The following is a 115,343-nucleotide window of genomic DNA, read 5'->3' as shown; positions in this document are numbered from 1 at the left end:
TTAGATTTTAATTGGCATTTTAAGGAGTTCTGATATCTATCGGAACTAAGTGAGAATCTTTAAAAATAAATATAAAACAAAGAGATTAGCAAGAGCCGGTGCTTAAAAATGGCCATAAAATTTGAAACAATGAGACTTTTAATTCTAATACTAGTTTTAATAACACCCTTAGCGGGAAACGCACAAGAACAAAATCATACGCTTACCATTAATATCAAAGGAGTAGAAGAGAAGGTAGGTAAAAAGGTATTCATTGCCTTGTATGATAGTGCCGATGCGTTTTTAAAGAAGCCGATTAAAGGAATCATTATCCAATTAAAAAATGGAAATGGAACCGCAATCATAGAAGGCATAAAACAAGGTACATATGCAGTATCATCTTTTTACGATAAAAATGATAATGGAAAAATGGATACCAATTTTTTAGGAATACCTAAAGAACCAACGGGCACTAGCAATAATGCAAAAGCCTATATGGGCCCGCCTAAGTATAAAGATGCTAAATTTGAACTTAAAGCAGACAAAACAATCACGATCAACTATTAAACCGATATCTGTGGAAACCAAAGGACTATTTTCAATAAATAATTTAAGAAATGGCTTTATAATATGCCTAAAAGTAACGGTAATATTAGCTATTCTATTCATTTTTTTGTCACGTCAATTTACAGTTGAAGGTGTATTGAGCTCTTTTGGTATCTCTGCTTTATATTGTTTTGGTATTGGCTTTGGTTTAGGTATTATTAACAGGTTTCTCAATTCTAAATGGGATTGGGTTAAGCAAACAAATCAGCGTGTTACTGCCGGGATTATTACCACAGTAGTGTATGTTATACCGGTTGTATTATTGATAAACTATGTGCTGTTTGTATATATTCAAGGAGCCGATCCCGATCAATTCTTTCAAGGAAACTTCTTTTGGATACACATTTTTTATGTGGTAATATCATTAGCCGTAGCCACCTTTATGCATGCCCGCGATTTCATGCGTAATTGGAAAGCTGCCGTAGGTAAAGAAACTAAAATACAAAAGGTAATAGCCGGTACGGCAAGTGCAAAATTTGATGCCTTAAAGAATCAATTAGACCCGCATTTTTTATTCAATAGCTTAAACGTATTAACGAGTTTAATAGATGAAGATCCTGACAACGCACAGCGATTTACAACTTCGTTGTCAAAAGTTTACAGATATGTACTTGAACAGAAAAATAAGGAATTGGTAACCGTTGAAGATGAGCTAAAATTTGCCAGAACCTATATGTCACTCTTAAAAATGCGTTTTGAAGACAGTATTATTTTTGAGATTCCAGAAAAAGTTAATAACCCAGAAGCAAAAGTAGTGCCCTTATCATTACAATTGTTATTAGAAAATGCGGTAAAGCATAATATGGTAACCTCTCAAAAACCATTGCATATTAAGATATATGAAAAAGAAAATAATCTTATTGTAGAAAATAATCTACAGCCAAAACAAGTGGTAAAAAAGAGCAGTGGTGTTGGTTTGGCAAATATTGTACAGCGATACGGATTACTAACCAAAAGAGAAATGAAGATTGAGCAAACTACGAAGTACTTTTCTGTGGCGGTACCCTTATTAACAAAACAGATTTCTGTAATGACAGAAGTGCAAGAAAACTATATTGAAGACAAACGATATATGCGTGCGAAAGAGCGTGTAAAAAAGGTAAAGGAGTTTTACTCAAACCTAATATCTTACCTTATTGTTATACCCATTTTGGCGCTCGTAAATTATTTAACAACAGATTTCCCTTGGGTGGTATTTCCAGCATTGGGTTGGGGATTTGGAGTTGTGGCACACTACTTAGATGCTACCGGAAGAACACCATTCTTAGGGAAAAACTGGGAACAACGTAAGATAGAAGAACTAATGGGAGAAGAAGAAAACGAAAGAAAACAATACCGTTAATTGATAGCGAATGGACACACAAGAAACATCTACTAAAGAAGAAAAATACCTAAAGGCAAAAAGGCGCTTAGATCAACTTAAAGGATTCTACTGGCATTTATTTGTATACCTATTGGTTATACCCATTTTAGCAGTAGTTAATTATTTAACAACTGAGTATCCGTGGGTTATTTTTCCGGCGATCGCTTGGGGTTTTGCTGTGGGCATACATTGGTTTTCAATTTTTGTGAGGCATACCATTTTTAGTGATAAATGGGAAGAACGTAAGATCCAAGAATTTATGGATGAAGATGCAGATCAACATAAACAACTATACAACTAACCAAGGCAATATTGCAGTATAAAATGTAAATGCCTAAAAAACCAAAAAAGATGGAAAATTTTGATAAAGAAAATAAATACATAAGAGCCAAAGAACGTGTTGAAGAAATGAAGAAGTTTTATTCAAGTTTGGCATGGTATATTATTGTAATTGGCTTTTTAGCCTGGCTTAATTATTATACCAACGGATGGCATTATATGTGGTTTTTATGGGCGGCATTTGGATGGGGAATTGGTTTAATATTCCATGCCATTAAAGTATTTAGATTAAACCCATTTTTAAGTAAAGACTGGGAAGAGCGTAAGATCAAAGAGTTTATGGAAGAAGAAAATAGAGACCTAACAAAAAATCGTTGGGAGTAAATTCTTGAGAGATGGATAAAGATAAAGCAAGCGCCTATTATAGAGCTCAAAAACGAGTAAAAGAAATTAAAGGATTTTATACACATTTAGCCATTTTTATTGCCTTTAGTTTAGTATGGTGGCTCTTATTGGGGAATCTTGAAGATTTTGTCTTAGCAAATGTTTCAGATCCAGATAAAGGCTTTCTTAACTGGGTAGATGTAAACGTCTGGTTAACACCAACCATTTGGGCATTGGCGTTAATAATACATGGAGTTTATGTATTTACCAACGGATTTAATTTTTTAAGAAACTGGGAAGAAAAAAAGATACAAGAATACATGGCTGAAGAAGGCGAAGAAAGAGCCTCAAACGGTCAATGGGAATAGATTTTAAATTATGAATGAATTAGATAAAATACAAAACGATAATTATTTAAAAGCAAAGAAGCGTGTTAAACAAATTAGAGGATTTTATACACACTTACTCGTATTTTTATTAGTGAATACATCAATAACAATCGCAAAAATGATTCTCTTTCATGATGTAGTGGATATAAAAACTTTTTCTGCCGCATTAAGGCATATTGATATTTATTTAAGCTGGGCGCTATGGGGATTTGGATTGTTTATTCATGGTTTAGTTGTATTTGTCTTTAAAGGATCAATTTTTAAAGGATGGGAAGAACGAAAACTCAAAGAATATCTTGATGAAGAAAATGAACAAATGAATAACCGTTACGAATAAAAATAATTTAGATATGGATTTTGAAGAGCGAACAAAAAGCGATAATTATTTAAGAGCGAAGAAACAGGTTGATGAATTAAAAGGATTTTATGTGCATTTAGCCATTTATCTTTTGGTAAACTTATTTATATCAACCGTTAAAATTGTACATAACCTGCAAGATGGAGAAACATTTAGCCAAGCATTTTTTGACTTTGGAACCTTTGCTGTTTGGTTGTTTTGGGGAATAGGAATCTTATTTCATGCCTGGGGCGTACTTGGTAAAGATATCTTTTTTGGTAAAGATTGGGAAAAGCGAAAGATCAAAAAATATATTGAAGAAGAGCAAAATGAATATAGAAATAGATATGAATAATACTCGCTGTGTTAGATACTATTATACATAGCAACATTGGTTTATTTCATACATTAACCGCGGTGCTCGCCTTGATTTTTGGAACAATAGTACTACTGAATAAAAAAGGAACCGTATTGCATAAAAAAATGGGCTATACCTATACAGTATGTATGCTGTTGCTAAACCTAAGCGCTTTTTTTATTGTAAATTTTGGTGGATTTAGCATATTTCACTTTTTTGCAATTATAAGCTTATTAACTGTGGTAGCGGGTGTAGTACCAACATTAAAACGTAGTGAGAACTGGTTTATAAAGCATTATTATTATATGAGCTGGTCTGTTGTGGGCTTGTACGCAGCACTTTGGGCAGAAATTGGTACACGTTTTATTACAAATAAGCAACAATTTTGGTGGGTAGTGGCATTGGCCACCTTAGTAACCATCTACGTTGGAAGGATAATTATTAATAAACAAGCTAAAAAATTGAATTTAAGAGAATGAATGTAATCATTATAGAAGACGAAAAACCAGCAGCTAGAAGATTATCTAGACTACTTGAAAAGGTTGGGGTAGCGGTTAGTACCATGCTACACTCTGTTGAAGAATCAATTAATTGGTTTCATAATAATGAACACCCCGATCTAATTTTTTTAGATATTCAGCTATCTGATGGCCTATCTTTTGAGATTTTTGACGAGGTAGAGATTAGTAGTTCTATCATATTTACAACCGCTTACGATGAATATGCTTTACAGGCTTTTAAGTTGAATAGTATTGATTACCTGCTAAAACCTATAGACGAAGAAGATTTAGAACGTGCCGTGGCTAAATATCAAAATATGGCACCCAAATCTCAAAACGTACAAGTAAATTTTGAAGATATTAAAAAGCTACTTACAAATCCTATAGAACGTGAGTATAAAAAACGTTTTACGGTAAAAGTAGGCCAGCACTTAAAAATGATACCTATAGATACCATTGAGTGTTTTTATAGCGAAAATAAAGGTACTTATGCACATACCGATGAAAGCAGGGATTATTTATTAGATCTTACGCTTGAACAACTTGAAAATGAACTAGACCCAAAAACTTTTTTTAGAGTAAGTAGAAAGTTCTTTGTAAATGTAAATGCTATTAAAGATATGGTTTCATACACGAATTCACGCTTACAAATAAAACTGAATAGCTATAAAGACCAAGATGTAATCGTTGCTCGTGAACGTGTACGCGATTTTAAAGATTGGTTAGAATAAAAAAATCTGAGCAAAGCGAGAATTCTATGAATTTTTCGCTTTGCTCAGATTTACAACTAACTAATTAGTAGTTTTATTCTTTTACAGGTTCGTCACCACCCAAATGTTTATCTAAGAAGCCTAATATCTTACCATAAGCTTCTATTTGATTTTCTTTCTTAACAAAGCCGTGCCCTTCATCTTCAAATAATACATAATCTACTGGTACATTATTTTTACGTACTTCGGCTACAATTTCATCAGATTCAACTTGGAGTACACGCGGATCTTTAGCGCCCTGTAATACCATTAGAGGCTTGGTAACATTCTCAGCATGGAATAAAGGCGAAATCTTATGTAATCTCACAGAATCTGCAGAATATGGATCGCCCATTTCTTTATACAAGGCATCTTTAAAAGACTCCCACCAAGGTGGAATACTTCTAATAGTTCTAATCCAATTGGTAACACCAAAAATATTAACGCCAACATCAAATTCTTCTGGTTTAAATGTTAAGGCAGCCATCGTCATATAACCACCATAAGATCCACCTATAATTCCTATTCTGTCGGCATTTATTTCTGGTTGATCTGCTAGCCAGTTTTTGCCTTCAACACAGTCTTGTAAGTCTTTTTCTCCATGATTTAAGTCATCCATTTGGAAAAAGGTTTTACCATAACCGCTACTACCTCTATTATTTACTGCTAAAATAGCATAACCATGATTTACTAAATACTGAATTAATGAGGAGAAATTTTGTCTTGATTGGCCTCCAGGTCCACCATGTACCCAAACCAATGCCGGTACTTTATTTTCTACTGAAGCTTGATGTGGTAAATAGTAGATGGCTGGTATTTCTAGGCCATCAAAAGACTTATAACGAACCACCTTAGCCGTTACCATATCAACAGGATTAATATCACCATTTAAAACGTCAGAGAGCTTTTTATGTTCTTTAGTGGCTACGTCATAAGAATACAAGTTTGAAGGCGTATTAGAGCCTCTTACATAAAATCTGGCCTTAGTACCATCTCTTGAAAAGCTTACACTACTTACATCACCGGCATCAAATTTTGGAAAATCTACGCTTTTGCCGGTTGCAACGTCAACAACATCAATTTCGGTCTTTGCATCGGCATTAACATAGGTAATTTGATATTTTCCGTCATGTGTAAAGAAACTACTCCAGATATCCCAATCTTTCTCGAGTACTTTTTCATAAGTCTTATCTTCAAGATTGTACTTTTTTAAGTAAGCAAATTCATTACCATCATCTGTTGTATAGAGCAAAGACTTACTGTCTGGCGTAAAATCTGAAGCAGAATTTGCAGATTGATTTTCATTTACTTTCGTTAACGATTTGTCATCAAAATTATAAACGAATAAGTCGCCATCATTTGTAGTAATTGCCTTACTTAGCGCCATATATTTTTTATCGCGAGAAATACCGCCAAAGCTATAAGCATTGTCATTTTGATAGATCATTTTTGGTGTCATCGTGGCTATATCCATTTCGTATACATCGGTAAAACGCGGATTTCTTTTTGTGTAACCATAGAAGAAACTATTACCATCATGTGCCCATCCATAGAAGGAAGCTCTGGCACCTTTATCGGGTGTTAATTCAGTAACAGAACCTGTTGTATCTCTTGCATACAAATGGAAAATTTCGTCACCATTACCATCCATTCTAAAAAGAATACGATCATCATTTGGGAAATAAGATATACCAAATACAGATGCGCTATCTGATTGCGTTAATGGAGTAAAATCACCACCATCTGTAGGAACAGTATACATATTGTAAATACCCGAACGATTGCTGGTTACTAAAAGATTTGATTTGTCGGGAGAAAAACTACCACCGGCTACAACTTCGTTATCCATCATTTGCTCAATGGTATACGATTTAAGGTTTTTAACGATCTCTGCGTTCTCATCAATTTTTTGCTCTTTTTTACAAGCTACCAAACATGAAAATGCAAAGACAAGTACAATTAGTCTTTTCATATATTAAGTTAGTTTAGATATAAGTTACTAAGTTACTATTAATTAATAAGTTGTCAGTATTTTTAACAAATTTTAGTAAAAAAGCCAGAATGTTAAATTTCTTCAGAATTTCTTTAGTTTTTATAGCTTATTTTGCTATTTTAGTAAATGAATTAATTACCCCTTAAAAGTCTGCTTTGAAAAAGATACTTCTCGCCCTTATTTTTGGTTTAATAACCTTGTCTTTATATGCGCAATCAACGGAAAAACCTAAGTTATTTAAATATGTAAGTACAGGTCATGATGGTGCTGTAGTTTTTACCGTTATTGATGATTCTCGCAAACCATCTATGACCATAGAGTCTGTTGAAGATTTTTATAAATATCAGCTCGTAGATATAAAAACGGGTGAAGTAGTACTTACACTACGCAATAAAGGTAAAAAAGGGAGTATTGATAAGACGAACTTAACTGCAGGAGATTATAACTTATTAGTTTATACAAAAAGCTTTATTATTGGTTCTGAAATCACTGTTACACCACCAGCGATGACCAATAGCAGTGTAGCTATTAATCTCGATGATAATTAACGAATAGCGTGATTTTATTCAGTTGGTGCTTTATATTCAAAGAAGCTAAAAGCACTACCACCATATTTTTTCTCATAAGTAAAATGATCGAGGTCTGAAAGATCTGTATGCTTAGAATGCTCAACGATCAATGTACCATCTTCTTTTAGCAATTGACGTTCAAAAATTAAAGAAGGAATTGTCGCAAATTGCTCTTTCGAAAATCCGTAAGGCGGGTCAGCAAAAATGATATCTGCTTTAATAGTAGCTTTTTCAAGATATTTAAAAGCATCACTTCTCAAAGTAGTTATAGTACTTGCTCCTAACTGTTTAGCTACAGCATCTATAAAGCGAACACATCCTTTATGATGATCTACACTAACTACATACCGGGCTCCGCGTGAAGCAAATTCTAAACTTATACTCCCAATACCAGCAAAGAGATCAATAACAGAAAGATTGTCAAAATAATAGCTATTATTCAAGATGTTAAATAAGGCCTCTTTGGCCATATCTGTGGTAGGCCTGGTAGGTAAATTTCTGGGCGCGTTAAACCTTCTACCTTTATATAAACCCGATACGATTCGCATTAAAATTGGTGAAAAAGGGTGAAATAGTTTCTTTTTACTTCTTCTGTAAAGTGATCGTCATAAATATACTTAGAGCGGTTTTCTAATAAACTTACATTTCTCACATATTTATATGCGATGTCATAAAGCTCATTATCTTTTTCAACGCGACCTAATAATTTAAGTTCAAATTTTTCAGGGTTCATTTTTAGCTGCTCAGCTGTAAAGAGTATGTAGTAAATAAAATCTTCTTTGCTTGTATATTTAAAGGTATTATATAATTGAAGTTTTTTATCAGAAATAACAACCAACTCAAAATGAGAATGACATACGTTAGCAAACATTTGCGGTGCTAAACTGTATTTATAGACATCATATAAGTTTTCTACCAAAATAGAGGAGAAGTGCTTGTATTCAAAACCTCCAAATTGGTCAATAAAAAAGTTGTTAACGTTTACATAAGGCACATAAACATTTACCATTTCATGATTTTTTAATTCATCATAAGCGAAAAAATCATGTTTGAGTGTTTTGTTATTAAATTCAACATAACTACCTAACTTATTTTCATCAAAAAGTGGTTTAGGTACCAATGAGGAGAGATCATTAATATGACTAATACAAACGGTATTAAATCGATTTTTTAATAGTTTATTTGCGTCAAAAACATCGGCGATATTGGTAAGTAAGCTTTGTGGTGTGTGAGATGTCTTTTCTTTAAAAACATAATCGCTTAAAGCCACAAATTCTTTGGTGTCTTTATTTAAAACACAAAAAGAAAATCCATCCAAACTAAATTGGATGGATAAATGGATATTACTTAGATCACTAAGATCTAAATTATTCTTCTGAATCTTTCTTTTCTCCTGAATCATAAAATGGTGGCCAGTTACCATTTACTTTTACGTCATCTAATGATCCTACAGAAATAAACTCACCGCTTACTTCTGGACCACCAAATGCTTCTTTTTCTTGCTTAATCAGATTAATATCAAGTCCATCTAATATCACACCTTTATCAACTTTAGCTTGAAAAACAGGTGATTTGATACCTTGAACCTTTTCTACATAACCAGTTTCCAAAGAAAAGTTGATGCTTGCTTCTGGTACTTTAGCCATATTTTTATAGTCTCGTTCTTTATAAGACTCTTTTACGGGTTTAAAACCTATTGTATCTACTTGACGTTCTTCAACCTCAATCATAATTGGGCTGTACGTGGTACCTTTATTTACAGTTTTAATAACGTTTTTCGTTTCAGTTACAGCAAATTGTGCAGTGTCAATAAATGCAATTAATTGATCAAATTTCTTTGCATAATCGCCAGTTACCGACTTATGATCTACCTGAGCATCTCTAATGATCTTTAAACGATCAATCACCTTAGCATAACGAGCCTTTTTCTCTTTATTAAATTCAATTGGAGCCATAATGCCATTGTAGATCTTATAGCCTAGAAAAACAATTAGTAACCATAACAAAACAGATATGATAACTCTAGTACCTTTATTGGTTTTATTCACGATAAAATACGCTAAACCAGCAGCTACTAATATGGCTACTATAATAATTAAAACTGTTAACATTTTAGAAGTAAATTTTTTAGGTTATAGGCAAATCTACAAAAATTTTTCATTGGTAAAAATTTTTATGGCTAAATCAATTTGTACCTTTGGCTTTTTATTTTGATAGCTTAATGATTAAAGATTCTAATACATTTTATAAACTTTTAACAAATAAGTTTCCTTTTACCCCCACAGCTACTCAAAATGAACTATTACTACAATTGTCTGATTTTATCTTTAATGATAATGTAAAACAACTGTTTTTACTAAAAGGATATGCAGGTACAGGTAAAACTACTACCATCAGTACCGTAGTGAATTGCTTATGGCAAGCAGGTAAAAAATCTGTATTGTTGGCACCTACAGGAAGAGCTGCAAAAGTAATTGGTGGTTATGCAAACAGGCAGGCATTCACCATACATAAAAAGATATACCATCCGCGTAAGAAGAATAATGGCAGTGTTTCATTTGTTCTTCAAAATAACAAACATACCAATACTATTTTTATTGTAGATGAAGCTTCTATGATACCAGATAGAGCGGCAGATGCACGACTATTCGAAAATGGCTCTTTATTAGATGATCTTTTATTTTATGTGTACTCGGGTAAAAACTGCAAATTGGTATTAATTGGTGATACCGCGCAATTACCTCCGGTTAAATTAGAACTTAGTCCGGCATTAGATGCCCGTGTTTTAGAACTCAATTATAACAAAGATGTAAAAGAACTAGAGCTAGATGAGGTAATGCGTCAACATGAAAATTCTGGTATTTTAAGCAATGCAACAGCATTAAGGGTGAATCTTGATGATGGAGGTTTTGAAAATTTTAAGTTTAGCATAAATCAACCAGATATTATTCGCTTAACCGATGGTTATGATATTCAAGATGCTATTCACAGCGCCTATGATAGCGATATTGGCGTTGAAGAAACAGCATTTATTGTACGTTCAAATAAAAGAGCAAATCAGTACAATCAACAAATACGCAGTAAGATACGCGGACAAGAAAATGAAATAGCAACCGGTGATTATGTAATGGTTGTTAAGAACAACTATTTTTGGTTAAAAGATAGCTCTGAAGCAGGTTTTATTGCTAATGGAGACATTTGTGAGATCTTAGAAATACGAGCGCAGAAAGAATTATATGGTTTTCGTTTTGCGGAAGTGAAATTGAGAATGATCGATTACCCGAATCAAAGACCTTTTGAAACCGTATTGTTATTAGATACTTTAACTTCTGAAACTCCTTCGTTATCGTATGAAGATTCGAATAGATTGTATGAGGAAGTAAAAAAGGATTTTGAACATGAAAAATCATCTTATAAGCGCTTGTTATCAGTAAAAAAGAATAAATATTTTAATGCTTTACAGGTTAAATTTTCATATGCAATGACTTGTCATAAATCACAAGGAGGCCAGTGGAAAACGGTTTTTATTGAACAACCTTATTTACCAAATGGGCCCGATATTTCTTACCTTAGATGGTTGTATACTGCTGTTACGAGAGCGCAAGAAAAATTGTATTTAATAGGGTTTAAAGACGAGTTTTTTAATGAATAAACGGGTATGAAAAAACTAATAGCAAAATTTGTCCTTTTTATTTCAGGTTGGAAAGCTGATTACAAAGATCAATTTAAAGTCGATAAATCAGTGATGCTCGCTGCACCTCACACATCTAACTGGGATATAGTTTATGCCTTGGCCGTTTATTGGCTTGAAGGAATAGATGCTAAATTTTTAATTAAAAATAGTTATACCAAGAGCTTTTTTGGCTTTTTCTTTAAATGGTTGGGCGCTATTGGTGTAGACAGAAGTAAAAATAATAATCTTGTTGATTATTCAGTAGAGCTTTTTAATACATCTGACAAATTAATTTTAATGGTTCCTGCTGAAGGAACACGAAGAAGAGTAGAGAAGTGGAAAACTGGATTTTATCACATTGCCAAGAATGCTGAAGTACCTGTTTCTTTTGGCTTTCTAGATTATAAAAATAAGATTGCTGGTGTAGGCAATGTACATAAGCTATCAGGAAATTTTGAAGCTGACATGCAAGTAATTGAGGATTTTTACGTAACGATTGAAGGGAAGCATCCAGAACTGTATAATAAAAAAATCTTTTAGCCTCAAATCTCAAATCTTTTTTAACCAATTTTCGAGTTAATAAATGCTATTATAGTGTTGATTTTATCTTGATAATCAAACCATTTGATCTCGTTGTCTTTTCTAAACCAAGTGCCTTGTCGTTTGGCAAACCTACGTGTATTTTTTTTAATTTCTGAGATGGCAAAGTCCAAGGTCCATTGATCATCAAAATAATTAAATAACTCCTTGTAACCAACTGTCTGCAAGGCGTTTAATTTTTTGTACGGATAAAGCACTTTTGCTTCTTCCTGCAGTCCTTCTTGTATCATAAGATCAACACGCATATTGATACGATTGTAAACAATTTCGCGCTCTGCGGTGAGTCCTATTTTAATAGAAGTAAAATTTCTTTTGGACTGCTTATCGGTTAAAAAGGAAGCATATGGTTTACCCGTACCAAGACAAATTTCTAATGCACGAATTACACGCTGATGATTATCAAGGTCAATTTTTTGATAGGTCTCAAAATCAAGTGCTTTTAATTGTTCTTGAAGGGATTCAATTCCTTTATGCTTCAATACTTCTTTTAAATCTTTTCGAATGTTGGCAGCTACCTCTGGAAAATGATCAAGCCCTTTTATAACCGCATCTACATAGAGTCCGCTACCACCAACCATTACCACTACATTATGTTTTAAAAAAAGCGTATTAAGTGTCTTAAGAGCATTTTTTTCAAACTGTCCAACACTATAATCTTCAAATATGGAGCGATCTTGAATAAAATGATGCGGTACTTGCATTAATTCTTCAGTGCTCGGTACTGCGGTACCTATAGTCATTTCTTTATAAAACTGGCGAGAATCACATGAAATAATTTCTGTTGAAAAGTGCTTGGCAACATGAATGCTTAAGGCCGTTTTGCCAATTGCCGTAGGACCAATAATTGTAATAAGATATTTATTATTCATTTAGAATATGACCACATTTATAGCAAAATTCGGCAGAATCACGATGATTTTCAGCAGTACAACTGGGGCAGCTTTGTGTGTTGGTATGCACCTCCCTATTACGAGCGTATTCCGCAGTTACAATGCCAGTTGGAATTGCAATGATACCATAACCCAAAATCATAATAAAAGCAGCTATGAATTGCCCCAATGCGGTTACGGGAGCGATATCGCCATATCCCACCGTGGTTAATGTTACAATTGCCCAATAAACACTTCGAGGAATACTGGTAAAACCACCTTCTTCACCACCTTCTATTAAATACATTATAGTACCTAGTATGATACAAAGTATAACTACAAAAAATAAAAACACCGATATCTTTGCCCTGCTATTTCTCAAGGCTACCAATAAACGATTTGACTCACCTATGTATCTTGCCAACTTTAAAATTCTAAATATCCTTAAGAGTCGTAATGCTCTTAAAGCAGCAAGTGATTGTGAACCTACTAAGAAAAATGATAAATATTTAGGTATCGTTGATAAGAGATCAATAATACCGTAAAAGCTAAAAATATAATGTTGTGGTTTTTTTACAGAAACAATTCGAGCAATATATTCTATAGTGAATAGAATGGTAATTACCCATTCAGAAATATCTAGAAATGTATGGTACTTCAGATCAAATTCTTCTACAGTTTCTAGCATTACAAATACAATACTGGCAATAATAGCCACTAGTAAAACTATATCGAATAGCTTTCCAGCAGGAGTATCTGCTTCATAGATAATTTCGTGAAGTTTAGAACGCCAATTCTGCTTTCTGTTTTTTGTCAATTTGTAGAATTAATTTTTTCTAAAGTTATTAAACTCTTGTGAGTTTTGATAATTTGATTAAAAAATTCCTTTAAATAAGGATATTCTTGTGATGAAAAATACGATTTATTAAGCTTTACTCTTGAAAGCAATGAAATCTTTTGCCCATTTGTTGTTACCCTAAAAAGGTAAACACCGGCGTCATTTGGAAGTTTGAATGCTCTATTTTCTGGCAATGATTTTACCTGATAGCCCTCAGGGATTTCCAATTGTAAGGTAAACGTATCTGTATAACCATAACCAAAATCAACAGGATAGTGGCGTTCATTTAATTTAAAAGGATTTTCATTCAGTTTATTTAGAATAAACGGACTAATAATAAAGGTTCTATTTTTTAGGTTACCGGCTATTTCAACCTCAAAAACTTCAGAAAAGGCTTTATTTAAGTTTTCAGAATTATGATTTTTATACGAGAGAACAGATAAGTCTATATTTTTATTTTCTATTTGATCTAAATATTCATCTTCGCCGGCAGTATAATATTTTCTTCGCTTAGACAATCCTCTATAGCCATCATTTGCCGTATTTAATATACCAGTAATATTACCACCTTTATTTAGTTTTAGATTTAATGAAGTTCTGGTAAGAGTTCTATGGGTTGGTATAATGCTGTGCCAATAGCTACCCTTTTTAAAATTCATAACCCTACCATAACCATTTAAAGCTCTAAAAGGTAACATGCCAAATGGCATTCGTTTTTCGGTTGCATCTAATAAATAGCTTTTATCTGTCAAATTTAATTTGGCAATGGCGTAGTTAAAATCAGACATTACCGGATGCACTTTCGTGGGTAACCCATGTTGTCTTGTAGAAATAAGCATAAGCTCAGTATCATATCCAGCAGCTTTAAGGGCATTGATTAGGGCTATATTGATCTCGGTTGAGTTACCTGTTTTCTTATCAAAAGCCTCCTTTACATTTACCCCAGAAAACAAACTATATTCATCATTCCAGGTGAAATGATGCTTTATATAGTTGTATATTTTTTGAGCGTTTTCAATGGTTTGTTCACCTGAAATTAAATCAAGAGGTAATTTTTTCTTTATATAATCTATTTTTCGAAGCTGTTTACCAATACTCTTTTCGGTTCTAAATTCTTTATCTACATGTTTCCAAGTTTTAGTGTATTTATGATTTGTACCATCAAAACCCTTAAATTCTGATAACTCAAATTTAATTGCAGAGAGGTAATTGTCTTTTGATGTTAAATAATCTTCTTCTATGAATGCAGGAATATCTTTCATGGCATAGGTAAGCTTCTCACAATCTGCTTCTCTAACACTACCAGGAATTGAAAAGCAGCTTCTTTTAATGTCAGATTCATTCTTAAGTAGTTTATAAAAACCAACAAGCCTCCTATTATAGCTATAATTACCCGGAATTAATGCATGAAATTCACTATATATTTTTGGGATATCAGATTGGAATTCCCATCCATTAAAATTGAACAAGAAAGGTGAGGTTATAGTATACTCGTATTCAATAATACTATTGTCTTTAATATTTGGCATGGTAAATTTAACTTCAGACCAATGCTCATTTAGTTCTTCAGTATAAATATGCTTTTTTAACAGATCTGTTCTTACAATACCATTATGGGTAACACCTCTTACATCTATAACTTTTTCTCCACGCTTACTATTCCTATAAATAGGCACTTTAATAGTGGCATGATCGATTCCTTCTTTATTGAAGATCTTAACCTTGGCATAATATTTTGTTTTGATGATAATTCTATTTGTTGTTACATCAAATACGGTTTTACCTCTTTCATATAAAAATACAGCATTTGCTGTTGAATCTTTTTCATAAATGGTTATAGCATATTCTTTCTCGCTGATGTCTCCAAAAATATAGGGTTCCTTATTTCTTTGAGCATTGACTACCTGCATAGTAATCAATACTATCATGATTAGCGACTTTTTCATTTAGCTTAATATTGGATGATTTTTAGTTTTCGGTTTTTTCTTAAATAACTTTTTATAATATGCTGCACATCTCTATTGTCTTGCATTGGAGTAATTAATGATCGAATAATTTCAATATTATTAATCTGAAAATTGAGGTTAAAATAGCCAATGCCTTTAAAAATACCGTTCTCAATAAGTATGGCACTACGTTCTTCATAGGCTCTTCCTCTATCAATAATAATCATACTTTTGTTTTCAAAGCTATTGTAGTCTACTAGTTTTTGAACGCGATTGTTATAATCTTCAATTGATTCTTCGTTAATACAAGCTCCGTTACATTGATCTATTGTATAATTAAAACAATTGGTATGTGTAGGATATAGGCCGGTAAGCTTTTGGCAGAGACTGTAATTTTCGATAGCCCTAAATAAAAAGCTTTTACCACTTTGTTTATTTGAGAAGGTAGTAATGGCATTTTTTCTTCCATTTACTTTATCAATCTTTAGATTGATATAACCATTTATATCAGTAAAACTATATAATCCTTGAGTGAAAATAGTTCTACGTTGTGCCCGATTAAAGATGGGTTTATTCTTTTTAATTTCTTCACTTTCTTTTAGAAGAGCTACCAATTCACTACCCGTTGATTCATAGGTGACAGCCGATACGAGTGTTTGAATTTTTTTCGATTTATGTGTGGCACTTGTAAAATGTTGATTGATTCTTTTTTTAATATTCTTGCTTTTACCAATATAAATTATTTCACCATCAGCCTTATGCATATAATATATACCCGTTGTAGTAGGCAGCTCTTCAATGATATTTAATAATTTAGAGTCGAGCTGATTTTTTGGAACATCACGTACCGATTTTTTTAGAATATCTTTTTGTAAATCTTTATCTAGTAATAATTGAAATAGCTTAGTGGTAGCGATTGCATCGCCATTCGCTCTATGCCTATCTGAAACAGGAATTCCTAATGAACGGCATAACTTCCCTAAACTATAAGACTCAAGGTTTGGGATTAATTTCTTACTTAATTCTACGGTACATAGTGTTTGTCTTTCGTAATCAAACCCTAATCGTCTAAACTCAGTCCTTAAAATGCGGTAATCAAAATTAGCATTGTGAGCTACAACGATACAGTCATTTGTAATTTCAACAATACGCTTTGCTACCTCATAAAATTTGGGAGCATTTCTAAGCATGGTACTATCGATACCTGTAAGATTAACTACAAAAGGCTGGATTTTACGTTCTGGATTTACAAGACTTATAAAGCTATCCGTCACCTGATGACCATCAAATTTATGAATTGCAATTTCGGTAATACCTTCTTCATTGTACTTACCACCGGTAGTTTCTATGTCAACAATGGCGTACAATTACTTTTTGTCTACTACTAGTCTATTTTCTCTATTGGCTATTTCCCAGGCAGTATAAAAGATCAATTGGGTTCTTTTCTGTAAAAGATCATAGCGTATTTTATCAGCTGTATCCGTTGGTTTGTGGTAATCTTTATGAACTCCGTTGAAGTAAAAAATGATAGGAATATTATTTTTCGCAAAATTATAATGATCTGATCTATAATAAAATCTATTCGGATCATTTTCATCATTATAAGTATAGTCTAATTCGAGATTCACATGCTTTTTATTCATTTTTTCTGACAATTCATGTAATTCAGTACTTAGTTTGTCTGATCCAATAAGGTAAACGAATTCAGGATTATCGGCATGCCGTTTATCAAAACGACCAATCATATCAATATTTAAATTTGCAACAGTTGCATCTAAAGGAAAAATTGGGTGCTCCGTGTAATATTTTGACCCAAATAAACCCTCTTCTTCACCAGTTACATTTAAAAATACAATCGAACGTTTTGGTCCATGACCATTCTCTTTGGCTTTTTTAAATGCTTCGGCGATTTCTAATACAGCAGAAGTACCAGAGGCATCATCATCAGCGCCATTATAAATTTTACCTCTTTTGATACCTTCATGATCATAATGCGCAGAAATAACTAGATACTCTTCGGGTTTTTCTGTACCTTCAATAAACGCAACTACATTTTCTGAAGCTGCCTTTGATTGTCCTCTAAAATAATCTCTAGGAATCGGTTGCAGATATTCACCGTTAGCATTTGCTGCTTTTATGTTTCGTTCTTTATAATAATTCACCAAAAATTCTGCTGCTAATTTTTGCCCTTTTTCACCTGTTTTTCTTCCTTCAAATTCATCAGAAGCCAATTTATAGACCAATTTTTTAAGATCATCTTGTGTAATTGTTCTTGCATAATCAACTACAGCATTCGCAATACTTTCAACTTCTTTTTTAGTACTATTTTTCTTGCTATTTGTTGTTGACGCAACTTTAGACTTTGTCGTTGAAATTCCACATGAAATTATAGCTATAGTGGCAATAAACAATGGTAAGTTCTTCATTCTCTTTAAAATTAGGTACAAATATCCAAAAGTATAAAAAATACTAGGCTTTTATGATAAATTGCTTCGATTTTACATCAAATTTAACGAATTGAGAATCAAATAGACCAGAGAGTTTATTGGTAGTTATAAGATGTGATGTATCACCACTAATAAACACATGATCATTCATCAACCAAAGCGCATCAGAAATTTGCAAGGCTAATTGAACTTCATGAGTAGAAATAATAACTGTTTTATTGAATTTATTAACTAAGGTTTTAAGTAAGTTAAAAACTTCAATCTTATGATGAATATCGAGGTGTGCAGTAGGTTCATCTAAGATGATAACTTCTGTATCTTGGGCTAATGCTCTTGCAATCATTACTTTTTGCAATTGCCCGTCACTTAATTCATCATATTTTTGATGCATTAATTGTTCTATATTGGTATTTTTTATAGCTAAAGCTATCTTGTTGCGATCTTCATCATCTAGCTTACCTATCCAGTTTGTATAGGGCTGTCGTCCTAAAGCAATCAGCTCATAGACGGTTAGATTACTTTCAGGAATTCGTTCGGTTAGTACCAAACCGATTTTTTGAGATAATGTTTTTGCAGATAATTGTTCTAAAACTTCACCTTCAATATAAACCTCACCTGCCAATTTTGGTTGTACCCTAGAGAGCGTCCTTAGTAATGTAGATTTTCCAATACCGTTTTTTCCTAAAAGAGAAACGAGCGTTCCTTTCTTAAGGTCAATATTAATTTTATCAGCTATGATCTGCTGTTTTTTCTTTACAGTATAACCTATGGAGAGGTTCTCAGTTTTTAAAACGGTATGTGTAACTGCTTTACTCAAATTTAAAAATGAATTTTACGTTTTCTTACCAATAACCAAATTACAATAGGCGCTCCGAAAATTGAAGTAATTGCATTAATGGGTAAGGTATATTCACTATTGGGTAATTGTGCAATAGTGTCGGCTATAAGCATTCCTATAGCTCCAATTATGGCAACGGCCGGAATTAAAATTTTATGATTAGAAGTTTTAAATACCAATTTTGTTAAGTGAGGAACCGCTAGGCCTACAAATGCTATGGGGCCCGAAAATGCGGTTATAACTCCGGTTAACAAACCGGTAGCAATTAAAGTAATATTACGTGTCTTTTTTAGATTAATACCAAGACTTTGCGCATAATTTTCACCTAGTAGCAGACTATTTAATGGTTTTATGATAGTGATAACCATGAACAATGCTATGAGAAAGATAAGAAAGAACACCACTAATTCTGTCCGTGAAAGGTTTCCTAAATTACCGAAACCCCAAAAGATATATTGTTGCAATAGTTCGGCACTACTAAAATAGCTTAGCACACTAATTATTGCCGCTGTAAGACTTCCAAACATCAATCCGATAATTAGTATAGACATCGTATTTTTTAATTTTCTGGCAACGATCATTACGGCCGATAACACTAAAAAAGCACCTAAACTTGCAGCGATAACTAATCCGAAACTTGAAAACGCAAATCCAATAATACTACCACCAAAAAGAGCAACTCCCAACAATAGAATAGCAACTCCTAAACTGGCACCAGAGCTGATACCAAGTACAAAGGGACCCGCCAAGGGATTTCTAAATAAGGTTTGCATTAGTAAACCACTTATGGAAAGTCCAGAACCAACTAATATAGCTGTGAGTGATTTTGGTAAGCGATAATTAGTGATGATATACTGCCAAGATTCTTTTGTTCCTTCACCAATTAGACCGCTAAAAACCTCCTTTACAGGAATATAAACAGACCCTAAACTTATATTTATCAGCCAGCTAGCCAATAAGCAAAAGCCAAGTATGAGAAAGGTAGAATTATATGATTTTTTAGGATGCAATTAATCGTTTAGTTTTTCTAAAAAATATGGTTGATAGTTAGGTAATAACTCCGGATGGGCCACCTTAATAAGATCTTTTAAAACAATATGCGGCTGAACAGGAGCGAGCTCATAATAAATGACTCCTCCATTTTCACCTTTCCTCATACTATACGTATAGATACTACGCTCTTTAAATGCTTTAAATTGCTCATAATGTGTATTTGCTTTTTCCAATTGATTATAGCTTGTAAATAAGCCGGGGTCAATCCATATCTCAGCATTCTGCGCTTTTTCAAATACCGATTCAAAATTTAAAGAAAGGCTTCCTTTTCCTTTAGAATGGGCCCATATATAATTGGTATTTGCATCTTTTAAAAACTGGGCTACAAAACTTTCGCCAGCCGGCACATTCCAAACCTGACTAAATTGAATGCCTGAGAAAATTGTGGGCTTATTTTTAGCCTTTTGAGCAATTTCTCTTGCTTCTAAGTATGCACTTTCAATTGCATTGAAAATACTATCAGCTTCTTGTTCTTTATTAAACAGAGCTCCAAAAAATTTAATCCATTCGGCTCTACCTAGCGGTGTAGTCTCTAACCAGTCGCCATTAAGTAAAACTGGGATTCCTGCTTTCTCTACATTGCTAAACATTTTAGAATTACTGCTTAAAGAGAAACCAATAACGGCTTCTGGATTCAGTTCTAGTAAAACTTCTGTATTGATACTTTCTTCATTGCCCAATTCTTTAATTTTATCTTCTTTTATAAGCACATTTGTTTTTTTAGAAGAGATGTAGTTGAGGTTTGGGAAACCTACTAAGCTCGTTTCTTCTTCTAATAACTCTAGCATAGGGATGTGCGTAGTAGAGGTGACTACCGTTTTCTTTAATGGAACCCTTACAATTTTTTTACCATTCAATTCTTGTGGAATGTCTTGATCTTTGCTTAATAAAAAGAATTCATGTGCTTCTTTGGCATTAGGAAAAGGCCTAAGAATGATTAGCTTACTATAAGTTTCAAATTTCTGAATATCAAACCCTTCCGCATGTTTTATTGAAGTGCTTTTTTGTGGTTCTTTATGTTCCTCTCCTTCCTTTTTACAAGAGAAAATAAAAATGAACAGCGTTGAAAATAAAAGAAGATTTACGAGTTTCATTTAGAGTAATACTTTTTAGCAAAAGTATCATTTTTGTTTAATACTTCTTTTAAAAAGGTTGAACAAAAATTATAAACTTATATGGTTTATAAATTATATTGAATTACATTTGCCGCGATTTTGGTTTGATATATTAGTTTATATCGATTAAAAGGGAATCAGGTGAAATGCCTGAGCTGTCCCCGCAACTGTAAATTCATGCCGAATTTATTTCGGCACCTCATTAATTTGAGCTGTTATTCTTTAAGATAGCCACTGACTCTATAAAAGTTGGGAAGGTTAAGTAACAGAAAATAAGCCAGGAGACCTGCCAGTATCATAATAATCAACGCTTTCGGAGGAAAAGTAAAGGTTTATGATATCTTATCATGCTCCCATTTTCTTACTGATAGCCTTTGTTTCCATGAAGATGGAAATCTCAAAAAATTTATGTTTAATTAAAATTTAGGTCTGTTAAAAACAGATAAACATTATGAAAAAAAGGTTATTGTATGTAGGAGCTTTACTAACAACAGTTTTAGTAAATGCTCAACAGAAACAAGATTCAACAAGAGTTGAACAGCTCGAAGAAGTAGTAATTACTGATTCTCGATTTAAACTCAAAAGAGAAAACTCAGGTAAAACGGTTATTAAGATCACTTCAGAAGAGTTAAACAGAAACCAAGGTAAAACCTTGGCCGAAATTATTAATAGTAAAAGCGGTATTGAAATTAATGGTAGCCGAAGTAATGGTGGTCAAAATGTATCGGCTTTTATCAGAGGCGGTAATAATCGTCAGGTATTAGTACTGATTGATGGTATTCAAGTTTCAGATCCTTCATCGGTAACGAATAGCTTTGATTTACGTTTGCTAAATATCAATAATATAGCATCTATTGAAATTATTAAAGGAGCCGCGAGTACTTTATACGGAAATAGTGCGGCAACAGCAGTAATTAATATTACTACTAAAAAGGCGTCTTCTAATCCGATTTCGGCTAGCTTTTCGTCAAGTATTGGTACTAATCAATCTGCGGTAAAAACTGATTATGACTTGGCAGATTTTATGAACACGGCTTCCGTGAATGGAACCTTAGGTAAGTTTACATACTTAGCTTCATTTGGACATCAGTTTTCCGATGGTCTTTCTGCCGTAGCGGTTGGAACGGAAAAAGATGCCTTTTCAAGAACGAATATCGGGGCAAACTTTGGCTATAAATTATCTAACAGCTTCAGTATTGATGCTTTTATTAGCCAAGAACGATTTAATGCTGATTTTGATAATACTTTTCCTGCATTTGCTGATGCCGATTTTTCATCGACTTCAGATCAATATAGGTATGGTATTTCACCGAAGTATAATTATAAGAACGGCTCTATAACAGTAAATACCTCATTTATAAAAATAAATAGAGACATTAATTCATCGTTTTCTGGAAATTTTGAAGGCAAAAGTTGGATTGTAGATGCATTTAATAAGTACAATTTTAACAGCAAGTTATATACAATTGTAGGGTTAAATTATATTAATAATGAAGTAAGCTATACGGAAGAAGAGAATATCACGAACATTGATCCTTATATAAATGTAGTTTGGATATCTGATTTTGGGCTAAACCTTAATACAGGAGCCCGATTGAATAATCATAGCGAATATGGAAGTCACTTTACCTATAATATCAATCCGTCGTATACATATAAGTTTAATAATGGATATGTAAAGTTCTTGAGCTCATATAGCACCTCATTCATTGCGCCTAACTTATCGCAATTATTCGGACCATTTGGAGCAAACTTAGACCTTGAACCCGAAACCAATAGTACTTTAGAAGCAGGAGGGGAGCTTAAACTTAATAATAAACTTCTAGTAAGCGTGGTTTATTTTAATAGAAAAGAAGACGACGTTATTGTTTTTGGTGGTAATGGCTATGAAAATGCTATGAATGACTCAGAAGTTGAAGGAATAGAAGTAGAGTTTTCTACCAAAATAACCAATCAACTTAATTTCAATGCCAATTATGCGTTTACAGAGCGTAAGGAATCAGTGGCATTAAGAATACCAAAACATAAAATTAACGCAACCCTAAATTATAATTTTAGTGCTAAGAATTATATAGCACTTAACTATCAATTTGTAGATGATAGAGCAGATAGTGATTTTAGTACATTCCCTGCTACAGACATAACATTATCATCTTTTTCTTTAGTTGACGTTAACTTTGGACATGAATTAATGAAAGATAGATTATTCCTTACAGCTTCTGCTACTAATATATTCAATGAAGAATATACAGAGGTTTTTGGATTTTCAACTAGAGGACGAAATTTCAGACTAGGATTACGATTAGATTTTTAGGAATAAGATTATATTGAGCATAGCAGAGAAGCATAGCTCCTTTGCTGTGCTTCTCTTATAGCAGCTACTTTTTTAAAGCATCATTGATCAAAGCATAATGCTTGCTGGTATCTCTTAAATAATTATAGCTTTCTATTTTACCTAAACTTTTACCATTAGCATCACACAGCACCACGGTAGGAATTATTTTTTGATTATAAGCAGTACTTAACTGACGGTTAGTTGTTTTTTGGTGTTTTGATATTAGGTTCGGCCGTCTGGGGATATTTACGCGAACCAAAACTAAATGCTCATCAGATAATTTCTTAAACTTTTTTGTGTAGAAAAAATCTTCATTTAATCTTTTGCTGGCAGTACTGGCATCAGAGCTTGTAAAATAGATTAGAATTAGTCTATTGTCTTTTTTAGCCAAGGTTTTAGCCTGCTCAAAATCAGACTGCCAATTAAGATCATAGCCTTTTTTCTGAGCAAAGGAGGTTAAACCAATTAATAGTAGTATAACAATCCCTATGACTTTTACTTTTTTCAAATGTGTTATTTAGCTTTTAACTCGATACCAATATTCTGTTCTTCCTACTAGCGAGATACCAATATACCCTCTTAATTTTAACTTATTAGTACTTACTAGCGTAATATAACATTTATAATATTTACCATTTTTTGGATCTAATATTTTTCCATTACTCCACTCATCACCATCTTTTTTTAAGCCGTCTAAAATATCTAATCCTAATAAGGGCTTATTTTTATTTTTGCCTTTGCATTTAAAGCATGTTTTATCGCGGTCGTCTTTATTTAAAATCTCAATTACTTTCGCATAGGCTTTTCCATTCTTTTCATAAACTTCTATAATTGATTCACCTTTGCCTGTATCAGGATCAATAGTTTTCCATTTACCAAAAATGGTTTGTGCGCTAATAGCGGTAATTCCTAAAAAGAATAGCATCAATAAACTTAATGACCTCATCTATTTCGTTTTTTTAAACGTATCATCGCCGCATTGAGCTCAAATCCTAATAATAAAATAATAGAATTTAACCAGATAAACAGCATTACAATCAACAAAGTACCAATAGAACCATACAGTTCGTTGTACTGGGCAAACCGTTTCACATAAATAGCAAATATTCTAAAATTAATTAGTATTAAGAATGTTGTTAAAATGGCTCCCGGAGAAAAGAATGATATTTTTTTTCCTTCTTTCGTGCCCAGGTAATAAAACATGGCTACTGTAATAAATAACATGATAAAGATTACAGCGTATCTACCTGTTTGAACCCAAAATTCTATGTCGGTCATATATCCTTGCTTTGATAAATTACCAACGGCTATTTCAAAGTAAATAATTACCCCAACAGTTGTAAACAACAATAATGCCAATATAAGTGTTACGGCTAGTGAAATAATGTATTGTTTGATGATTGATCTGGTCTGTAACTTATGGTAGGTATATTCAAATCCGCCAAAAAGTGAATTGATCCCATTTGTCATTAAAAAAATGGAAAGAATAAAACCAAAAGATAATAAACCACCATATCTATTTTTTGCGATGTCGGTGAGCACTGAATCAACCGCTTCTGAGGTTCTTGGTGGTAGCGCTTGATTGACAAAATCCATAAAGATCTGGTCAAAATTCTCAATAGGCACGTAGGGAATTAAAGTTAGCACAAATAGTGCGAACGGAAATAAAGCCATAAAGAAACTAAAGGCAATTGCACCGGCACGAGAAGTTAACGCACCTTGTACAATGCCAATCACATACATTTCGAGTACATCATATAATGACATTCCTTCTAAACCGGGTACTTTTATTTTCTTAAAAAGTTTTACAAACCAGCCTAGTATAGGGATTTTCGAAAGACGTTCTTCTGACTTCATGATTGGTTAACTAATCATATTTAGCATTATAATTACCATTCCATTTATCTTGAACTTTTAGTACCTGTTCAATAACATCACGCACACATCCATTACCCCCTTTTTTTTGTGAAACATAAAGGGAAATATCTTGTATTTCTGGTACTGCATCTTTAGGGCAGGCGGCTAGACCAACAAGTTTCATTACTTCATAATCAGGTATGTCGTCACCCATATAAAGTACATTTTCAGTTTTTATATTATGAATATCTAGGTATTCATCTAATTGCTCAATTTTATTATGAGCTCCCAAATAAATATCGGTAACACCCAATCCACGTAGGCGTTTTCTTACACCTTCATTAGTGCCTCCAGATATAATGCATACATTATATCCTTTATCAACGGCGGTTTTTAATGCATAACCATCTTTAGTATGCATTTTTCGTACCAACTCTCCATCTGGAAATATAGTAACGGTACCATCTGTTAATACGCCATCTACATCAAAAATAAAGGTGGTGATTTGAGGCATTATTTCTTTATAGCTTTTTTCCATAGGTGTTTTTGATTGATTGGGTTATGAGTTTATAAATTTCTTGATGCGCTTTAGAGAGCATCGCTATTTGTGTTTCAATAGTTTGAATATCGTTTCGTTTGGCTGGTCCCGTCTGTGCTTTGAACGGAGCCAAAAATTCCATTTTTTTAGCTGTTTCTTGTATAAGCGGTGCTAGTATTTCAAAGGGTACTTTGTGTTCTTCACATATTTCGTGACCAATATGATAGAGATGATTGACAAAGTTATTCACAAATACCGCTGCTAAGTGCAAACTTTTACGTTGTTCAGAATCAATAAAATAGGTGTTTTTCGAAATTGATGAGGCCAATTTTTCTAATAAAATCAAATCATCATTCTCTTGAGCTTCTAAACAAATTGGCAATGTGCCAAAATCTACTTTTTTGTCTTTAGAAAAAGTTTGTAGCGGATAAAATACACCTTTTCTATTATTAGAATTTAAAGCCTCCATAGCTACACTACCGGAAGTATGCACAACTAACCTATCATTAAAGTTCAATTGATCGGAGAGCTCGGCGATAACATCATCTGGTATAGCTAGAATATAAACATCAGCCTTTGCTAATTTATTTAGATCAGTTGTTTTATTTATTTGACTGTTAATGTGTTTTAGTGATTTTGTTGTTCTCCCGTAAATTTGGATTAAATCCACCTTTTCGGCATCCATAAAAACATTGGCAAGATGAGAAGCCACATTTCCAGCTCCTAACAAAACAACGCTAATCATATAAGTACTTTTTTAAACATAGATTTTTCTATTTTTTATAGCCAATCGCTTTTGTTTTTCAAGCTTTTTAATTTCTCTAATCACGGTTTCAACCCGTAAACCTGTAAGTTCAGAAATTTGTTGTCGGGTTAATTTTATTTCTAAAGTATCTACTTTCCCAGATTGTTCTTTTAAATAATTCAATAAAGCCAAAATTCTATGTGTAGGCGGATAAACAGAAACTTCTTTTGCTATCATTGCCTTATATCGCATTCTTTTGCAAAGATTTGCGGTTAACTTTAAATGTATATCCTGATTTTCTCTTAATAGTTTAAAGATAACATCTTTTGTGAGTACAAAAATAGTTGTTTCTTCTATGGCAATAGCGCTAGCAGGATATTTAAAATCCCCTAAAAAGGGAGGCTCTCCAAAGCTCTGATCATCTGTAAAATAGCCTTGAACAAATTCTTTACCCTCTTCTGTTAAGTTAAACATTTTTACATGGCCATTTTCAATCTGATAAAAGAAGTTAGCCGTCATATCCTCTTTAAAGATCAATTGACCATCAGCATACTTTTTTTTGATGTAAGGATAATTAGCAAGAATTTCTAAAGGGATCATTTCAATATGATTTGAATCATAAAATAGCAAAGATAGCTTATAGAAATTAGCATAAAAATTAAAATGCTTTTATTATGACTTATTATCTATCAATATTCGGAGAGTTTAAAAAAGGATTCATGCTATATATGCCTCTAACAATCATATTACAGAGTTGTTTAGGTTCTATAACAGTAATGTTACTTACAATGAATGCGAATAAACCTACATTTTTTATAGAATTATCACTTTGTGTATTTATAACCATGCTATATAATGTTTCAATTTTAGGAAGATTTAAAACCAAACTCATTTTTAATATTTTATTACTGAGTCTATTTATTAATAGCGCCATTGCTATCATAAACCTATAAAATTTACATGGAATGGAGCATGATATAAAGGACAGAGCCGATGTTTTTAAGCTAGTGAGTACGTTCTATGAAAAAGTTCGTAAAGATGACCTATTAGGTCCTATTTTTAATGAACATATTAAAGATTGGGATAGCCACTTACAACGACTCACCGATTTTTGGGAAACAAATTTATTTGCTGTACGGAGTTTTAAAGGAAATCCGGTATTAAAGCATACCATTGTTGATGCTACAAATGATTATAGTATTCAAAACTATCATTTTGGCAGATGGCTTCGGTATTGGATCACCACCAACGACGAATTATTTAATGGTGAGAAAACAGAAATTGCCAAAAGAAGAGCTCGAAAAATGGGAACTTTTCTCTTTATTAAAATGTTTGAAAATAAGCCTCAAAAAGTAAAAATCTAAACTTTATAATATTATGTTAAACCTATTAAAGTCAGTGTTTTTTTGAGTAACTTCGCGCAGAATTATTTCAAGGCAAATTGATTGATGGAAAAACTCAAAGATTTCTTCTTTTCTACCAGACTAACAGGCGTTTTATTTATACTTTTTGCAATAGCCATGGCAGTGGCTACGTTTATCGAAAATGATTATGGTACGCAAGCCTCAAAAGCATTGGTTTATAATGCTTGGTGGTTTGAAGTGATCATGGTAGTTTTCGTGATTAATTTTGCAGGTAATATTTTTCGATATCGCTTGTTTAGAAAAGAAAAATGGTCGGTACTAGCGTTTCACCTGGCGTTTATATTTATTCTAATTGGTGCAGGTATAACGCGGTACATTAGTTATGAGGCAATGATGCCTATTCGGGAAGGCGAAGCTACCGATAAAATGCTTTCTGAAACGACCTATTTTACCGCAATAATTGATAATAATGAAGTTCAGAAAACAGTAGAAGAAAGTTACCTTTTTGCTCCTGAAATAACTACAAAGCCTCGTTTTATACCCATTGCTTCTAAATTCTTAGATTTCATAAGAGGAGGTAATGATTTTTCGATTAAAAGAGATTTTAAAGGAAAAAATGTCGAGATCAAATATGCAAATTATATTCCGAACGCCTACGAAGCATTTGAAGCAGATGCCAATGGCGAAGAATTTTTACACTTTGTAGAGTCGGGTGGAGGTTCAAGACATGATCATTATATCAAAAAGGGCGAAATAGCGAATATTCATAATGTTTTAGTAGCATTTGATAAAGAAACAGAAGGCGCTGTAAATATTCTTGCAAAAAGCGATAGTTTGTTTATAAAAACACCTCATGACGGTAATTTTATGGTCATGGCCACACAGCAACAAGGCAGTGTTAAAAGAGACTCATTGCAGGCATTTAATCTACGCGCTTTATATAGCTTAGGAAATATGCAATTTGTGGTGCCAGAACCACCAACCAAAGGGAAAATGACAATTGTTTCTGGTGATAAAGATGAACACCCTAATGATTATTTAGAAGTAGAAACTACTGTTGATGGAGAAACACATACCACTTCATTTTTTGGTAGAAAATATTTGAATCAACCACCGAAGCAATTCTCATTAAACGGACTTAATTTCCGCCTTAGTTATGGTGCAAAACAACTACAATTACCATTTACTATTCGCTTAAGAGATTTTGAATTAGAACGATATCCAGGTTCTAATAGTCCGAAATCATTTGCAAGCGAGGTTACGGTCATAGATAAAGACCAGACCTTTGATTTTCGAATTTTTATGAATAATATTTTAAACCATAAAGGTTTTAAGTTCTTTCAATCGAGTTATGATGATACCGGTGCCGTTGAAGAGACACATTTATCTGTAAACCATGACGCCGTGGGTACAACCATTACCTATATTGGTTATGTGTTGTTGTTTTTCGCAATGACATTTATTTTATTTTCTAGAACCACACGTTTTGCCGATCTAAAGCAAATACTAGATAAGGTAAAAGAAAAGAAAAAAGCATTAGCGGTTGTCTTTTTAATGTTTTCATTGGCCGGATTTTCTCAAGATCATTATACAGACGTACAAATAGATTCTATACTTCAAGCGAATAAAGTACCGAAAGAGCACGCTGAACGTTTTAGTGAGCTGGTAATTCAAGATGAAGGAGGTCGCATGAAGCCTGTGCATACTTTTGCTTCTGAATTACTTCGTAAAGTAAGTAAGAGCGATAATTATAGAGGCCTAAATGCTAGTCAAATTGTGGTTTCAATGGCTACCAATCCTAGAATGTGGTTGTCGGCTCCAATTATCTACATGAATAAGAATAATACAAAGGCACGTGAGTTATTAGACGTTCCTGTAGATAAAAGCTACCTAAGCCTCACCGATCTTCTAACACCAAGAGGTGAGTATAAGCTTAGTGAAGACCTCGAGAAAGCCTATAAAAAAAGAATCAAATCTAAATACGATCAAAGCATCGTGAGTGTGCATGAAAGAGCTAGCTTACTTTACGGAGTTGTTTTTGGGAGCATCTTTCGATTCTTTCCTTTGCAAGGTGATGTTAATAATAAATGGCATGCGTATGTAGAGCATAAAACAGCTGGCTTTAAAGGTACAGACTCGCTATATGTCTCTAATATTTTGCCATTATATGCTGGCGCATTACATGAAGGTAAAAAATCTGGAGATTATAGTAAAGCCAATGAATATTTAGAGAGCATTCATAAATATCAGCAAAAGTTTGGTGCAGAAGTTCTACCAGATCAACGTAAAATAGACCTTGAGATTTTTTATAATAAGTACGATATCTTTAGAAACCTATTCTGGCAATATATGTTGGCAGGAGTATTAATGCTAACTTTTTTGATCATTCAGGTTTTTAATAATGGAAAGGTTATTCGTTTTATGGTAAACCTTTTTAAGTGGATTATCATTTTACTTTTTATATATCACTTGGTGGGTCTGGGAATTCGATGGTATATTTCTGGACATGTGCCTTGGAGCAATGGGTATGAATCTATGATTTACGTGGCTTGGGCTACTATGCTATTTGGTTTGGCTTTTGGTAGAAAATCAAATCTTACCATAGCTGCAACCACTTTTGTGGTAGCGATGATACTTATGTATGCACATTTAAATTGGATGGACCCCGCTATTGCCAATTTGGTACCCGTATTAGATTCGTATTGGGTAATGATACATGTATCAATCATTGTAGGAAGTTATGGGCCGCTTACGCTGAGTATGATATTAGGATTTATTTCGTTGATTCTTTTTGGCTTAACAACAAAGAAGAATAAAAAGAAAGTCAATCTACAAATTAAAGAACTTACTGCTATTAGTGAAATGTCTATTACTGTAGGCCTTGTAATGCTTGTTATTGGTAATTTTTTAGGTGCCATGTGGGCGAATGAAAGCTGGGGACGCTATTGGGGTTGGGATCCTAAGGAAACCTGGGCATTAATTAATATTATGGTCTATGCCTTTATTTTGCACATGCGACTCATACCCGGTTTACGCGGGAAACTAACCTTTAATGCTCTAGCATATTTTGCGTTTGCTGGGATATTAATGGGGTATTTAGGGGTGAACCACTTATTATCTGGTTTACACTCGTATGCAGCAGGAGAGTCTGCTCCAATACCTTATCAAATATGGACATGGTTAGCTATTGGCGTATTATTGACTATTTTAGCATACGTGAAAAATAAAAAGTATTATAAAAAATAATAATCATCATTTCGAATTTTGAAGTTGTCTTCTTATAAGAAAGCTCGTTTTTTAGATTTCTCACATTCGTTCGAAATGACCAAAGAAAAAAGTCATGAGAATCCTTTTAATTATAGTAGTTATGTTTTCATTCTTGTCATGTTTTAATAAAAAATCTAATGATAACGCTCTTGCTGATACTAGCGAAGCGGTACAAACCCAAAAGCAATCGCTGCATAGCTTTAAAGTGGAAGCCTTAGATGGCTCTGAGTTCGATTTGGCCTCTTTAAAAGGAAAAAAAGTAATGGTAGTAAACACTGCTTCTAAATGCGGATTAACACCGCAATACGAACAGTTGCAGGCATTATACGAAGAATATAAAGATGACAACTTTGTAATTATAGGTTTTCCAGCAAATAATTTCTTGTGGCAAGAACCCGGATCTAATCAAGAAATTGCTGAATTCTGCCAAAAGAACTATGGTGTTAGTTTCCCAATGATGGCAAAAATTTCTGTAAAAGGAGGTGACAAGCATCCGGTATATCAGTTTTTAACTGAAAAATCTAAAAATGGATATAAAGACTCCAAAGTAAAATGGAACTTCCAGAAATATTTGGTGAATGAAAATGGAGCAATCGAAAAAATCATTGCACCTAAAACATTACCTACCGATGCATCTGTAATTAACTGGATAAAGGGTTAAGGTTTTTACTTCTTACACACTTTCTTTATTCCACTGCTGAATTTCTAAGAAATTTCCTTCGGGGTCTTGAGCATAAGTAAAGGTTATTTCGCCAACACCGGGTACTTTTCGGCTAACAATTTCTCCGAATTTTTTACCGCCGTTTTTTATAACAGTAGAAACTACTGCATGTACATCATCAACTTCAAAGGCAATATGTGCAAAACCTAAGGTGTTTGGAGCATTTACAGAATTGTTATTGAATTCTTCATATTGATAAATCTCTAGGGTAGGGCCATTTTCATCATAGCCTGGTAAGTATAAATGTACGCCTTCTAATTTTGCATTTTTAACACCGGTTCCTCGTTCAAGCCATTCACCAGATTGCTTTCTTTGTGGAGGTTTTATAGTACATTGAAAGGTGTTTATGTAAAAATCGGCTAGTTTTTCCCAGTCTTTACTTATAATGTTAGTATGTGCAAATTTCATACTACAATTTAATACATTTTGAATAATTAATTATTGCTTAATTATAAGGTCAATACCCTGTTTTTATTTAAAATTAAGGCCTTAGATGAATTCCAAAAAATATGTCATTTCGAAATGAGCACAGCGATTGAGAAATCTGTTTCAAGATTTCTAGTCGTTTGTACGTAACCCTCGAAATGACACATACTTAAATTTGATTTCTTATTTAGTTATTGTAAAATAAAAATTTATGCTTTAACCTAAGAACAATAAGATTTGTTTATTACTTCTCAACATGTGTTTGTAGACGGTCAAAAGCAGATCCCCAACCATTATAAATACCCATTTTCTCTTGTTGAATTTTATAAGCTTCGGTGGCATGTATTACTTTAAAGATAAATTTTGTTTGGTCATCTATTTCTTCAAGGTGTATTTGCAGTTCTACACCTTCGGTCATTGGTTTAAAATCGGCTGTGGTTCGTATGAGTTTTGGTTCTATGATTTCAAGATAGGTGCCTTCTGAGATAAAATCTTTACCATCGGGCATCGCCATGGCAAATTTCCAATGTCCACCGGCAGTAAAATTATGTTCGAGTACACGGGTTTTCATTCCTTTTGGTCCCCACCATTGTGCAATATGCTCTGGTTGAGTCCATGCTTGCCAAACCAGGTCTATAGATGTATTAAAGGTTCTTTCTATAGTAACCACACAGTTTTCATTTGTACTATTCATTGTTTTCAGTGTTTAATTGTTTAAGGTAATTTTCAAAATTGTCAATACGTGTTTCCCATAGCTTTTTATATTGTTCTATCCATAGAAAAGCGGGAAGTAGGTTTTGCGGGAGTATGTAGCAATGGCGTTCACGACCTTGTTGATGAAAGGTGATGATACCACACTCATTTAAGATTTTTAAATGTTTGGAAATGGCAGGACGACTCACATCAAATTTATTTGCAATCTCATTAACACTTAAGGGTTCTTCTGCAACGAATTCTATAATATCTCTGCGAATGGGGTCGGCTATGGCCTGAAATACATCTCTTCTCATATTAAATAAGTAACCATTAGGTTACAAATATATGTGTAACTTTTCGGTTACGCAAATGTTAACATTAAAAATTTAGCTGAGAGTGCTAAAGAAATTTATCGTACATATACATTTCTGTACTTCCATAAGCTTCAATTTTGCCTAAGAAGTTAAACTGTAATTTTTCGAGCACTTTTGTTGATGCCACATTAGGTATATCAACCGTTGCGATTACTTTTTTAATAATACCTTGTGCCTTTGCATGATTTAAAACACCTGAGGCGAGTTCGGTTGCATAACCCTGACCATGTGCTTTACTAGCTAGCATATATTGTAATTCGGGTATGTCATCATATCGTGTAGAAAGTTCTTCAGTATGGAGTAGGGCAGACCAGCCAATAAATGAATTGTCTGCTTTTGTTCTTGCCGCCCATACATCTAAGTTATGTTTGGTGACAGATTCTTCAAATTCTATCCAGAAATCTTTGAGCGCTTTGCTACGAATCTCCTTAAGATCGGTTAAGCCTTGATATGAATAATAATAGGTAATTACTTTTGGGTCGGTGAGCATGGTCTCAACGAATAGATCAAAGTCTTTTGACGTAAAAGAACTTAAAACCAACCGTTCTGTTTCAAAAGATTTCATGGTTTAAAGGTAGTGAATAAGATCAGTAAAATCATTACTAATTAAGTAATAATGCTATTAACTTTTAATGAAATCAGGCTTTAATAAGCCGCAGAAAAATGATAACGAAAACATAAGCGCCAAGGCAATTATTGGTAAGATTAAACTTTCATCTGTAACTCCTTGTTTTGCTAGAACAACTAACAGTACATCTTTTATATTTTCCTTCGTTATTATATCTTTACCAACTCTATTTTTTGGATCACAAAGCAATCTATACACTGACTCTTTCAAAGATTTAATCACGCTTTTGCCAAAACTTATATTCCTAATTTTATTTTCTGTTTCAGTAGGTTGACTTTCTAGCTTATTACTAGAAGATAAAAGAATAGCAGCTCCCATCTCAATTCTAAAATCAAGATTAGTTTTAGTATCATTGAAAGCATTTTTAGCTTTGTCAACTACCGCTTCACCGATTATTTCATAGATTTCAGTTTCCGTCTTATCTTTAAAAATACTTAACATTTCATCACTAACTGATGAAATTGCATTTGAAGGATTTTGAGAAGACCGTATTTCTTCGAGTAAAACAATATGAGCGAGATCATCAACGAGACTAGTTATGGATGCATTAATGAATTGAATTTCGTCTGGATTCAAATATTTTTTCACCTCATTTAACTCTAGATTCAAATTATTAATTGCGATTTTCCCAGTAGTATATGAGGAAGACCGATAATGGTTCTTTATTTTTTCAAGCCTTAATTGCCAAAAGTTCTTATCTAATCGATGTTTAAGTTTTACTTCATTAGAAAACTTAAGTTCATAAGGTATACCTATTATTTTTTTAAACCCTTCTACAGGATGATATTTTTCGGTTTCTATAAATGAGAACTTATTTTCTTTATAAATATCTAAATATTTTTTTGCCCGCTTATAATTTTGAAGATACACTTCAATGTAATTAAGCTTTAATACAAATGAAACTGAAAAAAAAGAAAAATTACCATTATTATCTTCGAATATTGAGTATAATTTACCTGCCTTTTCAGAAGCAAGTTTAAATTGTTTAGCTTCATAAAGATCTTCTATTTCTTCTCTTAACTCTATTACTTCGCTTTGTGAAAAATCCATATTTTAATTAAAATTTAAGCCTTGAACGATATAATCTGCAACGAGCATTTTTTTCATTTAATCAACCATGTCATTTCTTTTCAAGTACCGCCTGAAGTTTTTTTAATATGCTATTACTATCTATGCTAATAGTACTTAGTAATCAGTTTTGTTAGAATGCACAGAACTGAAAATCTTTAAAGACTTTCATAAGTAAATGAAAAAAGTCGATTATAATTGACTATTGTCACTAATAAAGTTTATTGAATCAATATAATCAACCTCAGAATCGTTTGGAATAAATAATTTTTCCATCAATTCACTTTTAACCTTTTCCTCAGATATATTTAACCCTTCTATATTTGGATTTTTTAGTGAAAGAAAATCTGTAATTTTATTCGTTTCAATTTCTTTATTTCCCAATTCTATTGTAGGCTGTTTTAATATTTCTGTTTTATTTGGAATAGGTATTCTTACATATGATAGACCAAATCTAGTATCTAGTGAATAATCTTCAGTACTGGTATACAAACTCCCATTAACACTTAGTCCATACGCACCTCCTTTTGCTTTAATTTCAAATTTCTTATATTTTTTTCTAATAATATTTTTTTGAACAACTCCAGTTACAACAAGTATATGACAAACATCAGGATCATTAATAACATTACTATTTTCTCTAATCCATAACTTCACACCGCTTAAATAATTTGGATCTTGTATTTTCAATCGACCAACTGCTTGATTATAAACAATTACACTGAAAAGGGATTCGTTATCTAGCTTGGAGTTTAAAAAACTTAGAAAACCTACTTCCAAGCTAAGTTTTTTATCGACTATAAAAGATTTTGTTTTTACAGGCTGCTTTATTATGGATTTTTCATTTATCGAAATTCCTGGAATTGGAAAAACTGAGAATTCCGCATAGCCATTATTCACATTATTATCACATTCTCCATTTTGATTTCTGACTTCGATTACTTGCCCCAATAATGAGTATGGGTCTCCAATGTAAGAATCATCTTCAATGAAAATTTGGTTTCTTTTTACTTCAAGTAATCTTTCAGCTTCTTTTATAGCGGGTGGTGAATCAGTCTTTGCAACGGATTCATTCATTACCTCATTAATGTGTTTTGTTGATTTTCCTCCCATAATTAATTGTTTTAAAGAGTTAACAATAATAGTATGTTCGTTACAAAAGTACCCTTCTCAAGCATTTAATTCCTATAACGATTTTATTCCCAATTCAACGCCGTATAGAGAAGAGTACCATGCTTTTAATTCTTCATACAATAATCCCAGACTTATCATACCGGTACAGTACTATATTCAATGTTCTTGATAGTTAAAAAGCATCTCTCTCGTGTCATTTAATCTAAAGCAATTAAAGAGTAAAAAAGACTATTTTTTGAGAGAGATGCGCACTCTAAATAAGTATGAGTTCGGTATTGATACTATTTGTTTTCAAGCTTGTAAGATCAAATCTAATTATTAGGTTATTAGTATCAAAATAGCTCATAGCGCTAAAAAAAATAAAAATCAAGAGGGTTTTTCCTCTTTTTTAAAGGGTGTTTTTCCTGTTTTTATTAACAAAAAAAAGACCCAATGGGCCTTTTTATCGTTAATCTTTTAATTCAAGAAATTTGGTAAGACTATTTAAAGAGATTCTCTTATTCTTCGCTCGTTTCAGCTAATTGAACAGCCAGACCATTAACATCAAAATAATCGGTGAGCATTACAATTTTATCGTCATCATTTACCCAACCAATACCATACCATTTAACACCAATTGGTTTTTGTGTTTCGGTATGTGTGGCTGTCCAGGTACCATACAATCTAATGGCACCAGGTGAAGATGTTGCTGTTTCTTTAGGGAAAACAGAGCCAGAATAGACACCGCTAACAGTACTGTCTCTCAATACAATACCTTCAGAAAATTTAATATTCTCAAAGTTGTCATGATATCCTTTAAGGGCAGCTAGAAGCTCTTGTTTACCAAGCCATTTATTTCCATTATAAGCAGCCGGACTCCATTGCATGGTGTCAGATAACATGGCTGTTTGAGCATTTAGATCTTCATTCGAATGTGCTTTTAAAAAAGAACGTAAAACTTCAACTTTTTTATTGAAGGCATCATAATCTGGAGTTTCGATTTTCTCAGTTGCTTCAGGTTTTTGACAAGCAACTAAAGTCATAATGGCGAGCGCCATGAGACTAAATACATAGTTTTTCATTTTAGTTAGGTTTAGTTAGTACTTTTCTCTAATTGTGTCTTAAGATACAAAATTTTCAGCAATTAATCTAAAAATCAACACTTTACGTTTGATTGTAAATTAAACGAACTCCATTTTTTTGTTAGAATTCGTTAAACTTTTTTTGGTCTAATAAAGACGCTTTAAATTTGTTATATGGAACTAACAAAACAAGAGTCAATATTATTTTCTGATATCTATGATTCAAATGCCTTTAGAAAACTGGGCCTTCAAATGGTTGAGTTATTAGCCGATCAATTAGAAAAGGTACAAACCGATAAAAATCAAGCGGTGTATCCGCATATACCACCAAACGACCAATTAGCCTATTTTAAAGATGGTTTAGAAGATACTGCAGAGCCTTTTGAGACGTTCAAGGCTATTTTAGATCGGTCTATACAATTGCAACATCCTGGTTTTATTGGGCATCAAACTGCGAGTCCGGCACCAATTACAGCTTTTGCAGGACTTTTAGCCGACTTCCTAAATAATGGAACAGGAGTTTATGAAATGGGTCCGGCATCTAATGCGATGGAACGAACGGTAATAGATTTTACTGCTAAACATGTTGGCTATTCTTCGGAAGCTTCCGGATTTATAACCTCAGGCGGATCATTAGCCAACCTAACGGCTTTATTAGCCGCAAGAAAAGCGAAAGCACCAAATAACGTATGGGAAGAAGGCCATAACGAAAAACTAGCTGTGCTCGTTTCTGAAGAAGCGCATTATTGTATTGACAGGGCAGCAAGAATAATGGGCTTAGGTGACGAAGGAATTATAAAAGTTCCTGTTGATGAACATTTTAAAATTAATACAGCACTTTTACCTAAGTACTTAGAGGAAGCAAAACAAAAAGGACTTCATGTGTTTTGCGTAGTTGGCTGTGGCGGTTCTACTGCCACAGGTTCTTATGACGATCTCGATGAAATTGCTACTTTTTGCGAAGCAAATAATTTATGGTTTCACGTAGATGCTGCCCATGGAGGAGGTGTGGTATTCTCAAAAAAATATAAGCATTTAACCAGTGGTATTGAAAGGGCCGATACGGTGGTAATCGATTATCATAAAATGCTTATGACACCTGCACTAAATACAGGTTTACTATTTAAAAATGGTAAAGAAAGCTATACTACTTTTGCTCAAAAAGCACAATACCTTTGGGATGCACCAGAAACCGAAGAATGGTACAACTCAGCGAAACGAACGTTTGAATGCACAAAATCGCTACTTTCAGCAAGAGTCTATATCCTTTTAAAAACCTATGGTACCGATATCTTCGAGAAAAATGTAGATCATTTATATGCATCTGCAAAAAACTTGGCTTCACTTCTTGAAGAACATAGCAATTTTGAATTGGCCATCACGCCAGAATCAAATATTGTAAATTTTAGATACCTACCTTCTACTAAATCGAACCTTGAAGAATTGAATAGTTTAAATGGGCAAATACGTAAAGAACTCATAGAATCGGGTAAATTCTACATCGTACAAACAACAATTGGTGAAAAACGCTATTTAAGATGTACAGTAATGAATCCTTTAACTTCTAAAGGAGATTTTATAAAGTTAGTAGGTGAGATTGAACGCATAGTTAAGGCCTTAATTTAGTCATAATTTAACCCTATTTGTGCTTTTACCTGATCTATAATCGTAATTAAGTCTAAGCTGGTTTGTAATGATAATTTACTGCTTTCTGTTTTCTTTTGCAGGAGGCAGTTATTGACTTCTTCAATTTCATGAAAATAACCATTCCCCTTAAAACTAAGTTCGAAAACTTTTTTTAACCTCCCATTTTTATACAATGATATTTTTTCGGAATGGTGAAATTGCCGATGTAACTTTAAAACACCCTCCGTTCCATAAATGGCCGCTTGTGTTGGTGTATCAGCTTCGATCGTGGCTTCTAGTATTGCTTTTTCTTCATTTTCATAATCGAATAGCATAGCACAATAGCTGTCAACATCAGTATTTGTCATTCTAGCCGTCGCTTTTATTTTCTTTGGAATACCAAGAAGCAGTAAACTTAGGTAAATAGGATAAATACCAATATCTAATAAAGTTCCTCCTCCTAATTTTTTATTATAGAGTCTACTATCGAGGTCAACCGTTGCTTTAAATCCAAAATCGGCATGTAAAAACAAGACGTCTCCAATTACTTTTTGTTGAAGAAGCTCTAATAATTTCTCGGTTGCAGGTATGAAACGTGTCCACATGCCTTCCATTAAAAAAAGTGCACTGGAAGCTGCTTTTTCTTGCATTTGTTTAACTTCATAGGCATCCATTCCTATTGGCTTTTCACATAAAACAGCTTTACCATTATCTAGGCATAACATTGTATTCTTAAAATGGTATGGATGAGGTGTTGCTATATAAACAACATCAATTTCAGGGTCGGTTACTAAAGCCTCATAAGAACTAAAATAACGCTGAGCCTGATATTTTTCGCTAAATGCTTTTGCTTTTTTTTCGCTTCTTGATGCAACGCCTTGTAAAATGGCGTTATCTGAAAGTAATAGATCGGAAGCAACCTTATGTGCAATATTGCCTAAACCAATGATTCCCCATTTAATCTTTGTAGTCATGAAGTAGGTTCTATTAATAGTTCTTTAGTTAGTAAATGTGAAATATAAAATATTTTTTTACATTTGTCGCTTATGATTGCTTAAGTAAAACTTCGGAACTTACAATAATCCCTACCTGATACGTACGGAATATTGTCTTTTTAAAGGAAATAGCGAAAGGCTATTTCTAGCATTAACTATTCTTAACTTAACAATCATGTCATCCTCAAATACAATTTCAAAAATCTTTAAATATTTCTGGCAAGCTGTAAAAGGTAAAGAGCAGAATTTTACTTCTGGTAGTATTCGTAAAGCGGTCTTCATGCTATCTATACCCATGATCTTAGAAATGCTCATGGAGTCTATTTTTGCCTTAGTAGATATTATCTTTTTATCACGTGTAAGCACTAATGCAGTGGCCACTGTTGGTTTAACAGAATCTGTGCTCACATTGGTATATGCCGTCGCTATTGGGCTTAGTATGGCAGCTACGGCTGTTGTTGCTCGTAGAATAGGAGAGCAAGATGTTAAAGGAGCAAATCATGCTGCTGTACAAGTAGTTTTTTTAGGTGTAGCCGTATCAATAATAGTAAGTTTTATAGGTATTTTTTATGCAAAAGATATCTTACGATTAATGGGTGGAGAACCCGATCTCATTGCAGAAGGTTATGGTTATACGCAGATTTTATTAGGTGGTAACCTTACCATTATGTTATTGTTTCTTATCAATGCCGTTTTTCGCGGAGCGGGAGATGCTTCCATTGCGATGTGGACTTTAGTAGTGTCTAACGGATTGAATATAATACTCGATCCTATTTTTATTTTTGGCCTCGGGCCTATCCCTGAGTTTGGTGTAAAAGGAGCCGCTATTGCTACTACAATCGGTAGAGGTTCGGCGGTATTATTTCAATTAGGTATTTTATTTTACGGTTGGGGTAAAATTAAGATCGCTTTTAAAGACCTTGTACTGCGCTCAGCTGTAATGATTAATTTAATTAAAGTGTCATTAGGAGGCATTGGTCAATTTATTATTGGTACTTCAAGTTGGGTGTTTTTAATGCGTATTATGTCTGAATTTGGTAGTGAGGTCTTAGCAGGATATACGATAGCTATTCGAGTAATGATGTTTACGTTTATGCCTTCTTGGGGCATGAGTAATGCAGCCGCTACACTAGTAGGACAGAATCTTGGAGCAGGTAAACCAGAGCGTGCAGAAAAATCGGTGTGGGTAACCGGTAAATACAACGCCATTTTTATGGTACTGGTTTCTATAATTTATCTTGTTTTTGCGCCAGATATATTAGCATTGTTTAGTGAAGAAGCTAGTGTAGTAAAATCGGGAGCTTTGGCATTACAAGTAATCGCGGCGGGCTATGTGTTTTATGCATACGGCATGGTGGTTATTCAGGCCTTTAATGGCTCAGGAGATACCAAAACACCTACCTGGATCAATTTCGTTGCCTTTTGGTTGTTTCAAATACCATTCGCCTATTTAGTAGCTATACAATTTAAAGTAGGAGCCTTGGGAGTGTTTTTAGCAGTCGTATTAGCCGAGGCACTATTGGCAACTATTGGCATTATTTGGTTTAGAAAAGGAAAATGGAAAGAAGTTAAAGTTTAGTAGAATTAAAAAACCCGAAACAATTGTTTCGGGTTTTATTTTTATAGCGGTACGGGTCAGTAATCCCCTTTTCCCTTTTTGTATTTTTCAATACAAGCCGCTACAACCTACATGAGCCAAAGCTCATCAATAACGCTATAAAGCTTCTGTTTGTATTATTTATGACACATAATAATTGTAGGGGTCACATTTTAAACATTATTTTTTATGTAAGTAGTGCAATTCATTAATGTTTAGTATTTTAGATTCTTCTTAAATAAAATTAATGGGAAAAGAAAAGTTAGGTATAAATACCATTTGTGCCCATGGAGGTATCAAAGATGAACAGTTTGGAGGGTCGGTATCGCCTATATATATGGCTAGTTCTTATCCGTACATGAATGTAGAAAAAAAACGGTACCCTCGTTATTTTAATACTCCCAATCAAGAAGCTGTAGCGGCAAAAATAGCGGCATTAGAACATGCTGAAGCTGCTTTGGTTTTTTCATCAGGTATGGCCGCCATTAGCACAACATTACTTACCTTTTTAAAACGAGGCGATCATGTGGTCTTACAAAGTGAGATCTATGGCGGAACTTTTAATTTTATTGTTGAAGAGTTTGAAAAGATGGATATAGCATATTCATTCACAAAAGGAGTTGAAATAACAGATTTTGAGGAGAAAATACAAGAGAATACAAAAATCATTTATTTTGAAACACCTTCAAACCCACTACTTACCATTACCGATGTTGTAGGGATAGCCGAACTATCTAAAAAGTACAATTTGCTTTCGGTAATCGATAATACGTTTGCCTCTCCAATAAATCTAAATCCTATAGATTTTGGAATTAATATCGTTTTACATTCTGGCACTAAATACCTTGGCGGTCACAGCGATATATCTGCAGGTGCGGTGGCTTCAACTTCTGAAATGATAGATAAGATTTGGAAAAAATCAAAAAACTTAGGAGGCAATTTAAGCGATTTTATGTGCTACCTTTTAGAGCGAAGTATAAAAACTTTAGGCATTCGTATTGCACAACATAATAAAAATGCGCAACAAATAGCTGAGTATTTAAATACTAATAGTAAGATTGCTAAAGTAAACTACCCGGGATTACCTAGTCATAAAGATCATGAAATTGCAAAAGAGCAAATGCATGGTTTTGGAGGGATGCTTTCATTTGAATTAGAAGATGGCATAGATGCGATTAAATTTAAAGAAAGCCTTGAGCTTATTAAACCTTCGATGAGTTTGGCAGGAGTGGAATCTACCATTATTTTCCCATCCATGGCTTCTCATGCTTTATTAAGCCCCGCGCAAAGAGCAGAGTTAGGAATAAGTGATCAACTAATACGTTTTTCAGTAGGAATAGAAGAGGCAAAAGACCTTATTAACGATATAGAAAAAGCTATAGAAAAGTCATGAATATTAAATTAATTAAAGCACAAAAAGGAGATTTAGATTTTTTATATGATCTAAGAACTCAAACCATGTCTGAACACCTGGAAAAAGCAGGTGTATTTCTGTCTAAAGAAGAGCATCTTGATAGAATAGATAAAGATTTTGATCAAACTTCTTTGGTAGTAGAAGAAGACGAAAAGATTGGAATGATTAAAATGGTAGAAGACGATGCAAATATTGAAATTGCTCAACTTCAAGTATTGCCGGCATTTCAATCAAGAGGAATTGGTAAATACTTATTAGAAAAAACAATTTCAAGAGCGAAAGATGAAAGTAAAGAAGTTACCTTGAAGGTTTTAAAGCGTAACCCTGCTAAATTCTTGTATTTACGATCGGGATTTAAGGTGGTTGGTCAAGATAAATTAGAGTTTCATTTAAAACATAAATCAAATAATGGTTTGTAATTATTGATCAATATCACTGGCTTCAAAGCTCTTTAGATCACTACCGGTACATGTATAGTGCACTTGAATTGGTCTACAACAAACTTCGCAATCTTCAATATACTGTGTTTTAGATATTGAAGTATCTAATAACATAGAAATGGTTTCCCAACAGTAAGGACATTGAAAAAAATGTTCTAGCATTTTCTATTGTTTTTATAAAGATATCAAATATGTATCTTTGATTCTAAATAAATGTCATTTTGAAATGAAATACAAAGTTTAAATGAGAACTTTAGATGTATTGTTAGCACTCGAAATGATAGGTAGTTATTAATCTATGAAATTAGACATATTAGCCATAGGCGCCCATCCTGATGATGTGGAATTAAGTTGCGCGGCAACAATTGCTAAAGAAATTTCTTTAGGTAAAAAAGTAGGAATTTTAGATTTAACCAGAGGAGAACTAGGCACACGTGGTTCGGCTGAAATTCGCGATCAAGAGGCTGCTAAAGCAGCTGAAATTTTGGGTGTTGAAATACGTGAAAATCTGGCATTTGCAGATGGTTTCTTTGTAAATGATAAAAAGCATCAGCTGGAGGTCATGAAAGTAATACGTAAGTACCAACCAGATATCGTGCTCTGCAATGCTATTGACGACCGTCATATAGATCATGGCAAGGGAAGTAAACTAGTGAGTGATGCCTGTTTTTTATCAGGATTAAGACGTATAGAAACAGAATTAGATGGTGAACAGCAAACGCATTGGCGACCAAAGCAGGTATATCATTATATACAATGGAAAAATTTGGATCCCGATTTTGTGGTTGATGTGTCAGGATTTATTGATAAAAAAATGGATGCCGTAAAGGCCTATGGCTCGCAATTTTATGACCCAAATAGTAAAGAACCTACTTCACCAATTTCTAGTAAGAATTTTTTGGATAGTATTGTTTATCGCGCACAAGATTTAGGAAGATTAATAGGGGTAGAACACGCTGAAGGATTTACAGCAGAACGTTATGTAGCGGTTGACAGCTTAGATAAATTGATTTAACTGATGTATAATCAACTTAACCTTGAAACAATATCAGCAAATAAGGAGATTTCCTTGTTTCAAAAGCTAACTATTTATGTATTGATAGGAGCTTTTATACTAGTTCCATTATACGAAATTAGTCCAGATATATTTAAAACTAATGAAGTTTTTGAGCTTTGGTGCGATTGTCTAGGTTGTGTCCTCTTTTATTGATAATGAATTTGTAGGCAACTCAAACAATTCTAAATCAAAATATTTTACGGCAGCTAACAGGTGATCAAAAATGTCAGCCATAATATATTCATAATTTTCCCAACGCTTGTCGGCACTAAAAGCATATATTTCTATGGGTAATCCTTGTGTTGTAGGAGCCAACTGACGAACCATGATCATCATTTCCTTATTAATAGCAGAATGTTGATTAATATATGCTTCGGCATATTTTCTAAACACACCTATGTTGGTTAGATTTCTGCCATTGAGAAGTAATTTTTTATCGATGTTATTTTCTGAATTATAAGCTAAAATTTTCTCTTGACGTGAAGAAAGATACTCCGAAATGAGCTGAATATTCTTAAGCTCTTCTATTTCATTGGTATTTAAGTATTTTATGCTATCCATTTTAATATTTAATGAACGCTTAATTCTACGCCCTTGAGAGCTCGTCATCCCACGCCAGTTTTTAAAAGAATCAGAAATCAGTGCATATGTAGGTATGGTTGTAATTGTTTTATCAAAATTTTGAACTTTTACTGTTGCCAGCGTAATTTCAACAACATCACCATCAGCTCCATATTTTTCAAATGTAATCCAATCACCAATTCGAACCATGTCATTTATAGAAACTTGTAAACTGGCAACAAAACCTAAAATGGTATCTCTAAAAACTAGAATAATAATAGCAGAAGCTGCACCGAGTGCTGTAAAAAAACTTAATACCGATTGTCCGGTGATAATGGCAAAAGCAAGAATTAACCCGGCTAGCCAAGCAAAGATCATAAAGACTTGTATATAGCTAGCTATAGGTTTATCTTTAAGATTTGGCAAGGTTTTTAGGTAATCTTTAATAGAATGTAATATGCTTCTAACGATCCAAAGTGTTAGAATAATTCCAAATACCTCTAATCCTTTTTCTATGATATTTTCTGCGTAATCGAAATCCTTAAAAATAATAGGTACAAATTCGAGTCCTAGAATTAAAGGAATAATATGGGCAAAGTTTCTCGGCACCTTATTATTAATAAGAATATCATCAAAATTTGTTTTAGAACGCTTAGCGATTCTCGTAGATATTCCGCGAAGAATTCTTCTAACGATATAATCTATTAAAATGGTAATGAGTAAAGCCAAGAATAAAAGTGCAATCATATTTAGATATTTTGCACTTACTTCATTCACACCGGCTTGTACCAATAGATCATAGACAAAATGGGTAACCTTATTCATTATATTGAATTTAGGCACAAAAGTAATGATTAACTACTTTTTGATGTATACAGAAACCATTAATTTATAATTTAGTTTAAAATTCTGTAACGTTTTCTAAAATGTACAGTTTACCTTTATAAATCAACAAAATCAATATCAAAATTGAATAAATTATCAGATAGTGCACTGATGCTTGATGTTAAAGCCGGTAACGTCGGTAAACTCGGATTGCTATATGAAAGGCATAAAAGAAGACTTTTTAGCTTTTTCTTTAGAATGAACAGTGATTACGAATTGAGTGAAGATTTAGTGCAGAATGTATTTGAACGTATACTTAAGTATAAGCACTCATTCACCACAGAAAGTAATTTTATTGCTTGGATGTTTCAGATTGCTAGAAATATCAATTACGATCATTTTAAGAAAAATAAAAAAAGAAGATATGACGCTGATATTAATACTGTGGAAGAACAAATAAATGAAGGCGTAACTATAGATGCGCAAATAAGCTTTGAAGAAAACACATCGATATTAAACAAGGCGTTGAATAGCTTAAATGCCGAAAAGAAAGAAATTTTAATACTAAGCAAATTTAAAGAGCTTAGATATAGTGAGATAGCTACTATTTTAGGTTGTAGTGAAGGAGCAGCTAGAACCAAGGCCCATAGGGCATTAAACGATTTAAGAACCATTTTTTTGGAATTAGAAAAGAGATAATGTTATGAATCATAAACAGTTTGAAGAATTAAAGTCAGATTATATTTTAGGAAAGTTAGATGAAAGCCAATTGGATGCTGTTGAAGCTTTTTTGATGGAAAATCCTAAACTTATAAAGGAACTTGATGAATTTAAATCACTTCTCCATTTTGATGAGATTGAAATTCCCGAAGCATCAGAAAGTAAGATGGATACTCGTTTTTATGAATTCTTAAATCAAGAAAAAATAAAAGTTGAAACTAATACAAGTTCTTCTATTACTGATAAAATCAAATCACTATTTGCACTTGGTAATTGGCAAGGAAAACTGGTTTATGGATTAACGATTCTTGCGCTAGGCTTTTTTGTAGGTAAAGGTTTCAATTTTAACACGGCGGAGCCTAAAAAGAATTATGTGAACACCGAAGCCGAAGAAGTCCGTTCTCAATTAGTGTTAGAACTTATTGAGCAGCCATCTGCAAATAAGCGATTAAAGGCGGTTAATGAAGCCAGTAAATTAAATGATGCTACAGAGCAAGTAATTAGGGCCTTGTTTATCACACTCAATAATGATGATAATGTGAATGTACGATTGGCAGCAATTGAGTCTTTAATGAAGTATTCTGATAAGCCAATTGTGAGAGAAGGGCTTATTAAATCAATTACCAATCAAGATTCTCCATTGGTACAAGTTGCTTTAGCCGATGTGATGGTTTCATTACAAGATAAAAACTCAATAAATCCACTAAAAGAATTATTGAATCAACCAGATGTAGACTCGAGTGTTAAACAAAAGATTGATGCAACGATCAAAGAGATCATTTAAAATGAATAATCAAAAAACGAATATTATGAATAAATTAAAAACCCTTGGTTTTATATGCTGCTGCCTGTTCTCATTGGCGGCAGTAGGGCAGAGCTTTAATGAAACCATAACAAAAGAATTACGATTTGAAAATCAGTCCTCAGATAACTTATTGGTTGTAGACAATGTATTTGGGTCGATAGATGTAGAAGGTTATAACGGTTCAACAATTAAAATTGAAGCCAAAAAATCTATAGAAGCCTATAACAATAGGGCATTAGAACAAGGTAAGAAAGAAGTAACCATGCGTATTGAACAGGTTGATAATTATATATATGTTTTTTTAAATACGCCCTACACGCGTTTTAATAAAGAAACGGGCAGATATAGTCATCATGAAAATAATTCAAGAAGAAATTACTCGTATACATTAGATTTTAAGATTAAAGTTCCTTATAAAACCAATATTGAACTAAAAGCTGTAAATGATGGTAATATTAATGTGAGAAATGTACATGCTAAAGAAATTATTGCGAATAATATAAATGGATCAATTACTCTAGATAATATTTCGGGTAAAACACATACAAATGCCTTAAATAGAGATATTAATATATCATACAAAACGAAACCAATTGATGGTTCATCGTATAGATCTTTAAATGGTAATATCACTATTACAGTGAAGGAACGATTAAATGCAGATGTATCATTTAAAACTCTAAATGGAGGGTTTTATACCAATCTAAACACTTCAAAAATGAAGCCGCTATCTTCATTAAGCACCTATAAAAAAGGAAGAGGTACTAAATATAAAATTGATGGAAAGCAACAATTTAAAATTGGTAACGGAGGTGCAAAATTAAGTTTTGATTTATTAAATGGAGATGCAACTATTAAACTGTAAATTATGAGAAGTAAAAAATATATAACCAACATTTTACTAATTTTCTTTTTATCAAGCAGCTTCTTAAGTGCTGCTCAAGAAGAGGTAACGGTACCTTTAAGTAATCCAGGAGCCAAAGGAAAACTAACAATGTACTTATTAAATGGGTCTGTATCAGTTACGAGCCATAATAGAAATGATGTTATTGTAAGTGCAGATGTACGAAGCTCTAAAAAAAGTAAGTATAAGAGTAAGAACAAAAACAAGTATGGCTTACAAAAGATTGATGCGAATTCGATAAGGTTTTCAGTTGAGGAAATTGATAATAAGGTACGCGTAAAATCAAAAAATATTAATACCGTAACCGATTATGAAATTAAAGTACCTAAGAATTTCAGTCTGAAACTAAATGTTACCAATAATGGGAATATCTATGTTGAAAACCTAGATGGAGAGTTTGAAGTGAGTAATACCAATGGTAAAATAGAGATGAAGAATATAAGCGGCTCTGTAATTGCAGATGCACTCAATAGAAATATTACCATTAGTTTTAATGAAATTAATAAAAACGCATCTATGGCCTTTAGTAGTTTAAATGGTAATATAGATATCACTTTTCCACCAAATTTGGCTGCAGATGTGAAAGCAAAAACAGATTTCGGAGCTATTTATACTGATTTTGAGTTAAAAGTAGTTGATAAAGAAGCGAATGTAGAAAAGTCAAAAAATTCAAATGTATATAAGGTAAATGTTGATAAATGGACGTATGGCATTATAAATGGCGGCGGACCTGAGTTTTTATTTAAAACTTTAAATGGCGATATTATTATTCGTAAAAGGTAAAAGACGCCTATAAAAAATCATACATTAAGCGCAAAATTTTATTTTTTTATTTGCCAGCATTTCTAAATAGATTATATTTGCATCCGCTAATAAATGGTGGTTGTAGCTCAGCTGGTTAGAGCGCTAGATTGTGGTTCTAGAGGTCGCCGGTTCGAAACCGGTCTTCCACCCAAAAACACAAGCCTGTCTTTTGAGACAGGCTTTTTTGTGCGTTTTATTTTTTATGAAAACTTTACCTTTTAATTTTCAATTATTTAAATAAATTTGCACGCATTAAAAATGAAGATCATGAAGAATACTATTTTTGGAATTACACTATTATTAACGGCGATCTCTATATCTGCTCAAGATTCAAAAGATGCCTCATTAGACAAACAAATTATGCGTCAAGCCTTAGTTTATGGCGATAATAGCATTGTGGCCAATAGCTTATATAATATTATCGCTAAAGAAGGTGTAACTAGCACATATAAGGATAGTTTAGCTTACTTATATTTTAATGGAAGACGTTATTCTTCGTGCTTTATGGTTTGTACAGATATTTTAAGTAGAAATAGCGGTAAGCAAGATATATTAGAAATGCAGGCTATTTCTTTAGAAAGCTTAGGTGCTTTAGATAAAGCAGCTCAATCATATTCAAAATTGGTTATTAAATCTAACAACAATTACCATGCATATAAGCTTGCTAATATATATTATGCATTAAAGAAGAATGATGAAGCTTTAAATGCTATCAAAAAAGCAGAATCTTTAAATGACACGGGTAAAATAAAAATTACAACTCCAGTTAATAAGAACCTAAACCAACAAGTTTCTTTGAAATCGGCTATCGCTAATTTAAAGGGATTGATTCATTTTGAAAAGAATGACCTTGTAGCAGCAAAAGCCAGCTTTCAAGAGGCTATTTCTTTAGAACCCGAATTTAAACTGGCAAAAGATAACTTGGCATTAGCCAATGAAGGAAAGAAGAAAGAAAATTAGCTAGTTTTTCTTTTATACAACATAAGAACCGAAGCATTTGCTTCGGTTTTTTATTAGGCTAATTTTTCTTTTAAATATTTCGCGGTATACGAATCGTTAGATTTCACCAATTCTTCTGGAGTACCCTCAAATACTAAAGCTCCACCGTTTTTACCACCTTCTTTACCTAAGTCTATAATATAATCGGCACACTTAATAAGGTCTATGTTGTGTTCAATAACAATAATAGAATGGCCTCTACTTAGCAGTGCTTCAAAAGAGGTAAGTAGTTTTTTTATATCATGAAAGTGTAGACCTGTAGTGGGCTCATCAAAAATGAATAGTGTTTTTTCTTTAGAGCTGCCCTTTACTAAAAAAGAAGCTAATTTAATACGTTGTGCTTCACCTCCAGATAGTGTGGAAGACGATTGCCCTAATTGAACATAACCTAAACCAACATCTTGCAATGGCTGTAATTTATTAACGATCTTTTTCTGCTCATATTCTTTAAAAAAGGCAATTGCTTCGTCTATTGTTAACCTTAGAACATCATCGATTGATTTACCTTCAAATACAACTTCTAAAATTTCTTTTTTAAAACGTTTACCATTGCACGTTTCACAAGTTAGCTGAACATCAGCCATAAACTGCATGCCTATCGTAACGCTGCCATCTCCTTTACAGGTTTCACATCTACCGCCATCTACATTAAAAGAGAAGTGTTTGGCTTTATAACCTCTTAATTTTGACAGCTTTTGATTGGTAAATAGGGCTCTAATATCATCATAGGCCTTTATATAGGTAACGGGATTACTTCTACTTGAACGACCAATAGGATTTTGATCAACAAACTCAATATTGCTGATGGCTTCTAGTTCGCCGGAAAGTTCTGTGAATTGCCCTGGTTTATTACCATAATTAAATAACTTTTTCTGCAAAGCAGGATAAAGAATGTCTTTAATCAAGGTGCTTTTTCCGCTTCCAGAGACTCCGGTAACAACCGTTAAGGTGTTTAAAGGAAACTTCACGTCTATATCTTTCAAATTATGCTCCCTTGCACCTTTAATCTCGATAAACCGTTTCGATGTTTTACGTTGCTTAGGCACTTCAATTTGTAAGTTTTGATTTAAATAATTTGCCGTAAGTGTCTCTTCTTTTAATATAGCTCTAAAATCACCTTCAGCAACTAATTCGCCTCCAAAAGCTCCCGCTTCAGGACCGATATCAATGATATGATCAGCGGCTTTCATAATGTCTTCATCATGTTCAACTACAATTACCGTATTACCAAGATCACGTAATCCTTTTAACACTTTAATAAGTCGCTCTGTATCTCGCGAATGTAACCCTATGCTGGGTTCGTCTAATATGTACATGGAGCCCACAAGACTACTTCCTAGAGAAGTTGCCAGATTGATGCGTTGACTTTCACCTCCAGATAAGGTGTTTGACGCTCTATTTAAGGTTAAATAGTCTAAACCAACATCCGATAAGAATTGTAATCTACTATTAATTTCTTTTAGCAGTCGTTTTGCAATCTTTTCATCATGTTGAGAAACTGTCATTTTGCTAAAGAAATCTAATACTTCATTAATAGGTAGTGTAACAAGGTCAGTAATGGTTTTGTTATTTACCTTAACGTAATTCGCTTCCTCACGAAGTCGCTTACCATAACAATTTGTACATTTTGTCTTTCCGCGATAGCGTGAAAGCATTACCCTATATTGAATCTTATAGGTTTTTTCCTCTAAATGCTTGAAAAACGTATTTAACCCATAGAAAGATTCGTTGCCTTCCCATAGCAATTGTTTTTGCGCGTCACTAAGTTGATAGTATTGTTTGTGAATAGGGAAATCAAATTTATAAGCATTGTCTACAAGAGCGTCTTTATATTCTTTAAAAGATTCTGATTTCCAGGGAACAATGGCATTTTCGTAGATAGATAAGGCCGTATTTGGTATAACTAGTTCTTCATCGATACCAATAATATTTCCATAACCTTCACAAGTTGGGCAAGCTCCATAGGGATTGTTAAAACTAAACAAATGAGTATTAGGCTCTAAAAAAGTCATTCCGTCTAATTCAAAGCGATTGCTAAATTCTCTTTGCGTACCCTCGGCAATATTTTCAATAATACAAGTGCCTTTACCTTCAAAAAAGGCTGTTTGTATAGAATCGGCCATTCTGTTTAGAAAATCTTCATCGTCTTGAACAACAACTCTGTCTACTACTAAATAGAGCTTATCTTTATCATTTGGTTGGTAATCATCAATACGCAAAACAGTATCATTGGCTTTTACACGAGCATATCCTTGTTGCGCTAGTAGATCAAGTACTTTTTCTAATTTTCTTCCATTGTCTAGTACAATAGGAGCCAAAAGCAACAATTTGCTGTCATTTTCAAAAGTTTTGATATGGTTAATAACATCGGTTACACTGTCTTTTTTTACTTCATTTCCTGAAATAGGCGAGTAGGTCTTACCAATTCTAGCATAAAGTAATTTTAGATAATCATATATTTCTGTAGAGGTGCCAACCGTAGAACGCGGGTTCGTGCTATTTACTTTTTGTTCTATGGCAATAGCTGGAGCAATACCTTTTATATATTCTACTTTGGGTTTATTTAATTTACCCAAAAACTGGCGGGCATATGATGATAAACTTTCTACATATCTGCGTTGTCCTTCTGCATATAAAGTATCAAAAGCGAGGCTCGATTTTCCAGAGCCTGATAAGCCTGTTATTACTACTAATTTGTTTCTTGGTATAGCAACATTTACGTTTTTTAGGTTGTGTAACGCCGCTCCTTTTATAATAATATAGTCTTTAGGATTTAAGTTGTCTATCTTCACGGAAGCCCTGTAAAATATGGTTAAACCGCAAAGATACTTACTTAATTTATGAAAAAAAATTTAAGCTAGAATAAAATTTTTTTAAAAAAAGTTTGTTTATATAAGAAGTTTGTATTTATATTTGTCCCTGTCGACTCATAGCGGCAAAGACTAAAAAAGGAGCTAGTCTCCCCCTTAACTTTAAAAATTAAACGCTTATAGTATAGTTCTACTTTTTTATCAAAAAATTAATTAAGAAGTCTCATAGCTTCGCTAAATTAAAAAAGGGAATTATGCAAACAAATCAATTAAACGACAGCGTTTTAGTTAGCAACTACATTAACGGAAACGAAAGATCATTAGAAATCCTTATTGGTCGTCACAAGCAACGTATTTACAGTTTTATTTATTCTAAAGTTCTTGATAGAGATATTTCAGAAGATATCTTTCAAGACACATTTATTAAAGTAATTAATACTTTAAAGAAAGGTAATTATAATGAAGAAGGTAAATTTTTACCTTGGGTTATGCGTATTGCGCACAATTTGGTGATTGACCACTTTAGAAAGGATAACAGAATGCCTTCGTTTAAAAATACTGATGAGTTTGATATTTTTTCTGTACTAAGTGATTCTTCTCTAAATGCTGAAAAAAGAATAATCAAAAATCAAATCCATATGGATGTTCGCAATTTGGTTGATGAGCTTCCAGAAGATCAAAAACAAGTATTAATGATGCGTATTTATAGAGATATGAGCTTTAAAGAAATCTCTGAGCAAACTGGTGTTAGCATCAATACAGCACTAGGTAGAATGCGGTATGCATTGATTAATTTGAGAAAGGTTATCGATAAAAACAAAATAATTTTAACAAATTAACAATAAAGTAAGTTTTTCTTCGTTTCTTATATAATTAAACCCCGATTAATAAGAATTTTATGGAAAAACTTTACACTGAGGAGTTGTTGAACAATCAACTCAACCCAAAAGACGAAACAGTTTCTTTTTTATTAAATTATTCGAAATCAATAAGAGTAAAAAGAAACAAGAAAAATAAACCTATTATGTTTCATTTGAATTAGTTTGAAAAAGGCTTCTGAGAAAATCAGAAGCCTTTTTTGATTTTATAATATTCATTGATCACACTTTTTCTCCCTATAGTTTTAGTAATAATATCTTTTTCTAAGTCCCAACCTCTTGCTGGAGAATATTCGCGTCCGTAATAAATAATTTGAAGATGTAGCAAATTCCAGGTTTCTTTAGGGAATAGGCGTTTTGCATCTTTTTCTGTTTGAACTACATTCTTACCATTACTAAAATTCCAACGATACATTAAACGATGAATATGCGTATCTACAGGAAATGATGGTACACCAAATGCTTGGCTCATTACAACGGATGCTGTTTTATGACCAACGGCAGGTAACTCTTCGAGTGCATCAATATTGGCAGGTACTTCGCCATTGTATTTTTCTATTAATATCTTTGATAAACCATAAATACCTTTAGATTTCATGGGCGAAAGCCCAACTGGTTTAATAATTTCTCGTATTTCATCTACTGTAAGTTTTACCATATCATATGGATTATCAGCTTCAGCAAACAAAAGAGGTGTAATTGTATTTACTCTTGCATCGGTGCTTTGGGCTGAAAGTAAAACGGCAATTAGTAATGTATATGGATCTTTATGGTCTAGTGGAATTGGAGGAGTAGGGTATAGCTGATTTAATGTTTTTAAAACAAAATCTACTCGTTCTTTTTTAGTCATAATTTATATCTTAGCTTGGCTAAAATACAAATAATGACAACATTAAAAATAGGCGATAAGGCCCCAGATTTTTCGGTTGAAGATAATACAGGAACCATTAGAAAATTAAGTGATTATAAAGGCAAAAAGCTTGTGCTGTTTTTTTATCCAAAAGCAAATACTGAAGGGTGTACCTTTGAAGCATGTAATTTACGCGACAATTATAGCCGATTCCAGTCTTTGGGCTACGAATTGCTAGGTGTAAGTGCCGACACAAAGAGAAAACAACAAAATTGGATTAATAAGCATGATTTTCCATTTCCTTTATTGGCAGATGTTGATAAAGAAGTTATTAATGCTTATAAGGTTTGGGGCCCGAAGAAATTCATGGGTAGAGAGTTTGATGGTATTTATCGAACCACATTTGTAATTGACGAGAATGGTAGTATTGAAAATGTAATAGCCAAAGTTAAAACTAAAGATCATACTGCGCAGTTATTAGACATGTAAAAGGTGAATCTCAACGATTCACCTTTCTAATAGATCTATAAAGCTCTATTTATTAATTTGTTTCTACTTTGTGACTCTAAATAAATAATAACTGTTAATAATTAACTTTTATACATTGCAGAAATTCCTTAATTCATAAGATTTCTAAATTATTTTAGTTGACATGTGCACCTGCAACTTCAATAATATTGAAACCTTAAATAGAACTAGTTCAAAATTATAAAAAATAGATTATAATTTACATAAATTATATCTTTGATTTAAAGATGTAGTGTTTTGTAGTTGAAATATGGTTTATTTACGATATTTTTTTTGATTAAGCACGAAAAAATCCTCTAAGTATTGAACCTAGAGGATATAATTTTATTAAAAAATGCTAAAAGAAACTTTTATAATTTTTTAGCAAATCGTCTTCTTGAATATCCGAACAATCGATGTTCTTTTATAATATCAGAAACTCCTTGAGGTAGCATTTTCTCCCAACCTTCATCACCTTCAGAAATCATTTTCAATACTTTTCTTGAGAATATGTCTAAAATATCAGAATCAAAGTCTTTTATATCAAGCATTTTACCATTGTATTTGAAGAACTTGTATAATTCTTTCATACGTGGATGCACTTTCAATGTTTCACTAGTTATGAATTCACCGCTCTCTTGATCTTTTAACGGATATAGATATACTTTTAAATCTTTGAAGAATAATTTACCAAATGCTTCTAAGATACCACCGCTAAGGTGTCTATAGTATTTTTCGTCAAAAATTTGAACTAGGTTATACACACCCATAGCTAATGCCATACGCGCTCTAGTAAACTCAGAGAAGTATTCTACCAATCTATAGTATTCCTGGAAATTAGTAATCATAACTGTCTGACCTAGAGAACATAACAATTCTGCTCGATCTAAGAAATCTCTTTCATTGATTTTTCCTTCGGCACGTAAATTGGCAAGTGTAATTTCAAAAATAACACGTGTTTTTTCTTCATCTACAGTACGCTCTTGTAAAAACATATCGTATGCTTTTTCAAACATATCCATGTTAACCTTTGTTACAGGTCTAAAACTTCCACGGAGGGCAAGAATGTTCTTTTTATATAATTCTTGAGCAGGTAAGAGGTTATTACCATCGGGCCCAAACATTACAGCTTCGGTCATACCATTTCTTACCAATTGCAAACTCATCAAGCGGTTATCAACATACATAAATCGTGGCCCCGAAAAATTGATCATATCAATTTCAATTTGATCTTTATCTAAATGATCGTAGAATGATTTTAAAAGATCTTTAGGTCTGTCATTCATGTAAAAAGCACCATAAATAAGGTTTACACCTAATGTCCCTAACGTTTCTTGTTGTAAACGCGCATCCGTTTGTTTAAAACGAATGTGCAATACGATTTCGTTATAATCTTCTAAGGGGTCTAGTTGAAACTTTATACCAACCCATCCATGCCCTTTGAACTTTTTAGCAAAATCAATAGTCGCTACGGTGTTGGCATATGTAAAGAAAAGCTTATCTGGATGTTTATCTCTACTTAAACGATCTTCCATTAACTCGATCTCGTGCGAAAGCATTCTTTTTAAACGAGGTTCGGTTACATATCGCTTATCAGATTCAATCCCATAAATAGCATCAGAGAAATCTTTATCATAGGCAGACATTGCTTTTGCGATCGTACCAGAGGCGCCTCCCGCTCTAAAAAAGTTACGTACAGTCTCTTGACCGGCTCCGATTTCGGCAAAAGTACCATACAAATATTCATTAAGATTAATTTGAAGCGCTTTACGCTTTATGGAAGGTATATTTTCAATTTCTTTATCACCTTTGAGAATAACCGACATATTTAAAGAGTGTTTGTGTTTATAGCAAAGGTAGTAATATCATAAATTTTATTATATAAATTAGCCTTATTTTTGCGAAAATTTTTTGAATGGTAGTTACATTTTTAGGTACTGGAACTTCTCAAGGAATCCCAATCATTGGTAATGATCATCCTGTTTGTTTATCGGATGACCAAAAAGACAAGAGATTGCGCAGTTCTATTATGTTAGAATGGGATGACTATCGTTTCATTGTTGATTGTGGCCCAGATTTTAGGCAGCAATTACTACGTGAAAAGGTTGATCGAATTGATGGCGTTGTTTTTACACATGAACATGCCGATCATACTGCCGGTTTAGACGATATTCGTCCGTTTACTCATAAAATGGGGGATGTCCCCTTATTTGTGCCTGAGCGAATGACGGATAACCTACAACAACGATTCTTTTATATTTTTACCAAAGTGAATAGGTACCCGGGTGCACCAAGTGCAGATATTAATATTGTTTATAATAAACCTTTTCTTATTGGTGATAAAACAATTATACCTGTAGAATATATGCATGGTAGAATACCAATTTATGGTTACAGAATTGATGGTTTTGCATATTTAACCGATTTTAAATCGATTAATGATCAAGAAAAGGAAAAATTGAAAGATTTAGATATATTGGTTTTAAGTGCTTTGCGTATAGAATCGCATCCTACTCATTTAAATTTAGAAGAGGCATTAATGATAATTGAAGAAGTACAACCAAAGAAAGCATATTTAACACATATTAGTCATCGTTTAGGTTTTCATGCCAAAGTTGAAAAAGAATTACCAGAAAATGTGCATCTGGCATACGACGGATTAAAGATTACCGTTTAATTAGTTTTTAAATTTATGTTAAGAATTTTAAAGATATTTATTGTTGCTGCAGTATTGTTGTTTCCATTAGCCGTGAATTCACAGAAGGAAAAAGATACATTAGAGCGTGAAACCTTATGGCAATTGATGAAATATGACGGAGTAACCGCATTTCAAGGAGTTAAACATGCATATACGCGACCTTTTCACTGGAAAGGTGATGATTTTCTAAAATTAGGTGGTATTGCTCTCAGTAATTTTATACTCTATACTTTTGATGAAGAAAGTTCAGAATACTTTATTGAGCAAGAAAAGGATGCTCCTCAAGTATTAAAAGAATTTGGCTGGTATTTTGGTGCACCTCAGAATACATATATGCTATATGGAGGTATTTATGGTTTCGGTTTACTTACCAGGAATGAAAAAGTACGCCATACAGGTGTACTATTAATAGCTTCAGCTACAGCAGCCGGGTTTATTCAATCATTAAGTAAAAATGCTTTTGGTAGAGCACGCCCTTTAACTTTCGAAGGAAGAAACTCCTTTAAGCCTTTTAGTAGTGAAGGTGGATATCATTCATTTCCTTCGGGGCATGCTATTTTATCATTTACCACGGCTCATGCTATTGCACGCCAATTTGATAGTTGGTGGGTGAAGGCACCCATTTATGCGGTAGGTTTAATATCGCCGGTATCACGTCTTTGGGCGGGATCACATTGGTTAACAGATGTAACCATGGGTATAGCCTTAAGTGTGGTAGTAGTTAATAGTATTGACAACTTCTTAAAAGACAATAATAAATACGATTTAAAGAAAAAAAAGAAAATCTCATGGCGCCTCAGCGTAGCACCAAATCGATTAGGGCTGGTGGGAACTTTCTAGTGCAGGATGATTTATACCTTTTTGAGAATACTCCGTTTAAGTTAAGGTATGTTGGATTATTTTTTTGAATAAAGGAAATCTCAAAAAAGACAACCTATTTACAAACAAATAACTGTTTTTCAGAAGTATTGGTAAATTCTTCTTCCTTAAAACTACCAAACTTATGAATGATTTGAAACCCATTCATTTGTAGATAGGAATCTAATTCTTGAGGGAAATACATTCTCATATCTAAATTTTGAATAGAATTAAATTTACCGTTGATAAAATAATGCCACTCTATACGGTTGATTTGAGTTTTATTTTCATACTGCATAATCTGCTTTATTAATACATGTCTTCCATCATCAGTTGTATATTCTGCAATTTCTTTTAACTTGTTTTCACTCTCAACGATAAATCGAATATCTGGATTAAAGCAATCTAATAGAAATAAGCCTCCCTCTTTGAGATGATTCTTAACAACAGTTAATGTCTTGAATAAATCTTCATTTTTATATAAATGATGAATCGAATTAAACGGAATAAAAATCAGGTCATACTTTTCTCGTAAATCTAAAGTTCTAATATCTGCTTCAATGAACTTAATAAGTAATCCTTCTTTAGAAGCTTTCTTTCTAGCCTGTTTAAGCATTGAAGACGTATAATCGACTCCACTAATATTATAACCATCTTTTGCGATAGGAAGCGTAAGTCTGCCGGTACCACAACAAAGCTCAAGTATATGGGCATCCTTATTTTTTGGCAGCCATTTCTTGTAGAATTCTAAGTCGGTCAGATTAGTATTTAATCCATCATAGATGTTGGCATCATAAATTAAATCACCAACTTTATAGTTACTATGTGTTTTGTCTTTCAAAATCTATAGATCGCTTATTTATTTTAAGAGCTAATAATCACCGAAATCAAAAAAATAGTATAATCCGTTAAAGGATAATTACTGGAGTTTTTTAGATTTTCACTAATAAGTTCATCAACCAAAAATTGTTACTTGCTTTTGGTTCTATGTTAATACTTTCTTCTTTCCAATAAGTAAATGTCAACGAATAGGTATCATTTATTTTCCAACTAACCCCTGGCATATAACGTACGCGTTGCCATTGTTCTATACCGTTTAAGCGAAACCAAGGCTCTATTCCAATAAAAGGTCTTATTTTCCCTTTATTATATGTTAATTGAGCTACATATCTTATAAAATCCGGATCATTTCGATCATTAATATCTAAGGCTAAGTGATAACGCAATCTATTATCAATCTTAAAAACACCTTTTTGAAAACCATATGCAATATCTGTCCAAATAAATTGTCTGTTTTTTTCATCAGGGATAAACCATGTGCGGGATAATAATTGTACAGACCATCTTTTACTAAAGTTATACTTGGCAAAAATGTCTAAGGAAGCATTTTGAAAATTAGAGATGTCTTCATTAAACCTAAAAATGGGTTTTATATTAAAAGTAACATCTTTAGATAATTTAGTTTGTAATTGAACCGAACTCCAATTGATATTATCATTTTGAGCACTATTTAAAGTGTACCACGCAATAAATGCTACGAAGGCAAATTTTTTAATCATAGTCGTTTTTCTATCCAGTTTTTAAATTCATAAAAGTTTTGTGGCGCTACACCATGGCCAACGGGGTATTCATAATATACATTATCAATGGCTAAACCATCTAAAAAAGGCTTAGCTTTTCTTCCCCAATCTACAGGTAATACTTGATCTACACTTCCATGTGAAATAAAGAAGTCAAGGCCTTTATAATCATCGGGCTTCAAAGATTTCGGCAATAACTCGTTATTAACATATCCACTTAAAGCTATTACATGCTGTACTTTCTCAGGATAATTTAAGGCTACTGCATAACTTAAAATAGTACCTTGACTGAAGCCTAATAAGAAGGTTTTATTTGAGGCCACCTTAAATGTATTTTTTACTTCATCAATAAAAGTAGCGATTGCATCTCTGGCATTAATTGCCTGTGGAATGTCTGAAAATTTCCCGTCAGAATCATCAAGATACAATGAATACCATGCATAACTACCTGGCATTAAGGTTAAAGGGGCGCGAGCACTTACAATTAGAAGTTCATCTGGTAATTCTTCTGCGAAAGAAAATAAATCTTGCTCATTGCTACCATAGCCATGCAGTAAAATAAGCAGAGGAGGAGTTTCAGTTTCAATTTTTGGTTGCCGAACTAAATATTCTAGAGATAATTGCTTCATAGTGTAATAAAAAAAGCCGCATTTTTAATGCGGCTCAAAAATATGTGATTATTCTGTTTTATCCTATACCTTTAAACCATTCTTGAAACTGATCTCCCAAAAGAGGGATGCTTTTTTCTTCTCCTTGAATGGCGCCAATAAAGCCTATTATCCAAAGTACGAGCAATCCAATACCAATAATAACAAAGGCACCGTATCCGATATATTTATATACCAGAAAGCTATTTGCTAAAGATAAAAGAGTTAGACCTATCATTTGTCTAATGTGAAAGGCAGCAAAGGCATTTTTCTTACTATTGTTCATTATAAAAGCAATTAATGTACCTACCCAAGTTATATAACTAATAATAGCCATAGTTTTGCCTTCATTTACGGTTAGATTTTCCATGTTTTCTATAGTTGGTTAATGGGTTAAAGATACATATTAAACTTTAAAAATGTTCTCTTAAATTTTGACTTTCAATTTATTATTTGCGATAGTTCCATAGGCTTTTCCTTTTAGTTTTTTGCCTAAGAAAGCTGAATTTTTCGATGATGATAGTATATGTTCTTCACTAAATATATATTCCTTTTCTGGATTGAAAAGTGTAAGATTGGCTTTTTCACCTTTCTTAATGATTAATTCTTGAAGGCTAAATCGCTTTCGCGGATGATCACTTAAACATTTTATAGCATCATTAACAGATAAAACCGTATTTACCGCTCCAAATACACTTTCGAGGCCAATAGTACCATCTAAAGCATTCTCAAATTCTAATTTTTTATTTTCTACATCAATAGGATTATGATCTGATGTAATTATATCAATAGTTCCGTCTTTTATTCCTTTTACAAGTGCCTTTGTATCACTCTGTGAACGTAATGGTGGAGCCACTTTGTAATGTGCATCAAAGGTGGTAAGTTCTTCATCGGTTAGCGTTAAGTGATGAGCTGCTACACTGCAACTAACATTTAGCCCTTTTTTCTTTGCTTCTTTAATAAGTTTAACAGCTCCAGCAGTTGAAATGGTAGGGATATGTAATTTACCTCCTGTATATTCAAGTACAAATAGATCTCGAGCTATTTGCAATTCTTCGGCTAGCCCCGGATTTCCTTTTAAACCTAATCGCGTGCTATTATATCCTTCATTAGCAACGCCATTGTTGGTAATTTGATTATTTTGAGGATAGCTTAATACTAGTCCGTCAAAGTTTTGTGCGTACAGCAAAGCTACTTTTAGTAGGTTGGCATTTGAAATTGATGTATTATAATCTCCAAATGCGATGGCGCCAGATTGCTGCATATCGTATAGCTCAGCCAGTTCTTTATTTGCAGATCCTTTTGTTAAACTAGCAATAGGGTAGAGATCTGTTAGTTTATCTTTTGAGACGCTTTTTAAGAACTCTACGGCTGACTTGGTGTCTATAACCGGATTTGTGTTAGAATTAACTGCTACGACCGTAAAACCGCTTTTAGATGCAGTGTTTAATCCATTTCTTAAATTCTCTCGCTCTTCATATCCAGGTTCTCCAAACGAAACACTTGTATCGAACCAACCACAGGATACATGAAGATTTTCTAAGGTAAGCTCTTTGTGTCTTTTAGGATTCGCAATTTTATTCGCAATTTTGGTAATAAAACCATTTTCAATCAAAATATCTTTTTGCTGTTGATGATACGCACTTTTTTCGTCAATAATTGTAGCCGATTTTAGCAGAATATTCATGGTTTCAAAAATTTAAGCAATGCAATTTCTGTAAGTATAAATAGTAAAGTAATAAGTAAGAACACCTGCCATAAATTACTGGTTTTGTGGTTATTATTTATGCTATTTAAAGCGTTTCGAACATTTGAAAAATAATTTACATTTTTATGTTCGTTGGCAAGTGTTTCCATATTTGTATAAATAGGTTCGCTTTCGCTTCTATCATAATTAAAAGCTAAGTTTTTCACTAAATTTTCTTTATCCTTAAGTTGATAGAATCCGCTTTTTTGGGGCTGATCATTCACCTGTATTTTCACTGAAGCATTACCAATTTGTTGTAAGGGTATAAAGCTACTCTGATTACCGGTAATTTGAAGGATATCATCCTTTTTTAATTGGGTCTTTATTTCAATTTCATTGTTTTGCCCAATGATGTAGTTTAGTTGAGAATGTTTGTAACTTAACTTTCCAAAATTATAGAAAACAGGGACAATTAGTGGGGAATTCTTAAAGTTGGAGTTTGGGTCACTTATAGCTGAAGCTAGTGTGTAAACAGTTCCGTTTTGAAGTTTGGTTTGATTGATAAATGGTGTTTCATTTTCAAAACTTAGAACTGCCGAACCCCTATTTGAAGTGCTATAATATGAATTTACTGTGGGATATTGAAAATTTTTGATTTGTTTCTCAAAAACATTCTTAAGAATAGGATGTGAAAAGTTAATATTTGTAATAGCCAATTCATTTTCAATTTTTTGAGAAAAACCACCCAAGCGAATTGCTCGATAAAAAGAGTTGTAAGAACTCAAGTTGCTGTTTTTATTTGGAATAATGACTAAGCTACCGTTATTTTCTAAAAAGTCTATAAGGCTACTTGACAACGAGTTTGGAATATCTTCTAGTTCATTTAAAATGATCGTGTTCTGTTCTTTAATTTGGCTGTAATCTAACTGGTTTAGTGAAGTGCTATTAAAATCAAACTCATCATTGGTGTAAATTTTATTCAAAAACAAAGTGTTATCACCTATAGCTAATACTTTAATATTATCATGTTTATTGATTGAGAAATAGAGCTCGTTATCAAAAGGAAGCCCGGTATCATCTAGTGCTAGTCTACCGTTAAAATCACCGTTATTATTAATAATAAACTCAACGGTTTTTGCGTCATTTTCGGTAAGAGATACATTAGACTTGCCTTGTAAAACCGTATTGCTAAATAAAGAAACAGACGTGTTTTGTGAAGAACTGTTGTAGCTTTTTAACATTGCATTTAGCGTAATACTTTCATTATTCTGATTAGAAATATAAACACTGTCAATACTGATATTTGCAGCTTTAGCAGGTTCTAATTGAATCGTGTTGTATAAATTTAAACTATCAATAACGATATCTTCAATATTTTGAAAATCAGATATTAATATAATTTCATTTGAAGTTTTAATCTTATCTTTAAGATCATTGTTTATTTTAAAAAGAGTAGCATTTAGGCCTTGTTGAATAGGATAATAATCAAGATCTAATAGTTCTCGTTTTAAATCCTCACCTGATAGATTTTTTAGAAACTTATCATTCGTAATTAAATTAACATTCTTAATGTCGTCAAAGGTTTTAACTATATCTTGAACGGCACGTTTCATTAATTCTCCTTGACTACCCTTTGCCTGCATGCTCATTGAATTATCTAAGTAGATGTATGTATTTCTAATTTCATCTTTCTTAATGCTACTAAGAAAAGGTTGCGCAAACGTAAAGATTAAAGCGGCTAAAGCTAATAACCTAGAACAAAGAATTAAGAATTTTTTGAGTTTTGAACTTTTACGCGTCTGAATTTCTACTTGTTTTAGAAACTTAACATTGGTAAACGGTACCTTTTCAAATCGACGTAATTGAAATAAATGAACAATGATAGGAATGAGTAGCAAAAATAAAGCGTAAAGAATCTCTGGGTGCTTAAATTGCATTGTTCAAATTGATTTGTCAAAAGTAATAATTTATGTTTGAAGTAAAAAAGAAAACTCATTTGTAAAATAAATAATGTAATTTGGTAAGGAAACGCCTTAAATGCTGTCAAAAAATAAAATACAAATCATGAAAAAACTATTTGTTTTAGCCATATTTCTAACCGCTTCCTTAAGTTTTAACAAAATGAATGCCCAAAATATGAGTAACGATGAGCTAGGGAAGATTATTTATGTGGTTGCTGATAGCTTAAGAGGAAAAGCTGGTAATTGGCAATTCATGATTAAAGATCGTTTATTATTATGTGTAACCGATGAAGATAATAATAGAATGCGAATTATGTCTCCTATTATTGAGCAAAAGAAATTAGCATATACAGATATGTTAAAGCTTATGGAAGCGAATTTTCATACTGCTTTAGATGTGAAATACGCAATTTCTAGTGATCTACTATGGTCAGTATATATCCATCCTTTACAAGAATTGAGTAAAGAGCAAGTTGTAGATGCGATTCAACAGGTATACATGGCAGCGCATACCTACGGTACATCGTATAATAGTACCGGATTAACATTTCCCGATAAACGCAAAGAACGTTTAGAGGAAACTGAGAAAAAGATTTAATAATCTGTCTTGATCGTATTGTCAAAAGGTATTTTAAACTGATAAGCAACGTTTTCATCCAGTTTCCCATCTAGTACATCTAAGCCATACACTATTTTTTTAGGATCGTCATACACAAAGGTTCCAAAGATTCGATCCCAAATAGAGAAGATATTTCCAAAGTTAGTATCAGTCCAAGGCCTCTCAAAATGATGGTGGAATTTATGCGCATTTGGTGTTATAAATACATAGCTTAAAGGCTTATCTATCCATTTTGGCATATTAATATTAGCATGAGAGAAATATGTAAAGAAAATGGTAATAATTTTATAGATTACATAATATGCGAAAGGGGCACCAATAAGAATAATAGCAAAAAGTGCAAATACTTCGCGCAATACGTAATCTCCTGGGTGATGACGTGTGCCCGTGGTAGCGTCAACTTTAGTGTCACTGTGGTGTATCATGTGAAACTTCCACATCCATTTTACTTTATGTAATAAATAATGAACAACGTATTGTGCAATAAAATCTAGAGCCATAATTGCGAATAACAACTCTACCCAAATAGGAGCATCAATTAAGTACAAAACTCCAAGTTGATTGGTGCTCAAAAAATGAAATACACCAACTGTGGCAATCCCAAAAAGTACATTTATTGCCAAACTACATGCTAAAAAAATGAGGTTTACACCTGCATGCAACCATTTTTTATATTTAAAATTTACTAATGGGATGCCTCCTTCTAATCCCCAACTAAAGCTTAAGCAAATAACAATCCAAATCAATTTTTGCCAAGCAGGCATTTGTTCAAAGAATAATAGAATACTATCCATAGAATTTTATATTAAGATTATGCAAATGTAAAAATTATAATTTTTTGCATTTACATGGTTGTATTTGCTAAAATATTAAAACTTTAATATTAATAAGCGCCTTTTTTTAGGTTATATCTAATTATTTCATTAATTTTATGGCGCTATAGAAAAATTTAAACTAATTCAATTTAACATCATGAAAAAAACTTTACTATTGAAGAGGTTAAGAATCGCCTTAACCTTAACTATGTTATGTGGTTTTCTTCTTGCTAGTTATGGGCAAGAACTAAAAAGATCGCATGATAAAAATGCTACGAAAGGACATCAACTCTACAAGAAAACAAAAATCTATGACAATTCGGCTAAATCTGGCTCCGAAACAAAGCCAAGAGCTGTAGGTGATAGAGCTCAAGATAGAATGGAGTATGAGTTCGAGAAACTTAAAAACCCGTATACGGGTAAGATACCAAGGGAAATCCAAAAACTGGAACTTGATTTTTCTGAAAAACTTCCGGTAAGTACAGTTACTCCTAAATTAGCTAAAAAAGGAGGCTTTAATTGGACTAATAGAGGACCTTATAATGTAGGAGGTAGAACCCGTGCATTAGCTATGCACAGAAAGCATGAGAATATCATGTTTGCTGGAGGTGTTTCTGGAGGCCTTTGGAGAACTGTTGATGGAGGTAATAAATGGGTTAGAATGACCAAGAGAAAGCAATCTCCTAGTATAACATGTATAGCGCAAGATCCAAGACCAGGACATGGAAATGTTTGGTACTATGGTTCTGGAGAGCGCTCAGGTAACTCTGCTTCTGGTGGAGGAGCATTTTATACTGGTACTGGAGTTTATAAATCTAGAAATAATGGTTTAAACTGGAAATTACTAGAAGCCACAGATGACGATGATATTCGATTTGCTTCACCTTTTGACATTGTTAACTCAATAGCAGTTGACCCAAAAAATGGTGATGTTTATGTGGCTACTTTTAATGGTGTGCACAGATCACAAGATGGAGGTGAAACTTTTGAAGAAGTATTAGCAGGAGGTTTTGATAACTGGACTGAGGTTATGATTACTCCAAGTGGTAAAATTTATGCTACAGTTCACTTCTTTGGTGACCCAAATTATGGAATCTATGTTACTGACGATGGTGATACTTGGACAAGATTGTCTGATACCGCTCCATTTATATTTAATGGTAGAACGGTAATGGCTTATGATCCATCTGATGAAAACATCGTTTACTTTTTTGCAGAAAACCTAATTGGCACGCCTTATTTATTAAGATATAATGCTGCGGCTGATCCGGTTGACCAGTGGGCAGACTTAAGTGCTAATTTGCCAAATTCTATAGGTGGCGGAGTTGGTAATTTAAACTTACAAGGAAGATATAATATGATGATCAAAGTAAAGCCTGACGATCCAAATTTTATTGTGTTAGGTGGTACAAACTTATATAGATCTACTACTGGTTTTACTACTCCAGCAGGTCAAGAAAGTTGGATTGGAGGATATTCTCCATTGAACGATGTAAGCGTATACCCAGATCAACACCCAGATCAGCATAATTTAATCTTCTTCCCTTCAAACCCTAATAAGGTACTATCAGCTAATGACGGAGGTTTATTTATTACAGAAGATATTACTACCAGCCTAAGTACGTTCGAACCTGTTGATTGGATTTCTCTGAACCAAGGTTATTTAACAACGCAACCATATGCCGTAGCGTTTGACCCCGAAGCAAATAGTAATGACTTAATTGCTGGTTTCCAAGATAACGGAACTTGGTATACAAATTCAGATGACGGTAAAGCTCCATGGGCAGAAGATTTCGGAGGAGATGGTTCTTATAATGCAATTGCTGATGGAGGTAATACAAGATATGTTTCTTCTCAGTTTGCGAATATTTATCGCTTAAACTTTGATGATGGAGGCAACTTCTTGTCATTCGCTAGAATAAGACCTGCTATTGCTTCAAATCCAGATTTCATTAATCCATTTCTTCTTGATCCTAATAATGACAATATAATGTATATGCCTGATGGCAATAGGATGCTAAGAAATAATGACCTAGATGCAGTTCCAGGTGGTACTTTTGCTTTTGCTACTGTAAATTGGGTTGCATTAGATCAAACGGCTACTCCGGATAATAGTACAATTACGGCATTAGATGTGTCAGATTTCCCAGTTGCCAATAGATTATATTACGGAACGGACTCGGGAGGTATTTATAGAATGGATAACGCAAACTTAGATAACCAAGCCGTTGTAGATATTTCAACAGGTAAAGGCTTACCTCCAGGATATGTTAGTGGAATTACTGTTGATCCAGGCAATAGTAATAGAGTTATTGTTGCATTTTCTAACTATGGAATACCAAGTTTATTTATTACGAATGATGCGGGTGAAACATGGGAAGATGTAAGTGGAAATTTAGAAAAGAATCCTGATGGATCTGGTAACGGACCTTCGGTAAGATGGGCGACGTTTTTAGGTGATGGCTATAAATATTATGCAGGAACTAGTGTTGGTTTATTCTTTACTTATAAATTAGAAGGAGCTAATACCAGATGGTATAGAGAAAATATTCCTTATGGAAACACGGCAGTTGTTGCTCAGGTAAAATCTAGAAAAGATGGATTTATGGCAATGGCAGCTCATGGTAACGGACTTTACAGCGCTAAATTTGCTATTCCTAGTAGGTTTGAAATACCAGAATCTACATTATCTGTTGCTTATCTTCTAGATGATTTAATTGTCGATTTAAATAGTGCAGATATGAATATTGACGTTACGGGCTTATTTGTAAGTTCTAATGGAGGCGATATAGATGTTGCTCTTACAAATTCTAATCCAGGCTTGGTAACGGCATCTTTAAGTGGAGACACTTTGACATTATCTTATGCTCCAGACCAAAAAGGTAGTGCAACGATCGGTTTAATAGCTACTAAAGATGGTGAAACAGTAGCAGAAGGATTTACCGTAACTGTGGTTGAGCCTGCAATCTACGAACAAGTGGAATCACCAATAGGTTCAGCACCTTCTCAAAATTTCTTAGATTTTGGTGCATTGGTACAATCTACGGATGACTTTGAAGTTCCTGCTGGAAGTCAATGGTCGATTAATAGAGTTTTAGCATTCGGTGGTGCTAATGGAAGCCCTGTTTTTGATAATGCTACGGTAGTAATTTATGAGGATAATGGAGGGGTTCCTGGTGCAGAAGTGTACAATAGCGGAAGTATATCACCATCATCGGCAACCGATGATCCAAATATTAACATACCATTACCTGCGCCGGTAGAATTAGAAAGCGGCTCGTATTGGTTAGTGGTATATAGTAGTTTCGCCTTTAACCCAGGAGGAAATCAATGGTTCTGGTCTACACAAGCTACAGTTAATGGAGGCGAGAGTCATTTAAAAGATGAAGGGAATTTATTTGGCATTGGTGCTACGGACTGGACACCAACTTCTATTGCATTTGGAAGAACTCCAGCCGATCATGTGTTCCAATTATTTGGTACCGCAGTTGATGAAAGTTCTACAGGTACAAATTTAACTGAAGCTAATCTAGCGAGTTTAGAAGCAGAATTAAAAACAGTTGCTTGGCCTAATCCATCAACAGGCGAATTTAACTTTAACCTTTCAGCGTTTGGTGAGTCTAAAGTTTCAGTAAGGATACATGACATGGCAGGTAGAATGGTTTATAGAAATAATGATATTAATAAGATTAACAAGTCTTTCTCTTGGAATGCATCAAACTTGCCTTCGGGTGTGTATATTGCAGTAATTCAAGGAGGAACATTAAAATATACCGGAAAGCTTGTAAAGAATTAAATTAATTAAATAACTTAGTTTGTTAAAAGGAGTTGACATCGTCAACTCCTTTTTTTAGTATATTGTTCTAATGTTTACAAAAAAGATGAAAATACTATTTTACTTAACTGCAGTCATTTTAATGATATCATGCAAGTCTACAATCAATGCTCAGAAAAAGGGCGATAGTACTTTAACAAAAAAAACAATGAAGAATGAAAAGCCTAAATTTTCAGAGAAAGATATTTATGTAAAAGCTGACCCTAATAGTATAGAGTTTGTTGGTGAGATAGTACATATAGCGCATAATAAAACTATATGTGATAAAAATTATGAATATGTTATTACGATTAAGCCACGCAGCATTTTAAACTCTGGGTTTGGAATCGTAAATAAGTTAAGTATAAAAAAAGACTTTAAGGCAATTTTCTCTAAGAAGTTATTACCTAAAAATATAAAATCACCCAATCAATTTCTTGATAAAGGTGATTTATATACTGTTGTTGTTATTGAACAATTATGTAAAGATGTTAGTAAGACGACCTATGTTATAAATAATATTTCAAAGAAGCTTTAATACTACTTTACCTTTTGTTTTAATAAGGCAATATTAATAACCTCTTTCATGGTATCTACATAATGAAATTTCAATCCTTTTAAATATTCACGTTTAATCTCATCAATATCTTTTCTATTATCTTTACAAAGAATAATCTCTTTAATATTGGCTCTTTTTGCCGCTAAGATTTTTTCTTGAATTCCTCCTACTGGTAGAACTTTTCCGCGTAAAGTAATTTCACCAGTCATGGCCAAGCGCGACTTCACTTTTCTTCTAGTAAAGGCCGATACTAATGAAGTTAGCATAGTTATACCTGCACTAGGCCCATCTTTAGGAGTAGCACCTTCGGGTACGTGAATATGAACATTGTGCTTTTCAATATCCTCTATGGTAATACCAAACTCTTCTGCATTTGCCTTAATAAACTCAAGGGCAATAGTAGCAGATTCTTTCATCACTTTGCCTAAGTTACCAGTAATGCTTAAAGTTCCTTTACCTTTAGATAAAATAGATTCAATAAATAAAATATCACCGCCAACGCTCGTCCATGCTAATCCGGTTACAACACCTGCTACACTATTGTTTTCATATTTATCGCGTTCTAAGCGAGCAGGACCTAAGATTTCAACGATATCATCATTGGTTAATTTTTTATTGAAGTCTTGTTCCATAGCAATAGACTTAGCTGCATGACGTACTACTTTGGCAATCTTTTTATCTAGACCTCTAACGCCAGACTCACGTGTATAGCCTTCAACAATTTTCTCCAATTGTGGTTTCGCCACCTGTAGATCTTTAGCAGTTAGTCCGTGCTCTTTTAATTGCTTAGGCAATAGGTGTTTCTTAGCAATTTCTATCTTTTCTTCAATAATATATCCACTTACATTAATAATTTCCATTCTATCACGCAACGCCCAAGGAATACTTCCTAAGTTGTTCGCCGTTGCTATAAATAACACCTTAGAAAGGTCATATCCAACTTCTAAGTAATTATCATAAAAAGAAGTATTTTGCTCTGGGTCTAATACTTCTAACATTGCAGAAGACGGATCACCTTGATGACTACTTCCTAATTTATCAATTTCATCAAGTACAAATACTGGATTTGAGGTTCCAGCTTTTTTAATATTTTGAATTAAGCGCCCTGGCATTGCACCGATATAAGTTTTTCTATGCCCACGAATCTCAGCTTCATCACGTAAACCTCCAAGAGACATTCGCACATACTTTCTACCTAATGATTCGGCTACAGACTTTCCTAATGACGTTTTACCAACTCCCGGAGGGCCATATAAACATATAATAGGCGATTTCATATCACCCTTAAGCTTTAATACGGCCAAATGCTCTATAATACGTTCTTTTACTTTATCTAAACCAAAATGATCCCTGTCAAGTATCTTTTGTGCTTTTTTTAGGTCAAATTTATCATCAGAATATTCATTCCAAGGTAATTCAAGCAACAAATCTAAATAATTACGTTGTACAGAATATTCAGCTACCTGAGGATTCATACGCTGTAAACGTCCAATTTCTTTTGTAAAAGTGTCTGCTATTTCTTTTGACCATTTTTTTGTCTTGGCCTTCACTTTCATCTCTTCAATCTCTTCATCATATGATACACCACCCAATTCTTCTTGAATGGTTTTCATTTGCTGATGCAAATAATATTCACGTTGTTGCTGATCCATATCCTCTCTTACTTTCGATTGGATATCGTTTTGTAACTGCAAGCGTTGTAATTCAACATTCATCTCTTTTAAAATGTTTAACGCTCTGTCTTTTAAATCATCAGTATTTAATAATGACTGTTTTTTAGCAACAGGCAAATTCATATTCGATGAAACAAAGTTCACTAAAAATGAATCGCTTTGTATATTTTTAATCGCAAAAGAGGCTTCACTTGGTAAATTAGGATTCTCTTTAATTATCTGATGAGATAGGTCGCGAATAGAATCAATAATTGCATTAAACTCTTTTGTTTTAGCTTTAGGTTTTTTCTCAACCACCTCTCGGGCAACAGCCTTAATGTAAGGATCGGTTTGAACAAACTCGCCTACTTCAAAACGTTTTTTACCTTGAATTACTACCATTGTATTACCATCGGGCATTTTTAGAATTCTTAAAATTCTAGCTACGGTACCAATTTTATGTACATCTTCAGCCGAAGGCTCTTCGGTTAATTCATTTTTTTGTGCAACCACACCAATCGTTTTATCACCACTGTTTGCCTCTTTTATTAATTTAATCGAAGCATCTCTTCCGGCAGTAATAGGAATTACAACTCCAGGAAATAGAACGGTGTTTCGTAATGGTAAAATTGGAAGTATTTCAGGTACATCTTCCTTATTGATTTCCTCTTCATCTTCGGGAGTCATTAATGGAATTAATTCTGAATCTTCATCTAATATATTGTGAAGTGACAAACTGTCAATATTTAAGAATTTTGGATCGCTCATAGGTCTTTCTAAGTCAATATGACATTAAACGTTTTATTTTTTAAAATAATATGCATCTCTATATTTTGTATAAGTCTCATTTTCAACACAGTGCATATTGTCGACATTTACAGTCGTTAATATATTCCAATTCTTATGCCAATAGTTCTAGGTGAACTATAATCATTCGTTAAAATTTTATGAAAAGAACAATTCGAATTATGGGAATGTGATTTTAAAACAATTACCATGAGATTCTAACGAGATAATTCGACTTCAATCTCAAAAATTGTACATTTATTTTTTAAAAAGTGTAACAGAATTAAAATGACAATGTCTTTTGGACAGAAACGATTCATTGCAAGCTAAAAGTCAACATATTACCAAACTTTTGGAGCGCTGTAAAAATGGTGAACCTGGTGCCCAATTCGAGATCTACAAGCTGTATTATAAAGCAATGTATAATACGTCGTTAAGGATCTTAAAAGACAGCTTTGAAGCTGAAGATGTAATGCAAGAGTCGTTTCTGGTAGCATTTACAAAATTGGGCACCTTTAAAGGTGAAGTAGCTTTCGGTGCTTGGTTAAAGAGAATTGTGATCAATCGAAGTTTAACACAGTTAAAAAAGAACAACAGATTTAATGAAGTTAAATTAGATGTGATTCCAGAGAAAGAAGAAGAAAAGGTTGACTTAGATTATGGTGTATTGAAGGTAAAAGAGATTGCTGAAGCAATCAATCAATTAAAAGATAATTATAGAGTTGCCTTAACACTAAACCTTATAGAAGGATATGATTATGAAGAAATTGCGGCTATTATGAAGATTAGCTATCAAAATAGTAGAACTACAATTTCTAGAGCAAAAAGTAAATTACGTCAATTATTAGTTGTGAATTATGAGTAATAATTTAGAAAAAAGATTTAAAGAATTGCAAGGTCAATTCGATTTAGGAGAACCTAACATAGGGCATTTTAATAGGTTTGAAGCAAAACTAGCGAGGCATACTGAACAACCTAAAGCCATCAGCTGGAATCCAAATACTTGGAAATGGTTAGCAGTAGCCGCTTCTATTACATTAGTATTAGTGTTTTTTGTAGGTACTCCAAATCAACATTCAGGTATGCAATTAGCAGAGGTATCACCAGAAATGGAAGAAACGCAAAGCTTTTTTGTTTCTACCATCGAAAAAGAATTAGAAGTTATAAATGCACAGCGATCAGATGAGACGAATAATATAATTGATAATGCTTTAACTCATCTAAAGACATTAGAAGAAGAATATAATCAATTAACTATTGAACTTGAGAATAGCGATCAAGATAAACGAATTGTCTATGCTATGATCAGTAACTTTCAACAACGAATTGAAGTTTTACAAACCTTATTACAACAACTTGATGAAATTAATAGCTTAAAAAGTGAATTCAATCAGGTTTAACAACAAATTTATTATGAAAACAATATATATGAAAAGACTTTTACTCCTCTTATTATTTGTTCCATCATTAGTATTGGCAAATGATTGCCCCAACAGTACCTGTAAGCATAAGCATAAATACGAGAAGTCTAAAACCGTAAGCAAAGAATATAACGTAAATGCAGATGCTTTACTTAAAATAAATAATAGGTATGGTAATGTAGATGTTACTTCTTGGAATGAAAATAGGGTAGTAATAGATGTGAAAATTACGGTAAGTGGTAACGATGAAGATAAAGTAATTAAACGATTAGGAATGATCGATGTAGATTTTGAAGGGAGCAATAGCTTAGTGTCAGCTAAAACAGTTATTGAAAAGAAATCTTCGAGCTGGTCATGGAGTTGGGGAAAAAGAAGTAATGTGCATTATAAAATTAATTATAAAGTAAAGGTGCCTATTACCAATGATGTAAGTTTAGCAAATGATTACGGAAGTATTTATTTAAATGAAATAAAAGGAGATGCTTCAATTAACTGTGACTATGGTAAAATTATTTTAGGTGAATTACACAGTAAAAATAACAGCATAAATATTGATTATTGTGGTTCCTCAACTATAAGTAAAATGAATGGAGGTTCTATTAATGCCGATTATTCTAAGTTTACTGTGGAGGAGGCTGGTGATATTCGTTTGAATGCGGATTATACAACATCCGTTTTTGAGAAAATCGAAGATATTAATTACAACTGTGATTATGGTAGCTTAAAAATCAATAATGGAGCAAGTGTTACCGGAAATGGCGATTATTTAACCACGAGGCTTGGTGCTATCTCAAAACGTGTAAGAATCTCCTCAGATTATGGTTCGCTACGCATTGAAGAACTAAAACCAGGGTTTGAGTCTGTAATTGTTGATGGTGATTATTGTGGCGTTAAATTAGGTGTGCCTAATGCTGCTTTTGATTTTGTGTTGAAGTTAAGCTATGGCGGATTTAAAAGAGATGATGATAAGTATGAACTGATGAAGCAAATTGTAAAATCATCATCTAAATATTATGAAGGTTATCATAAAAGTAAAAATTCGGGTTCAATAATTAAAATAGATTCAGATTACGGAAGCGTAACATTTTACTAATCAAACAAACAAAATAGATCATGAAAAAAGTATATTTATTAGCAGTATTAATTGTTCTTTCAGCCAGCGCGCATGCACAATGGTTTAATAAAAGAGTAAGAGGTAATGGTAAGATGGTTACCAAAACAAGGTCGGTAGGCGAATACGACAAAGTTGCCGTTGGGGGATCATTCGACGTAAAATTAGTAGCTGGCACCGAAGGTAAATTAACGATACGCATAGATGAAAACTTATTAGATTACTTAGTAACAAATGTAGAAGGTGATAAGCTAAAAGTACGCTGGAAGAAGAACACAAATGTATCTTCTAGAAGTAAAATAGTTATTACAGTGCCTTTTAAAGATATTAGTGCTGTTTCATTGGCTGGTTCTGGTGATGTATATTCAGAAGATACTATAAATGCCGATTCATTTAAAAGTGCCTTGGCCGGATCTGGTGATCTAAAACTAAAATTAGATGCGAACCATGTAAAGTCATCAATTGCAGGATCTGGAGATATTTACCTAAAAGGTACTACTAATAGTGTAAAAACAAGTATTTCGGGTTCAGGAGATATACATGCTTATGATTTATCTTCTAAAGAAGCAGAAGTTTCCATTGCAGGATCAGGAGGCATTGAAATTAGTGTTTCAGAAGTTCTAAAAGCACGTATTTCTGGTTCAGGAAATGTGTATTATAAAGGTAGACCTGAAAGGCAAGATGTTAAAGTAAGCGGTTCTGGTAGCGTTAGATCCAGATAATTTCGTTTATATATGTTACTAAAGAGCAGTTAGAGACTGCTCTTTTTTTATGCCGTAATTAAAATAATCATACTTTTTTGTAACATTTTTACTCAATTTACGTCTTGTAAATAACAATTAGTACTTCAAAATTAACAGTTCAGTTAATAGTTTTTGAAATTCCTTTGAAATTTTTGAAATCTTTGTAATGTCATTAAAGACAATGTATTACAAGTTCTTTTACCATTAAAAAAATAATTTTTTTTAAAACGAGTGTAACAAAAAATTAAATCTCTCGTCTTATAGTAAAGTACCTTGTAAAACATAGTACTAAAATTTTTAACAACACAACCAAAAAACCTTAAAAAATGAAAAAATTAATCGTAACAAGCATTTTAGCTTTAAGTTTTATAACGGCAAATGCATCGCAATTTTTAGAAAGTAGTATACTAAATGATACCATTACTAATAAGGAGACAAATACTACAGTAGTAGAAACATATCCTGTATTAGTAGCAGAAGATGAAACAGACGAGCCTTTTGAGTTCAATACAAAAGATTATTTACCTGTAGGATTTAATGCTGAATTAAAATTTAATGAAATTACAGAAATCAACATTGAAGAAGAGGATGAGCCCTTTGAATTTAATACAAAAGATTATTTACCTGTTGGTTTTAATCTAAATAAGGAAATCTTAAACAGTATCGTAGAGATCAATATAGATGAGCAAGATGAGCCTTTTGAGTTCGATACTAAGAAATATTTACCTAAAGGATTTAACCCAACTAAAGAACAAAAAGTAAGCAACGAACTATAACCTTTTAAAAAGCCTTGGTTACAGCTGGGGCTTTTTATTCACAACACTTTAACTAAAACCAAAATTATCTGTTAAATTATTCTTAACAATACACAATCAAGGTAACAAACGAAAATTAATATCGTCTTATAGACAAAGAACAATTAAAAAAACTAAAATTATCAATTTAAAACATACAACCATGAAAAAATTAATCTTAAGCCTTAGTTTATTGATCGCTTTCAGTACTTCGGCACTTGCTGTAGAATATGAACCTAATGTTACATGTGACTCTACATTATTAAAGGATACAAATGCCGTGCCAAACTTTGAAATAGTAAGTTTAGAAGATGTTGACGCACCATTTGATTTTAACACGAAAGACTACCTACCAAGCAATTTTAACGCTTATACGGGCATGTTCGAAGAAATCAATATTACTGAGGCTGATGTACATTTTGACTTTAATACGGAAGACTATTTACCTACCAATTTTGATGCCTATGTGGGGTTATATATAGATTATGGATCAGTTGAAGAAAGTGATGAAGCTTTTGAATTTGATACTAAAAATTATTTACCAGTAGGGTTTAACGCCGAATTAAAATTAAACGAGATCGTTGAGATCAATATTGAAGAAGAAGATGAGCCGTTTGATTTTGATACTTCTGAATATTTATCAAAGAGCTTTGATGCTTTTGCAGGATTGCACACTACAGAAAACGGATTACTTAACTGTATGAGTTTTCCATCACTATAAATATTTTTGAGTTTATTTGAATTAGCATAGCCCGTGATTATTCACGGGCTATTTGTTTATACTATTTTGTCTATAGCTAGTCAAAATTTCGATACGTTTTCGTATGCTCAAATATATGTTCTAAAATGCGCTGTTCTTTTTCATCAAACGCTATATTTCTACGTTTCATAACAGCGGCAGCTACTTCTTTAACTTTATTCATTTTAAAGGTCATAAATCCTGCGGAACCACCCCAAGCAAAAGATGGAATAAAGTTTCTAGGAAAACCACTACCATAAATATTTGCACTTACACCTACAACTGTGCCTGTATTGAACATAGTATTAATGCCACATTTAGAATGATCTCCCATCATTAAACCACAGAACTGAAGACCAGTTTTTGCAAACCTTTCTGTTTCGTAACTCCAAATTCTAACTTCTGCATAATTATTTTTAAGATTAGACGTATTCGAATCTGCTCCAATATTGCACCACTCACCAATAACAGAATTCCCCAAATAGCCATCATGTCCTTTATTAGAATAACCAAAAATTACCGTGTTGTTAATTTCACCTCCCACTTTAGAGTGCGGGCCCACTGTAGTGCCAGTGTAAATTCTCGCGCCCATTTTTACAGTAGAGTTATTACATAAGGCAAACGGACCTCGAATGGCAGCACCTTCCATTACAGTAGCGTCTTTTCCTAAATAAATAGGCCCTTTGGAGGCATTTAATGTAGCAAACGAAATATCGACACCTTCTTCTAAAAAAATGTGATTTTTCCCAATACAATTAACAGTATCTGGAATTGGTTCAGATTTTCTTCCTTCTGTTAGCAAATCAAAATCTGCTTTAATTGCGTCGTGGTTATTTGAAAAAATATCCCAAGTCTTTGTTATCTGTATTAGATTGTGTTCAAACTCAATCTTTGTGTATGAATCAAAATCTATTTCTTCTTGAGCATCTGTAGAGAAAAAAGCAACGATTTCATCGTCTTTAATAATAACTTCATTTTCTTGCAAGCGCTTTACTTTATCAACTAATGCTACTGTTGGCAGGTAAGAAGCATTGATTAAAATATTTTCTTCTAATTCTACCATGGGGTATTTTTCCTCTAAATACGCCTCCGTAAGAGAAGTGGTCGTAAAACTTAAATACTTTTCCCATTTTTCGCGAATGGTTAATATACCAACACGTATATCGGCTATCGGGCGTGTATAGGTAAATGGTAATAAGGCGTCACGATTAGGGCCATCGAATAAAATATAATTCATTTGTAATTTTCTCTTTTTAGCAAATATAAGAGAACTTAATAATAACTAAATCAAATGACGGAACTTTAGTATATTTGGTTAACCAACTTATATACTATGCAAATAAAGCAAACTCCAAATACTTTTGATATAATCGTACGGATTAAGGTTTAACCTTACCTTAATGAGATATTTAACTGCAAAACGGACATTAAAGACTTTGGTTATATAGGTAATATCCCAAATGTACGAACAGAAGTATTAAAAGAAGATAAACTTTCGAATGAACCCAAGTGGTTTGAAAAAAGTGTTAAACGAGACACAGGAGTAAATATCGCTATGTAGGATGAAGAGGGTAATCTAATAAGTTAATATAAATGAAGAATCTATCTCTAAGCATCATTTTTTTAGGATGCCTTATCAGTTTTTCGCAAACTCATAATAACTATAATATTTATTTCGAAAATGCAGTTCATCATGAGGCGGTGGTAGAAGCAACGTTCAATAATTTAGAGAATGAAATTCTCGAATTACGCATGAGTAGAACATCTCCTGGACGTTATGCATTACACGAATTTGCTAAAAACGTATATGCTGTAAAAGCTGAAGATGGTAGGGGAAATAAATTAATAGTCACTAGACCAAGTCCGTATCAATGGAATGTTTCAGGGCACAATGGTACTGTGAAAATTACCTATACACTATATGCTAATAGAGGAGGAGGAACCTATTCTCAAATAGATGAAACCCATGCTCATCTCAATATACCTGCAACATTTATGTATGCTAGAAACTATGAACATCGCCCCATAAACATAACGTTTGATGTTCGTAATGATTTAGGTTGGAAAGTCGCAACTCAATTGAAACCAATGGGTAATAATACTTTTTATGCGCCTAATTTGCATTATTTTATGGATAGCCCTACCGAAATAAGCAATCATTCCATAAGAAAATTTAAAGTAAACGATCAGGGAAAGGAGAAAACAATCAAATTTGTTTTGCATCATAATGGTAGTGATGCCGAATTTGACAAGTACTTTGAAGGTGTAAAAAAAGTTGTCAAACAACAAATGGAAGTTTATGGGGAGCTACCAGATTTTGATTATAACGAATATACTTTTTTGGCATGTTACATACCTAATGCCTCAGGTGATGGAATGGAACATAGAAATTCCACCATTTTAACATCAACTCGAAGTTTGGCCGATGGAGGTATGAAGCGCAACATGGGGACTGTTTCTCATGAGTTTTTTCATGCCTGGAATGTAGAACGCATTAGACCAAGAAGTTTAGAGCCATTTGATTATGAAGAAGCAAATATGTCTGGTGAGTTATGGTTTGCAGAAGGTTTTACAAGTTATTATACAAACTTGATTTTATGTCGTGCGGGATTACTCTCACAAGAAGATTATATAAAGCGTTTAGCTGGTGGACTAAACTATGTCTGGAATTCACCTGCTCGTACCTATTTCAATCCTATAGAGATGAGTTACCAAGCGCCTTTCGTGGATGCCGCGCGTTCGGTTGATCCGGTGAATAGAGAAAATACCTTTATATCCTACTATACATATGGAAGTGTTTTGGGCCTAGCTTTAGACTTATCTTTGAGAAACCTTAAAGAAAACAAAAACCTTGATGATTTTATGAAACTTGTTTGGAAGACATATGGAAAGTCAGAAATACCTTATACGGTAAGGGATTTGCAGAAATTATTGATGGATTATGCAGGAGCCCAGTACGCAACAGAATTCTTTACCAAGTATATTTTCAATAGTCAAATGCCAGATTATAAAACCTTGTTTGGTACTGTTGGGGTCTCTTTTGAGCAATCAAAACAGCAAGAAGTAAGCATAGGAGTTCGTTTAAATAACGATTTTATATTAATATCGAATCCAAACGAAGGTAGTGCCTCACATAATGCAAAACTTAGTATTGGCGACCAGATCGTTTCTATAAATGATAACATGGTTAATTCGTCATTAAAGCCAAAGGAGTACTTATCTCAATTTAAACCTAATCAGACAGTTAAAGTTACATTTAAGCGTTACAATCAACAAAAAGAAACAGAACTTACTTTCGATTCTAATAATTTATATGTTACGGAAATATTCGAAAAACCAACAAAAAAAGCGTTGAATAAACGAAATCAATGGTTAGGTGCTAAGTGATTTACTTACTCAAATACATTTTACGTCTCGAATATAACTCGTAAAATTGATCATCTTTTAAATCCTCAATAAATAAAATACTTTCTCCGGTAGATTTCATCTCTGGTCCTAAACGTTTATCCACATTAGGGAATTTATTAAATGAGAATACAGGCTGCTTGATCGCATATCCATCTAACCGCGGATTGAATTTAAAATCTTTTACCTTATTGACACCAAGCATTACTTTGGTAGCATAATTCACATAGGGCTCACCGTACGCTTTAGCAATGAATGGTACTGTACGAGAAGCTCTTGGGTTTGCCTCAATGATATAGACTATATCATCCTTAATAGCAAATTGTATATTAATTAATCCAACCGTTTTTAATGCTTTTGCAATTTTAAGGGTATGATCCTTTATTTGCTGCATTACGAACTCTCCTAAATTAAATGGAGGTAGCGTAGCATTTGAATCACCAGAATGCACTCCACAAGGCTCAATATGTTCCATAATACCAATAATCTGAACATTTTCGCCATCACAGATCGAATCTGCTTCGGCTTCTATGGCTCCATCGAGGTAATGATCTAGTAATAATACATTATTAGGTATTTTTCTAAGAAGATCAACCACATGATCTTCTAGCTCTTCTTTATTGATCACAATTTTCATTCCCTGTCCACCAAGTACGTAAGAAGGACGAACTAATATAGGGAAGTCTAATTTATCGGCAACTGCTAAAGCTTCTTCTGCTGTTGTTGCCGTATCAAATTTAGGATATGGAATTTCTAACTCTTTTAATAGGGTAGAGAAACGTCCTCTATCTTCGGCAAGATCTAATGCTTCAAAAGAAGTTCCAATGATTTTAATTCCCCACTTATCAAGCTTTTCTGCAAGTTTTAAAGCTGTTTGACCGCCAAGCTGAACGATAACCCCTTCTGGTTTTTCGTGTTGTATGATATCGTAAATATGCTCCCAGAAAACAGGCTCGAAATAAAGTTTATCGGCAGTGTCAAAATCGGTAGAAACCGTTTCAGGATTACAATTGATCATAATGGTTTCATAGCCGGCCTCTTTAGCCGCTAAGACACCATGCACACAACAATAATCAAACTCTATTCCTTGTCCGATTCTATTTGGTCCAGACCCTAAAACAATTATTTTCTTTTTATCAGAAACTATAGATTCATTTTCGGCATATGCCTTACCATCAACAATTATATTACTTTCAAAAGTAGAGTAGTAGTAAGGTGTTTCTGCTTTAAACTCTGCAGCACAAGTGTCCACTAATTTATAAACTCTATTGATATTTAAATCTTGGCGTTTTTTATATACTTGACTCTCCAGGCAGCCTAACATATGAGCAATCTGACGATCGCCATAACCTTTTTGCTTTGCTTCTAATAATAATTCTTTAGGTAACGATTCTAAAGTATAAGTAGAAATTTCTTTTTCAATGGTATATAGTTCTTCATATTGTTTTAAGAACCACATATCGATCTTGGTTATTTGATGAATTTTACTCAAAGGCATACCAATTTGAATAGCATCATAAATTGCAAAAACACGATCCCAACTGGCATTTCTAAGTTTATCTTTGATTAACTCATAACTAGTATAACTTTTACCATCAGCACCAATGCCATTTCGCTTAATTTCAAGGGATTGAGTGGCCTTATGTAAAGCTTCTTGGAAAGAACGTCCAATACCCATAACTTCGCCCACAGCTTTCATTTGTAGGCCAAGTGTACGATCACTACCTTCAAATTTATCAAAGTTCCAACGAGGTATTTTTACAATTACGTAGTCTAGTGTAGGCTCAAATAACGCAGAAGTAGATTTTGTAATCTGGTTATCGAGTTCATCGAGTGTATAACCGATGGCTAATTTTGTAGCGATTTTCGCAATAGGATATCCGGTTGCTTTACTTGCTAACGCAGATGATCTAGATACACGCGGATTAATTTCGATGGCAATAATTTCTTCTTCTTCATCAGGACTTACGGCAAATTGCACATTACATCCTCCTTCAAAATCACCAATAGAGCGCATCATGTGGATCGCCATGTCACGCATCTTTTGAAAAGTCTTATCAGAAAGCGTCATTGCGGGAGCTACAGTAATAGAGTCACCCGTATGTATGCCCATTGGATCCATATTTTCAATAGTACAAATAATAACTACATTATCATTTCTATCACGTAATAACTCCAACTCAAACTCTTTCCACCCCATCATAGCTTTGTCTATCATAACTTCATGAATAGGAGAAGCTTCAAGCCCTCTTCTTAAGAGGTCATCAAAATCTTCAGCTTTATATACGATGGAAGCACCCGCACCTCCTAAGGTATACGATGATCGAATTACTAAGGGAAAACCAAATTCTTGTGCAATTTCTTTCCCTTTTAAAAAGGAAGTTGCTGTTGCTTGCGGTGCCATTTTCACACCAATTTTGGTCATCAATTCGCGAAACTGTTCTCGGTCTTCGGTAATATTTATAGCTTCAATGTCAACACCAATTAATTGAACATCAAAGTCTTTCCATATACCTTTGTTATCAGCTTCAATACATAGATTTAGTGCTGTTTGACCTCCCATAGTCGGTAGAACGGCATCAATTTGAGGATGTTCTTTTAAAATTTTAACAATAGACTTTGTTGTTAATGGTAATAAGTACACATGATCTGCCATTGAAGGATCAGTCATAATGGTAGCTGGATTCGAATTAATAAGAATGGTTTCAATTCCTTCTTCTCTTAATGAACGCAATGACTGAGAGCCCGAGTAATCAAATTCACATGCTTGCCCAATAATAATGGGTCCAGAACCTATAATTAAAACTGATTTGATGGTGTTGTTTTTCGGCATTGTTATTTGAGTCTTTTTTTAATTGGATGCAAATATTTTAATTTTTGATTTTATACGATAAGTAGTCTTAAAAAACTTATCAAAAAGATATAAAAAAAGGTGTTACTAAAATCAGTAACACCTTGGGATAGTATAAATGAAAATTCATTACTTCTTTGGTCTAGCTTCAGAAGAAACAGTTAATCTCTTTCTACCTTTAGCTCTTCTTCTAGCTAGTACTTTTCTACCATTAACACTAGCCATTCTTTCCATAAAGCCGTGTTTATTTCTTCTCTTTCTTTTTGATGGCTGATACGTTCTTTTCATTTCAGTATATCTTTAATAAAATGTATTTCTATTTTTTTGATGCTTTAATGATAAATAAAGCCTTGCTAAAATCGAGCGCAAATATACAAACCTTTTTGTGTTTGACAAATAGTTTTTTTATAAAAATTTTTAATTTTTTAGCCGGATTTGATTCTAGCCGAATTATTTTATGCTCATCGTAGTTTTTTGATTCTAAACTTGTTAAGAAAATAGCTTCTCATTGTTTAAAACTTCATTTTTATAAGTGCTAAATAATCGTATTTTTACACCTTTAATTATCATGCAATTTTAATGGGTAAAATTATAGCAATTGCTAATCAAAAAGGAGGCGTTGGTAAAACAACTACTACAATAAATTTAGCTGCGGCTTTGGGTGTTCTAGAGCAAAAAGTTCTATTAATAGATGCTGACCCGCAGGCTAATGCAACTTCCGGGTTGGGTATCGATGTAGAAAGTGTTACTGATGGCACGTATCAATTATTAGAGCATACAACTACCGCTAGAGAAGCTATTGTAAAAACCAATTCACCTAATGTAGATATTATTCCAGCACATATTGATCTGGTTGCTATAGAGATAGAATTGGTAGATAAAGATCGCCGTGAGTATATGTTAAAGCAAGCACTTCGTGAAGTGCAGGCAGATTACGATTATATTGTAATAGATTGTGCGCCATCTTTAGGTTTGATAACTTTGAATGCCTTAACAGCTGCCGATGCCGTAATTATACCCATACAATGTGAATATTATGCATTAGAAGGGCTGGGAAAGCTTTTAAATACCATTAAGAGTGTTCAGAAAGTACACAATGCAGAACTTGATATAGAAGGATTACTATTAACAATGTACGATTCTCGTTTGCGATTATCTAATCAAGTGGTTGCAGAGGTTAAAAAGCACTTTCATACCATGGTATTTAAAACGATCATACAACGTAATATTCGCTTAGGAGAAGCCCCGAGTTTTGGTGAGAGTATTATTGCATATGATGCTACAAGTAAGGGTGCGGTTAATTATATTAACTTAGCGCACGAAATTCTAAAAAAGAATGTAAATAATGGCGAAAGCAGTAAAAAAGCAAGCATTAGGTAGAGGATTATCTGCTTTACTAAAAGATTCGGTAGAAGAGATCAACTCTATACAAGATAAAAATGCAGATAAAGTAGTTGGTAATATTGTTGAAATAGACTTAAATGCTATTGAGGTAAACCCTTACCAGCCTCGTACTTATTTCAATGAAGAAGCATTAAGAGAATTAGCAAGTTCTATTAAAGAACTGGGTGTCATTCAGCCTATTACTGTAAGAAAACTACAAGGAGATAAATTTCAACTGGTTTCGGGTGAACGCCGTTTTAGAGCCTCTAAATTAGTTGGACTAGAGAAAATACCAGCATATATACGCTTGGCGAATGATCAAGAAATGCTTGAAATGGCATTAGTTGAAAATATTCAACGTCAAGATCTTGACCCGATCGAGGTGGCACTGTCTTACCAACGATTAATTGATGAAATTAAGTTAACACAAGAACAACTAAGTGCACGTGTAGGAAAAAATAGAACTACAGTTACAAATTATTTGCGACTGCTAAAGCTTGACCCTATCGTACAAACAGGAATGCGAGATGGTTTTTTAACTATGGGACATGGTAGGGCCTTGATAAATGTTGAAAGTCAAGATGACCAACTTGATATTTACGAAAGAATCATTAAAAATAAGTTGTCGGTTCGCCAAACCGAACAGTTAGTGAAAAGTTTAAGAGAAGGCATACAACCATCTCTAGAGCCGGTTTCTGAAACAAAAGAATTGCCAAAATTTGTTCGGAAAGGCATGAAAGATATCAGCGAATATTTTGGGCATAAAGTAGATGTTAAAGTTTCTGGTAATAAAGGAAAGATCATTATACCATTTCACTCTGAAGAAGACTTCAATCGTATAAAAAAATTACTGCAGTAGTGCTACAAAAGTCTATTTATAGTTTCTTTATTCTTTTTTGTTTTGTTAGTTCTTTTGGGCAAACAGAGAACGATGAATTGATTATTGAAAAAGACTCTGTACCTCAAAAAGGAATTATTCTTAATCAAGGTATAGATCCATTATCACCGTCAAGAGCGGCTTTTTATTCAGCCGTATTACCAGGTTTAGGGCAGCTTTACAATAAAAAATGGTGGAAGGCACCCATTGTTTGGGCGGCTTTAGGAACAGGTATCTATTTTTATGTTGATAATGACAATCAGTTCAATCGCTATAGAACCGCTTATAAGCTAGATCTTATTGGAAGACCTCATGAGTTTGATGGAGTTGATGGAAGAGCAAATTTAAGTCAAGATGCATTAATTCGAGCACAAGACGTTTTTAAAAAGAATCGTGATCTATCCTTATTTATTACTTTAGGTCTATATGCTCTAAATATTTTAGAGGCCAATGTAGACGCGCACTTACCAGATAAAGCACTAGACACTAATTTAACCTTGCGCCCGGCCGTATTTATAGCTCCCGTTAGCAATCAGGCCCTGGCAGGAATTACTTTTAAATATGATTTTTAGATGAAAATAGCTCTTTTTGGATATGGGAAAATGGGTAAAACCATTGAACGATTGGCTACCGAAAGAAAGCATACTATCGTTGCTAAAATGGATAAAAACCTAATCGAGGGAGATTTAAACGAGGCCGACGTGGCTATTGATTTTAGTATACCTAGTTCGGCATTTGAAAATATCACTACTTGTTTTAGTGCCAATATTCCTGTTATTTCTGGCACCACTGGATGGTTAGAGCGTTATGATGAAGCGGTTTCACTTTGTCAAGAAAAAGAGGGAACCTTTATTTATGCTTCAAATTACAGTCTTGGTGTAAATTTATTTTTCGAACTAAATAAGCAATTAGCTAAAATGATGGCTAAATTTAAAGAATATAATGTGCACATGGAAGAAATTCATCATACACAGAAACTTGATGCACCAAGTGGTACTGCCATAACCCTTGCAGAAGGAGTGATAGCAAATTCTTCTAAAAATGCATGGGCATTAGATGTAACAAAAAAGAATGATGAGATACCTATTGTTGCTAAAAGGATTGAGAATGTTCCTGGAACACATAGTATTTATTATGATTCTTCAGTTGATGAAATCGAAATTAAGCATACAGCAAAAAATAGAGATGGTTTTGCTTTAGGAGCTGTAATTGCAGCAGAATGGTTGCAAAACAAAAAAGGAGTGTTTACAATGAAAGACGTACTTGGTATTTGAGTAAATAAAACATACATTTTCATACAAAGAATAAATTAAGATGACATTGCAAGGTTGGTTTATATTTTTATTAATAGTTCAGCTAATTCATTTTCTGGGAACCTGGAAATTATATGTAAAAGCTGGGAGGAAAGCTTGGGAGGCCTTAATTCCTATTTACAGTATTATAGTTTTAATGACAATCATTAATCGTCCAAAATGGTGGATAATTTTACTGTTTCTACCTATTATTAACTTATTAATGTTTCCGGTTGTATGGGTTGAAACGATTCGAAGTTTTGGAAGAACTTCACGTCAAGAAACTTTTTTAGTCATCCTAACACTTGGACTATATATTTTCTATGTAAATTATTTTCTCGATGTAGAATATATTAAAGATCGTAGCCTGAAACCAAGATCAAATGCCGGAGAGTGGGTAAGTTCTATTGTATTTGCAATAATTGCGGCTACGCTAGTACATACCTATTTTATGCAACCTTATTTAATTCCATCTTCATCTTTAGAGAAATCGTTATTGGTAGGTGACTTCTTAATTGTAAGTAAATTTCACTATGGAGCAAGAGTGCCGATGACTACAGTAGCGGCTCCGATGGTGCATGATACGATTCCTTTCGTTAAGAAAAAATCATATTTATTTAGTGATGACTATGAGAATCGTGAGTATTCTATAATCAATAAATTGCAATTACCTTATATGCGTCTGCCAGCGGTGCAAAAGATTAAGCGGAATGATATTGTGGTATTTAATCAACCGGCAGATACTTTATTAAAAATGGATGATTTTAATCCAGATAGAAATTATTATAAACCGGTAGATAAAAAAACCAATCTGGTAAAGCGCTGTGTGGCAATTGCAGGAGATTCAATGGAGATCAAAGGAGGATATGTATATATTAATGGAAAGCGTACAGTTTTACCCGATAGGGCACATCCTCAATATAATTTCTTTGTAAATACTGAAGGGCAGGCTATTGGTCAATCAAGTCTTATTAGTAGATATGGAGCTAAAGAAGGTGCCAGAGATAGATCAGGGAAGTTTGCCTTAATTGAATTAAATGGGTCAATAGGCTATTATTTAACATTGACAGATGATGAAGCGGCTCGAATTGCGAAAAACCCTTCTGTTAAAGGTGTTACAAAGCAATTACAGATAAAGGGGCAAGGTGAAGATGTATTTCCACATGTTCCGAGCTTAGGTTGGAATACCGATAATTTTGGGCCAATTTATATTCCTAAAAAAGGAGTAACCGTTAAACTTGATAAAAATTCTTTACCGTTTTATAAACGCATTATTTCTGAGTATGAAAAGAATAATTTAATCGTAAATGGTGATGAGATCATGATTAATGGAAAAGTGACTAACGAATATACCTTTAAGCAAGATTATTATTGGATGATGGGTGATAATCGTCAAAATTCACTAGATGCGCGTAAATGGGGGTATGTACCTTTCGATCATGTGGTTGGTAAACCGGTATTTATATGGTTTAGTTGGGATTCGAATGAAACAAATATTGTTAGAAAGCTGAAGTCTATTCGTTGGGATCGAGTTTTCACTACCGTTGGAGGTGAAGGTAAAAGAGTTTCTTACTTGCCATATTTTTTAGCGGTACTAGCGCTATGGTTTGGTTACGATTTCTATAAAAAAAGAAAAAGAGCTTAACCTTTAGATAGATCTAATTACCTTCTGGTTTTGGATTAAAATAAATATAAACTGAGATTCAGATTGCTTTTATATCCTACTTATTTTTCTCCTATTGCCCAGTACGTGGCTATAGTTAATGCTGATACTATTTTATTTGAGGTAGAAGATAATTACCAAAAACAAACCTATAGAACTCGATGTTATATCTATGGTGCAAATGGTAAGCAACTACTAAATATTCCGGTACAACACCAGAATGTAAGCAGAAAAACTAAAGACATAAGAATTGATTATAGCGAAAGTTGGGACAAACAGCATTTAAAAGCCATGAAAATGGCTTATCAATCATCGCCCTATTATGAATTTTATGAAGATGAAATTATTGACCTTTTGTCTAGAAAGGAAAAATATTTGTTAGACCTGAACCTTAAATCTCATAAGCTGATTTGCGATTTATTGCAATTAGATACGCACTATGAAAAAACTGCTAAGTTTGAAAAAGCTGCGACGAATGATTTTAGGTTTTTAGCAGAGGCAAAAACAAAGAAAACGTATACATTTGAGCCTTATACACAGGTATTTTCAGATAAATACGGCTTTATTAACAACTTGAGTATTTTAGATATCTTGTTTATGGAAGGTTCTAATGCCTTGAATTACCTAGAAAATCAGTTTTTGCCTAAATAATGGAGTTGATTCGCCTTATAGTTCACTATGGGATGCATTTCTTTTTACCGGGCCTTTTGGCCTATGTATTTTTTAGAAAGCAATGGAGAACAGCTTGGCTGATAATGATTGCAACAATGCTTATTGACCTTGATCATTTATTAACTTCACCTATATTCGACCCCAATCGCTGTAGTATTAACTTTCACCCTTTACATACCTATTATGCCTTAATAATATACACTATTCTCTTTGTAATAAAAAGAACTAGAATTATTGGCTTAGGCTTGCTTTTACATTTTATTACAGATGCAATTGACTGCCTATGGCTTTAATTTCTTGAATTGATAAATTGAAATAATTTATTCACTGCTTTGCGTGTATTCTTCTCAAAAAGATGTTTTCCACCAATTGTTACCATTAGTTTCTTTAAAAAAGACTTACTCTTAAAATAAATTTCAACTTGTAATTTGCAGGACGTATTTGTCAATGGAGTCATTACAAAGAATTGAAATAACTCATCTGCTATTGGCGGATTTAATAGGTGTTCTCCATAAATTAATTGGCCAGGTTCAGCTTTTTTTGTGATCGTAATAAAGTTTAAATGCTTTCCGTTAATTACACAAGCATGCTCTGTGCCTAATCGGGTTACTTCATTTTCATTAAACTCTAATCGATCAACGCCTTCTGACCAAAGATGCCTATAACTGTAATTAGTGATGTATTCTAGTAAATTTGAGGCGGGGGTATTAAATTGTTTTTCAATGATTATAGAAGGAGATTTTGTAAAAGTTACTTTTTTTGCTTGTGCAAATGGTTTCAATTTTAATCGTTCTTTTTGAATCAAGGAATATTCATAAAAGAGCTCTTTTTGATCATAGGTGTCAGATCCATTTTGAAAGGTGAAAAGCTTGCTTTGGTAGTTTTTAGGCAATGCAATTTCTTTAATTAATTCAATACTAAATAAAACATAGGTGTCACTTTTTACTGAATTTTTCAATAACCTATGCGCCTCAATAACAGCAGCGCCAAAAGGCTTTCGTTTGTTCTGAACCACTAAAAACTCAATATCGCCGCTATGCGCAACGATTTTGAGTTGTAGATCTTTAGCCGTAGAACATGCCTTACATGGGCAAATTCGATTTTTCTCTAATAGTTTTAAATGCCCGTAAAAAGCAGTAAACATTGTTTCTACCTGAGCAAGTAGTTTTTCTAATGATGGAATTTCCTCTTTAAAAAAGAATAATGCATCTCCTTCAATTTCTGCTAATTGTAAATCTTGTGTATTAGCGCCTACCATTATTTCGAGTAATTCAGCAATTACATGCTGACTATGCGATACTTCTGTAGTTTGCACAAATTCAGTAAAACCCGAAATATCAGGTAAGAATAACAACGATTTGGTCATTTTATTTCTTTTCTGGAATAGGAGGAGGGCCGTCTGGAACAATAGCCTTGTACACGGCATCACCCTTACGTTCTTTATACTCCACCTTTACCTTTTCAACTAATTTAGGATTTTCGAATAGATCGGCCATTGTCATAGCCATTGCCTTTGATGCATAGATCATTCCTTTATGTCCTATTGACATACCTCCGCAGGCAACAACCGCCCACGAATGCCATGGTGTATCTTTAGGAGCAGTGGTAACGGACAAATTAATATTCGGAACATTCCAACTAACATCGCCTACATCTGTTGAACCTCCGCCTGGATGTTCTTTTGTGGCTTCCAATGGTTTAATGGCACTATCCATACCAATTTGTTCTTTTCCGGTTACTTCTTGAATCTTTTTACCAAATGCTATTTCTTCATCAGTATAAGTAATTGGCCCTAGAAGTTCTATATTATCTTGCATAATTGCGCCTCCAGCGCGATTAACCAATACTTCATAAATACCTGATATTAATGAGATTTTATAATCAACATTAGCCATAATTGCAGCGCCTTCTGCCATTTTCATTACACGCTCATAAACGGGCATCATTCCTTCACGTTTTGTATCGCGCACACGTACCCATAATTTTGAATAATCAGGAACCACATTTACAACTTGCCCACCATCTTGTATATGATAATGTATGCGAACTGTAGGTTTTACATGTTCTCTATAATAATTAATACCTGTGGTATAAAGCTCTAGGGCATCAGAAGCACTTCTTCCATTCCAAGGGTCAGCAGATGCATGTGCCGCTTGCCCAAAAAATTCTACCTTAAAGTCTACAAGTGCCAAAGAACTTTGTACATCTGCTTCAATGTTAGCACTAGGGTGCCAGCTAATGTTTACATCTACATCATTCCACAATCCATCACGTACCATCCATATTTTACCGAAAAACTTTTCTTCAGAAGGAGTGCCGAAGAATTTTATAGTTCCTTTAAGTTTTCCTTGTTCTATACGTTCTTTTATTGCAATTGCAGCACCTAAGCTCCCCGCACCGAATAGATTATGACCACATCCATGACCACCGGCACCTTCTGCTAGCGCTTGTTTTGTTGGTTCTGCCTTTTGCGAAATACCGGGTAAGGCATCGAATTCACCTAATACGCTAATAACAGGCTTGCCAGAGCCATATGTAGCAACAAAAGCAGTTGGCATACCCGCGACGCCTCTTTCTACCTTAAATCCATTCTTTTCGGCATAATCGGCTAAGATTTCTGAAGATTTATACTCTTCAAAGGCTAATTCGGCATTTGCCCAAATCTCATCGGAGATTTTAATTAAATTTTCCTTGTGCTTTTCTACAGACGCTTGAATAGCGGCTTTATTTTTTGAAAGCTTTTTTTTCTTTTGAGAGAATGTAAAAGAGCAGCTTAGTATACAAACTGCAAGTAAAAAATGTTTGATGTTCATTGTATTTGAATTTTGTTTCTTAGTTAAATCTAAAGTAATGCCTACAATTTGGGTAGCTAACTTGATCATTCTCATTTTCTAAATAAGATATAATAGTTTCTGCTGCCGTGAGAGGTTGAATAGTTCCATTGGTAGGAAAATAGTTTTCGTGAACAGCAGGAATATAATCGTTCGTACCCAGTGTTAAAATAGTAGCATCTGGAATACTATTGTTATTTAAATCTTTTATTTCAATTGCATTTCCAACTTGTTCAATTTGAATCCCTGAATAATAAAAACCTGATCCCGATCCTCTTAAAAAGTCTTTGATTTCAGCTACGGTCATATTATAAACCACAGTTCCGTTATTAAAAGGAGATATCTCAAAAATTTCTCTTTTCGTAATATCGCCTTCATTTAAGCTCGAACGAATACCTCCTGTATTTTGAATAGTAACATCTACATTCATAATGCCTCTTAATGCATCTGTATAAAAACAACCTACTGTAGATCTTGGGTGGAATAATTGCGAGTATCCAATTATTTCTGCTAAGGACGGCAAATCATTATACGCGTCTATAGTTGTTTTTAAATCCAAGTCATGTTCTGAATAAGCATTTAGGTTAATAGCTTCGTAATTAACAGATTCAATTGCCTTGTCTTTTACGATAAGTTCTATTTTGCCAAGGTTATTCAGGTAAGAGCCCGATTGAAATATAGGCGTATTATTGATTGTATTGTCGATGTTTTGGTGTGAATGCCCTCCAATGATCATATCGAAATATGGAAATTGGGTAGCAATCTGTAAATCACCAAGCCTTTCTCTAAATCCATCATATCCAATATGAGTAAGAGCAATATATAAATCTGAGCCCTCTCTTGATTTAACATCAGAATATTGTGCTATCACGTTTTCTGGTCTTTCAAAAACCAGATTTTTTACCCTCCATGGATGTGTTGAAGGTATGGTGATATTGTCACTTCCATTGGTTTCAACCAGGCCTAAAAAGGTAATCTTCATACCATCAATTTCAATGGTTTTGTAGTCAAATGGATCAGGAATACTAGAGTTTTCTGTATTCACATTTGCACAAACCCAATCAAAATTAGCCTGATTAATTCTATCGGTTAAAATGGATTCGCCATAGTCAAATTCATGATTGCCAATAACAGAAATATCAAAACCCACATGGTTCATGATGTCAATCATTGGGTATCCTTTATCTGGATGATTGTCTACAACCGGATTTCCTGAAAAGATATCACCACTACATGCTAAAATGACATTGGTTTTTTCTCTTTCTTGGTCAACGATATGTTTGATTTTTGAGAAATTATCTAATTGCCCGTGTTGATCGTTCACAAAAAATATGGTTAATTTTTTTGCTTCATCCCCGGTCTGTACAGCAACTTCTTGACTATCTTTTGAGCAGCCAAAAATAAAAAAGACAGCTAAAAATAATAAGTGTCTGATCTTCATTAGATTTGAATATAGCGAAACTAAAAGTACAAATTTATTTATGAAGTATGGTTACCTATACCTAACACTTTTAAAATGGCTAAAAAAATGAAATTAATCAGAAAAAAGACTACTTTTTACTACCCGAAATCCATAGGATTGCACCCGTAATTGATAATCCTGATCCCGCACCTAGCATTACAATACCAAAACCGCCACCAGCATCGCCAGAGCAGTCTCCATTATTACATTGGTAATATAGCTCGTCGGCATTCGCAACCAATATGCCTCCTATAATAGCCAGTGGAACCCCTATGAATGTTAGAATTCTACCCGTTTTTTCCATTGGATGTCTGTCTTTTTTTAGGTTCAATACTGCATTAATGTCGTCGTAGGGCTCATTAGAATTTATAGCATTGAAGCTTAGGAAATTTTGAGGAGTATATTGTTCGTTGTAAATATTTTTGGTAAGGTTGTTTTTGATATGATTTTCTGAATAATGTTTGTCTATAAAGCTCTGGGTTGTTTCTAAAAGATTTGAATTTTCCTTTAGATGATTTAATAAGTTGGAGCTAACATTGGTATAATTTAAGTTCGTTCTTTCGCTCTGTGCATTTATGATCAATGATATGAATAGAAGTATGAAAATGGCTAATTTTTGATGTGACATTCTTTTATTGATTTTGATTAATAATTGATATATCTAAATTAAATAATACTATTGAAAAATTTGTGTTTAGGACTGCAGTAAAGCTTTTTTTAGAATTGTTGCAGGGTGTTTAGCTATTCGTTTTGTGCCATCAAAGATTTGATGCCTACAACTAGTTCCGGCTGCAATAAGTTCTATGTCATTTGAAAGCTTACGTACTTTAGGAAATAAAGTATCTTCACCAGCTTGCATACTTACTTCGTAATGCTCTTCTTCATAACCAAAAGACCCAGCCATACCACAACATCCTGTATTTAGAATAGTTGGAGTGTAATTTTCGGGAATATTAAGCATCGTAAAGGTGGCCTGCATATTCGATAATGCCTTTTGATGACAATGACCATGGATCTTCATTGTTGATGGTTCTTTGGTAAATGCATCTTTAGTAATAACTCCTTTTGAAAATTCATTGGTAATAAATTCTTCTAAAGTAAAAGTATGCTCGGCAATTTGCTTGGCAGCTGCTTGATTATTTGCTAGACGTAAATACTCATCTCGAAAACTCAAAATAGCTGATGGCTCAATACCAATAAGTGGAGTATTTTCTGTTATTAAGTCTTTAAAGATTTCAATGTTTGTGTTCGCTATTTTTTTAGCTTCTTTCAAAAAGCCTTTTGAAATATGGGAACGTCCACTTTCTTCATGATCAATAATTAATACTTTATAGCCTAGTTTTTCGAGAAGTTCAATAACGTCTATTCCGATTTCAACATCGTAATAATTAGTAAATTCATCACAAAATAAATAGACTTCTTTATTATTTTTTGACTTGCCTTGATTTCTAAACCAATTTCGAAGGGTTTTAGAAGCCAATTTTGGAATGCTTCGTTTTTTTGCAACGCCCATCGTGCGTTTACTCAAAGAGGTATTTAGTACAAAATTAGTAAGCTTTGGTAGAATGCTCCCTAGTTTATTGTATTTGGCATTATTGGCAAATAGTTTATTTCTCAGCGAATAACCGTTAGTTTCTTGATATTGATATAAAAACTCAGCTTTTAATGCTGCTACATCCACATTACTAGGGCATTCACTTGCACAGGCCTTGCAGCTCAAACAAAGATCGAAGACTTGTTTTAATTCTTCATGATCAAATTTATTCGCTTTGTTCGAATTGGTTAAAAATTCTCGTAGTGTATTAGCTCTGGCTCTGGTAGTATCTTTTTCGTTTTGAGTAGCTCTATAACTCGGGCACATGGTACCACCGGCCTCTGTTGATTTTCTACAGTCGCCTGAGCCATTGCATTTTTCGGCAAGTCGTAAGATCCCCTTGCTATCAGAAAAATCTTGAATTGTTTTTATATCTGGCTCATTACGATTTATTTCATAGCGCAGATTTTTATCCATTGCAAAAGCATCGATGATTTTTCCTTTATTAAAAATATTATTCGGATCGAATGCTTTTTTGATTTCTCTTAATAATTGGTAATTATCTTCACCAATCATTAATGGAATAAACTCTGCACGAACAATACCATCGCCATGTTCTCCACTAAATGAACCCTTATATTTCTTTACTAATTTTGCCGTTTCTGTTGTGATTTTTCTAAACAAGACCACATCTTCTGATTTTTTCAAATTCAGAATAGGGCGGAGGTGTAGCTCACCAGCGCCCGCATGTGCATAGTATACCGCTTGTTGCTGGTATTTACTCATGAGTTGAGAAAATTCGTCTATATATTCGGGGAGATCGTTTAAGTCTACAGCAGTATCTTCAATACAGGCAACGGCTTTTCTATCACCTACCATGTTTCCCAAAAGCCCAAGTCCTGCTTTTCGTAAGTTTAATACTTTCTTAATATCGTCACCATAAATTTTTGGATGGTGATAACCATATTTATTTTGTTCTAGATCAGAAATTAGAGCCTCTGAAGATCTTTCCGCTTCTTCTACAGTGTTGCCTTTTACTTCCAATAATAAAACAGCCTCTGGATCTCCTTGTAAGAAGAAACGATTTTTGGCTTGCTCACGGTTGTTTTTTGTACAATCTAAAATCACCTTATCCATTAATTCGCAGGTGTATAAATTGTGATTCATGGCTATAACAGTAGCTTTTAAGCTCTCTTTGATGCTTTTAAAGTGTGAAGCTACCATGATACTAACCTTAGGAGGGAGGTCATCTAATTGTAGGGTTATTGCTGTAGAAAAAGCCAATGTGCCTTCGCTGCCACTTAAAAATTTGGCTACATTGATAGTTGGTTCTGTACCGCCGAATAAATCTGATTTTAAAAACTCATCAACGGCATAACCGGTATTTCTTCTATGGATAGATGCTTTAGGAAATTCATTTATAATCTTTTGCTGGGTCGATTCTTCTAAAAGCCTCTCATATATTGTACGATAAATCGTTCCTTCCAACGAATCCTCTTGCCCTTTCTTTTTGAATTCATTAGATGTGATTTCAGAAAAAACAACTTCACTACCATCGCTTAAAATAGTGTCTAGTTTAACTACTTTATCACGCGTAACACCATATTGGATTGAAGTGCTTCCAGAAGAATTATTACCCACCATTCCACCAATCATACATCGATTAGAAGTAGAGGTATTAGGCCCAAAAAAGAGGTCGTGGGGAAGTAAAAAGTGATTTAGTTCGTCACGAACAATACCAGGTTGAACGGTTATCGTTTTATGTGTCTTGTCAAATGCTAAAATAGATGTGAAGTACTTTGATACATCTACTACAATACCATCACCAACGCATTGCCCTGCTAAAGACGTTCCTGCTGTTCTTGGTATTAGTGTTGTTTCATGTGTCTTGGCAAAATCTATAAGCTTCTTGAGGTCTTCTATATCTTTTGGGTATACAACTGCTTGTGGAATTTTTCTATAAACAGAAGCATCGGTTGCGTATATGCTTTTATGTAGAGCATCAAAGTGAAGCTCGCCTTTTAGTGCTTTATTAAGATTTGATAAAATAATATTATCAATCATAAATTATGAATCTTTTGGTAAATTGATTGGAACATGTTTTTTAAAACCCGTGTCAAAGCAAATAAATGAATCGGTACCGGCAACACCATCGATCAAATGTACTTGTTCATATAAAATTTGCCTTAAATGTTCATTGTCTTTGGCAAAGATGAGAATAAAAATAGCATAATTGCCCGAAACATAATTGCATTCAACTATTTCATCAATTTTTTCTAACGATTGCATCACACTTTTTGCCAAACGAGCTTCTCTTAGACGAATTCCGGTATATGATTTGGTTTTATAGCCTAATTTGCGCTCATCTAGTACAAACTCAGCTTTTCTTATAACACCGTCTTGAAATAATTTTTTAATGCGCTGATGTACTAAAGAGTTAGAAATTTTTAAGTCTTCAGCAATTTGAGAGTAGGCTTTACGAGCATCCTTTCTTAAGTGCAGTAAGATTTGCTGATCTGTATAATCAAATTGATTTTCCATAGCGCTATTCTAAAAGTGTTGTTGTTAAATTTGTGGTCAAAGGAACTTCAAATAGTTAAATTAACATAAAAAGAATATTATTAATGTAAAATTACTTATTATATAGTTTATATGAAAGCATTTCGATTTATTTTTGTCAAGAAATGATACTAAAAGAAATGACAACAACTAGAATTTTCGAAAAGCTGTGGGATGAATATATAGAAAGAACTCCTTCGGCTGAAAAGATCAAAGCACTATTTTCTAATAAGGGCAATAAGGTATATAATGACCATGTAGCGTTTAGAACATTTGACGATGAACGCGTAAATATTGACAAATTGGCTTCAACTTTTATTGAAGCTGGTTACGAAGAATGTGGCGAATATGAATTTCCTAAGAAGAAATTATATGCGAAGCATTTTGAGCATAAAACAGATAAAAATGCCCCTCGTGTATTTATAAGTCAACTGAAAATCAAAGAATTTTCTCAAGATTTACAGGAAGAAGTAAAAAAAATGCTAGATAGTATTCCTACTAATGAATTAGAAAACGGTAATTTGATTTTTAAAGGGCGCTTATGGAATCAGCCATCTTATAAAGTTTATGAAAAATTACAAAAAGAAACAGAATATGCTGCTTGGTTATATGTAAACGGGTTCTGTTCGAATCATTTTACTGTAGCTGTAAATATGCTCAATACTTTTAGTTCCTTGCAAGAAGTAAACTCATTTTTAAAGGAAAATGGGTATAAAATGAATACTTCAGGTGGAGAAATAAAAGGTACACCAGAGCAGTTGTTAGAGCAATCGAGTGTGCTAGCAGATAAAATTTCGGTAACATTTGTTGAAACTATCAAAGAAATTACTTCATGTTATTACGAATTCGCATTTCGATATCCACAAATTAATGGTGAATTATACTCAGGATTTATAGCGGGTTCAGCAGATAAAATTTTTGAGAGTACAGATATGGTTTTACAAGAAGTTTAGAAGATATTTTTTAAAATCTAAAAAGAATCGTTGAGAAGCTCGAGCATTAATGCATCGGGCTTTTATTTTTTAGCTTATTTGTTCACCATTATTAACTTTAGCAGTTGTTTGCAGAAGTACAATCTCACCTTTCTCGTTAGCTACACCAAGCACCAAGCATTCACTTTTAAAATTGGCAATTTGCTTAGCTTCAAAATTTATCACGGCGCTAACCTGTTTATGCAAGAGATCTTCTTTTGTGTATAGATCTGTTATCTGTGCACTTGATTTTTTTAAACCTAAATCACCAAAATCTATTTTTAACTGATATGCTGGCTTTCTGGCTTTTGGAAAATCATTCACCTCAATGATGGTTCCTACACGAATATCTACTTTAAGGAAGTCTTCGAAACTAATGGTGTCTGCCATTTATTTTGTAATTTTATTGTGTAAAACTACAAATAAAATTGGTATGGCTCGAACACCGTCAAATATGGTCCCTTTAGGTACAGTTGCACCTGGTTTTACCCTTTATGATACGGTTTCAGGTGAAGATATTACACTCTTTGAATTACGTGGTGATGTTGCTACAGTGCTACTGTTTATTTGCAACCATTGTCCATTTGTGATTCATGTAAATGAAGAGCTGGTGAGCGTAGCGAATGACTATAGAAATAAAAATATAGCGTTTATAGCGATTTCTTCAAATGACATTAAAAATTATCCGGATGACGCCCCGCATTTAATGCAGCGAAGAGCAAAAGAATTAGGATATCCTTTTCCTTATTTATATGACGAATCTCAGGAAGTGGCTATGGCCTATGATGCGGCTTGCACACCCGATATTTATGTATTTGATAAAAATTTGAAACTTGCGTATCGTGGACAATTAGATGATTCGAGACCAGAAAATGGCATTCCCTTGTCTGGAAAAGACCTTCGTCATGCATTAAATTGTTTAATAGAAGGTATTGAAAATACCGAACCTCAGAAACCTAGTATAGGTTGTAATATTAAATGGAAATAAGTTAGTCTAACTTATAATTGCTAACTCTACATGCGCATAATGATGATTGCAGTGCCAGGCATAAATACCAATATTTTCTGCTAGACTTACTTCTTCATTATTTTCGGGATGCACAAAGCATTTTTGTAAATCTTCAAAAGATAATCCTTTTAAAAAGTAGACCCATTTAGCGTGTAAAGCTGTTAAAGCATTTATAGAGAGCGCAATCGGAGCGTACTTTGAATCAGGCAACTCCGCCCAACGATCTTCATAATAAGTCTTAATTAAAGGCTTATCTTCAGTTAAAGCCCATTTGAATCGAGTATAACTATTATGATGGCTATCTGCTAAATGATGAACTACCTGTCTAATCGTCCAACCATCTTTTCTATAAGGTGTTTGTAGTTGATCTTCTGATAAATCTTTTACTAATTCATTTAGCTTTTTTGGAAACTCTTCTAAAGTTTTGATCCATTCCTTGATATGTGTATCTGTAATAGTATTAGGAATCTTAGGTTTTCCTATTGGATATTTGAGTTGCTCTAGAAGTTGTTTACTCATAAAATTAATTGCGTATAATACCTAAAGTAGCATTTTGACTGGTAGCTAAGTTCCATGCTTGAGCGGTAATTAATTTTCCTTGATCATCAAATACTAAAAACGCGGCAGTGTTTGGGCCAACGGCTCCCTGATTTAAAGCACTAAAATCGATTCTATTATAACCTTTTTGCATTTTTAATTCAATAAATGCTGAAATGCCTACAAGTGTAATATTAGGTTGAACAACTTTATTGTTTAGGTAAATACGTACACGATCGCCATCTACCAAACCATGATCTCTGAATTCAATACGTACAAATTTGGTCGAACCTTCAAAAGTGCCTAAACTAGTATGACTTTCAATTTTTGTAGTACTAACGTCCTTGCCATTAAAATATCTTTTCACTAACACATCATCATCTACGGTGTTGCTAATAAGAGAGCGGCTTTTAGTTTTAGATTTTCCTAAGTTGAGATAATAATCAAAACCTTTTAAAGGTTTCTGATCTTTGCGGTCTAACTTAAAAATAGGGTTAATTTCTTCTTCTTTACCAATAACAAATCCATCTGCTCCTTTTCGAGAGTCTAGCAACGGTTTAAATACATTCTCTTTCTTCTTCTTCTTAATAGAGTCATTTTGAGTAAACCCGTTAGAAAACGAAAAAAGCAAACAAAATAAAAGTATGTATTGATATTTCTGTTTCATTTATAGTACTTAACGAATTTTCATCAAATATAATGCCTTAGTTAAAATGTAAGTCTCAAAAAAAGTTAATTATTTACAAAAAAACCTCAAGAAATTCTTGAGGCTTTTTAATTAGTTGTTATTATTTTACATTGACCAGCTCAACATCAAAAATTAACGGAGCATTCGGTGGGATTACACCACCTGCACCTCTTGAACCATAGGCTAAATCTGATGGAATCACAAAACGAGCTTTATCACCCACTTTTAATAATTGAATACCTTCATCCCATCCGGCAATTACTTGGCCTACACCTACAGCAAAATCTATAGGTTGCTTTCGCTTATAAGAAGAATCAAATACTGTTCCGTCTAAAAGCTGACCTTTATAATGCACAGAAACCATAGCACCTTTAGTTGCTTTTTTTCCTTCACCATCTTGAATCATTTTATAACGCAGTCCACTTGCAGTTTTTTCAAATCCTGCTGAGGCATCGTTTAATGCATCTTCTTGGGCTTGTTTTTCAGCTGCAATTCTAGCCTCACGCTCTCCTTCAAAAGATCTAAACGCCTCAACCGCATTAAATTTTTCTGCTGCGTCTCCTTTACGGACAATTTCAATAGTGTTAATGGCATCTCCTTGCGCTACAGTGTCAACAATATCTTGTCCTTCAATCACATGCCCAAAAACGGTATGCTTATTATCTAACCAAGGTGTTTCAACGTGAGTAATAAAGAATTGACTTCCATTTGTGCCTGGTCCGGCATTAGCCATAGAAAGCACCCCTGGTTTATTATGCCTTAATTCAGGATGAAACTCATCATCAAATTGATAGCCCGGATTTCCGGTACCTGTGCCTTGTGGGCAACCTCCTTGAATCATGAAATCAGAGATTACACGATGAAATTTTAATCCATTATAATAAGGTTCTCCTTGTGGTTTCGCTGAATTCTCCAAATTTCCTTCCGCTAAAGCAACAAAATTACCAACTGTACCTGGCGTTTTTTCAAATTCTAAACTTACTACTATTTCTCCTTTAGAAGTATTAAACTTCGCATAGATTCCATTTTCCATGTATTGTATTTAATTTAAGGCTGCAAAGATACACGCTTTCGTATTAAAACCCTATATAAATAAAAAAAGACTCCCAAAATGAGAGTCCCTTTCACACAAAACGTAATTTGGTTAGAATTACTGTTTTAAAATTTTAAATGCACCTGTTTTTTCACCTATTGCAACATTTACAATATAGGCACCCACAGGTAAATGCGACATTTCAACATCAGATTTGGTAACATTGGGTTTAGATTGATATACTTTTTGACCTAATACGTTGAATACAATAACATCTCGAATTATATCTTTGGCGCTTAAGGTTAGATTACTTTCAACCACTGGGTTAGGGTAATAGCTAAAGCCATCACTTATTAAATCTCCGATGCTTGCCGTTGCTGTATCTATTAACTGATAATCATCAAGACCCATACCATGAGAAAATGTATTCTCATCGTCATAGATGAATTTTACCTTAAAATTTGCATTTATATGCGAAGTAACATCAATAACTGATGTTGCATTAGTACCTGAATTTCCTGAAGGAGCATCATCGCTGACCGTTAGAACATTTTGCCAATTGCTACCATCCCAAACCTCTACGATAAAATCTCCATCACCAGAAAATGATTGATGGTTATAAATAATTTCGATAGCAGCGCTTGTAACATTTGCAGTTATTAGATCCACTTCAGGACCTTCTAGTTCAATTCTATTATTCTGACCACTCCCACAAGCATTATCATCAAAGATAACACCTCCAGAAGTAAAAGTTGCTGGGTTTGGTTGTGTTCCTGGCAAGGTACCAGTATAGCCAAATTGCCAAGTACATCCGCTTGCCGGTGTTGTTGCCGTCCATCCCGATGGAATTGAGGCAGCATTAAAATCTTCTTGTTGAATTTGGGCTTGCGCTATAAAACTGCAACAAGCCAGTATCAAAAAATAAATTAGTTTTTTCATTTTAATATTGTTTAGGGAAGTGATTATTCTTCTAGTTCTACTCGTTGAATATATACCGCTGTATTACCAGCTGCGTCGGTTACCGTCCATTCTCTTATAATCAAAATGGCCCTTCTGTAAACGCAATTTTCTAGTGACGCATACATATCTATATGTTGTTTATCGTCACCACCTACGGTTTGACCATTCACGGTACCTTCGTAAGAAATCCAAAAGCCAATACCGTAGTCTCCGTACTCATCTCTTGGACCAATATCCATATGATGATATTGGGTGTTATTTAGCAAAGTTAAGCTAGAACCGGCATAATCACCAAATCCTTCAAGTTTATAAGGCTCATTGAAATCAACATTTGCATAGCTGCGCTGTGATTCTAAGGGGTCACCTTCAGTTAACCCACCTGAATTTACCCAAGTGGTAAAATCTAATAATTGCTCGAAGAATATTTCAATGATCCAGCCTGAACCGGCGTCAGAATTATTTACTACGCGCCCATGTACCTTAGCGGTACCATCTTCTAAGCGCTGAAAATAGCCTTCCTCCCAGTGATGCCATTTATCAAATGGGAATCCGTGAAACCAAATATTCGATTCTGTAAATATGGGTCCGAAGTCAATCCAACATGATTCTTCGGCTTCATATTGCGTATAGGAAACTGTTACATCCGAACAATTATCACTAAAAGTAACCTCTGGTAAGTTATTTACATCAAAAGCGATGATATGATCGGTTAAATTATCGGGTGTTGGTGGTTCCTTATCAAAATCAACGCAGGTACAAACTACATTTGTTTTTACGGCACCGCCCATTACCCAAGACTGTCCCTTTACAGATTGTCCGTTTTTATAGTTTCTAGTATCTATTGTAATTTTTACTTCATTGACAGCTCCCGAAACATCTTGCAAATTGAGGTTAAAGATCTTTATACAGCATTCACCTGAGGGAAAGTCATTAATGTTTTCAATAATCTGATCTGTTTTTCCGTCTGATGTTTCTGCTTTAATTTTTATATAACGACCGTCTGGTGTAAGTTCAGAAACTGGCAATTCAATTGACACATCTCTAGGCGCTGTATCAGTAATTATTGGAATTGTTATGATTTCTTTATTGTTATAACCACTCAAAGCTGTAAATACACCAGAACTTGCAATACCGGTATTTTTCTTTCTAAAAACATAAGCTAAGATTGACTGAGCTTTATGAGCATTGGTGGTATTATTATAATCTATTGAAGCTGTTGCTGGCAATTCTGTTCTGTAGTACCAAACATTTGAGCTACCGCCCGTAGGAACTTCTCTTGAAGCCGTATAAGAATTACCTTCGGCATCGAATATTTCAATGGTTTGCCCAGGGTTTTTACTTTTATAAACGATTTCTACTACTATTCTATCAATATTAGCTACATCATCTATTGGTAATGACATAGGTATATTGTTCTTTAAACCAGAACTTACGAGATCTACTTCGATACCATCTTTACAAGTATATGACCATCCTGGGTCTGTTATACTGGTAATGTAGGAGGTGTTTGTGTTTACATCTTTTTTAATAGGAATCTTTTCTCTAGAATTAGAAAAAACTAATTGAAAAGAGATAAAAAGATAAAATAATAAAAGGTAAGAGTAACTTTTCCTCATATAAAGCATTTTAGGTTAATAACTAAATACTACTGACGAGGGGGAGAAGCTTAGCGACTGAAAATTTCTTTTTCTAATATAGTAAAACGTGAAAATACAACCTTTATTGTTATATTAATTCAAGGATCAAAAAGATTTAGTTGCCGGTTTTTGTTTTTTTCATACAGCGTAAAGTCGTATTCAGGAATGCTTCTACTTGCCAAGAATTTCTTCTTTGCTATCTTAAATTGTAGGGCTATTTGCTCGGCAATTTTACCTTCTCCGCGCATTCTTTTACCAAATCGTGAATCATTTAATTGTCCGTTATGACAGTCTTGTATCTGACTTAAAATTTTTGATGCTCTATCGGGATATGCTTTTTTTACCCAATTAGTAAAAATCTTACCAATAGCACCGTTAAGCCGAACAACGGTATATGCCGCAGATAGTGCTCCCATTTCGCTTACTTTTTTCACTAAATCAAAGATTTCATGACTATTAATAGCGGGTATGATGGGCGCCATCATAACATTAACTGGAATTCCGTTTTCCGAAAGTACTCTCACCGTTTCTAATCTCTTTTTAATAGATGCTGTTCTGGGCTCCAGTATTCTTCTGGTTTCTTCTTTTAGAGAAGTTATTGAAATACTTACGTGTACCAACCTTAACTTAGCCATTTCAGTAAGAATGTCTAAATCTCTCAATATCAATGTGTTTTTAGTAATGAATCCCACGGGATGCTTGTATTTGTAAAGTACCTTTAGCATTTTTCTAGTAATCTCTAGTTTTTTCTCAATTGGTTGATAGCAATCTGTATTTCCAGAAAACATAATGGGTTGCGCTTTCCAATTTTTACTCTTTATCTTTTCTTCTAGCAATTGAGGAGCATTTCTTTTGAAAAGTATTTTTCTTTCAAAATCTAATCCGGCACTATATCCCCAATACTCATGCGTATTTCTGGCATAGCAATAAATACAACCATGCTCACAACCTTGATAAGGATTCATAGAATATACCATGCCAATATCAGGGCTTGTAACTTTATTTAAAATAGTTTTTGGAAATATTTCAATGTATTGTGTTTTGTTATTATCGGGTTTTTCACCTTCTGTAAGGCAATAATTTAGAAAATCGTTTTCTACAGTATATTGATGTTGTAAGAAACGGTTATGTGTGTTGATTTGAGCACCTCTACCTTTTATGAAATCACCTTTTTTGATGCTTAAAATTACACTATATATTGATGTGAGTTTATCTAAAAATGTTAAATTAATTCAACAATATTTTTTGTTGAAAAACTATAATAAAAACCTTAGGACTTTTTATCTTTGAGTTGTTTTAGTATTAAGAGTGACAGATAATTAGATATGGCTAATACAAAATATTAGCTGTAAAAATAAGTTATAGTAGAACATAAAAGTATGCTGAATGATGAAAAAAATTACTAGAATTAGGCAAATATTAGTGAGTGCCATATTATTGACATTTTTGCTTTCACTAACATTTTGTCAAAAGGAAGAAGCATCGGTTGAGCGAGATGAAGCGTTATTAACTAAATCTTCGAAGCTGGTAACTTTAATGAAAATGGCTACCGAAGACGATGATGACGATGAGCAATGCGTTAAGTTTAAATATCCAATAATATTTTATGCTCAATTCGCTCCAGATTTACCTATTGAACTGGTAGAAATTAATAACGATGAAGAGTTATACGATTTTTTTGATACTTTAAGCAATAGTGCAGAAGTTAGAATAGATTTTCCTATTATACTGCTAGATGTTGATGGAGAGGAAACTCATGTAGGTTCTTTAGAAGAATTAGAAGAAATTTTAGAAATTGTTGTAGATGCTTGTAGAGGAGATGACTATGAGTATTGTCACGATAACAAAAAGAAAGTGTATGTCTGTCATAATGGTAAAACATTATGTGTTAGCATAAATGCCTTAAAAGCACATTTAGACCACGGTGATTCATTGGGTAAATGTGATGATGATGACAATGACTAGAAACAGATGAAATTATAAGTAAAAAAGCGCCAATTTTGGCGCTTTTTTACTTATAAACTTAGACTTGCTCTTTATAATTTTCTTGTTTTATCTATTAAGTAAAAGTCAGCAAGTACCATAGCTGCTAATGCCTCAACAATTGGTACAGCTCTTGGAACTACACAAGGATCATGGCGACCTTTTCCTTGCATTTCTACCGTATTTCCTTTTGCATCAATGGTTTCATATTTTTGAAGTAATGTAGCTACTGGTTTAAAAGCTACTCGAAAGTAAATATCCATTCCATTAGAAATACCACCTTGTATACCCCCTGAAAGATTGGTTTTTGTACTTCCATCATTATTAAAAGCATCGTTATGCTCAGAGCCTTTCATTTTTGTACCACAAAAGCCACTGCCGTACTCAAAACCTTTAACTGCATTTAATGATAGCATGGCATGTCCTAAACGAGCATGAAGCTTATCAAAAATGGGTTCACCTAAACCTGAAGGGATATTTTGTAGTACACAAGTAATAGTTCCACCAATGGTATTGCCTTCTTTTTTAATCTCTTTAATTCTTGAAATCATTTTATCGGCATACGCATTGTCAGGGCAACGCACTGCATTATTTTCTGTTTGAGAGAAATCAAGTTCCTGATATGGCTTTTCTAGGTAAATATCTCCAACAGATGAGGTATATGCGTTAATTTTAATATGAGCTAGCAACTGCTTCGCAATGGCACCAGCTACAATCCAATTAGCCGTTTCTCTTGCTGAAGAACGACCACCTCCGCGATAATCACGAAAACCATATTTTTGATCATAGGTGAAATCGGCATGTGAGGGACGATAACTATCTTTTATATGCGAATAATCTTTTGATTTCTGATTGGTATTTTTTATAATAAATCCAATAGAAGTACCGGTAGTTTTACCTTCAAATAAACCTGATAAGAACTCAACTTGGTCTGGCTCTTTTCGTTGGGTTACAATATTAGATTGCCCAGGTTTGCGCCTGTCTAGTTCATTTTGAATAGCATTTAAGTCTAATTCTAATCCGGCAGGGCAGCCGTCTATAACACCTCCAATTGCTACTCCATGAGATTCGCCAAAAGTAGTAAGCTTAAAAAGTTTTCCAAGTGAGTTACTCATAGTTTATGATTGATAAGCAAAGGTAAAATATAGAAAGGCATTAGAAAAGTTTAATTGATTAATTTTGAGAAAACGATATCGATTTAATGAAAACGCATTATTGTATAGAGGTTTTGGGCAAAGTTCAAGGAGTTTGGTTTAGAAAATACACAAAGAAGAAGGCACAAGAATTAGCGTTGAATGGCTTTGTGAAAAATAAAGAAAATGGAAACGTTTATATAGAGGTTGAAGGAGAAAAAAGTACGCTAGACACCTTTATTCAATGGCTATATACCGGTTCACCATTATCGAAAGTATTAGAAGTAAAATTTACCGAAAATGAACTCAAAAATTTTGGTGCGTTTGAAATAAAGCGTTAGAAGAACCAAAGCTTTATAGCTAATATACTTACAACAACTATAAGTAGTACTCTTACAAATCCATCTCCTTTTTTTACTGAAAATCTACTCATAAACCACCCTCCGGAAGCATTTCCAATTGATAGTATTAACCCATATTTCCAGTTGATTAGTCCTCCTTTTTGAAAAACAATAACAGCTGCAATAGAATATATAAGCGCCACAAAAACCTTTACCGCATTTGTTTTTACGAGGCTAAGATGATTAACGCTTGTAAGTACCATGATCATTATAAATCCAACACCGGCCTGTATAATACCACCATAGAGTCCCACAAAAAAGAAAATGATCATTCCAAGCCATAAATATTTACCTTTTAGTCGTTCTTTATAAACTTCTGTTTTTAGTTTTGGCTTTAACAACATATAGATAACTATGGTTATCATTACGCCCGCCAAAATTTTATTAAATAGATCATCTGGGATTTCAATAGCTATAGTAGCCCCAATTATTGCTCCTGCTATGGCAGGAATCGCCAAATAGATGCTAAAAGGAAAAGTAGAAACTCCTTTAGATTGAAACCCACGTACTGCAAATATATTTTGAACAATAATGGCAATTCTGTTGGTTGCATTGGCTACGGTAGAGGGTAGGCCAAGAAAAATTAACATGGGCAGTGTGAGTAAAGAACCCCCTCCAGCCACTATATTAATACAGCCGGCTATAAAGCCAATTAAAATTAGGTAAATAAGGTCTATAGAAAAGCTCATTTGGGTTGAGACATTAATTGGTAAATGTACATTAATAATTAAGATCGTAATTCAATGTAAAAAACTTAAAAATTTATTTTAGCAACTAAAAAAAGCTTTCTATATTTGCATCCGCATTCAGAGAATATCTGATGAGACTATTGGAGAAATGGCAGAGTGGTCGAATGCACTGGTCTTGAAAACCAGCGAGGGTCACACCTCCGGGGGTTCGAATCCCTCTTTCTCCGCTGAAAATGCTAACAAATAGCAACAAAAGCCTACAAATGAAATTATTTGTGGGCTTTTTATCTGTAAATTAGGGGCTTAAATTGTGATATAATTTTATTTGGTCTAATTTGTTTTTATTTGAAATCAAATACTATCAAAAAAGAAGTGCCCCTCACGGTGTCACTTTTATTTTTCTCCGACTGACACCTCGAAATCATTTTATTTGTATTCATTTATAGTGAATTAATACATTTCTAATTATGAAGTTTAGGTTCGGGAGTAAACAATTTGTTTCTATGGGATGTCTTACAGGAAAATTTTTTGAATAAAAATAAGGGAGTCTAAAAACCTGGTTGAAAATTATAATAAGGATTTCACCGAATTTCTAATAATTAAGGTTGTAGGTAATAACACATTTTCCTGCTTTATTTTTTTATCAGCTTCCATTTGAGCCAATAACATTTTAAATGCTGTTTTTCCGAGCGCCTCTTTTGGTTGAGATATGGTCGTCATAGGAGTTCTTAATAATGAAGAATAACCTTCTTCATCAAAAGAAATTATTGACACATTTTCGGGGACCAAAACTTCTTCTTCAGCAAATGCCTTTAGGATTCCCAGGGTAATGGTATTACTTAATGATAATATGGCTGTCGGAAAACGGTTCTTATTTTTTAATAATTTTTTAGCCGAATTATAGCCATTTTTTTCACTAAATGCATCTCCTAATATTATAGATGTTTTTATATCTATGTCATTAGATTTAATAGCATCTTTAAAAGCGTTAGTCCTACTTGTATTAGAAAAAGTACCCTCTAAACCTTGAACACAAGCAATTTTTTCATGGCCTAATTTTGTAAGGTAATTTACAGCATTTATAACACCTTTATATTCATTAGAAGAAACATAGGGGATCTTAAGCTTAGGGAAATAACGATCAATAAATACCAATGGAATACTGTTATATAGTTTTTCCAAATGTTTATGATCTAATCCAACTGGCGAAATAATAATTCCATCAACTTTTCGCTTTTGCAATAAGTGTACAGAATCTTTTTCTAATAGTGTTGAATTATCACTATCACATAAAAAAATTGAGTAATTATAATATCTAGCTTCCCTCTCAATTAGTGATGCCATTTTTGCAAAGAAAGGATTTGAAATATCGGGCACTATTAATCCAATGGTAAATGTCTTTCTTAATCTTAAACTACGTGCATTTTCATTAAAAGAAAAATTTGTCTCTTCAGCCGCTTTTTGTATGATATTTTGAGTACTGTCGCTGATTCTATACTTTTTACCCAAGCCATTAAGTACTCTTGAAATAGTAGACTCGGTGAAACCAGTGATTTTTGAAAGGTCTTTTAGTGTTTTGGCTTTTTTATCACTCATGAAGTACTACAAAAGTTAGAAATATTTATATAACAAATGTATAACTTTGATATTAAAAAAAACGAAAAAGTTTGTTTTATAAGATTTTTTTATATATTTGAACAATCGTTTGTTCTAATATAGAGCATTTTTTTAAAACAAATAGAACAAACGATTGTTCTATTAATTTAATAATTTACATATCATGAAAAACAAATGTTACTTTATTTTCATCTTTATGTTTCTTTTATTCAATGCAAACTTTTCTTTTGCCCAAAATTCAAGAACAATAACAGGGACAGTTTCGGATGAAAACAGTACGCCTTTACCAGGAGCCACAGTGTTGGTTAAAGGAACTTCTAATGGAACTACAACTGATTTTGATGGGAAGTATTCACTTAGCATTGATGGTTCATCAAATATTTTAATTATTTCCTTTATCGGCTATGAAACTTTAGAAGTAGAAATTAACAACAGAGATGTAATAAATGTTAATTTAAAACAATCAGCATCAGCCTTAGAAGAAGTTGTTGTTGTAGGTTATGGTTCTCAAAGAAAATCAGATCTAACTACTTCAGTGGCATCAATTAGAGGGGACGCTCTTAGTAATGAAACTACTACAAATGTTGTTGAAGCTCTTGGAGGTAAGTTAGCTGGAGTTCAGATTAGACAAACTTCTGGAGCACCAGGAAGTAACATTAATGTTAGAGTTAGAGGGGCTTCCTCTATAACTGCTGGTAATAACCCACTATATGTGATAGATGGTGTGCCTTTATCTAATGAGATAGGTTCTTTATCGGCAATAACTGAATCAAGAAATAATTTTCAAGAGCAACCTCAAAACCCATTATCTTCATTAGATATGGATGATATCGAATCTATAGAGGTTTTAAAAGATGCTTCATCGGCTGCAATATATGGCTCTAGAGGTTCAAACGGTGTTGTACTTATAACGACTAAGAAAGGTAAAAGTGGAGCGCCCCAAATATCCTATTCAACTAATGTTGGGTTCAGTAATGTTTTAAAGAAAATAGATTTGTTAGATGCATACGGTTTTGCCGAACTCCATGTTGAGGCAAAAAACACTGCATACTTGGCTGCTGTACCAAATGCTGATATAAATGATGATAATGCAACTAGAATATCTAAAGGAGGAAGAAGGTATCAGATTCCGGAAGAACTAATACCATATATTCAAGGACAACAAGGATTAACAAATACTGACTGGCAGGATGAAATATTTAGAACTGCTCTAACCCAGAATCATACACTTTCAGTGCAAGGAGGGAGTGAGAAGAGCAGATACTTCACTTCACTAAATTATTTTGAACAAGAAGGTATAGTTATTGGTTCCGACATTGAGCGTTTTGCCGGGCGCTTCAACTTTGAAGGAAATCTAACTAAAAAGATTAAATATGGTGTTAGATTAAATCCTTCTCGTTTAAATTATGATTTGGTTAGTTCTAATGGTCCTATTTGGAATGAAGGTATAGTCGCTTCAGCACTTGCACAAGCTCCAATTTTTCCAGTAAGAAATGCAGATGGGTCATTCAATATTGGTTTGTTAGATTGGACGTTTAGAGAGCGTGGACTTTCGAGTGAGTTTGTTGTAAATCCGGTTGCTGTTGCTAATGAAGTAAGTGATAAACAACAAACTTCACGTCTTATTAGTAATGCATTTTTAGATTTCGAAATCTTTCCTGATTTGAATTATAAAATATCTGTTGGAGCAGAAATGAATGATATTAGAAGAGATTTCTATCGACCGCAACGTTTAGAGACCTTATTTTGGCTTCGTTTCGGACCCGACGCAGTTTCTGTTTCTACTAATACATTTAATTGGTTAGTTGAGAATACACTAAATTATAAGAAATCATTTGGTGATCATAACTTGAATCTTTTAGCAGGTTATAGTTCCCAAAAAGAAGATATTAAAACAACAAGAGCAACCGGTCGTGGGTTTCCAAACGATTTAGTTACTACAATCAATGCAGCGCAAGATACAAACTCTGAAACCAGACAAGAGCAATGGTCTTTACTTTCCTATTTATTTAGAGCACAGTATAATTACGATAATAAATATTATCTCTCAGCGGCTATCAGAAGAGATGGATCTTCAAGATTTGGCCCAGATACAAAATGGGGTAATTTTCCTTCCGCTTCAGTTGGATGGAGAATTTCTGAAGAGGATTTTTTAGCTGAAAGTAAATCTATTAATGAATTGAAACTACGTGCCAGTTATGGTATAACTGGTAACTTCCAAATACCTAACTATGGTTCTATAGCTCTTATAGGTCCAAATGATTATGTAACTGGAGGAAATAATATTTCAAGCGGTCTGGGTCAAATTACTTCTGCAAATAGAGAGCTTAGCTGGGAACGGACAGAAACTGTTGATATAGGTTTAAATGCTACTTTGTTTGATGGACTATTAACTCTTGAAGCAGATTATTACAACAGTAATACAAGTGACTTATTATTAAATGTAAATGTTCCAAGAGTATCCGGTTTTGCAACACAATTGCAGAATATTGGTAAAGTAAATAATAAAGGATTTGAATTTGTTCTAGGAATTCAAAAAGATTTTGGTAAACTGAATTGGAGAGGATCGTTTAATTTTTCAACGAACAAAAATGAAGTTATTGAATTAGGCCCTGAAGGAGATCCTATATTTGCTAATAGCGGTAGAGGGCAAACTTTCATAACAGAAATAGGAAAACCAATTGGCTCTTACTATGGCTATGTTGTTGAAGGAATTTATAATACCCAAGCAGAAATAGATACACATTTATCTGCAGATTCTGGGACTTCGCAACCAGGAGATTTTAGATTCGCCGACTTGAATAACGATGGTCGTATAACTGTTGCAGATAGACAAATTATTGGTGATTATCAACCAGATTTTACATATGGTTTTACATCTTCTTTTACTTACAAACAATTAGATTTAAGTTTTGCATTACAAGGAGTACAGGGTAATGAAGTGTTAAATACATTAAGGCACTACACTGCTATTCCTCAGGGTGGGTTAAATAATATAGCTGAGAATGCTAATAGATGGAGATCACCAAGTAATCCAGGTAATGGTGTAACACCTAGAGCAAACTTTGATACAACAGGGAATAATACTAATATCTCTACATATCATGTAGAAGATGGTTCTTATTTAAAGGTTCAAAATATAACTTTAGGTTATAAATTGCCTAAAGATTTTCTTAAAAAGATCGGGCTAAAGAACTTAAGAGTGTATGCTACAGCACAGAACCCGTTCTTATTTACAGACTATTCTGGATACAATCCAGAAGTAAATAGTAACCCTACAAATCAATTAGGGCAAGGTGAAGATTTTGGAACGTATCCGTTATCTAGAACCTTTTCTTTAGGACTAAATGTTAATTTCTAAAATCGGTTTACAATGAAAAATTTAAAATATATAAGCTTAATTATAGCTCTTTTCTTAATCTCTTGTAGTGATAGTTTTATAGAATTAGCACCGATATCTGAAGGTAATGCTGAAAACTTTTTTAGTACACCTGAAGATTTTGAAGCCGCTGTGATTGGAACGTATAGCAATTTAGCGAGCAAAGACCAATACGGTAGTGATGATACTCGCTTTGGCGGAGGATTTTATGCATTAATGGAAGTTAGAGCCGATGATGCAACAGATGGTCAATCTACTTCAGGAGTTGGTAAAGATGTTTTTGACATCGACACGTACCAAGATAACCCATTGAGTGATATAATAGAAGGTGCTTGGACAAGTATTTTCAAGACTATTTTTGATGCAAATACTATTATTAGTAGAATTGAAAATATAGAAATAGATAGTAATTTAAAAAATCAATATTTAGGAGAAGCGAGGTTTTTAAGAGGTCTTGCATATTTCAATGCCGTAAGATTATGGGGAGACGTTCCGGTAATATTAAATGAAATTACTCCGCAAGAAGCCAAAACGCTTACAAGAAATTCAGTTTCTGAAGTTTATACTGCAATAGTAAATGATTTTGTTTTTGCTTCGCAAAACCTGCCATTGTCTTTTCCTGGGCAAGAGGGTAGAGCAACTTCAAGAGCGGCCAAAGCATTTTTGGGCAAGGTATATTTAACACAACAAGATTGGGCGAATGCTGTGAGTACTTTGCAAGAGCTAGTAGGTGTTTATGAATTACTTCCAAATGTCGAAGATGTATATGCAATTGATAATGAAAATAATAACGAAATTGTTTTTGCAGTAAGGTTTAGAAGTGGTAGTGATGGCTTAGGACATTTAGGTTTTGGAACACCTACCTATACAGCACTGTCATCATTATATGATGCTTCAGATGAGCGTTTACCATTGCTAGACCCGATTGGATCAGATCCTAATAATACATATCCAGCCAAACAGTTTGAAGATGGTGATGGTCCGTTTGGTAGAGATTTCCCGGTATTAAGATACGCTGATGTTTTATTAATGTTAGCAGAAGCTCAAAATGAAGTTGGTTATCAAGCTGATGGAAGTGCATTCAATTATATAAATGAAATAAGAAGCAGGGCAGGAATAAGTAATTATGATAGTGCTACTTTATCAAATCAAGAAGAATTTAGAGCGGCTGTTCTAAAAGAAAGAAGATTAGAGCTTCCTTTAGAACTACATAAGTGGTTTGATTTATTAAGAACTAATTCAGCTATACAAGCATTAGATGATGTAGGTATAAGTGTCCAACAACATCAATTATTATATCCAATACCGCAGAACGAAATTAACGTATATAATAATCCTACTCAGTTTCCACAAAATCCCGGGTATTAAAGTTTCATAATTTGAATTAGTTTAGTTTTTGTGG

At 33.5% G+C, this 115,343-nt stretch carries 113 protein-coding genes, 2 tRNA genes and 1 riboswitch (1 of these 116 running past the window's edge); of the genes, 56 read left to right on the top strand and 59 right to left on the bottom strand.

Going from position 1 to position 115,343, the window contains the following annotated elements; translation table 11 throughout:
• The 10 genes from AC1EUU_RS05240 to AC1EUU_RS05195 form a co-directional block, all read left to right on the top strand.
• Positions 1-11, top strand: partial view of a DUF2141 domain-containing protein gene (locus tag AC1EUU_RS05240; protein WP_480200327.1) — the final stretch only. Its footprint begins 982 nt before the window's first position; 11 of the gene's 993 nt are visible here — the last part of the coding sequence; its start codon lies off the left edge, out of view; its stop codon occupies positions 9-11.
• 118 nt (positions 12-129) lie between these two features.
• Positions 130-546, top strand: a complete 417-nt coding sequence (locus AC1EUU_RS05235) for a DUF2141 domain-containing protein (RefSeq protein WP_480200326.1) — start codon at positions 130-132, stop codon at positions 544-546.
• A gap of 10 nt (positions 547-556) precedes the next feature.
• The gene (locus AC1EUU_RS05230; RefSeq protein ID WP_480200325.1) at positions 557-1,927 is read left to right on the top strand and encodes a 2TM domain-containing protein; all 1,371 of its coding nucleotides are present in this window, start codon (positions 557-559) and stop codon (positions 1,925-1,927) included.
• A 10-nt stretch (positions 1,928-1,937) separates the two neighbouring features.
• Positions 1,938-2,249 (top strand): 2TM domain-containing protein, encoded by a 312-nt coding sequence (locus AC1EUU_RS05225; RefSeq protein ID WP_480200324.1) that lies wholly within the window; start codon positions 1,938-1,940, stop codon positions 2,247-2,249.
• A 50-nt stretch (positions 2,250-2,299) separates the two neighbouring features.
• On the top strand, positions 2,300-2,611 hold the full coding sequence (locus tag AC1EUU_RS05220; RefSeq protein ID WP_480200323.1) for a 2TM domain-containing protein: 312 nt from the start codon (positions 2,300-2,302) through the stop codon (positions 2,609-2,611).
• A gap of 11 nt (positions 2,612-2,622) precedes the next feature.
• The gene (locus tag AC1EUU_RS05215; protein WP_480200322.1) at positions 2,623-2,979 is read left to right on the top strand and encodes a 2TM domain-containing protein; all 357 of its coding nucleotides are present in this window, start codon (positions 2,623-2,625) and stop codon (positions 2,977-2,979) included.
• A 10-nt stretch (positions 2,980-2,989) separates the two neighbouring features.
• The gene (locus AC1EUU_RS05210) at positions 2,990-3,337 is read left to right on the top strand and encodes a 2TM domain-containing protein (protein ID WP_480200321.1); all 348 of its coding nucleotides are present in this window, start codon (positions 2,990-2,992) and stop codon (positions 3,335-3,337) included.
• A gap of 13 nt (positions 3,338-3,350) precedes the next feature.
• Positions 3,351-3,692, top strand: coding sequence for a 2TM domain-containing protein (locus AC1EUU_RS05205; protein WP_480200320.1), 342 nt, complete (start codon positions 3,351-3,353; stop codon positions 3,690-3,692).
• An 8-nt stretch (positions 3,693-3,700) separates the two neighbouring features.
• Positions 3,701-4,174, top strand: coding sequence for a DUF2306 domain-containing protein (locus AC1EUU_RS05200; protein ID WP_480200319.1), 474 nt, complete (start codon positions 3,701-3,703; stop codon positions 4,172-4,174).
• Positions 4,171-4,926, top strand: a complete 756-nt coding sequence (locus AC1EUU_RS05195) for a LytR/AlgR family response regulator transcription factor (RefSeq protein WP_480200318.1) — start codon at positions 4,171-4,173, stop codon at positions 4,924-4,926. The genes AC1EUU_RS05200 and AC1EUU_RS05195 overlap by 4 nt, the downstream gene beginning before the upstream one ends.
• 73 nt (positions 4,927-4,999) lie before the next feature.
• On the opposite strand, the gene AC1EUU_RS05190 is transcribed toward AC1EUU_RS05195, so the two are convergent.
• Positions 5,000-6,916 carry an alpha/beta hydrolase family protein gene (locus tag AC1EUU_RS05190; RefSeq protein ID WP_480200317.1) on the bottom strand — a complete coding sequence of 639 codons (1,917 nt, stop codon included), beginning with the start codon at positions 6,914-6,916 and terminating at the stop codon, positions 5,000-5,002.
• A 176-nt stretch (positions 6,917-7,092) separates the two neighbouring features.
• Between AC1EUU_RS05190 and AC1EUU_RS05185 the strand changes: the two genes are divergently transcribed.
• Positions 7,093-7,485: a hypothetical protein gene (locus tag AC1EUU_RS05185; RefSeq protein WP_480200316.1), complete on the top strand. Its 393-nt coding sequence runs from the start codon at positions 7,093-7,095 to the stop codon at positions 7,483-7,485.
• Positions 7,486-7,499: 14 nt separating this feature from the next.
• Here AC1EUU_RS05185 and rsmD read toward each other — a convergent pair whose 3' ends face one another.
• From rsmD to AC1EUU_RS05170, 3 genes are read right to left on the bottom strand one after another with little or no spacing between them, the layout of a single operon-like run.
• The gene (gene rsmD, locus AC1EUU_RS05180) at positions 7,500-8,054 is read right to left on the bottom strand and encodes a 16S rRNA (guanine(966)-N(2))-methyltransferase RsmD (protein WP_480200315.1); all 555 of its coding nucleotides are present in this window, start codon (positions 8,052-8,054) and stop codon (positions 7,500-7,502) included.
• Positions 8,054-8,908 carry a DUF3822 family protein gene (locus tag AC1EUU_RS05175; RefSeq protein ID WP_480200314.1) on the bottom strand — a complete coding sequence of 285 codons (855 nt, stop codon included), beginning with the start codon at positions 8,906-8,908 and terminating at the stop codon, positions 8,054-8,056. Before AC1EUU_RS05175 ends, rsmD begins: the two co-directional genes overlap by 1 nt.
• Positions 8,874-9,617, bottom strand: a complete 744-nt coding sequence (locus AC1EUU_RS05170; protein WP_480200313.1) for a hypothetical protein — start codon at positions 9,615-9,617, stop codon at positions 8,874-8,876. The genes AC1EUU_RS05175 and AC1EUU_RS05170 overlap by 35 nt, the downstream gene beginning before the upstream one ends.
• A 110-nt stretch (positions 9,618-9,727) precedes the next feature.
• Here AC1EUU_RS05170 and AC1EUU_RS05165 point away from each other — a divergent pair, with 110 nt between their 5' ends.
• A complete protein-coding gene (locus AC1EUU_RS05165) occupies positions 9,728-11,158 on the top strand; it encodes an ATP-dependent DNA helicase (protein WP_480200764.1) in 1,431 nt (476 codons plus the stop codon).
• 6 nt (positions 11,159-11,164) lie between these two features.
• Entirely contained in the window at positions 11,165-11,719 is a 555-nt protein-coding gene (locus tag AC1EUU_RS05160) for a 1-acyl-sn-glycerol-3-phosphate acyltransferase (protein ID WP_480200312.1), read from the top strand.
• Positions 11,720-11,739: 20 nt separating this feature from the next.
• Here AC1EUU_RS05160 and miaA read toward each other — a convergent pair whose 3' ends face one another.
• Genes miaA through AC1EUU_RS05120 form a run of 8 tightly spaced genes read right to left on the bottom strand, consistent with a single transcriptional unit; the run spans position 11,740 to position 20,864 of the window.
• On the bottom strand, positions 11,740-12,648 hold the full coding sequence (gene miaA, locus AC1EUU_RS05155; RefSeq protein ID WP_480200311.1) for a tRNA (adenosine(37)-N6)-dimethylallyltransferase MiaA: 909 nt from the start codon (positions 12,646-12,648) through the stop codon (positions 11,740-11,742).
• Positions 12,641-13,465 (bottom strand): ion transporter, encoded by an 825-nt coding sequence (locus tag AC1EUU_RS05150; protein WP_480200310.1) that lies wholly within the window; start codon positions 13,463-13,465, stop codon positions 12,641-12,643. Before AC1EUU_RS05150 ends, miaA begins: the two co-directional genes overlap by 8 nt.
• Positions 13,462-15,432: a transglutaminase family protein gene (locus tag AC1EUU_RS05145; protein WP_480200309.1), complete on the bottom strand. Its 1,971-nt coding sequence runs from the start codon at positions 15,430-15,432 to the stop codon at positions 13,462-13,464. Before AC1EUU_RS05145 ends, AC1EUU_RS05150 begins: the two co-directional genes overlap by 4 nt.
• Before the next feature lie 5 nt (positions 15,433-15,437).
• Complete coding sequence (locus AC1EUU_RS05140; protein ID WP_480200308.1) at positions 15,438-16,799, bottom strand: exonuclease domain-containing protein; 1,362 nt, start codon at positions 16,797-16,799, stop codon at positions 15,438-15,440.
• Positions 16,800-17,858, bottom strand: a complete 1,059-nt coding sequence (locus AC1EUU_RS05135; protein ID WP_480200307.1) for a M28 family metallopeptidase — start codon at positions 17,856-17,858, stop codon at positions 16,800-16,802.
• Positions 17,859-17,901: 43 nt separating this feature from the next.
• Entirely contained in the window at positions 17,902-18,696 is a 795-nt protein-coding gene (locus AC1EUU_RS05130; protein WP_480200306.1) for an ABC transporter ATP-binding protein, read from the bottom strand.
• 2 nt (positions 18,697-18,698) lie between these two features.
• Positions 18,699-19,673, bottom strand: coding sequence for a FecCD family ABC transporter permease (locus AC1EUU_RS05125; protein WP_480200305.1), 975 nt, complete (start codon positions 19,671-19,673; stop codon positions 18,699-18,701).
• A 54-nt stretch (positions 19,674-19,727) separates the two neighbouring features.
• On the bottom strand, positions 19,728-20,864 hold the full coding sequence (locus AC1EUU_RS05120; RefSeq protein WP_480200304.1) for an ABC transporter substrate-binding protein: 1,137 nt from the start codon (positions 20,862-20,864) through the stop codon (positions 19,728-19,730).
• 104 nt (positions 20,865-20,968) lie between these two features.
• Positions 20,969-21,193: riboswitch (cobalamin riboswitch) on the top strand.
• Positions 21,194-21,336: 143 nt separating this feature from the next.
• Here AC1EUU_RS05120 and AC1EUU_RS05115 point away from each other — a divergent pair.
• Complete coding sequence (locus AC1EUU_RS05115; protein WP_480200303.1) at positions 21,337-23,199, top strand: TonB-dependent receptor plug domain-containing protein; 1,863 nt, start codon at positions 21,337-21,339, stop codon at positions 23,197-23,199.
• A gap of 64 nt (positions 23,200-23,263) precedes the next feature.
• Here AC1EUU_RS05115 and AC1EUU_RS05110 read toward each other — a convergent pair whose 3' ends face one another.
• The 7 genes from AC1EUU_RS05110 to AC1EUU_RS05080 form a co-directional block, all read right to left on the bottom strand.
• Positions 23,264-23,728 (bottom strand): thioredoxin family protein, encoded by a 465-nt coding sequence (locus AC1EUU_RS05110; protein ID WP_480200302.1) that lies wholly within the window; start codon positions 23,726-23,728, stop codon positions 23,264-23,266.
• 9 nt (positions 23,729-23,737) lie between these two features.
• Positions 23,738-24,166, bottom strand: a complete 429-nt coding sequence (locus AC1EUU_RS05105; protein WP_480200301.1) for a DUF2147 domain-containing protein — start codon at positions 24,164-24,166, stop codon at positions 23,738-23,740.
• The gene (locus AC1EUU_RS05100; protein WP_480200300.1) at positions 24,163-25,077 is read right to left on the bottom strand and encodes a YihY/virulence factor BrkB family protein; all 915 of its coding nucleotides are present in this window, start codon (positions 25,075-25,077) and stop codon (positions 24,163-24,165) included. The genes AC1EUU_RS05105 and AC1EUU_RS05100 overlap by 4 nt, the downstream gene beginning before the upstream one ends.
• Positions 25,078-25,087: 10 nt before the next feature.
• On the bottom strand, positions 25,088-25,615 hold the full coding sequence (locus AC1EUU_RS05095; RefSeq protein WP_480200299.1) for a KdsC family phosphatase: 528 nt from the start codon (positions 25,613-25,615) through the stop codon (positions 25,088-25,090).
• On the bottom strand, positions 25,599-26,360 hold the full coding sequence (locus AC1EUU_RS05090; protein ID WP_480200298.1) for a Rossmann-like and DUF2520 domain-containing protein: 762 nt from the start codon (positions 26,358-26,360) through the stop codon (positions 25,599-25,601). The genes AC1EUU_RS05095 and AC1EUU_RS05090 overlap by 17 nt, the downstream gene beginning before the upstream one ends.
• A 12-nt stretch (positions 26,361-26,372) precedes the next feature.
• Positions 26,373-26,960 (bottom strand): Crp/Fnr family transcriptional regulator, encoded by a 588-nt coding sequence (locus tag AC1EUU_RS05085; RefSeq protein ID WP_480200297.1) that lies wholly within the window; start codon positions 26,958-26,960, stop codon positions 26,373-26,375.
• A gap of 82 nt (positions 26,961-27,042) precedes the next feature.
• On the bottom strand, positions 27,043-27,252 hold the full coding sequence (locus tag AC1EUU_RS05080; RefSeq protein ID WP_480200296.1) for a hypothetical protein: 210 nt from the start codon (positions 27,250-27,252) through the stop codon (positions 27,043-27,045).
• 73 nt (positions 27,253-27,325) lie between these two features.
• On the opposite strand from AC1EUU_RS05080, the gene AC1EUU_RS05075 reads away from it, so the two are divergent.
• From AC1EUU_RS05075 to AC1EUU_RS05065, 3 genes are all read left to right on the top strand, one after another.
• Positions 27,326-27,724, top strand: coding sequence for a group III truncated hemoglobin (locus AC1EUU_RS05075; RefSeq protein ID WP_480200295.1), 399 nt, complete (start codon positions 27,326-27,328; stop codon positions 27,722-27,724).
• 84 nt (positions 27,725-27,808) lie between these two features.
• Positions 27,809-30,970 (top strand): cytochrome c biogenesis protein, encoded by a 3,162-nt coding sequence (locus tag AC1EUU_RS05070; protein ID WP_480200294.1) that lies wholly within the window; start codon positions 27,809-27,811, stop codon positions 30,968-30,970.
• A gap of 94 nt (positions 30,971-31,064) precedes the next feature.
• The gene (locus AC1EUU_RS05065; RefSeq protein ID WP_480200293.1) at positions 31,065-31,652 is read left to right on the top strand and encodes a glutathione peroxidase; all 588 of its coding nucleotides are present in this window, start codon (positions 31,065-31,067) and stop codon (positions 31,650-31,652) included.
• Between the two features lie 12 nt (positions 31,653-31,664).
• Here the strand turns inward: AC1EUU_RS05065 and AC1EUU_RS05060 are convergent, their stop codons facing one another.
• From AC1EUU_RS05060 to AC1EUU_RS05030, 7 genes are all read right to left on the bottom strand, one after another.
• The gene (locus AC1EUU_RS05060; protein ID WP_480200292.1) at positions 31,665-32,120 is read right to left on the bottom strand and encodes a VOC family protein; all 456 of its coding nucleotides are present in this window, start codon (positions 32,118-32,120) and stop codon (positions 31,665-31,667) included.
• A 262-nt stretch (positions 32,121-32,382) separates the two neighbouring features.
• Entirely contained in the window at positions 32,383-32,832 is a 450-nt protein-coding gene (locus AC1EUU_RS05055; protein ID WP_480200291.1) for an SRPBCC family protein, read from the bottom strand.
• Positions 32,825-33,148, bottom strand: coding sequence for an ArsR/SmtB family transcription factor (locus AC1EUU_RS05050; RefSeq protein WP_480200290.1), 324 nt, complete (start codon positions 33,146-33,148; stop codon positions 32,825-32,827). The genes AC1EUU_RS05055 and AC1EUU_RS05050 overlap by 8 nt, the downstream gene beginning before the upstream one ends.
• An 85-nt stretch (positions 33,149-33,233) precedes the next feature.
• Positions 33,234-33,773, bottom strand: coding sequence for a GNAT family N-acetyltransferase (locus AC1EUU_RS05045; RefSeq protein WP_480200289.1), 540 nt, complete (start codon positions 33,771-33,773; stop codon positions 33,234-33,236).
• A gap of 57 nt (positions 33,774-33,830) precedes the next feature.
• Entirely contained in the window at positions 33,831-34,886 is a 1,056-nt protein-coding gene (locus AC1EUU_RS05040; RefSeq protein WP_480200288.1) for a hypothetical protein, read from the bottom strand.
• Positions 34,887-35,096: 210 nt separating this feature from the next.
• Entirely contained in the window at positions 35,097-36,017 is a 921-nt protein-coding gene (locus tag AC1EUU_RS05035) for a hypothetical protein (protein ID WP_480200287.1), read from the bottom strand.
• A 518-nt stretch (positions 36,018-36,535) separates the two neighbouring features.
• On the bottom strand, positions 36,536-37,099 hold the full coding sequence (locus AC1EUU_RS05030; RefSeq protein WP_480200286.1) for a nuclear transport factor 2 family protein: 564 nt from the start codon (positions 37,097-37,099) through the stop codon (positions 36,536-36,538).
• A gap of 174 nt (positions 37,100-37,273) precedes the next feature.
• Between AC1EUU_RS05030 and AC1EUU_RS05025 the strand changes: the two genes are divergently transcribed.
• The gene (locus AC1EUU_RS05025; protein WP_480200285.1) at positions 37,274-38,725 is read left to right on the top strand and encodes a pyridoxal phosphate-dependent decarboxylase family protein; all 1,452 of its coding nucleotides are present in this window, start codon (positions 37,274-37,276) and stop codon (positions 38,723-38,725) included.
• Here the strand turns inward: AC1EUU_RS05025 and AC1EUU_RS05020 are convergent.
• Positions 38,722-39,699, bottom strand: coding sequence for a Gfo/Idh/MocA family protein (locus AC1EUU_RS05020; protein ID WP_480200284.1), 978 nt, complete (start codon positions 39,697-39,699; stop codon positions 38,722-38,724). The genes AC1EUU_RS05025 and AC1EUU_RS05020 overlap by 4 nt on opposite strands.
• Positions 39,700-39,895: 196 nt before the next feature.
• Here AC1EUU_RS05020 and AC1EUU_RS05015 point away from each other — a divergent pair, with 196 nt between their 5' ends.
• The 3 genes from AC1EUU_RS05015 to AC1EUU_RS05005 all read left to right on the top strand — a co-directional run bounded on the left by AC1EUU_RS05015 (position 39,896) and on the right by AC1EUU_RS05005 (position 43,150).
• Entirely contained in the window at positions 39,896-41,299 is a 1,404-nt protein-coding gene (locus AC1EUU_RS05015) for an MATE family efflux transporter (RefSeq protein WP_480200283.1), read from the top strand.
• 265 nt (positions 41,300-41,564) lie between these two features.
• Positions 41,565-42,710 carry a trans-sulfuration enzyme family protein gene (locus tag AC1EUU_RS05010; protein WP_480200282.1) on the top strand — a complete coding sequence of 382 codons (1,146 nt, stop codon included), beginning with the start codon at positions 41,565-41,567 and terminating at the stop codon, positions 42,708-42,710.
• Complete coding sequence (locus tag AC1EUU_RS05005) at positions 42,707-43,150, top strand: GNAT family N-acetyltransferase (protein WP_480200281.1); 444 nt, start codon at positions 42,707-42,709, stop codon at positions 43,148-43,150. Before AC1EUU_RS05010 ends, AC1EUU_RS05005 begins: the two co-directional genes overlap by 4 nt.
• On the opposite strand, the gene AC1EUU_RS05000 is transcribed toward AC1EUU_RS05005, so the two are convergent.
• Positions 43,151-43,333: a CPXCG motif-containing cysteine-rich protein gene (locus AC1EUU_RS05000; protein ID WP_480200280.1), complete on the bottom strand. Its 183-nt coding sequence runs from the start codon at positions 43,331-43,333 to the stop codon at positions 43,151-43,153.
• Between the two features lie 136 nt (positions 43,334-43,469).
• On the opposite strand from AC1EUU_RS05000, the gene bshB1 reads away from it, so the two are divergent.
• Entirely contained in the window at positions 43,470-44,186 is a 717-nt protein-coding gene (gene bshB1 / locus AC1EUU_RS04995) for a bacillithiol biosynthesis deacetylase BshB1 (RefSeq protein ID WP_480200279.1), read from the top strand.
• A gap of 171 nt (positions 44,187-44,357) precedes the next feature.
• On the opposite strand, the gene AC1EUU_RS04990 is transcribed toward bshB1, so the two are convergent.
• On the bottom strand, positions 44,358-45,614 hold the full coding sequence (locus AC1EUU_RS04990; RefSeq protein WP_480200278.1) for a mechanosensitive ion channel family protein: 1,257 nt from the start codon (positions 45,612-45,614) through the stop codon (positions 44,358-44,360).
• 144 nt (positions 45,615-45,758) lie between these two features.
• On the opposite strand from AC1EUU_RS04990, the gene AC1EUU_RS04985 reads away from it, so the two are divergent.
• The 6 genes from AC1EUU_RS04985 (at position 45,759) to AC1EUU_RS04960 (ending at position 49,807) form a co-directional block, all read left to right on the top strand.
• Positions 45,759-46,313 (top strand): RNA polymerase sigma factor, encoded by a 555-nt coding sequence (locus tag AC1EUU_RS04985; RefSeq protein ID WP_480200277.1) that lies wholly within the window; start codon positions 45,759-45,761, stop codon positions 46,311-46,313.
• A gap of 4 nt (positions 46,314-46,317) precedes the next feature.
• Positions 46,318-47,118: a hypothetical protein gene (locus AC1EUU_RS04980; RefSeq protein ID WP_480200276.1), complete on the top strand. Its 801-nt coding sequence runs from the start codon at positions 46,318-46,320 to the stop codon at positions 47,116-47,118.
• 25 nt (positions 47,119-47,143) lie between these two features.
• On the top strand, positions 47,144-48,004 hold the full coding sequence (locus AC1EUU_RS04975) for a DUF4097 family beta strand repeat-containing protein (RefSeq protein ID WP_480200275.1): 861 nt from the start codon (positions 47,144-47,146) through the stop codon (positions 48,002-48,004).
• A 3-nt stretch (positions 48,005-48,007) separates the two neighbouring features.
• Positions 48,008-48,826, top strand: coding sequence for a DUF4097 family beta strand repeat-containing protein (locus tag AC1EUU_RS04970; protein ID WP_480200274.1), 819 nt, complete (start codon positions 48,008-48,010; stop codon positions 48,824-48,826).
• 95 nt (positions 48,827-48,921) lie between these two features.
• A tRNA-His gene (locus AC1EUU_RS04965) sits at positions 48,922-48,997 on the top strand.
• A 117-nt stretch (positions 48,998-49,114) separates the two neighbouring features.
• Positions 49,115-49,807: a hypothetical protein gene (locus tag AC1EUU_RS04960; RefSeq protein ID WP_480200273.1), complete on the top strand. Its 693-nt coding sequence runs from the start codon at positions 49,115-49,117 to the stop codon at positions 49,805-49,807.
• Positions 49,808-49,860: 53 nt separating this feature from the next.
• Here the strand turns inward: AC1EUU_RS04960 and uvrA are convergent, their stop codons facing one another.
• Positions 49,861-52,638, bottom strand: coding sequence for an excinuclease ABC subunit UvrA (uvrA, locus tag AC1EUU_RS04955; RefSeq protein WP_480200272.1), 2,778 nt, complete (start codon positions 52,636-52,638; stop codon positions 49,861-49,863).
• 272 nt (positions 52,639-52,910) lie between these two features.
• Here uvrA and AC1EUU_RS04950 point away from each other — a divergent pair, with 272 nt between their 5' ends.
• Positions 52,911-53,495, top strand: coding sequence for an RNA polymerase sigma factor (locus AC1EUU_RS04950; protein ID WP_480200271.1), 585 nt, complete (start codon positions 52,911-52,913; stop codon positions 53,493-53,495).
• A gap of 226 nt (positions 53,496-53,721) precedes the next feature.
• Here the strand turns inward: AC1EUU_RS04950 and AC1EUU_RS04945 are convergent, their stop codons facing one another.
• Positions 53,722-54,384: an endonuclease III domain-containing protein gene (locus tag AC1EUU_RS04945; RefSeq protein WP_480200270.1), complete on the bottom strand. Its 663-nt coding sequence runs from the start codon at positions 54,382-54,384 to the stop codon at positions 53,722-53,724.
• Between the two features lie 33 nt (positions 54,385-54,417).
• On the opposite strand from AC1EUU_RS04945, the gene bcp reads away from it, so the two are divergent.
• Positions 54,418-54,873, top strand: coding sequence for a thioredoxin-dependent thiol peroxidase (gene bcp, locus AC1EUU_RS04940; protein ID WP_480200269.1), 456 nt, complete (start codon positions 54,418-54,420; stop codon positions 54,871-54,873).
• A 389-nt stretch (positions 54,874-55,262) separates the two neighbouring features.
• Here bcp and AC1EUU_RS04935 read toward each other — a convergent pair whose 3' ends face one another.
• On the bottom strand, positions 55,263-56,717 hold the full coding sequence (locus tag AC1EUU_RS04935; RefSeq protein ID WP_480200268.1) for a TonB-dependent receptor: 1,455 nt from the start codon (positions 56,715-56,717) through the stop codon (positions 55,263-55,265).
• Positions 56,718-56,806: 89 nt separating this feature from the next.
• Here AC1EUU_RS04935 and AC1EUU_RS04930 point away from each other — a divergent pair, with 89 nt between their 5' ends.
• Both AC1EUU_RS04930 and AC1EUU_RS04925 read left to right on the top strand, forming a co-directional pair.
• Positions 56,807-57,568: an MBL fold metallo-hydrolase gene (locus AC1EUU_RS04930; RefSeq protein ID WP_480200267.1), complete on the top strand. Its 762-nt coding sequence runs from the start codon at positions 56,807-56,809 to the stop codon at positions 57,566-57,568.
• 15 nt (positions 57,569-57,583) lie between these two features.
• A complete protein-coding gene (locus AC1EUU_RS04925) occupies positions 57,584-58,429 on the top strand; it encodes a phosphatase PAP2 family protein (protein ID WP_480200266.1) in 846 nt (281 codons plus the stop codon).
• 94 nt (positions 58,430-58,523) lie between these two features.
• Here the strand turns inward: AC1EUU_RS04925 and AC1EUU_RS04920 are convergent, their stop codons facing one another.
• From AC1EUU_RS04920 to AC1EUU_RS04895, 6 genes are all read right to left on the bottom strand, one after another.
• Positions 58,524-59,288: a class I SAM-dependent methyltransferase gene (locus AC1EUU_RS04920; RefSeq protein ID WP_480200265.1), complete on the bottom strand. Its 765-nt coding sequence runs from the start codon at positions 59,286-59,288 to the stop codon at positions 58,524-58,526.
• 91 nt (positions 59,289-59,379) lie between these two features.
• A complete protein-coding gene (locus AC1EUU_RS04915) occupies positions 59,380-60,006 on the bottom strand; it encodes a DUF2490 domain-containing protein (protein WP_480200264.1) in 627 nt (208 codons plus the stop codon).
• Positions 60,003-60,656: an alpha/beta hydrolase gene (locus AC1EUU_RS04910; RefSeq protein WP_480200263.1), complete on the bottom strand. Its 654-nt coding sequence runs from the start codon at positions 60,654-60,656 to the stop codon at positions 60,003-60,005. The genes AC1EUU_RS04915 and AC1EUU_RS04910 overlap by 4 nt, the downstream gene beginning before the upstream one ends.
• A 58-nt stretch (positions 60,657-60,714) precedes the next feature.
• On the bottom strand, positions 60,715-61,044 hold the full coding sequence (locus tag AC1EUU_RS04905; RefSeq protein WP_480200262.1) for a DUF4870 domain-containing protein: 330 nt from the start codon (positions 61,042-61,044) through the stop codon (positions 60,715-60,717).
• A gap of 57 nt (positions 61,045-61,101) precedes the next feature.
• Positions 61,102-62,361 (bottom strand): dihydroorotase, encoded by a 1,260-nt coding sequence (locus AC1EUU_RS04900; protein ID WP_480200261.1) that lies wholly within the window; start codon positions 62,359-62,361, stop codon positions 61,102-61,104.
• On the bottom strand, positions 62,358-64,298 hold the full coding sequence (locus tag AC1EUU_RS04895; protein WP_480200260.1) for a BatA domain-containing protein: 1,941 nt from the start codon (positions 64,296-64,298) through the stop codon (positions 62,358-62,360). The genes AC1EUU_RS04900 and AC1EUU_RS04895 overlap by 4 nt, the downstream gene beginning before the upstream one ends.
• A gap of 127 nt (positions 64,299-64,425) precedes the next feature.
• On the opposite strand from AC1EUU_RS04895, the gene AC1EUU_RS04890 reads away from it, so the two are divergent.
• Positions 64,426-64,920 (top strand): hypothetical protein, encoded by a 495-nt coding sequence (locus tag AC1EUU_RS04890; protein WP_480200259.1) that lies wholly within the window; start codon positions 64,426-64,428, stop codon positions 64,918-64,920.
• On the opposite strand, the gene AC1EUU_RS04885 is transcribed toward AC1EUU_RS04890, so the two are convergent.
• Positions 64,917-65,735, bottom strand: coding sequence for a sterol desaturase family protein (locus tag AC1EUU_RS04885; RefSeq protein ID WP_480200258.1), 819 nt, complete (start codon positions 65,733-65,735; stop codon positions 64,917-64,919). The two genes, AC1EUU_RS04890 and AC1EUU_RS04885, sit on opposite strands and share 4 nt — an antisense overlap.
• A gap of 178 nt (positions 65,736-65,913) precedes the next feature.
• Between AC1EUU_RS04885 and AC1EUU_RS04880 the strand changes: the two genes are divergently transcribed.
• Positions 65,914-69,552 (top strand): T9SS type A sorting domain-containing protein, encoded by a 3,639-nt coding sequence (locus AC1EUU_RS04880; protein ID WP_480200257.1) that lies wholly within the window; start codon positions 65,914-65,916, stop codon positions 69,550-69,552.
• An 85-nt stretch (positions 69,553-69,637) separates the two neighbouring features.
• On the top strand, positions 69,638-70,108 hold the full coding sequence (locus AC1EUU_RS04875) for a hypothetical protein (RefSeq protein WP_480200256.1): 471 nt from the start codon (positions 69,638-69,640) through the stop codon (positions 70,106-70,108).
• A 2-nt stretch (positions 70,109-70,110) separates the two neighbouring features.
• Here the strand turns inward: AC1EUU_RS04875 and lon are convergent, their stop codons facing one another.
• Positions 70,111-72,549, bottom strand: a complete 2,439-nt coding sequence (gene lon / locus AC1EUU_RS04870) for an endopeptidase La (protein WP_480200255.1) — start codon at positions 72,547-72,549, stop codon at positions 70,111-70,113.
• 319 nt (positions 72,550-72,868) lie between these two features.
• On the opposite strand from lon, the gene AC1EUU_RS04865 reads away from it, so the two are divergent.
• From AC1EUU_RS04865 to AC1EUU_RS04840, 6 genes are all read left to right on the top strand, one after another.
• Positions 72,869-73,432, top strand: coding sequence for an RNA polymerase sigma factor (locus AC1EUU_RS04865; protein ID WP_480200254.1), 564 nt, complete (start codon positions 72,869-72,871; stop codon positions 73,430-73,432).
• Positions 73,425-73,967 (top strand): hypothetical protein, encoded by a 543-nt coding sequence (locus AC1EUU_RS04860; RefSeq protein WP_480200253.1) that lies wholly within the window; start codon positions 73,425-73,427, stop codon positions 73,965-73,967. The genes AC1EUU_RS04865 and AC1EUU_RS04860 overlap by 8 nt, the downstream gene beginning before the upstream one ends.
• Positions 73,968-73,995: 28 nt before the next feature.
• Positions 73,996-75,081, top strand: a complete 1,086-nt coding sequence (locus AC1EUU_RS04855; protein WP_480200252.1) for a DUF4097 family beta strand repeat-containing protein — start codon at positions 73,996-73,998, stop codon at positions 75,079-75,081.
• Positions 75,082-75,101: 20 nt separating this feature from the next.
• On the top strand, positions 75,102-75,821 hold the full coding sequence (locus AC1EUU_RS04850; protein ID WP_480200251.1) for a head GIN domain-containing protein: 720 nt from the start codon (positions 75,102-75,104) through the stop codon (positions 75,819-75,821).
• A 347-nt stretch (positions 75,822-76,168) separates the two neighbouring features.
• Positions 76,169-76,618, top strand: a complete 450-nt coding sequence (locus tag AC1EUU_RS04845) for a hypothetical protein (RefSeq protein ID WP_480200250.1) — start codon at positions 76,169-76,171, stop codon at positions 76,616-76,618.
• 181 nt (positions 76,619-76,799) lie between these two features.
• Entirely contained in the window at positions 76,800-77,357 is a 558-nt protein-coding gene (locus tag AC1EUU_RS04840) for a hypothetical protein (protein ID WP_480200249.1), read from the top strand.
• 76 nt (positions 77,358-77,433) lie between these two features.
• Here AC1EUU_RS04840 and AC1EUU_RS04835 read toward each other — a convergent pair whose 3' ends face one another.
• Positions 77,434-78,612, bottom strand: a complete 1,179-nt coding sequence (locus AC1EUU_RS04835) for a GlmU family protein (protein WP_480200248.1) — start codon at positions 78,610-78,612, stop codon at positions 77,434-77,436.
• Between the two features lie 356 nt (positions 78,613-78,968).
• Here AC1EUU_RS04835 and AC1EUU_RS04830 point away from each other — a divergent pair, with 356 nt between their 5' ends.
• Entirely contained in the window at positions 78,969-80,762 is a 1,794-nt protein-coding gene (locus tag AC1EUU_RS04830) for a M61 family metallopeptidase (protein WP_480200247.1), read from the top strand.
• Position 80,763: 1 nt separating this feature from the next.
• Here the strand turns inward: AC1EUU_RS04830 and carB are convergent, their stop codons facing one another.
• The gene (gene carB, locus AC1EUU_RS04825) at positions 80,764-83,613 is read right to left on the bottom strand and encodes a carbamoyl-phosphate synthase large subunit (protein WP_480200246.1); all 2,850 of its coding nucleotides are present in this window, start codon (positions 83,611-83,613) and stop codon (positions 80,764-80,766) included.
• A gap of 147 nt (positions 83,614-83,760) precedes the next feature.
• Positions 83,761-83,919: a 50S ribosomal protein L34 gene (gene rpmH / locus AC1EUU_RS04820; protein WP_480200245.1), complete on the bottom strand. Its 159-nt coding sequence runs from the start codon at positions 83,917-83,919 to the stop codon at positions 83,761-83,763.
• 291 nt (positions 83,920-84,210) lie between these two features.
• Here rpmH and AC1EUU_RS04815 point away from each other — a divergent pair, with 291 nt between their 5' ends.
• The 7 genes from AC1EUU_RS04815 (at position 84,211) to AC1EUU_RS04785 (ending at position 89,811) form a co-directional block, all read left to right on the top strand.
• A complete protein-coding gene (locus tag AC1EUU_RS04815; protein WP_480200244.1) occupies positions 84,211-85,011 on the top strand; it encodes a ParA family protein in 801 nt (266 codons plus the stop codon).
• Positions 84,977-85,873 (top strand): ParB/RepB/Spo0J family partition protein, encoded by an 897-nt coding sequence (locus AC1EUU_RS04810; protein ID WP_480200243.1) that lies wholly within the window; start codon positions 84,977-84,979, stop codon positions 85,871-85,873. The genes AC1EUU_RS04815 and AC1EUU_RS04810 overlap by 35 nt, the downstream gene beginning before the upstream one ends.
• Complete coding sequence (locus AC1EUU_RS04805; RefSeq protein WP_480200242.1) at positions 85,873-86,463, top strand: DUF5683 domain-containing protein; 591 nt, start codon at positions 85,873-85,875, stop codon at positions 86,461-86,463. The genes AC1EUU_RS04810 and AC1EUU_RS04805 overlap by 1 nt, the downstream gene beginning before the upstream one ends.
• On the top strand, positions 86,464-87,165 hold the full coding sequence (gene dapB / locus AC1EUU_RS04800; RefSeq protein ID WP_480200241.1) for a 4-hydroxy-tetrahydrodipicolinate reductase: 702 nt from the start codon (positions 86,464-86,466) through the stop codon (positions 87,163-87,165).
• Between the two features lie 40 nt (positions 87,166-87,205).
• Positions 87,206-88,828, top strand: coding sequence for a signal peptidase I (gene lepB / locus AC1EUU_RS04795; protein ID WP_480200240.1), 1,623 nt, complete (start codon positions 87,206-87,208; stop codon positions 88,826-88,828).
• A 63-nt stretch (positions 88,829-88,891) separates the two neighbouring features.
• A complete protein-coding gene (locus AC1EUU_RS04790; protein ID WP_480200239.1) occupies positions 88,892-89,497 on the top strand; it encodes a WbqC family protein in 606 nt (201 codons plus the stop codon).
• Complete coding sequence (locus AC1EUU_RS04785) at positions 89,497-89,811, top strand: DUF6122 family protein (RefSeq protein WP_480200238.1); 315 nt, start codon at positions 89,497-89,499, stop codon at positions 89,809-89,811. Before AC1EUU_RS04790 ends, AC1EUU_RS04785 begins: the two co-directional genes overlap by 1 nt.
• Here the strand turns inward: AC1EUU_RS04785 and AC1EUU_RS04780 are convergent.
• From AC1EUU_RS04780 to AC1EUU_RS04755, 6 genes are all read right to left on the bottom strand, one after another.
• Complete coding sequence (locus AC1EUU_RS04780; RefSeq protein ID WP_480200237.1) at positions 89,808-90,884, bottom strand: DUF2652 domain-containing protein; 1,077 nt, start codon at positions 90,882-90,884, stop codon at positions 89,808-89,810. The two genes, AC1EUU_RS04785 and AC1EUU_RS04780, sit on opposite strands and share 4 nt — an antisense overlap.
• A 1-nt stretch (position 90,885) precedes the next feature.
• On the bottom strand, positions 90,886-92,331 hold the full coding sequence (locus AC1EUU_RS04775; protein ID WP_480200236.1) for an amidohydrolase: 1,446 nt from the start codon (positions 92,329-92,331) through the stop codon (positions 90,886-90,888).
• Positions 92,332-92,350: 19 nt separating this feature from the next.
• Positions 92,351-93,790, bottom strand: a complete 1,440-nt coding sequence (locus AC1EUU_RS04770) for a bifunctional metallophosphatase/5'-nucleotidase (protein WP_480200235.1) — start codon at positions 93,788-93,790, stop codon at positions 92,351-92,353.
• Positions 93,791-93,899: 109 nt separating this feature from the next.
• Positions 93,900-94,439, bottom strand: a complete 540-nt coding sequence (locus AC1EUU_RS04765) for a hypothetical protein (protein WP_480200234.1) — start codon at positions 94,437-94,439, stop codon at positions 93,900-93,902.
• A gap of 66 nt (positions 94,440-94,505) precedes the next feature.
• The gene (locus AC1EUU_RS04760) at positions 94,506-97,409 is read right to left on the bottom strand and encodes an FAD-binding and (Fe-S)-binding domain-containing protein (RefSeq protein ID WP_480200233.1); all 2,904 of its coding nucleotides are present in this window, start codon (positions 97,407-97,409) and stop codon (positions 94,506-94,508) included.
• A 3-nt stretch (positions 97,410-97,412) separates the two neighbouring features.
• On the bottom strand, positions 97,413-97,886 hold the full coding sequence (locus AC1EUU_RS04755; RefSeq protein ID WP_480200232.1) for an Lrp/AsnC family transcriptional regulator: 474 nt from the start codon (positions 97,884-97,886) through the stop codon (positions 97,413-97,415).
• 143 nt (positions 97,887-98,029) lie between these two features.
• Between AC1EUU_RS04755 and AC1EUU_RS04750 the strand changes: the two genes are divergently transcribed.
• Positions 98,030-98,857, top strand: coding sequence for a 2-oxoadipate dioxygenase/decarboxylase family protein (locus tag AC1EUU_RS04750; RefSeq protein ID WP_480200231.1), 828 nt, complete (start codon positions 98,030-98,032; stop codon positions 98,855-98,857).
• Between the two features lie 69 nt (positions 98,858-98,926).
• Here AC1EUU_RS04750 and AC1EUU_RS04745 read toward each other — a convergent pair whose 3' ends face one another.
• Positions 98,927-99,265: a tRNA-binding protein gene (locus AC1EUU_RS04745; protein ID WP_480200230.1), complete on the bottom strand. Its 339-nt coding sequence runs from the start codon at positions 99,263-99,265 to the stop codon at positions 98,927-98,929.
• Positions 99,266-99,308: 43 nt separating this feature from the next.
• Here AC1EUU_RS04745 and AC1EUU_RS04740 point away from each other — a divergent pair, with 43 nt between their 5' ends.
• Positions 99,309-99,863: a thioredoxin family protein gene (locus tag AC1EUU_RS04740; protein ID WP_480200229.1), complete on the top strand. Its 555-nt coding sequence runs from the start codon at positions 99,309-99,311 to the stop codon at positions 99,861-99,863.
• Positions 99,864-99,869: 6 nt separating this feature from the next.
• Here AC1EUU_RS04740 and AC1EUU_RS04735 read toward each other — a convergent pair whose 3' ends face one another.
• The 6 genes from AC1EUU_RS04735 to AC1EUU_RS04710 all read right to left on the bottom strand — a co-directional run bounded on the left by AC1EUU_RS04735 (position 99,870) and on the right by AC1EUU_RS04710 (position 105,917).
• Positions 99,870-100,403 carry a YfiT family bacillithiol transferase gene (locus AC1EUU_RS04735; RefSeq protein WP_480200228.1) on the bottom strand — a complete coding sequence of 178 codons (534 nt, stop codon included), beginning with the start codon at positions 100,401-100,403 and terminating at the stop codon, positions 99,870-99,872.
• 4 nt (positions 100,404-100,407) lie between these two features.
• Positions 100,408-101,088 carry a hypothetical protein gene (locus AC1EUU_RS04730; RefSeq protein WP_480200227.1) on the bottom strand — a complete coding sequence of 227 codons (681 nt, stop codon included), beginning with the start codon at positions 101,086-101,088 and terminating at the stop codon, positions 100,408-100,410.
• Between the two features lie 121 nt (positions 101,089-101,209).
• Positions 101,210-102,142, bottom strand: a complete 933-nt coding sequence (locus AC1EUU_RS04725) for a peptidylprolyl isomerase (protein WP_480200226.1) — start codon at positions 102,140-102,142, stop codon at positions 101,210-101,212.
• A gap of 117 nt (positions 102,143-102,259) precedes the next feature.
• Positions 102,260-103,081 (bottom strand): T9SS type A sorting domain-containing protein, encoded by an 822-nt coding sequence (locus AC1EUU_RS04720; protein ID WP_480200225.1) that lies wholly within the window; start codon positions 103,079-103,081, stop codon positions 102,260-102,262.
• A 23-nt stretch (positions 103,082-103,104) separates the two neighbouring features.
• The gene (locus tag AC1EUU_RS04715) at positions 103,105-104,718 is read right to left on the bottom strand and encodes a hypothetical protein (RefSeq protein ID WP_480200224.1); all 1,614 of its coding nucleotides are present in this window, start codon (positions 104,716-104,718) and stop codon (positions 103,105-103,107) included.
• A gap of 119 nt (positions 104,719-104,837) precedes the next feature.
• Positions 104,838-105,917 (bottom strand): PA0069 family radical SAM protein, encoded by a 1,080-nt coding sequence (locus AC1EUU_RS04710; RefSeq protein ID WP_480200763.1) that lies wholly within the window; start codon positions 105,915-105,917, stop codon positions 104,838-104,840.
• Between the two features lie 208 nt (positions 105,918-106,125).
• Between AC1EUU_RS04710 and AC1EUU_RS04705 the strand changes: the two genes are divergently transcribed.
• The gene (locus tag AC1EUU_RS04705) at positions 106,126-106,704 is read left to right on the top strand and encodes a hypothetical protein (protein ID WP_480200223.1); all 579 of its coding nucleotides are present in this window, start codon (positions 106,126-106,128) and stop codon (positions 106,702-106,704) included.
• 71 nt (positions 106,705-106,775) lie between these two features.
• On the opposite strand, the gene aroC is transcribed toward AC1EUU_RS04705, so the two are convergent.
• Positions 106,776-107,837, bottom strand: a complete 1,062-nt coding sequence (gene aroC / locus AC1EUU_RS04700; protein ID WP_480200222.1) for a chorismate synthase — start codon at positions 107,835-107,837, stop codon at positions 106,776-106,778.
• Between the two features lie 86 nt (positions 107,838-107,923).
• On the opposite strand from aroC, the gene AC1EUU_RS04695 reads away from it, so the two are divergent.
• The gene (locus AC1EUU_RS04695) at positions 107,924-108,196 is read left to right on the top strand and encodes an acylphosphatase (RefSeq protein ID WP_480200221.1); all 273 of its coding nucleotides are present in this window, start codon (positions 107,924-107,926) and stop codon (positions 108,194-108,196) included.
• Here AC1EUU_RS04695 and AC1EUU_RS04690 read toward each other — a convergent pair.
• The gene (locus AC1EUU_RS04690; RefSeq protein WP_480200220.1) at positions 108,193-108,945 is read right to left on the bottom strand and encodes a sulfite exporter TauE/SafE family protein; all 753 of its coding nucleotides are present in this window, start codon (positions 108,943-108,945) and stop codon (positions 108,193-108,195) included. The two genes, AC1EUU_RS04695 and AC1EUU_RS04690, sit on opposite strands and share 4 nt — an antisense overlap.
• Before the next feature lie 142 nt (positions 108,946-109,087).
• Between AC1EUU_RS04690 and AC1EUU_RS04685 the strand changes: the two genes are divergently transcribed.
• A tRNA-Ser gene (locus AC1EUU_RS04685) sits at positions 109,088-109,172 on the top strand.
• 340 nt (positions 109,173-109,512) lie between these two features.
• Here the strand turns inward: AC1EUU_RS04685 and AC1EUU_RS04680 are convergent.
• The gene (locus AC1EUU_RS04680; RefSeq protein WP_480200219.1) at positions 109,513-110,541 is read right to left on the bottom strand and encodes a LacI family DNA-binding transcriptional regulator; all 1,029 of its coding nucleotides are present in this window, start codon (positions 110,539-110,541) and stop codon (positions 109,513-109,515) included.
• Between the two features lie 217 nt (positions 110,542-110,758).
• Here AC1EUU_RS04680 and AC1EUU_RS04675 point away from each other — a divergent pair, with 217 nt between their 5' ends.
• A complete protein-coding gene (locus AC1EUU_RS04675) occupies positions 110,759-113,923 on the top strand; it encodes a SusC/RagA family TonB-linked outer membrane protein (RefSeq protein WP_480200218.1) in 3,165 nt (1,054 codons plus the stop codon).
• Between the two features lie 12 nt (positions 113,924-113,935).
• Positions 113,936-115,309, top strand: a complete 1,374-nt coding sequence (locus AC1EUU_RS04670; protein WP_480200217.1) for a RagB/SusD family nutrient uptake outer membrane protein — start codon at positions 113,936-113,938, stop codon at positions 115,307-115,309.
• The last annotated feature ends 34 nt before the right edge of the window (positions 115,310-115,343 follow it).

This window comes from Maritimimonas sp. 2205BS37-2 (assembly GCF_056591755.1).
This window is presented reverse-complemented; position numbering and strand designations above follow the sequence as displayed.

What these genes read in the sequence shown, in the direction of transcription:
- AC1EUU_RS05235 (WP_480200326.1), top strand. Translation starts at nt 130, where the DNA reads ATGAGACTTTTAATTCTAATACTAGTTTTAATAACACCCTTAGCGGGA.
- AC1EUU_RS05225 (WP_480200324.1), top strand. Translation starts at nt 1,938, where the DNA reads ATGGACACACAAGAAACATCTACTAAAGAAGAAAAATACCTAAAGGCA.
- AC1EUU_RS05220 (WP_480200323.1), top strand. Translation starts at nt 2,300, where the DNA reads ATGGAAAATTTTGATAAAGAAAATAAATACATAAGAGCCAAAGAACGT.
- AC1EUU_RS05215 (WP_480200322.1), top strand. Translation starts at nt 2,623, where the DNA reads ATGGATAAAGATAAAGCAAGCGCCTATTATAGAGCTCAAAAACGAGTA.
- AC1EUU_RS05210 (WP_480200321.1), top strand. Translation starts at nt 2,990, where the DNA reads ATGAATGAATTAGATAAAATACAAAACGATAATTATTTAAAAGCAAAG.
- AC1EUU_RS05205 (WP_480200320.1), top strand. Translation starts at nt 3,351, where the DNA reads ATGGATTTTGAAGAGCGAACAAAAAGCGATAATTATTTAAGAGCGAAG.
- AC1EUU_RS05195 (WP_480200318.1), top strand. Translation starts at nt 4,171, where the DNA reads ATGAATGTAATCATTATAGAAGACGAAAAACCAGCAGCTAGAAGATTA.
- AC1EUU_RS05190 (WP_480200317.1), bottom strand. Translation starts at nt 6,916, where the DNA reads ATGAAAAGACTAATTGTACTTGTCTTTGCATTTTCATGTTTGGTAGCT.
- rsmD (WP_480200315.1), bottom strand. Translation starts at nt 8,054, where the DNA reads ATGCGAATCGTATCGGGTTTATATAAAGGTAGAAGGTTTAACGCGCCC.
- AC1EUU_RS05175 (WP_480200314.1), bottom strand. Translation starts at nt 8,908, where the DNA reads ATGATTCAGGAGAAAAGAAAGATTCAGAAGAATAATTTAGATCTTAGT.
- AC1EUU_RS05170 (WP_480200313.1), bottom strand. Translation starts at nt 9,617, where the DNA reads ATGTTAACAGTTTTAATTATTATAGTAGCCATATTAGTAGCTGCTGGT.
- AC1EUU_RS05165 (WP_480200764.1), top strand. Translation starts at nt 9,728, where the DNA reads ATGATTAAAGATTCTAATACATTTTATAAACTTTTAACAAATAAGTTT.
- AC1EUU_RS05160 (WP_480200312.1), top strand. Translation starts at nt 11,165, where the DNA reads ATGAAAAAACTAATAGCAAAATTTGTCCTTTTTATTTCAGGTTGGAAA.
- miaA (WP_480200311.1), bottom strand. Translation starts at nt 12,648, where the DNA reads ATGAATAATAAATATCTTATTACAATTATTGGTCCTACGGCAATTGGC.
- AC1EUU_RS05145 (WP_480200309.1), bottom strand. Translation starts at nt 15,432, where the DNA reads ATGAAAAAGTCGCTAATCATGATAGTATTGATTACTATGCAGGTAGTC.
- AC1EUU_RS05135 (WP_480200307.1), bottom strand. Translation starts at nt 17,858, where the DNA reads ATGAAGAACTTACCATTGTTTATTGCCACTATAGCTATAATTTCATGT.
- AC1EUU_RS05120 (WP_480200304.1), bottom strand. Translation starts at nt 20,864, where the DNA reads ATGAAACTCGTAAATCTTCTTTTATTTTCAACGCTGTTCATTTTTATT.
- AC1EUU_RS05115 (WP_480200303.1), top strand. Translation starts at nt 21,337, where the DNA reads ATGAAAAAAAGGTTATTGTATGTAGGAGCTTTACTAACAACAGTTTTA.
- AC1EUU_RS05105 (WP_480200301.1), bottom strand. Translation starts at nt 24,166, where the DNA reads ATGAGGTCATTAAGTTTATTGATGCTATTCTTTTTAGGAATTACCGCT.
- AC1EUU_RS05100 (WP_480200300.1), bottom strand. Translation starts at nt 25,077, where the DNA reads ATGAAGTCAGAAGAACGTCTTTCGAAAATCCCTATACTAGGCTGGTTT.
- AC1EUU_RS05095 (WP_480200299.1), bottom strand. Translation starts at nt 25,615, where the DNA reads ATGGAAAAAAGCTATAAAGAAATAATGCCTCAAATCACCACCTTTATT.
- AC1EUU_RS05090 (WP_480200298.1), bottom strand. Translation starts at nt 26,360, where the DNA reads ATGATTAGCGTTGTTTTGTTAGGAGCTGGAAATGTGGCTTCTCATCTT.
- AC1EUU_RS05085 (WP_480200297.1), bottom strand. Translation starts at nt 26,960, where the DNA reads ATGATCCCTTTAGAAATTCTTGCTAATTATCCTTACATCAAAAAAAAG.
- AC1EUU_RS05080 (WP_480200296.1), bottom strand. Translation starts at nt 27,252, where the DNA reads ATGAGTTTGGTTTTAAATCTTCCTAAAATTGAAACATTATATAGCATG.
- AC1EUU_RS05075 (WP_480200295.1), top strand. Translation starts at nt 27,326, where the DNA reads ATGGAGCATGATATAAAGGACAGAGCCGATGTTTTTAAGCTAGTGAGT.
- AC1EUU_RS05070 (WP_480200294.1), top strand. Translation starts at nt 27,809, where the DNA reads ATGGAAAAACTCAAAGATTTCTTCTTTTCTACCAGACTAACAGGCGTT.
- AC1EUU_RS05065 (WP_480200293.1), top strand. Translation starts at nt 31,065, where the DNA reads ATGAGAATCCTTTTAATTATAGTAGTTATGTTTTCATTCTTGTCATGT.
- AC1EUU_RS05060 (WP_480200292.1), bottom strand. Translation starts at nt 32,120, where the DNA reads ATGAAATTTGCACATACTAACATTATAAGTAAAGACTGGGAAAAACTA.
- AC1EUU_RS05055 (WP_480200291.1), bottom strand. Translation starts at nt 32,832, where the DNA reads ATGAATAGTACAAATGAAAACTGTGTGGTTACTATAGAAAGAACCTTT.
- AC1EUU_RS05050 (WP_480200290.1), bottom strand. Translation starts at nt 33,148, where the DNA reads ATGAGAAGAGATGTATTTCAGGCCATAGCCGACCCCATTCGCAGAGAT.
- AC1EUU_RS05045 (WP_480200289.1), bottom strand. Translation starts at nt 33,773, where the DNA reads ATGAAATCTTTTGAAACAGAACGGTTGGTTTTAAGTTCTTTTACGTCA.
- AC1EUU_RS05040 (WP_480200288.1), bottom strand. Translation starts at nt 34,886, where the DNA reads ATGGATTTTTCACAAAGCGAAGTAATAGAGTTAAGAGAAGAAATAGAA.
- AC1EUU_RS05035 (WP_480200287.1), bottom strand. Translation starts at nt 36,017, where the DNA reads ATGGGAGGAAAATCAACAAAACACATTAATGAGGTAATGAATGAATCC.
- AC1EUU_RS05030 (WP_480200286.1), bottom strand. Translation starts at nt 37,099, where the DNA reads ATGAAAAACTATGTATTTAGTCTCATGGCGCTCGCCATTATGACTTTA.
- AC1EUU_RS05025 (WP_480200285.1), top strand. Translation starts at nt 37,274, where the DNA reads ATGGAACTAACAAAACAAGAGTCAATATTATTTTCTGATATCTATGAT.
- AC1EUU_RS05020 (WP_480200284.1), bottom strand. Translation starts at nt 39,699, where the DNA reads ATGACTACAAAGATTAAATGGGGAATCATTGGTTTAGGCAATATTGCA.
- AC1EUU_RS05015 (WP_480200283.1), top strand. Translation starts at nt 39,896, where the DNA reads ATGTCATCCTCAAATACAATTTCAAAAATCTTTAAATATTTCTGGCAA.
- AC1EUU_RS05010 (WP_480200282.1), top strand. Translation starts at nt 41,565, where the DNA reads ATGGGAAAAGAAAAGTTAGGTATAAATACCATTTGTGCCCATGGAGGT.
- AC1EUU_RS05005 (WP_480200281.1), top strand. Translation starts at nt 42,707, where the DNA reads ATGAATATTAAATTAATTAAAGCACAAAAAGGAGATTTAGATTTTTTA.
- AC1EUU_RS05000 (WP_480200280.1), bottom strand. Translation starts at nt 43,333, where the DNA reads ATGCTAGAACATTTTTTTCAATGTCCTTACTGTTGGGAAACCATTTCT.
- bshB1 (WP_480200279.1), top strand. Translation starts at nt 43,470, where the DNA reads ATGAAATTAGACATATTAGCCATAGGCGCCCATCCTGATGATGTGGAA.
- AC1EUU_RS04990 (WP_480200278.1), bottom strand. Translation starts at nt 45,614, where the DNA reads ATGAATAAGGTTACCCATTTTGTCTATGATCTATTGGTACAAGCCGGT.
- AC1EUU_RS04980 (WP_480200276.1), top strand. Translation starts at nt 46,318, where the DNA reads ATGAATCATAAACAGTTTGAAGAATTAAAGTCAGATTATATTTTAGGA.
- AC1EUU_RS04975 (WP_480200275.1), top strand. Translation starts at nt 47,144, where the DNA reads ATGAATAAATTAAAAACCCTTGGTTTTATATGCTGCTGCCTGTTCTCA.
- AC1EUU_RS04970 (WP_480200274.1), top strand. Translation starts at nt 48,008, where the DNA reads ATGAGAAGTAAAAAATATATAACCAACATTTTACTAATTTTCTTTTTA.
- AC1EUU_RS04960 (WP_480200273.1), top strand. Translation starts at nt 49,115, where the DNA reads ATGAAGAATACTATTTTTGGAATTACACTATTATTAACGGCGATCTCT.
- AC1EUU_RS04950 (WP_480200271.1), top strand. Translation starts at nt 52,911, where the DNA reads ATGCAAACAAATCAATTAAACGACAGCGTTTTAGTTAGCAACTACATT.
- AC1EUU_RS04945 (WP_480200270.1), bottom strand. Translation starts at nt 54,384, where the DNA reads ATGACTAAAAAAGAACGAGTAGATTTTGTTTTAAAAACATTAAATCAG.
- bcp (WP_480200269.1), top strand. Translation starts at nt 54,418, where the DNA reads ATGACAACATTAAAAATAGGCGATAAGGCCCCAGATTTTTCGGTTGAA.
- AC1EUU_RS04935 (WP_480200268.1), bottom strand. Translation starts at nt 56,717, where the DNA reads ATGTCGGTTATTCTCAAAGGTGATAAAGAAATTGAAAATATACCTTCC.
- AC1EUU_RS04930 (WP_480200267.1), top strand. Translation starts at nt 56,807, where the DNA reads ATGGTAGTTACATTTTTAGGTACTGGAACTTCTCAAGGAATCCCAATC.
- AC1EUU_RS04925 (WP_480200266.1), top strand. Translation starts at nt 57,584, where the DNA reads ATGTTAAGAATTTTAAAGATATTTATTGTTGCTGCAGTATTGTTGTTT.
- AC1EUU_RS04915 (WP_480200264.1), bottom strand. Translation starts at nt 60,006, where the DNA reads ATGATTAAAAAATTTGCCTTCGTAGCATTTATTGCGTGGTACACTTTA.
- AC1EUU_RS04910 (WP_480200263.1), bottom strand. Translation starts at nt 60,656, where the DNA reads ATGAAGCAATTATCTCTAGAATATTTAGTTCGGCAACCAAAAATTGAA.
- AC1EUU_RS04905 (WP_480200262.1), bottom strand. Translation starts at nt 61,044, where the DNA reads ATGGAAAATCTAACCGTAAATGAAGGCAAAACTATGGCTATTATTAGT.
- AC1EUU_RS04900 (WP_480200261.1), bottom strand. Translation starts at nt 62,361, where the DNA reads ATGAATATTCTGCTAAAATCGGCTACAATTATTGACGAAAAAAGTGCG.
- AC1EUU_RS04895 (WP_480200260.1), bottom strand. Translation starts at nt 64,298, where the DNA reads ATGCAATTTAAGCACCCAGAGATTCTTTACGCTTTATTTTTGCTACTC.
- AC1EUU_RS04890 (WP_480200259.1), top strand. Translation starts at nt 64,426, where the DNA reads ATGAAAAAACTATTTGTTTTAGCCATATTTCTAACCGCTTCCTTAAGT.
- AC1EUU_RS04885 (WP_480200258.1), bottom strand. Translation starts at nt 65,735, where the DNA reads ATGGATAGTATTCTATTATTCTTTGAACAAATGCCTGCTTGGCAAAAA.
- AC1EUU_RS04880 (WP_480200257.1), top strand. Translation starts at nt 65,914, where the DNA reads ATGAAAAAAACTTTACTATTGAAGAGGTTAAGAATCGCCTTAACCTTA.
- AC1EUU_RS04875 (WP_480200256.1), top strand. Translation starts at nt 69,638, where the DNA reads ATGAAAATACTATTTTACTTAACTGCAGTCATTTTAATGATATCATGC.
- lon (WP_480200255.1), bottom strand. Translation starts at nt 72,549, where the DNA reads ATGAGCGATCCAAAATTCTTAAATATTGACAGTTTGTCACTTCACAAT.
- AC1EUU_RS04860 (WP_480200253.1), top strand. Translation starts at nt 73,425, where the DNA reads ATGAGTAATAATTTAGAAAAAAGATTTAAAGAATTGCAAGGTCAATTC.
- AC1EUU_RS04855 (WP_480200252.1), top strand. Translation starts at nt 73,996, where the DNA reads ATGAAAAGACTTTTACTCCTCTTATTATTTGTTCCATCATTAGTATTG.
- AC1EUU_RS04850 (WP_480200251.1), top strand. Translation starts at nt 75,102, where the DNA reads ATGAAAAAAGTATATTTATTAGCAGTATTAATTGTTCTTTCAGCCAGC.
- AC1EUU_RS04845 (WP_480200250.1), top strand. Translation starts at nt 76,169, where the DNA reads ATGAAAAAATTAATCGTAACAAGCATTTTAGCTTTAAGTTTTATAACG.
- AC1EUU_RS04840 (WP_480200249.1), top strand. Translation starts at nt 76,800, where the DNA reads ATGAAAAAATTAATCTTAAGCCTTAGTTTATTGATCGCTTTCAGTACT.
- AC1EUU_RS04835 (WP_480200248.1), bottom strand. Translation starts at nt 78,612, where the DNA reads ATGAATTATATTTTATTCGATGGCCCTAATCGTGACGCCTTATTACCA.
- AC1EUU_RS04830 (WP_480200247.1), top strand. Translation starts at nt 78,969, where the DNA reads ATGAAGAATCTATCTCTAAGCATCATTTTTTTAGGATGCCTTATCAGT.
- carB (WP_480200246.1), bottom strand. Translation starts at nt 83,613, where the DNA reads ATGCCGAAAAACAACACCATCAAATCAGTTTTAATTATAGGTTCTGGA.
- rpmH (WP_480200245.1), bottom strand. Translation starts at nt 83,919, where the DNA reads ATGAAAAGAACGTATCAGCCATCAAAAAGAAAGAGAAGAAATAAACAC.
- AC1EUU_RS04815 (WP_480200244.1), top strand. Translation starts at nt 84,211, where the DNA reads ATGGGTAAAATTATAGCAATTGCTAATCAAAAAGGAGGCGTTGGTAAA.
- AC1EUU_RS04810 (WP_480200243.1), top strand. Translation starts at nt 84,977, where the DNA reads ATGGCGAAAGCAGTAAAAAAGCAAGCATTAGGTAGAGGATTATCTGCT.
- dapB (WP_480200241.1), top strand. Translation starts at nt 86,464, where the DNA reads ATGAAAATAGCTCTTTTTGGATATGGGAAAATGGGTAAAACCATTGAA.
- lepB (WP_480200240.1), top strand. Translation starts at nt 87,206, where the DNA reads ATGACATTGCAAGGTTGGTTTATATTTTTATTAATAGTTCAGCTAATT.
- AC1EUU_RS04785 (WP_480200238.1), top strand. Translation starts at nt 89,497, where the DNA reads ATGGAGTTGATTCGCCTTATAGTTCACTATGGGATGCATTTCTTTTTA.
- AC1EUU_RS04780 (WP_480200237.1), bottom strand. Translation starts at nt 90,884, where the DNA reads ATGACCAAATCGTTGTTATTCTTACCTGATATTTCGGGTTTTACTGAA.
- AC1EUU_RS04775 (WP_480200236.1), bottom strand. Translation starts at nt 92,331, where the DNA reads ATGAACATCAAACATTTTTTACTTGCAGTTTGTATACTAAGCTGCTCT.
- AC1EUU_RS04770 (WP_480200235.1), bottom strand. Translation starts at nt 93,790, where the DNA reads ATGAAGATCAGACACTTATTATTTTTAGCTGTCTTTTTTATTTTTGGC.
- AC1EUU_RS04765 (WP_480200234.1), bottom strand. Translation starts at nt 94,439, where the DNA reads ATGTCACATCAAAAATTAGCCATTTTCATACTTCTATTCATATCATTG.
- AC1EUU_RS04760 (WP_480200233.1), bottom strand. Translation starts at nt 97,409, where the DNA reads ATGATTGATAATATTATTTTATCAAATCTTAATAAAGCACTAAAAGGC.
- AC1EUU_RS04755 (WP_480200232.1), bottom strand. Translation starts at nt 97,886, where the DNA reads ATGGAAAATCAATTTGATTATACAGATCAGCAAATCTTACTGCACTTA.
- AC1EUU_RS04750 (WP_480200231.1), top strand. Translation starts at nt 98,030, where the DNA reads ATGATACTAAAAGAAATGACAACAACTAGAATTTTCGAAAAGCTGTGG.
- AC1EUU_RS04745 (WP_480200230.1), bottom strand. Translation starts at nt 99,265, where the DNA reads ATGGCAGACACCATTAGTTTCGAAGACTTCCTTAAAGTAGATATTCGT.
- AC1EUU_RS04740 (WP_480200229.1), top strand. Translation starts at nt 99,309, where the DNA reads ATGGCTCGAACACCGTCAAATATGGTCCCTTTAGGTACAGTTGCACCT.
- AC1EUU_RS04735 (WP_480200228.1), bottom strand. Translation starts at nt 100,403, where the DNA reads ATGAGTAAACAACTTCTAGAGCAACTCAAATATCCAATAGGAAAACCT.
- AC1EUU_RS04730 (WP_480200227.1), bottom strand. Translation starts at nt 101,088, where the DNA reads ATGAAACAGAAATATCAATACATACTTTTATTTTGTTTGCTTTTTTCG.
- AC1EUU_RS04725 (WP_480200226.1), bottom strand. Translation starts at nt 102,142, where the DNA reads ATGGAAAATGGAATCTATGCGAAGTTTAATACTTCTAAAGGAGAAATA.
- AC1EUU_RS04720 (WP_480200225.1), bottom strand. Translation starts at nt 103,081, where the DNA reads ATGAAAAAACTAATTTATTTTTTGATACTGGCTTGTTGCAGTTTTATA.
- AC1EUU_RS04715 (WP_480200224.1), bottom strand. Translation starts at nt 104,718, where the DNA reads ATGAGGAAAAGTTACTCTTACCTTTTATTATTTTATCTTTTTATCTCT.
- AC1EUU_RS04705 (WP_480200223.1), top strand. Translation starts at nt 106,126, where the DNA reads ATGATGAAAAAAATTACTAGAATTAGGCAAATATTAGTGAGTGCCATA.
- aroC (WP_480200222.1), bottom strand. Translation starts at nt 107,837, where the DNA reads ATGAGTAACTCACTTGGAAAACTTTTTAAGCTTACTACTTTTGGCGAA.
- AC1EUU_RS04695 (WP_480200221.1), top strand. Translation starts at nt 107,924, where the DNA reads ATGAAAACGCATTATTGTATAGAGGTTTTGGGCAAAGTTCAAGGAGTT.
- AC1EUU_RS04690 (WP_480200220.1), bottom strand. Translation starts at nt 108,945, where the DNA reads ATGAGCTTTTCTATAGACCTTATTTACCTAATTTTAATTGGCTTTATA.
- AC1EUU_RS04680 (WP_480200219.1), bottom strand. Translation starts at nt 110,541, where the DNA reads ATGAGTGATAAAAAAGCCAAAACACTAAAAGACCTTTCAAAAATCACT.
- AC1EUU_RS04675 (WP_480200218.1), top strand. Translation starts at nt 110,759, where the DNA reads ATGTTTCTTTTATTCAATGCAAACTTTTCTTTTGCCCAAAATTCAAGA.
- AC1EUU_RS04670 (WP_480200217.1), top strand. Translation starts at nt 113,936, where the DNA reads ATGAAAAATTTAAAATATATAAGCTTAATTATAGCTCTTTTCTTAATC.